The following is a 115,343-nucleotide window of genomic DNA, read 5'->3' as shown; positions in this document are numbered from 1 at the left end:
CCGCAGTGCGCGTCCTGCGTTCCTATCGTTAAAGTCACATGCTCACCGTCACGCCGGGCGCTCCCGCCGCCATCTCGCCGATTACCGCCGCGTGTTCAAACCCTTCGCACCTGAACAGCGCCAGCACCTCGTCTACTGCGTCTGCATGGCACGACACCAGCAAGCCGCCGGAAGTCTGCGGATCGGTCAGCAATGCCTGCTGCGCCGGCGTGATGCCGTCCGCCAGCGTGACCTCATGCCCGTATCCGGCCCAGTTGCGCGTCGATGCGCCGGTGACGAAGCCGCGTTCCGCCAGCGCCTGCACCTGCGGCAGCAGGGGCACGCCCTGCATGTTCAGCCGCGCCGTCAAACGCGCGCCGCGCGCCAGTTCCAGCAGGTGCCCCAGGAGGCCGAAGCCGGTGACGTCGGTCATCGCATGCACGCCGTGCATGCCGGCCAATGCCGTGCCGGGCTTGTTGAGCTTCGTCGTGTTGGCGATCATCGCGGCGTAGCCGTCCGCATCCAGCGCGTTCTTCTTCAATGCCGCAGAGAGGATGCCGACGCCCAGCGGCTTGCCGAGGATGAGCTTGTCCCCTGCCTTTGCATCCGCATTGCGCTTGACCTTCGAGGGATGAACAAGACCGAGCGCGACGAGGCCGTAGATCGGTTCCACCGAATCGATGGTGTGGCCGCCCGCGACCGGGATGCCGGCTTCCGCGCAGATCGATTCGCCGCCCCGGATGATGTCGCCGATGACTTCCACCGGCAGCTTGTTGATCGGCATGCCCACCAGCGCGAGCGCCATGATCGGCGTGCCGCCCATCGCGTACACATCGGACAGGGCATTGGTGGCGGCGATGCGGCCGAAGTCGAAAGGGTCATCGACGATCGGCATGAAGAAATCGGTGGTCGCCACCAGCGCCTGCTCGTCGTTGAGCTTGTAGACGGCGGCATCGTCCGAGGTTTCGATGCCGACCATCAATTCTTTCGGCACCGGAAAACCGGAGGAACGTTTCAATATGTCGGCCAGCACGCCGGGCGCGATCTTGCAGCCGCAGCCGCCGCCGTGGGAAAAGGAAGTGAGCTTGATGAGGGATTCGCCGGGTGCGTTCATGTGTGCGCTTGATCAGTGGATCGGAATGCGTCCGTTTTGTTGACGCAAAAAGACATGACGGAATTATCCGCCAGCCGCAGCGAATCCGCTTGATTGCGCCGCCGGAAGTTCCGGCTGAACACGGGCCGTCCCGTGTTACGGCAGTATCCGCACAGTTGGCTCCCGTTCCCATTGCCGCGTCTTGGCTGCCGCGACAAAACCCTTGATGTCCGCGATATCGAACACGCCCTTGTCCTTCTTGATATTCGCCTTGTCCAGCAGTGCCTGCCCGCCCTTGTCGATCGCGATGGCCTTGAGATGGCCGAAAGCGTTGCGCACGAAGTCGATGGCGGCGGATTCGTTGACGAGCAGCTTCGCGCCCGCATCGGACAGGATGACGGCGACCGCGTCGAACATCACGGACGGCGTGCCTGCCAGTTGTCCGTCAGCCGGCAGCAAGGAGCCATCGGCAAGCTTCGCGCCGCCCACCTTGGGCGCCACGATCTTTACCTGCGCGCCGGCGGAGGTCACGGCCTTCTGCGCTTCCTTGATCATCGCGCCGTCCGAACCGTCCGCAACGAGGATGCCGATTGCGCGGCCTTCGAGGGTGTCCTTCATCTTGCCGATGATCTGCAATGCCGGCGAAGGGGGCAAATCCTGCACCGGAGCTGCGGGCGCAGGCGCATCCGGCAGCTTGTCGAGCGCAAGCCCGTCGCCCACGCGCTTGGCGAGGTCTTCGTCGATATTGCGCAGATGCGCAACCATCGCCTGTCGCACATGCACATGACTGACCTTGGACAGTTCGAATACGAGCGCCGACGCGATATGCGTCTGCTCATGACTGGTTTGACTGCGGTAGAACTGGCGCGCCTGGCTGTAATGATCGGCAAAGCTTTCCGCACGAATGCGGCTCTTGTCTCCGCTTTCCGTTACGTGCGCATGACGGAAGCCGTGGCTCGGCGTTTCGCGCGGCGAGTCTTCGGACAGGGAGTTCGGCTCATAGGCGACATGGCCCTTCGGCTGCATCATCTGCATCTTTCCATCGCGCTGGTTGTTCGCGAACGGGCACTTCGGCGCATTCACCGGGATCTGGTTGAAATTCGGCGAGCCCAGACGCAGCAATTGCGTATCGAGGTAGGAGAAGAGACGGCCCTGCAGCAGCGGGTCGTTGGAAAAATCGATGCCTGGCACGATGTTGGCGGGACAGTACGCGACCTGTTCTGTCTCGGCAAAGAAATTGTCCGGCCAGCGATCCAGCACCATGCGACCGATGACCTGCAAGGGCACCAGCTCTTCGGGAATCAGCTTGGTTGCGTCGAGATGATCGAACGGGAATTTGTCCGCCTGCTCCTGCGTGAAAATCTGCACCGCAAATTCCCACTCGGGGAAGGCGCCTTTTTCAATCGATTCGAACATGTCGCGGCGGTGGAAGTCCGGGTCCGCCCCGGCGATCTTGACCGCTTCGTCCCAGATGGTCGATTGCATGCCGAGCTTCGGACGCCAGTGAAACTTGACGAAGGTCGAGTCGCCCGCCTCGTTCAGCAGCCGGAAACTGTGGACGCCGAAACCTTCGATCATGCGCAGCGAGCGCGGGATCGTCCGGTCCGACATGATCCACATCACCATGTGCATGGATTCCGGTGTCAGCGAGATGAAATCCCAGAAGGTGTCGTGCGCCGTGGCGCTCTGCGGAAAGCCGCGATCGGGTTCCATCTTGACGGCATGAACGACGTCCGGGAACTTCATTGCATCCTGGATGAAGAAGACCGGGATGTTGTTGCTGACCAGATCCCAGTTGCCTTCCTTGGTGTAAAACTTGACCGCGAATCCGCGCACGTCACGCGGCGTATCGACCGAACCGGCGCCGCCTGCGACCGTCGAGAAGCGGGTGAACAGCGGCGTCTTTTCTCCGACTTCGGTGAGTATCTTTGCCGTGGTGTATTGCGACAGCGATTTGGTCAGTTCAAAGTAGCCATGTGCCGCCGTGCCGCGCGCATGAACAACGCGTTCCGGAATCCGTTCGTGATCGAAGTGAGTGATCTTTTCACGAAGAATGAAATCCTCCAGCAGGGTGGGACCGCGCGCATGGGACCGGAGCGAATTCTGATTGTCGGGAATCGGAATACCCTGATTCGTTGTCAGTTCCGGATGCTTGCCGCCGGCGATCTGGTGCAGCTCACCGGCATTGCCCGGACGGACTTCTCCACCCGAATTGCCTGAACTCTTTTCGGATTTCCGGTTTCCGGAATTGCCTTTTGGTTTGGTCATGATCGGTTTCCTTTACGGTTTGGTCGAAAGCCCGCCTGTCCTCTTGTCGCAACCTGGATTGGGGCATGTCATGCCATGGAAAGATGAACGCGGAAATTCTTTAGGTCGCTGGAACAGCAATGGATGGCGGCGTTGAAAATCCGTGTGGACGAGATTGGCAATAAAACAATGGGATGGAACGGGGGGACAAAAGTTCCAGGTACAGGACGATGCGCTCAATGAACCAGTCCGGCATCAGAACTTGAATGCGTTGCGGAGCGGAATAAGCGGATTGATTGTTGGTGTTTGTTCCAGATAAATTCGCCGGAAGTTTCCATTGGAACAAAGCCATCTTTTGCCGCTCGAAAAGATGGCTGTTCTCTATCCGTCATCAAGCCCGATGCCAAACTTCTCCGCGACCCCGAAAGTATCGGTGGCCCGGCGCATTTTTACGCTGTCGGATTTGGAGTCATATGATTCTGCTGCAAGTCTTCATCCCCTGTCACCGTTACGTGCGCGTGCCGAAGTGGCTGACGTTTGTCGGGTATGTTCCGTGGGCGACGCTCGTCGGTGTGGCTCTCGGCTTCACACCGATGAATCCGATCAAGGCGCTGCGCTGGAGTGCAGTCATCAATGACGTCATCTCCGTCGTCCATCATGGTGATCATGATGCTGATGGCGGCGCGGCCCGACATCAGGGCAGGCTGGTCATCACGCGCAGGCTGAAGTTTCTCGACTGGCTATGCATGGGCATGATGGCGCTTGCCGTCTTTGCCATGTTCATGATGTCGGGTGCATAACGCGTCGGAACCGCGAAAGCCACGCACGGCAGGATCATCGCGTTTGTGCGAAAATCGATTTCGATTCTCCTGCAGCAAAGTGCCAAATCATCAATGCAGTTCCTACCCCAGTTTGATCCGTCCCCGTTGTCGCAGCAGCTGTTCAACGTCCGCGCATTTCCACTGCCGTAGCAATTCCTGCACAAGCCGTTTGCAATTGACAAGCAATTCGCAAACGGCATTCATTGTGTGCGATTCGACATTTTTCCGAGGAAGATTCGATCGAGCCGACGCGCTCGGCTTCGCTATTCCATGCACCATCGATAAGGAAGCAGTAATGAGTCAATCCCATGCCAGTCCCGCGCAGGTCAATTCACCCCGCACCGTCCTGTTTGCCAGCCTGATCGGCACGACCATCGAGTTCTTCGATTTTTATATTTATGCCACTGCGGCGGTGCTGGTCTTCCCGAAACTGTTCTTTCCTTCAACGGATGCGGCCGCGGCGACATTGCAATCGCTGGCGACCTTTGCGATTGCATTCTTTGCACGTCCGGTAGGGTCGGCGGTGTTCGGGCATTACGGCGACCGCATCGGGCGCAAGGCGACGCTGGTTGCGGCGCTGCTGACGATGGGCATTTCCACTGTCGTCATCGGCTTGCTGCCGACCTATGCGGCGATCGGCACGCTGGCGCCGCTGCTGCTCGCGCTGTGCCGCTTCGGGCAAGGTTTGGGACTGGGCGGAGAGTGGGGCGGTGCCGTGCTGCTGGCCACTGAAAACGCGCCGCCGGGAAAGCGCGCATGGTATGGCATGTTCCCGCAGCTCGGCGCGCCGATCGGCTTCTTCCTCTCCGGCGGCATCTTCCTCCTGTTGAGCGAGACGCTGACCGATGATCAATTCTTCAGCTTCGGCTGGCGCATTCCGTTCCTGGCCAGTGCACTGTTGGTGATCGTCGGCTTGTATGTGCGTCTGAAGATCACCGAGACGCCGGTGTTCCAGAAAGTGCTGGACAAGCATGAGCGCGTCAAGGTGCCGGTCGTGACCGTGTTTCAGGAGCATGGCCGCCTGCTGGTGCTGGGCACGGTGATCGCGATGGCGACCTTCGTGCTGTTCTACCTGATGACGGTGTTCGCCTTGAGCTGGGGCACGAGCGCATTGGGTTATTCGCGCCCGCAATTCCTGATGGTGCAACTGTTCGCCGTGCTGTTTTTCGCCTTGACGATTCCGGTGTCGGCCGTGCTCGCGGATCGCTATGGTCGCCGCGCGACCATGATTCAGGTATCTGCTGTCATCGCGCTGTTCGGTTTGCTGTTCGCACCGCTGTTTATCTCTGGCAGCATCGTGCATGTCACCCTCTTCATGTCGCTCGGCCTGGGCGTGATGGGCATGACCTACGGCCCGCTCGGCACGCTGCTGTCCGAGCTGTTTCCGCCGGAGGTGCGTTACACCGGCTCGTCCCTGACCTTCAACCTGGGTGGCATCCTCGGCGCATCGCTGGCGCCTTATGTTGCGACCTGGCTCGCCACCAATTACGGTCTTCAGTACGTCGGCTACTACCTGTCCGCAGCAGCAGTGCTGACGCTGATCGCATTGCTGCTGACGGGCAAACCTAAAACGGCATTCGCCGTCGTATAGGAGCAGTACTTTCGAAAGTCGCGCCGTATCAAAGTCCGTACAATGGACGCCATGCGCGACTTTCAATCCTACGACCTCATCATCGATGCCCGCAGCCCGCGCGAGTACGAGGAAGACCACATCCCCGGCGCGATCAATCTGCCGGTGGTCGATAACGACGAATACGCCGAAGTGGGCACGCTGCATCGTACCGACCCGATGGCGGCCTACCAGATCGGCGTCTGCTATTCGCTGAAGAATATCGCGCGCCATCTGCAGCAGCACGTCGCACAGTACAATCGCAAGAGCCGGATTCTCGTGTACTGCTTTCGCGGCGGCAAGCGCAGCCGCCTCTGGTTCGATGCGCTCGACACCATCGGTTATCGCGTCGATCGGCTGGAGGGCGGCTGGAAGGGCTATCGCCGCTGGGTCAACGAGCAGTTGACCATCGTTCCCCGCAACTATCGCTACCTCGTCCTCTCCGGTCCGACCGGCTGCGGCAAGACGCGGCTGCTGACGGCATTGCACAAAGCGGGCGCGCAGGTGCTCGACCTCGAAGACATCGCCGTGCATCGCGGCTCGGTGATCGGCGCGGTGCCGGGCAGGGAGCAGCCGACGCAAAAGCTGTTCGACAGTTTTCTGCTGCGCAAATTTTCCGAATTCGACCCCGCAAAGCCGATCTGGATCGAGGCGGAAAGCAAGAAGATCGGCAAGGTTCAGTTACCGGATGCGCTGCTGGAAAGCATGCGCGACGGGACGACGATCTCCATCGACGCCGCGATGCCGCAGCGGGTGCAGCTGTGGCGCGAGGACTACCGTCATTTCGAGGAAGACCCGCTTGCGCTGCTGACGCGCCTCGCCTATCTGCGCCCGTTGATCGGCGGACAGGAATTCGCGGAGTGGCAGCGATTGGCGGAATCGGGACAGGTCACCGAACTGTTCGAACGCCTGATGCGCAATCACTACGATCCGACCTACCGCCGCTCCATGCTGCGCAACTACCCAGAGATCGATGCATCGCCGAAGATCGAGCTGGACGACTTGTCGACGGAAGCGTTGTCACGCGTGGCGCAATCGATGCGCCTGGAGTTTGAAGTGATCGCTGCGGCACGCGGGGCATAAACGCTGCCTCGCACGACAGTGAATATCACTTCAGAAAAATACATCCGCAGCTTGTTATCGCCGCTGCGACATATCCTTCGCATCGTATTGATCGTCGGTTGAATATGTTTGACGCGGATCAACTTGACGGACCCGGTGCAGGCGCCACAAGCCTGGATGTCATTCCGTAAGCTATGGTCTTGATCATCATGACCGTCGCACAAGCGATAGCGGCGGCAAGCGCAGCAAATTCACACCATGAACTCCGCCAGGGAAGGCACGATGAATACGTCCAGCGTAGCGACCACGTTCATGCCAGGCTTTGATCACGTAGCGCCAAGGTCAATGACGTAACGCTGCATTATCAATTCAGCAGATAGGGAAGCTGGTTGCGAATGACGTACCAGGCATGGTCATCGCGGGCAGCGGGCATTGGCTGCTGGAAGACGCGTCGGTGCAAGTCATTCCGGTGCTGACCGGATACATACATTGACTTCCTTGCACTGCGCTATTTTCATCGCACGCACGCACGCTGCTATCGGTTCGCATGTACGGCGGCATGAATTCGTCGCGATCCGCACAAGGCAGCTTCCTCGCTGCGCCTTTATTCCCGCCTCTCCCTGTTTCGTCGCGCCTGTCCCGTAATGACGCGCGGGACAGTGCGCCGCCCCCTTCTCAGTCAATATGATACGACTATTGAATATGATACAGAAAATAAGATGCTCATCGTAAAACTGTTGTAATTTGAGCAGGCCGCTGCTAGAGTGCCATTGCTGTCCGGAAATGCTTCATTACTGATAACGAGAAGGCGTCAGGCTGATTTCACTGCAGGCCGTCGCCACAACAAGGGAGACAAGCAATGAGAAATTCCAGCAGGTCGAAGTACGTCCATGGTCAAGCCTCGGACATGGTGCGGTTTCCGCATTTGGTGGAGCCGGATTCGGGACCGGCGCATCGAGCCACAGCAGGACTCGCCTTCGCCCGGCGATCCGGTATGGCGGCGGTCGCCGCGCTGATGATCGCGGGGCTGGCGGCATGCAGCGGTGATGGCAGCGCGAGCGTCGAGGCGCCGCAAATAAAGACGAGCTCGTCGCGTCCGGACATCGTGAGCGGCGGTGACACGCTGGTCGAAGTCACGGTGCCGCAGGGCTTCACGAACGATCAAATCAGGGTCTTTGCCGGCACCGTCGATGTCACCACATCGTTCAAGCCCGCATCTCGCGCAGGCGTGCTGCTGGGCCGGGTCGGCGGTCTGCCGGACGGCGCAACAACGATCGAGGCAAGGCTGCTCGGTGCGACCGGCGCGGTGATGTCGCGCGGCACGCTCACCGTGGTCAATCATCCGGTCACCGGCCCCGTGTTCGCGGGTGCGAAGCAGGAGCCGTTCGTGTGCACCGTCGCCACCAACAACCTGGGCCAACCGCTCGACCGCAACTGTAGCGCGGCGACCGAGGTCAGCTACCAGTACTGGTCCACCAACCAGGCATTCAAACCCTACGACCCGCAGGCACCAGCGCCGGCCGACCTCGCCAAGACCACGACTTCCGAAGGCAAGGCGGTGAACTTCATCGTCCGTCTGGAGCGCGGCACCATCAATCGCGGCATCTACCAGATCGCGTTCTTGCACCAGCCGGGGACGCCGCTGCCTGACCCGTGGACCACGACCGACGGCTGGAACCGACGTTTGCGCTACAACTTCGGCGGCGGCTGCGGCGGCGGCTACACCCAAGGCGCCTTCGAGACGGTCGCGGCGGGCGTGACCTACCGGCTGGCCACTGCCATGGATCAGCCCGCACTGGCGCGCGGCTATGCAGTCGCGACATCGTCTCTCAATGTGGCGGCCAACAATTGCAACACGGTGCTCGCGGCGGAAACGCTGTCCATGACCAAGGAGTACTTCATCAAGAAGTTCGGCGTCCCGGCGTGGACCGTCGGCAAGGGCGGCTCGGGCGGTTCTGTGCAGCAGTTCGATGTCGCCCAGTCGTATCCGGGGCTGCTGGACGGCCTCTCGACGGACTCGAGCTTCCCCACCATGATGGAGGCGGCGACGATCTTCTCCGACTGCAAGCTGATCCGCAACTACATGACTGTCGGCGCGACCATGCCATGGACCGACGAGCAGAAGCGCGCAGTCACGGGTTACGCCAGCTGGCAGACCTGCAATGGTCTGGCGGTCGGCCTCGGTGACGTCATGGTCAATGCATCCTCGTCCTGTTCGCCGCTGTTGCCAGTCGGGACGGCATTCCACCCCGTTACCAATCCGGGTGGTGTGCGCTGTGCGTTGTCCGACAACTTCGTGAACGTCCTCGGCCGCGATCCCGCCACGCAAATCGCACGGCGTCCGCTGGACAATGTCGGCGTGCAGTACGGCTTGCAGGCACTGAAGAGCGGAGCGATATCGGTTGACCAGTTTCTCGAGTTGAACGAGAAGGTCGGCGGCTTCGATGCCAATGGCCAGGTGCAGGTGGCGCGTCATGTCGGCGATAGCGAGGCCTTGCGCATTGCCTACCAGACCGGTCGCGTGCTGGTAGGCACGAATCTGGATGCGATGCCGATCATTGCGAGCCGTGCTTACAACGACACACTCGGCGATCTGCACGACCGCACGCGGGACTTCCAGATTCGCGCCAAGCTCGATGACCTGTTCGGCAATCACGATAACCACGTGCTGCTGATTGCGCCGAGCGCTGCGACGCCCGGCGCCGCCGCCATCATGGCCAGCATGCTGAGCGTGCAGATCGTCGAGATGGAGAAGTGGCTCGACGCCATCGCCGCCGACACGACGAAAGACAGCCTTGCGCAAAAGGTCAAGCGTAACAAGCCGCAGACGGCGAAGGATGCCTGCTGGCGGCCGGACGGCTCGAAGGTCGAGGAGCCGGCAAGCTTCGACAGCACGGGCACCTGCAACACGCTGTACAAGCCCTTCCTCGATCCGCGCTCCGCGGCAGGTGCGCCACTGGCAGAAACCGCGCTCAAGTGCCAGCTGAAGCCGGTCGATGTGAATGCCTATGGCGTGCCGTTCACGGTGCCGCAGACGGCGCGTCTGAACGCGATCTTTGCCGAGGGTGTATGCGACTACGCCAAACCGGGTGTGCAACAGCAGGCACCGTCGCGGTTCTGGGCGTCGTTCTGATGTGTTGACGCGTTGTGCCGATGGCGTCGCCTGCGGGATATGCTGGCGACGCCTTTGGCTTTGGTCGGCAATCAAGCGCTGATGATTGACGTGCATTCGAATGCGGATCGTTCGGTGTGAAAGGCCGGGCTTTGGCAGGGCGGGACCCGCCCTGCCAATACCGACCCCGAGCAAGAAGGGATGCTCCAATCACGCCCCGATTTGACGTGTCGTCGATTCATCTCGCTATCGCACAGCCCGGATTCCTGAGTAGCGAACGCCGGTTGGTGCTTGCCGGCATGTTGCTGCCAGCTGCATTCCGCTCTGCATTCCGAACATAAGCGAGGAATCTGAATCGTCAACCCACCTGCGGTCGAGATTCCTTGCCTCGATGTTCATCGGGATGACAGCATTGGTGTTGCCTGTTCCTTTCCTGCATAAAGAGAAACGAAAAAATGATGCCGTCACGCAAACAGGAGGCAATGAACTAGAATTCGTGAAAACCCTTTAAAGGAAAGACGAAACCTATGGCCGGTCAACCTGAAATCACCAACATGGCGCTGTTCTGCGACTTCGAGAACATCGCGCTCGGCGTGCGCGATGCGAAGTACGCGCAGTTCGATATCCGCCTCGTGCTGGAGCGCCTGCTCCTCAAGGGCAGCATTGTCGTCAAGAAGGCGTATTGCGACTGGGATCGCTACAAGGACTTCAAGAACGGCATGCACGAAGCGGCGTTCGAGCTGATCGAGATTCCGCACGTGCGCCAGTCCGGCAAGAATTCCGCCGACATCCGCATGGTCGTCGATGCGCTCGACCTGTGCTACACGAAGGAGCATGTGGACAGTTTCGTCATCATCAGCGGCGACTCCGATTTTTCGCCGCTGGTGTCGAAGCTGCGGGAAAACAACAAGTACGTGATTGGCATCGGCGTCAAGGATTCCACCTCCGACCTGCTGAGCGCCAATTGCGATGAATTCATTTTCTACGACGACTTGGTGCGCGCGCAGAAGCCGAAGCGCAAGCGCGCACAGCCTGCGCCATCCGCCGACAAGAAGCCGGCAGCGAAAGCGCCGGTGAGCGAACAACCGAAGGCCGCATCGCCGAAGAGCGAGGTCGCGGACAAGCGTCAGGAGGCACTCGACTACATCGTCGAAACGATCGAAGCCCTGATCGCCGAGCGCGGCGAGGAAGAAAAGCTGTGGGGCTCGATGGTGAAGCAGACGATGAAGCGGCGCAGGCCCGGCTTCACCGAATCCGCCTACGGCTACCGCTCGTTCCGCGAGCTGGTCGAGGACGCGCAGAAACAGCATCTTCTGTCGATGGTGCGCGACGAGAAATCGGGGCAATACACGATACGGCTGGCGGCGAACGAGGAATGAAGTCGTGGAAGTGCGCGCCCAGTGAGTCGCTCGCGGTCGCGCGGCCCTTTCAAATCAATGCCGGGGAAGGATCGCAATCCGCTCGCACGCACTCATGATGCGCGCTCATCACAAATGGCGCGCGCAATGATTTCCTTCATGATCTCCGACGTACCGCCGTAAATGCGTTCGATGCGCGCATCGACGTAAGCACGTCCAATCGGATACTCCTGCATGTAACCGTACCCGCCATGCAGTTGGAGGCACTCATCGGTCACGCGTGCCAGCAGTTCGGAGTGCCAGAGTTTTCCTGCGGAAGCATCGGCCGGTTTCAGCTTTCCTTTCATGTGCAACTGGATCAGCTGGTCGCAATAGGCGCGTCCGGCCTGCAACTCGGCATACATGCCGGCCAGTTTGTAGCGCGTATTCTGGAAATCCGCGATGCGCTGGCGGAATGCCTTTCGCTCCTTCACATAGGATTGCGTCCACGCGAAAGCCGCTTCGGCGCGCGCCTGGCACTGTACCGAAACCAGCAGGCGTTCCTGCGCCAACTCCTGCATCAGATACTTGAATCCCTTGTTGACCTCGCCGAGCAGATGGTCGGCAGGCACCCGGACATTGTCGAAAAACAGCTCGGCGGTGTCCTGGGCATGCTGGCCGATCTTGTGGAGGTTCTTTCCCCGCGAGAATCCCGCCATGTCTGCGGTAACGACAAAGAGAGAGATGCCGTGCGCACCCCGGTCTGGCTCGGTCTTGCACGCAACGACCATCACGTCGGCATTCTGCCCGTTGGTGATGAAGGTCTTCTGGCCATTGATGATCCAGCTGTCGCCATCTTTCTCGGCGCGCGTGCGAATGCCGGCCAGATCGCTGCCCGCGCCGGGTTCGGTCATGACAATCGCCCCGATTTTTTCGCCGTTGACCATGCCGGGCAGCACCCTTGCCTTCAGCGCGGAAGTGCCATGGTGGGCGATGTAAGGTGCCACGATGACGGAATGGAGCGGAAATCCCGGGCCGGTGGCGCCTGCGCGTCCGAGTTCTTCGCAGACGATGAAGTCGAACAGCAGGTCGGCGCCATGCCCGCCTTCTTCCTCCGGAAGCCAGCAGCACAGAAACCCGTTGTCGCCCGCCCGTTTCCAGACTTCTCGCGGTACCCGATGGGCTTGTTCCCAGTCGGCGTGGTGAGGCGCGATCTCGCGTTCGCAAAAACGCCTGACCTGCTCGCGGAAGATTTCATGCTCTTCGGAGAATATCGAACGCGGAAAAAAATCCATGGCTGTCCTTTCCTGTCATGACACCGCATGTTGAAAGGCAAACCGATAAATGTCAAGTAACGTTGACGAAATTGAGGATGATCCGGCTCAGTGTTCGTTGTCGCTTCGTTCCGTGTCGGACCAGCTTTTGCCGAGAATTCTCTTCAAGTCCTGGAGATCCTTCTTGCCGATATGGTCGGCCAGTTCGTTTTCGATTTCCTCGAAGGCCTGCGCGGCGCTATCGGACATGGCCCATCCCTTTTGCGTGAACCTGAGCAGCTTCACACGCCCATCCGCTTCGCTTGGCACGAATTCCACAAGACCGAGCTGGGCCGCCTCGTTAGCCAGCTGATGAACCGCTTGTCGCGAAATATCCAGATCGCGCGCGATTTCCGACAGGCCGACCGGGCGGCCGCGAAGGTGCGCAAACATGCGGTTCATCGCCGGTGTCACGAATCCATATCCGCTGACAGGCGCGCGCTCCATGACTCGCTTTTCCATCCATTCGGTCCTTGCCATGAGCAAGTGACGCAGTAGTTTTTTATGCTGTTTCATGACGACATACTGTAAACCAGCGCGCTCATCTTTCAAAGTCCGCAACCGGACAGTAAAGCCGAATACATGAAAACTGCGTCTGCACGAAATGTGCTTCCCGGAGTGTTCATGACTATTTGTCAGGTGTTATTGACAAACACGAGAAGGCGCGCATATATTGACCCGGCTTGCACAAAAAACTTGGTCCACTATAACCGGGAGACATTCAATGAAATTGACCAGCATCTTTGCAGCGCTTGCATCCATCAGCTTTGTTTCCATCTGCCATGCCCAGACAGCCAAGCCTGTTTCGGACGATGTCGTCAAGATTGGCGTCATGACCGATATGTCCGGCGTGTATTCCAGCGGTGCCGGGCGGGGAAGCGTTGTCGCCGTGCAGATGGCGGTACAGGATTTCGGCGGAAAGGTGCTGGGCAAGCCGATCGAGGTCGTGAGTGCCGACCACCTGAACAAGGCCGACACAGGCGCGTCCAAGGCGCGTGAGTGGTTCGATATCGGCAAGGTCGACATGGTGCTGAATCTGGCGAATTCGGCGGTTGCCGTTGCCGTTCAAAAATTGGGCGCGGAAAAGAAACGCATCACGATCAGCACCGGCGGCGGCACCGTCGCGCTCACCCAGCAGGAATGCTCGCCGTATGGCATCAGCTATGCATACGATACCTATGCGCTCGCGACCTCCGCAGGAAATGCCCTTGTCAAGGAAGGCGCCAAAAACTGGTTCTTCCTGACCGCGGACTACACCTTCGGCCACACGCTGGAAAAGGATACGCGGGCGACTGTCGAGAAACTGGGGGGCAAGGTCGTCGGCTCGGTCAAGCATCCGCTGAACGCCTCCGATTTCTCGTCCTTCATGATGACGGCGCAAGCCGCCAAGCCGGACGTGCTCGTGTTCGCGAATGCCGGCGGCGACTTCAGCAATGCGGTTCGCGCCGCGCGTGAATTCGGCATCGTCAAGAACGGCAAGCCCATCATCGCGGGCATGGTCGTCCTGATCGCGGAAGTGAAAGCCCTGGGGCTGAACACCGCGCAAGGCGTCAACTACACCGAACCCTTCTATTGGGACTTCGACAAGGAGACACGCGAGTGGTCGCAGCGGTTCTACAAGCTCCAGAACGCGATGCCGAGCTTTGCCCATGCCGCCGACTACTCGGCGACCATCCAGTATCTCAAGGCGATTGAGGCAGCCGGCACGGACAATCCGGATGCCGTGATGACAAAGTTGCGCGCGACGAAATTCAAGGACTTCTTCCTGCGCAACGCTTACCTGCGCGAAGACGGCCGGATGATCCGCGACATGTATCTTGCCGAAATCAAGAAGCCGTCCGAATCGACGTCGGATTGGGATCTGGTCAAGATCAAGCGCGTGATTCCCGGCGAAGAGGCCTTCATGCCCCTGTCGCAGAGCGTGTGCCCGCTCGTGAAGAAATAGGGAATACGGGAGTACGTCGGGATGTCATGCAAGAGCGCCTGACAAGAAGGCGCTTTGAAAAAGGAGACAAGTATGCAGAGCACCATGATGCACATGCCGTTGATGATCAACCAGATCCTTGAACGGGCCAATCAGATTTTTGGAAACCGCGAAATCGTCTCGCGTCGTCCGGACAAGTCCCTGCATCGGACCACCTATGGCGCGCTCTACCGGCGCAGCCGACAGTTGGCCGCTGCGCTGGTCGAGGCCGGCATCAGGCCCGGCGACCGCGTCGCCACCCTGATGTGGAACCATGCCTTCCATCTCGAGGCTTACTTCGGCATTCCGGCTGCCGGCGCGGTGCTGCACACGCTGAACCTGCGGCTCGCCCCCGATGACATCGCCTACATCATCAACGATGCCCAGGACCGCATCCTGCTCGTCGACGACATACTGGTGCCGCTGATGGAGAAGTTCAAGCCGATGGTGAAGCTGGAGCGCATCATCGTCGTGCCGACCTCCGGCGCGCGGGTGCCGGAAGGCTATGACAACTACGAACAATTCATCGAACGGGATGCCTCTGCCTATCGGTATCCCGAGTTCGACGAAAATGCCGCCTGCGGCATGTGCTACACCTCCGGTACCACCGGGCGTCCCAAGGGCGTGGTCTATTCGCATCGCTCGACCGTCCTGCATGCGCTGGGTGTGGCGTTGCCGGATTGCCTGGACCTGTCGGTGACGGATGCCGTGCTGGCGGTCACGCCCATGTTTCACGCCAATTCCTGGGGCGTTCCCTATGCGGCGGCAATGGTCGGTGCCAACCAGGTGTATCCGGCCCAGCATATGGGCGCGGCCGATCTGCTCGATCTGATGGAAAGCGAGCAGGTCACGCTGGCCATGGGAGTGCCGACCATCTGGCTCACCATCCAGCAGGCGCTCGAAGCGGAGTCGATGCGCTGGAAATTGAAGAAAGGCATACGCATGATGGTCGGCGGTTCGGCCGCGCCGCCGGCGATGATTGCAGCCTTTGAAAAACACGACCTGTCGATCAAGCATGGCTGGGGCATGACCGAACTGTCGCCGGTAGGCACGCTCTCCTGGCTCAAGCCGGAACACGCGACACTGCCGGCGGAGGAACAGTACGGGATTCGCGCATTGCAGGGTATTCCGCTGCCGCTGGTCGAGCTGCGCATCATGGGCGATGACGGCCCGATGTCATGGGATGGCAAGTCGGTGGGGGAATTGCAAGCGCGCGGTCCGTGGGTGACCGGTGGCTACTACAACTCGCCGACCGATCCCGACAAGTTCACGCCTGACGGCTGGTTGCGTACCGGTGACGTTGCATCGATCAATCCGGCCGGCTACATGCGCATTTCGGACCGCACCAAGGACCTGATCAAGTCCGGCGGTGAATGGATCAGCTCGGTCGATATCGAAAACGCCATCATGGGACATCCGGCAGTGGCGGAAGCCGCCGTGATCGCGGTCAAGCATCCGAAATGGGATGAGCGCCCGCTTGCCGCCGTCGTGCTCAAGCCGGGCAGCGAGGCGAGCATCGAGGAATTGCGCAAGCATCTGGAAGCGCATTTCGCGAAATGGCAGATTCCCGATGACTGGGCGTTCATTGATGCCATTCCGCGTACATCGACCGGCAAGTTCCTGAAAACCAGGCTCAGGGACGACTTCAAGAGCTGGGTATCGAGGACGCCGGGCTGACAAGGCCGAGAGAGGTATCCGGATGACATTCAATCTGCTCAAACTCGACATATCCGACGGCGTCGCGCGGCTGACCCTCGACGCCCCGGACAGCCACAACGCCCTGACCGAAAGCATGCAGCGGGAAATGCTGGCCGCGCTCGATTGTCTCAAGGGCCGTGATGATGTCGGCGCCCTCATGGTCACCGGCAGTGGAAAGGCGTTTTGTTCGGGAGCCGACCTGAATTGGCTCACCAGACGGGGTGAGTCGGGGCCGTGCGTGAACATGGATGCGCTCCGGATGCTGGAGCAGCTCGCCAATCCGCTCATTCTGGCACTGCAGCAACTGCCGATGCCCGTCATCGCCGCGGTGAACGGGGCTGCGGCCGGCGCAGGCTTCAGTCTCGCGCTTGCTGCGGATATCGTGCTGGCAGCACGTTCCGCCTTCTTCGCATCGCCGTTCCTGCCCCGTCTTGGACTGATCCCGGACATGGGCGCATCCTGGATGCTGCCGGCCATCGTTGGGCGGGCCCGCACGCTGGGCATGATCCTTCTCGGTGATCGTTTGACTGCGGAAAAGGCCGCCGACTGGGGATTGATCTGGGAATGCGTTGACGACAGCGAGTTGCTCGGTGCCGCCAATCAAGTCGCACGCAGGCTTGCGCAAGCACCATCGCACATCGCCATCGAAGCCCGGCGCGCATTGGCGGCGGCCGGCAGCCAGGGGCTTGAAGCCCAGCTCGCCTATGAATACCAGCGTCAGCTCGACCTTGCCGCTCGACCGTCGTTCGGCGAAGGTGTGAGTGCCTTTCTGGAAAAGAGAGCGCCTGATTTCAGGCCGCGCTAAGAGTGCTTACAGAGAAGTCAGTAATTTAGATGACAACATTGTGACCACATTCCCTCCCCTTCAAGGGGAGGGTTAGGGGTGGCGCAGGGATTTCGAGGAGCATGCTCCTCGCCTGCGGAACAGCAGAGGCTTGCAAGCCTCTGTGCGCCCTGCAAGGGGGGATGGGTTAAATCCGCAGCGAAAAACCCATCCCCATCCCGGCCGTCCCACGCACTGCCTTGCAAGGCAATGCGATTCAGCAGGCGCAAAGCATGCTTTGCGAAACCCCTGCTTCATCCCCTTGAAGGGGAAGGAGTTGAAGCAATGCAGCCGTCGTCCAAATTTCTGACTACTGAGTAATTTCGGCTGCTTCCGGCATCAGTCCTGATTCCAGCCGGCCGAGAAGAAACCGGCTTACCTTCAGTCGATCTTGGCACCGGATTTTTCCATCAGTTCCTTTTGCCGCTTGCCATCGGCGAGGGCCCATTCGGCAAATTCGGCCGGCGAATTGGAAGGAAAGGTTTCATTTCCCGTTTGCGCAAGTCTGGTCTTGATTTCGGGATCGTTCAGTATCTTTACGCTGACATCGGCCAACTTGCTGACGATTTCCTTCGGCAAGCCGGCCGGGCCGTAGAGGCCGAACCAGAATGAATAGTCGTATTCCTTCAGTCCGGCTTCCGTGATGGTCGGCAAGTTAGGGAATAAGGGCGAACGCTGGGCCGTCGTTACCGCGATGGGCGTAATGCGGCCGGTCGGTGCAAGCGACAGTATGGAAGGCGGAGTGCCGAACGTGATATCCACATCGCCCGCAGCCACGGATTGCACGGCTTGTGCACCGCCCTTGAACGGCACATGCATCATCGTCGCACCGGATTGGATTTCGAACATGCGCCCTGCAAGATGCGGTGCCACGCCGTTGCCGGATGAGGCATAGCTCACTTTTTCCGGAGCACTCTTTGCACGAGCGATCAGATCCTGCGTGGACTTGATGCCGCTCGCCGAACTGACGGCGAGAAGCATGGGTGAACGTGTCCATCGCGCGATTGGCGTAAAGTCCTTCGCTTCATATTTGATGTTTTTATAGAGAACCCGGTCTGCACCATAGATGCCGGCACTTCCCATGTAAATGGTGTATCCGTCCGGGGCTGCCCGGCTGACATAGGTGGACGCGATGGTGGTGCCCGCTCCCGGTCTGTAGTCCATGACCACGGGCTGCCCGAGTTCCCTGGACATCCTGTCTGCGAGCAGCCGCGCAACGTTGTCGGCACCGCCGCCCGGCGGAAAGCCCACGACCAGATAGACGGGCTTGCCCGGATAGGCCTGGGCAAGCGCGATGCTGCTTGCCATTGCAAGAGTGGCAGCCACTGCGAATCGAACGGATTTCATTATCTTTGTCTCCTATGGGTTTGTTTTGAGAAGTCAAACACCGAGTTCGTTGAGCAGCGAGGCTCGATGCTGGTCCAGATCGGGTGCCGGCTGAGATGCCTGCGGCTCCTCACCGACGAACTGGATCGGGCAGGCCGCCGTAATGAAGGGTTTGCCGTTTGGCAGCGGCAGTTCCATCAGCATGCCGCGCGCGTTTATTTGCGGATCGCGCATGACGCCGGCGACGTCGTTGACCGGGCCGCACGGAATGCCGACCGAGGTGAGGTGATGCAGCCATGCAGCGGCGGTTCGGGCGGCGAGGGCTTGTTCGATCAGCATCTTGAGCGCGGCATGATGTTCGCAACGCAGCGGATTCGTGGCGAACCTGGGGTCGGTCTTCGCGTCGGGCAGTCCGATCGCATCGCACAGGCGCGGGAACATGCGGTCGTTGCCGGCTGCTACCACCAGATAGCCATCCTGCGCCTTGAACACGCCGAATGGCGTAATTGATGGATGACGCGAGCCGATGGGGCCGGGCACGACGCCATCCACCTGATAGCGTGCGAGCGCATTTTCCAGCAGCGCCACCTGCGAATCGAGCATGGCAATGTCGACATGCTTGCCAATGCCGGTCCGCATGCGCTCGATGATTGCCGCCTGAACGCCGATGGCCGCGAACATGCCTGCGCCGATATCACCGATCGATACGCCGACGCGGGTTGGCGGACCGCCTTCCTCTCCTGTCAGGCTCAGAACGCCTCCCATTGCCTGCACCACCATGTCGTAGGCCGGCAGTGCGCGGTATGGCCCGGTTTGTCCGAAGCCTGAAATCGAGGCAAGTATCAGGGCCGGATGACGGCCATGCAAGACATCCCATCCATAGCCCAGCTTGTCCATGGTGCCGGGCGTGAAGTTCTCCACGAGGATATCGGCGCTTGCGAGCAGCTTGTCGAACAGGAGGCGATCCGCTTCGACTTTCAGGTTGAGTGCAATCGATTCCTTGTTGCGATTCACGGAGAAAAAATAGGCAGACGTCGGCGGCCCATCATCGTTGTGAATGAACGGGCCGATATGGCGGGCATCGTCGCCGATCTCCGGCATTTCCACCTTGATGACGCGCGCGCCAAGATCGGCAAGCAGCAGGGTGCAATAGGGGCCGGCGAGCACGCGGGTGAGATCGAGCACGATCAGGCCGGCGAGCGGACCACGGGTGTTGGCAGTGAGTGTCATGGTGCCCCCCGATCAACGCGAAGCCCGTTGACGCTGTGCGGCCATTGCGCGTTCGGCGATTGCCGGACCATCGTAGGCAGCCAGCAGGGCGGCGCGCTGGTCGGGCGCGGTGCCTTGACCATATGCGGCGGCGTTGAGCACCTGCTTCATTGCCGCCAGCGGCCGGCTCGGCATGGCCGCGATGTCAACACCGACGGCCAGCGCCCGCGCCAGTAGCGCATCGGCCGGCAGGATTTCGTGCAGAAAGCCTGTCGCCAACATGTCTGTCGCCGGTACTTTTTCCGCCATGAATACGAGTCGCTTGGCGTGGCTCAGGCCGAGCCGGCTGACATAGCGCTGGAGCGCGCCGGCGTAGAGCGGGAGGCCGAAGCGCGCCGCCGGCATCAGCATGTAGGCGCTTTCCTCGCCAAGGCGCAGGTCGCAGGCGAGCGCAAAATCGGTCGCACCGCCGATGACGGGGCCGTTGATGGCCGCAATGGTGATCAGGCGAGTGCTTTCCAGCCGGTTTGCCACATGTTCAAAAGCGCTGTCGTCCCCCTCGTGGGACCGCTGATTCACGCCGACGCCGGAAGCCAGTGCGCGCAGATCGTAGCCGGCACTGAAATACTTGCCACGCCCTGTGAGAATCAGTACGTGGACCTGCTCGTCGACCTCGCATTGATCCAGCAGGCGCTCCAGTTCCGCCAGATCGTCCGGTTGTATGCGGTTGGCATTCGCGGGGCGATTCAATTCGATAAAAGCAACGTGCTCTGCCGGCCGGGAGAGTACCGGCGTCGATTCTACACTCATAAGTCTCCTGATGTATGCCAATTTATAAAGTTGGTATACCAGAAGCGTAATGTAAAATTCCAACATGAGCAAGCAAATCACTTCAGAGAGTCTGGCGGACACCGTTCGAGCCGCCATGGAAAAAGGCTTCCTTGATGGAACATTTCTTCCGGGACAAGTTTTTGACGAACGTTCATTGGCAGAAAAATTCGGCGTTTCCCGGACGCCGGTGCGAGAAGCCATCCTTCGGCTGGTCGCGCAGGGACTTTTGCAAGTCCTGCCCCGCGCGGGCGTGCTGGTGCCGAAGCTGAGCATCAAGGAATTGTTGTCGCTGCTGGAAATGCTGGCCGAACTGGAAGGCGTGTGTGCCAAATTCGCTGCCAGGCGCATGGACAGCGTTGAACGGCATGCATTGCGGGAAGCCTTCCATGTATGTGAAGCCGCGGCAGCCGCCGCACAAGTCGCTGCCTATCAGGAAGCCAACACCCGATTCCATGAAGTGATCTACGCGGGCAGCAGAAATGAATGGGCCAGAAATCAGATTCGCGCCCTGCGTCTGCGCTGCGCCAGTTATCAGCGTTCGCGCTTCGATCTTTCAGGACGACTGGAACAATCGTTGCAGGAACACCGGGAAGTCCTTGAAAGGATCGAGGCTGGTGACGGGGAGGGCGCGCGACATGCAATGATTGAACATATCTCGGTAGGCGGACGCGACTTCGCCGAATTCGTCAGCTCGCTGCCTGCGGACTTGCTGGGCAGCGAGTGAATGCACGGATGCCGAACGGCAGATCAATGGTTGAGGAATGGTTATGGCATGCAGCGTTACTCCCTGATGCGCGCATCCAGCACATCCCGGCACACCTGCATCCACGCGCTCGCCGCATGCGATAGATAGCGGCCATTCCATATCTGCGCGACCTGCCAGGACACTTCCGGTTCGACGATGCGTATGGCGTCCAGGCGCTCGGTCGCAAGACGGTTGATGAAGGGTTCGGGCAGCAGCGCCACGCCGAGTCCGGCGGATGCCATTGCCAGCAGCCAGTCCCACTGGCCACTTTGCGCGGCGATCTTCGGCGCAAAGCCGGCCTCGTCAAAAGCACGGCGCAGTGTGCGGGTCAGTGCGAAATCGTCCTTGAGCAAGACCAGCGGCATGTCGCGCAGCACCTTGAAGCGGAGCGTGGTGCGATGCTTCGGAAACGTGCCGGCCCGCGCCAGCGCCCAGATGGGGTAGCTCGCAATGGAGTCCGACACCAGGTTCAGATCGGGGGCGGCCGGCAGCACCGTCATGCCGATTTCCAGTTCACCTGCCGCGACCTGGCGTTCGATGGCCTGGCCGGTGTCTTCCCGCAGGCTCAGCGTGATGCCCGGATGGCGCTCGCGAAAGGCCTTGAGTACCGGCGTGACCAGCAGATTGATCATCGGCGGAATGCCGATCGCCAGGCTGCCGTGCCGCAATGCCTGTGTATCGCGCACTTCCAGCGTCAGCTGACGCATCGTCGCCAGCATTTCTTGTCCGCGCTCGAACACGACGCGGCCGGTATCGGTCAGCGCCAGCTTGCGTCCATCGCGGATCAGCAAGGGCGCGCCCACTTCACTCTCCAGCTGGCGCACCATTTTGCTGATGGTCGATTGCGTAACGTGCAAGGCCTCGGCGGCCTGGGTGAAGCTGTTGAGCCGAACGGTTTCGACGAAATAGCGGAGGGAGCGAATATCCACGGTGATGACAATCAAGGTATGAAAAATCCGACTGGATATCAGCACTTTAATTCATGCGACGCCGGATATCCCGATTTTAAAATGCAGCGGAATAGCAGATATGCATCGTAGAAACATCGGGAGACCATCATGTACAAGGACCGTATTCGCCACTCGGCACTCCTGAGCAAGGTGATGCCGGCGCAAGACGCCGCGCGGCTTTTCAGGAACGGCATGACCGTCGGCATGAGCGGCTTCACGCGCGCCGGCGATGCCAAGGCGATGCCGGCCGCGCTGGCGGAACGCGCCAGACACGAGCCCTTGCGCCTGACCCTGATCACCGGCGCTTCGCTCGGCAACGGCAGCGATGGGCTGATGGCCGAGGCCGGCCTGCTGGCGCGCCGCCTGCCCTTCCAGTCTGATGCCACCCTGCGCGGCAAGATCAATGCCGGCGAGGTCATGTTCATCGACCAGCATCTGTCCGAGACCGCCGAGCATTTGCGCTCGCACAGCATCGCGCCGGTCGATATCGCCGTGATCGAGGCCACCGCCATCGCGGAAGACGGCAGCATCGTGCCCACCATGTCGGTCGGCAATTCCGTCAGCTTCGTGCAGCAGGCGCGGCAGGTCATCGTCGAAATCAATCTCAGCACGCCGCTGGCGCTGGAAGGCTTGCATGACATTTACACGCCGGGCCGCCTGCCGCTGCGCGAGCCGATCCCGCTGCTCGGTCCGCAGCAGCGCATCGGCGCAACGACCATTGCCGTGGATCCGGCGCGTATCGCCGCCATCGTGATCACCGACAGTCCGGACAGCCCCTCGACCATTCTGCCGCCCGATGCCGAAACCGAGGCGATCGCCGGTCACGTGATTGCGTTTCTGGAGAACGAAGTCAAGGCAGGGCGCATGAGCGCGGAGCTGCTGCCCTTGCAGGCCGGCATCGGCACCATCGCCAATGCCGTGCTGCACGGACTGGTCGGCTCGCCGTTCAGCAACATGACGATGTTCTCGGAAGTGTTGCAGGACAGTGCCATCGAGTTGCTCGATTCCGGCCAGCTGGCGTTCGCATCCGCATCGTCGATCACCCTGTCGTCGGCAATGCACGACAAATTCATGCGCAATATCGAACACTACCGTTCGAAGATCGTGCTGCGCCCGCAGGAAATCAGCAATCATCCTGAGGTGGTGCGCAGGCTCGGCATCATCGCCCTGAACACTGCGCTGGAATTCGATCTCTACGGCAACGTCAATTCGACGCACGTCGGCGGGACCCGCATGATGAACGGCATCGGCGGTTCCGGTGACTTTGCGCGCAACGGGCATCTGTCGATGTTCGTCAGCAAATCGGTGGCGAAGAACGGCAGCATTTCCAGCGTCGTGCCGATGGTCACGCACGTCGACCATACCGAGCACGATGTCGATGTCCTCGTCACGGAATGGGGGCTGGCCGACCTGCGCGGTCTGGCCCCGCGTGAACGGGCGCCGCTGATCATCGAACGCTGCGCCCATCCCGACTATCGCCCGCAGTTGCGCGCCTACTTCGAGGAAGCCTGCCGGGGCGGCGGCCACACGCCGCACGTGCTGGAGAAAGCGATGTCCTGGCATGTGCGTTATCAGTCGTCGCAAACCATGCTGGCTGCCTGATTCTTGAATGACGAATGGCGTGCGGTCTTCGACCGCTCTGCGTTCCTTCTTTGCAAGAGGAGGGAGTTGCGGCAATGCAGCTTTCGTCCGAATTCGCGACTTCCCGACTTCTGAATAATTTGATGTGCATCGTGACGCATAGGATCAGGCCATGATCGTCCGTGACCGGCCATCGGGGCTGCGCTTGTTCCTGACGATGCGGGGATCGATCCTGTCGCGGATCTGGAAGAGCCTGCTGGTGACGACCGTGCTGGCGATCGTCGTGACGCTTACCGGCGGCGTGCTGATGCACCACAAGATCACGCTGACAACGATTCCCTTCACGCTGATGGGATTGCCGCTGGCCATCTTCCTCGGCTTTCGCAACAACTCCGCCTATGACCGTTACTGGGAAGGGCGCAAGCTGTGGGGGGAGCTGGTCCTCAGGAGCCGCAATTTCTCCCGGCAGTGCCTGAGCCTGGTCGGACCGGTTCCGCCGGGCAAGGTCGATGGAGTCGGCGTTGACATTGATGTACGCGCGCGCATGATCCACCGCGCCATCGCCTTCGCACATGCATTGCGCCATCAGCTGCGCGACTCCGACAGCACGGCCGAACTGAAATCCTTGCTGACGGCAGACGAATGGCAGCGCCTCGCCAAGGCATCCCACAAGCCGCACTTCCTGATGGAGCGCATGGGCGAAGACCTGCGGCACTGCCTGAACGATGGCCGGATCGACACCGTCCTGACGGCATCAATCGATGCCACGCTGTCGGCAATGGTGGCGGCGGGCGCGGCATGCGAACGAATCAAGAATACGCCGATTCCTTTTTCGTATACGCTGCTGCTGCACCGGACAGCCTACCTGTATTGCTTCCTGCTGCCCTTCGGACTGGTGGATTCGCTCGGATTCATGACGCCGTTTGTCGTTGGCATCGTTGCCTACACGTTCTTCGGACTGGATGCGTTGGGCGACGAGATTGAAGAACCGTTCGGTGTTTCGGCCAACGACCTGCCGCTCGAAGCGATCTGCCGGGTCATTGAAATCAATCTGCGCGAATCACTTGCAGAGGAGAACGTCCCTCGACCCTTTGCGCCGGTGGACTACCAGCTCACCTGATATGGGCTTTCTTCACGAGCAATAATCCGCAATCTTGCCTTGCCATGTTTTTGCATGACAATCGATGGACGCCTGCATCGGGCCGATGGTGTTGCAAAAGTCGCCATGGCAGTCGACTCGGCGGAATGCGAGAATTACCGGCCTTGAATGATCATGTAGCTGGAGACTGATGCGGACTACAGCATCGGCCGCGAACGGCCAGCCGTCAGGACTGTATATGCCCAGTCGCCAGGACAATTTTCCTGCCTGTCCATGCACCCTCTGCCTTATGATGGGTAGCCGTGTCGGCGAAAGGTAAGCGATGGCTTCAATTGAGGATGTTGTTAAAAAGCAGAAGGCCGGTGCGCGGTTTGTCATTACTGCCCAGATGCTCCGTTTGACACCACTGGAGTTCGATACGCTGGCGCAGCGCTGGCTCGATGACGGTGGACCGGGATTCAACGTCGTCGGCGTTCCCCATAGAACCGTGGTGGACGGCGAATTCATCATTAGCCGTGTTACGGTGATCAGGACCACAGCGCCGTTATAGCCCGCCTTTGGGTTGTATCCTGCCGTCCGATGGTTTCGAGGTCCAGCCACAAAATGCCACGATAGGCATCGAAGCTGAATCGGCGTCCATTGTTGACGTTCGGCATCTATTCATGCAGCCGTCAGCAGTGGATAGTACAATCGCGCCGCCTTTACGCTATATCACCTCATCGACGCGACTCTGCTCGAGCAGCAACAGAGTAAACTCTGTACCAAATCCTTTCGCAACCCGCGATCCGAACAATCCCGAAAGCAAGCCATGTCCGATACACCCTTCCCGTCATTTGCCGATCTGAGCCTGAGCGACCCGCTTTTACGCGTGCTGTCAGAACTGGGCTATGAGTCGCCGTCGCCGATTCAGGCTGCCACGATTCCCGTCTTGCTGAGTAACCGCGATGTGCTTGGTCAGGCGCAAACAGGTACCGGTAAAACAGCGGCATTTGCCCTGCCCATTCTTGCCCGCATCGACATCAGGCAAACCGTACCGCAAGCCCTGGTGCTGGCGCCGACACGCGAACTGGCGATCCAGGTGGCGGAAGCCTTTCAACGCTACGCCACGCACATTCCCGGATTCCATGTGTTGCCGATTTATGGCGGCCAGAGCTATGGCCCGCAGCTCGCCGCATTGCGGCGCGGTGTGCATGTGGTCGTCGGCACGCCGGGCCGCGTGATTGATCACCTGGAAAAGAACTCGCTGGACCTCTCGCAAATCAAGACGCTGGTGCTTGATGAAGCCGACGAGATGCTGCGCATGGGCTTTATCGACGATGTCGAAACCATTCTGCAAAAGACGCCGGCGTCGCGCCAGACGGCCTTGTTTTCCGCGACCATGCCTTCCGCGATCAAGCGCATCGCACAGACCTACCTGCACACTCCCGCCGAAGTCACCATTGCCGCCAAAACAGGCACGGCCGACAATATCCGTCAACGCTATTGGCTGGTCAGCGGCATGCACAAGCTCGATGCGCTCACGCGCATTCTGGAAGCCGAGACATTCGACGGCATGATCATCTTCGCGCGCACGAAGCTGGGCACGGAAGAGTTGGCGGGAAAATTGCAAGCACGCGGATTTTCTGCCGCAGCGATTAACGGTGACATCGTGCAGCAACAGCGCGAACGCACCATCCAGCAACTCAAGGACGGCAAGATCGACATCCTGGTCGCCACCGATGTCGCCGCGCGCGGACTTGACGTCGAACGTATCAGCCACGTGGTCAACTACGATGTGCCGCACGATCCGGAAAGCTATACGCATCGCATTGGCCGTACCGGGCGCGCCGGACGCAGCGGCGAAGCTATCCTGTTTATCGCCCCGCGTGAACGCAATCTGCTCAAGGCGATCGAGCGCGCGACACGCCAGCCGATATCGACGCTGGAATTGCCCAGCATCCAGGCAGTCAATGATGTGCGCATCGCCCGGTTCAAGGACCAGATCGGCGACACTCTTGCAGCCGGTGGCCTGGAAACATTCCAGTCGCTGATTGAAGACTACGAGCGCGAGCGGAATATCCCGGCAGTGGAAATCGCTGCCGCACTCGCAAAACTGGCGCGTGGCGATGTGCCGCTGCTGCTGGATAAAAACTCGCGGGAGCCGCAGGGCGAACGCTCGTGGTCGGATGACAAGTCCGCCCAGGCCGGCAGGTTTGAACGCAGCGAACGTGGACCGAAAAATGAGCGCTCAGGCGAGCGCCCGGAAAGATTCGAGCGCCATGAGCGCAAGGATCAATTCGAGCGGCCCGCCTTTCCCCGCAAGGAACGCATCGACCGCCAACCCGATGCCGGCATGCAGACGTTCCGCATCGAAGTCGGCCATGCGCACGGCGTCAAGCCCGGCAACATCGTCGGCGCCATCGCCAACGAGGCAGGGCTCGACTCCAAATACATTGGCCGCATCGAAATATACGACGATTACAGCACGCTCGATTTACCTGACAGCATGCCGGACGAGCTTCTCGATCACCTCAAGACGGTGTGGGTGGCCGGTCAACAACTGCGTATCAGCCGCGATGGCGAACCCGCGAAAGCTTCCGGAAAGCCAGCGTTCAACAAAGCGCACGCATCCGACAAGCCGACCGGCGACGATGCCGGCATGCACACCAGGAAGTCTGAACGCAAGGAACGCCCCGAGCGCCCCGAGCGCCCTGAGCGCGATACCCAGACTGCACATACGGCACATACTGCACCGCCAAAGAAAGAACGCAGCGATCGCAAAGGCGATGTCGGCATGCAGGCTTTTCGCATCGAAGTCGGTCATGCGCACGGCGTCAAGCCCGCCAATATCGTTGGCGCCATTGCCAACGAGGCGGGTCTCGATGCCAAATATATCGGCCGCATCGAGATATTCGATGACTACAGTGTGCTGGATCTGCCGGAGGGTATGCCAAAGGACGTTTTTGAACAGCTGAAAACGGTATCGGTGGCCGGGCAACAGCTACGCATCAGTCATGCCGGCGGGCGCACTCCGACGGAAGACAAATCCGCTGGCAAGAAAATCACGCTATCCGTTCCCAAAACAGGCGGCGACCGAAGGGTGAATGAAAAGAAATTCGGTGACAAGGCGCCATTCAAAAGAACGACGGGTTCCGGAAATCGCACTGCCGATGCGGCGAAACCCAGACCAAAACCGCACCGCAAAGGCGGGAAGCCTGCATGATGTTTGATTGCGAGAGCCACGCGCGCAGGCATTGGCTCTGCAGCAGTTTGCGTTGAATGAATCACTTCAATCGGCCGGAAGCACCCGTGTTGCCCGACGCGGCTTGCCGGCCGATGACCGCACCTCGGTCCGTTCTGCGATCTCCAGTTCCTCATCGCCTTCCATGCCTGGATGCTGCACTGTGCTCTCAAGCGTGGGCACGATGAAACCGTGCCTGCCCTGTGAAGTTTTACCGTCGCACCAAGGCATGAAGGAATCGGCCATTACGCCAATTCATTTTTTCGCCGCCCTTGCTACCTGAGGTTTTTTGGGATTGCCCGGTTTTTTATTTTCGTATTGATCGAGACATAACAAGGTATCTGCGTAAGACATGAACCGGTTGAGATAATCGGGTGAGATATCGCGCATCAATGCCAGTGAGCGCAGCACCAGCATGTGGGAATTGATCGGTCCGGCATTCTTTGGGGCTTGCTCAAGTGCCTGTGCCACCTGTTTGTCAACGCTCAGTTTTGACCAGGTATTCCTGAAATTCCGTATGGTCTTCAGTTCGGAACGCGATCCGGGATTTCTATCCACATGCGCATCGGCCATTTCCGGAGAATGCTGCTCAAGCTGGCGCACCAGCGCGCTCAAGGATGCGCATTGTTCGCTGCTCTTCAGGGTGGCGATGAATCGTTGCAATCCTTTGAAATCACCAGCGACAAGGAACCGTTGCAGATCGTTGGTCGCCTGCGGATATTGCTGCACACTTCGCTCGACGGTTTCCCTCGCGTCGCATAGCGCAAGATCGAAGCGTTCCTTGAACGCCGCCAACGCCTGCTCCAGCCTGGCGTCGAGCATGCGCTTGACGCTCCCCTGATGCGCCATTGCGCGTTTTTCCAGCACTTCAATATAGTGCAGGCGCACGGGGTCAAACCGATCCGCGCCTGCCATGCGCAGGGAAGCGATCAGCGCATTGAAATCAGGGGATGAGTCCGATGACGCATCCGCGAGTTCCATGTGATCCGGCTCATTCATGAGGCGGCATTTTTTGCGTTCTGGGTTTTCGGCACGGGCGCCATTTCCACCCGCCGGTTTTGCGCACGCGCGGCGTCATCGGTGTTGGGCTTGACCGGCTGCTCGGAACCAAATGCCGCCGCAAACACCATGGAAGAAGGCATCCCTTCCTCGATCAGGGTGCGCGTGACGGTCAAGGCGCGCTGCGCCGACAACTCCCAATTGTCCGCGAAGGGGCCGCCCCGTATGCGCTTGTCATCGGTAAATCCGCTCACCATGAGCATTTCATCACGCGCCGCCAGATAAGCCCGCAGCGGCGTGACCAGGCTATTCAATAATTGCCGACCCTCAGGCTGCAACTGATCCGAATTGGGCGCGAACAGGACCTGGCCGCTGATGCCGATGCGCCCATTGTTCAAGGTGATGCGCCCCGTGGCCAGCGGAATCGCCAAGGCTTTTTCCAGGCTCATGCGGCGCTGCTCTTCGAGCTGGCGCTTTTTCACTTCGTCTTGCAGGCTCGACGTCAATTCCATCTGGACGGCGACCACGCCCACCAACAGCAGCACGAAAGCGCCCAGCAAGCTCGACATCAAGTCGCCAAACGCGGGCCAGACCGGCGTGCCGTGTTCGGCGCCTGCGTCAATGTCGTCCACGCTGTCATTCATTACCTGACCTCTTCGGCATCGGCTTGCATTGCCGGCAGTTGGCGCAGCCCTTCAAGGACTTCCTTTTGCGACGCCATGGAGAGGTCAATGATGTCCCGTGCCTGGGCCACGTAATAGGCGAGTTGCTCGTCGCTTCTCGCCATGGATTTGTCCATCGCGCCCTCAATGCGCTGCAGATTTTCGATCAGCTTTTCATTGGCTTCGTTGAACGCGTTCACGGCAAAACCAAAGGCTTCGGAGAGGCTCGATACCTCGACCGCGCTGCTGGTGACGTGCGCGGCAATGTCGGAGAGTTTGCTTGCTTCGGCGGCAACGTTGTCCGAGAACGCGCTGGCGGTAGCGTTGAGCGCCGCCGTGGAGGAGGCCACCAGGGAATCGATCACGGTGCGCTGTTCAAGGGACGCATGATTGATCGCTTCGAGCAGTGCATTGAGTGTTTCCATGATGCGGCTGCGTTCCTCGAGCAATTCGTTGTCGCGCACAACGCTGCTGGAGATCTGCTCGCGCAATTGCCCAATCACCTCCGCCGCAGCGCGTGGCGCTTCCGAGGCCGTCTGGATGAGGCGGGTGATCGGTTCTTCCAGCGCGGTGCCGAGCGTTGTCAGATGACTTGTCAGCGCAGTTTGTAGCGCAGTTTCCAATTGAGCCAGACGTTCAACCGCTGCATTGCCACGCGCGGCTTCTTCATCCTTGAGCGCGCCGAGTTCGGACCGTAACAGGCTGGCCAGTTGATCCATGCGTTCGCGATGTTGTTCGATCCAGTGCGCTTCAGCGGCGATGCGGGAGCGCATCAGCTCTTCGGCGCTCGTGATCAGACGCGTTGTTTCGGCCAGCGAATTGCTGGCGCTCGTCCGCGCCTGCTCGGTGATGTCTTGCACGGTCTGAGTCAAGGTGCTGCAGATGTTCTGCTGCTGGGAAAGTGTTTGCGCGCCCGTTTGTTGCAATTCGTGAGTGAGCGCCGCCGCCATTGCTTCCAGCGACTGTGTCCATGCCTGCTGTCGCTGTGTGTCGCGCTCGGCCTGATCGGACTGCAGGCTGGAGTAGGCCGCGCCAACGGTGGCCACGAGGGCGCCTGAACGCTGCTCGAAGGTCTCGTTGAATGCCTCCAGCGAGCGGCCCACGTTGCCGACGATGCCCGCGCTTGTCTGTTCGTGGCTCTTCAATGCCGCCGTCCAGGTGTCGGTCACGGTGGTGGCGGTATCGCTGAACCGAGCAGAAAGCCCGTCGAGTTGTATCTGCACGGTATCGGCCATGCGTTCGTGCATCAACCTGGCGTCATGCGCGATCCCGCTCATCGCAACCTCGACCACGGGTTTGATGCTTTCGCCGGCAACATGAGCGCTCTGGCTCAAGCTCTCGCGCAGGGATTTATCTATTGAACTTGCCAGTTCGGTATAGACGTCTTTGACATTGCGATGAAAGTCTTCCTGATTGCTGAGCAGGCGCTGGCTTAATTGCTGACCAAGTTGCTGGCTCGTGCTTTCCATCTGCGCCATCATCGCCTGCAATTTGTCGACCACGGCAGGCAAGGCCTGCGATTGCAACTGCAGTGCCTTGAAGGTTTCCTGACGCTGATGGGTGAGAGAAAAGCGGCGCAATACCGTGGCAATTCTGGTGTCCAGCAGTTGCGCTGTCAGCATTCTTTCGCGTCGGCTGAGTGCCGACATCAAGCCCAGCATCGCCGATGCGGCAACCCCGGCCACCGAGGTGCCAAACGCCAGCCCCAGCCCCGACACCGGAACCGCAAGTGCCGAGCGGATCGCCTGAAGATCGCTCGTTTTTTCCAGTGCAAAGACTGCGCCCTTGAGCGTGACGACCATGCCCAGAAAGGTACCGAGCATCCCCAGCATCACCAGCAGCCCGACCAGATACGGCGTGAGGGCGGGGCCGGGCAAGCCGACACGTTCGCCCTCGATGCGCAAACGCACGGGGTTTTGCAGTGAAGGATGCACCTTGACTAGCCAACCATCGAGATCCGCGAGGTTGTCAGGAATCGCCACCAGCGCGGCGCTCAAAGTCGATGTGGCCTGACGAAACTGACGCAGTTCGAGCGCGCCAAACACATAGGCTGCGCCGATGATCGCCGTCATCGCCAGCGCCAGAAAACTGGAGTCGATGAACCCGACGCCCACCCAAACGATCCCAAGCGCGCCCAGCAAGAAGGCGACTGTAAATAAATGCTTATTCAACTTTTTAATCATTGCGTATCTTGTTTGAATGCTTCAATGAGCCCCATCGTCGGTTGCAAGCGAAGCTCCACTTCAGCCAGCAGCAGCATTTGCATATCGTTGCAAAAGCGCGCCAGCCAGGCTCCCGCTTGCGTCCAACCGGCGGGGTTGTCTGCCTGCCGAGTATCAACAAGCTGTTGTTGATGTGCTTTGAACAATTGCTCAAAACGTCTTTTAAGAAGCACCGGCACCTTCGAGAGCAACTTGCTTTCGCGTTCGCGCAGTATCTTCTCAAGCGTCGCGTCCAGGTCGGCAAGTTTATTGAGCCGTGGTGACGCTTTCGCAAGCGCTTCCCGCACATTGACTCTCAGGGGCTGGATGCTCAATTCCATGTCGCGTTGATGCGCTTCATAAAACCGGCGATATGGCGGGTAAGCCGTCGAGAGGTTCAGCGGAAGTTCGAGTTCTGGAATTGGCAACTTTATGTGTGTCTTGCCAGGGGTGGGCGAGCAACTCTTCGTGATCGAATTCACCAGGAGCGCCTGTATGCGGTCGAATTCGATACCGATGGGAACGCGGGCGTCGAATGGCGCTTCGGGCTGCATGTTTGGCGCGCTTGCAATGCTGTCGCTGTGCACAGCAGACAGGGTGATTGCGTCGGCAAAGTGAATCCACAGTCCCAGTTGTTCTGCAAATGCATTTCCGGGATCGACAGCATCTGCCATGTCCAGCTCAGCGAGACAACGAATGAGTTTGGAACTGTGGAAATGTGTACGCGGCAACACTCGCGCCATAGGGAAGTGCAATCAAATCGAAAAAAGCAGGGGTTGGTAGGTCACGCCACTATCCGCATGAACCCTCGTTTTTGGTAGCGAATCCGAGCCACTTTCGGAGCCCGTTTCAAGGCAGACAAGAGTCCGCGATTATATCGTGGGGTAGTAGGGAACTCAAACGAACAGGAAGCGCAAGTCCCGCCAGCAGAGACTTGACGATCTGCTATTGCACACCCGTTCCAATATCTCAATGGGCAGCGCCAGGCAAATCCGGTTACCCTGTCAGCTGATGATTGAATGTGTGGTCGAAACAAGGGTAAAGACGATGGCAAAGAAAGACAAACCAGATCCGGAAATGGTGGCGTTGATCAATTGGTGTACCGAGGTGGAAGGTTTTCTGGTCGCGGGCGGTGCAACCCTGGACCAGGCTCAGGAGCATATCGAGGAACAGGTCGAGTGGTTCACCGATCTGTTCTATGACGGCTTGACACCCGAGGAAGCCGCGAAAGAGGCATTGAACGGTTGAGCGGCTTCCGGAAGCAAGTCAACGCACGGCAAGTCCATGCGTTCCTGGCGGCGACGTCGGATGACGTGTCGTAGGCATCCTGCCTTATCGTTTGCGCAATGGGTCAAGCAGATGCCGTAGTGCGTTGTGATCCAGTTCGTACATCAGCGCTAGCAGCTCACCGATTTCCCCTCGGGGAAAGCCTTCACGCGCAAGCCAGCCGAGGTAATGTCCCGGTAAATCGGCGATCAGGCGGCCCTTGTACTTCCCATAGGGCATTTCGCGGGTGACTAGAAGCTGCAAATGTTCCGGGTTCATGTTCGGCTGCGGTGCGCGGCTGAAATTGCAATTCCAGCGAGGATAGTCGAATTGCGCCTTCCGGCCGCAAGGTCAGTCCAGTATTTTTCGTCGCATCGCCTTGATCTCGCCTCTTGTATTCTTCACTTCAAGGCGCTTTTTTTGCGAGCTGCGGGTCGGCTTCGTCGGCCGGCGCTCGCGTGGCAAGACAGCGATGCTTGCCACCATTTCCTGCAAGCGCCGATACGCTTCTTCCTTGTTCTTTTCCTGACTGCGGTGCGTCTGTGCCTTGATGATCACCACGCCGTCTTTCGTGATGCGCTGATCGCTTAATGCAAGCAAACGCTCTTTAAGATGATCGGGCAATGACGATGCGCGGATGTCAAAGCGCAAATGAATCGCGCTGGAAACCTTGTTGACGTTTTGACCGCCCGCGCCCTGGGCTCGAATTGCGATGAACTCGATTTCGTTTTCGGGAATGAGTGGAGTGCGAATGATGTGGATCCCCTGGCGGCATGGCGAACATTCTATAACCTCGGCCCGGGACAGGGTATCCGTTGTCGTTGATGAATGCCTGAGTGACAAGGCGGCGACAGAAGGGCGAATGACCGGAAGCGCCCGCTTTGCCTGATGCGCTTGTCCGATCCGCGCTGCAAATGAGATCGCGCACCTAAAAAGTGCCGGCCTGCACCAAGCTGCTCCACAAGCACGCCCCGGAAACGCAGGCTGTTGTGCGTTCTCCGCTTCCGTGTTGACACAATCCCGCATGGCGACGCATGCATGCTCTGGCATGACTCATGCTATTCCCGAAAACAACTTGTATACATGGGAGTATTCAAAATGCGGGGATGGACCATTGGCGATTGGCAGGCGGCTTATCGGGACGGCGCGACACCGTCATCATTATTGCGGACGCTGCTCGATGACATGGACAAGGAGGATGTGGCGTGGATCAGTCTGATCGATCATGCCTTTCTCGACCGGCAACTCGACGCGCTTGAAGCCAGGCGCCAGACGCTGTCCGGCGCGTCAGCCCTGCCGCTGTACGGCGTGCCGTTTGCCGTCAAGGACAACATCGATGTCGCGACCATGCACACCACGGCGGCATGTCCCGAGTTCTCGTACACGGCCACCGCGCATGCCGCAGTCGTGCAGCGCCTTGTCGATGCCGGTGCCATCGTGCTTGGCAAAACCAATCTCGATCAGTTTGCCACCGGACTGGTCGGCATCCGCTCGCCTTACGGCGCGGTGCCGAATACCTTCGACCCGGACTACGTCTGCGGCGGCTCCAGTTCCGGCTCGGCGTCGGTGGTGGCGCGCGGCATCGTGCCCTTTGCGCTGGGGACGGATACCGCCGGCTCCGGTCGCGTGCCGGCAGGATTGAACAACATCGTCGGCTTGAAACCGACCGTGGGCGCGTTGAGCGGACACGGCGTCGTGCCGGCCTGTCGCACGCTCGACTGTGTTTCCATTTTTGCGACTACCGTGGCCGATGCGGAGTTGGTGTTCCGGCAGGCGGAAGGTTTTGATGCAGCCGATGGCTACTCGCGTGGGCGTCCCGATGATGCCCTTGCCGCCTTGCCGGCCAAGCCGCGATTCGGCATTCCGGCGCGGCCCGAGTTCTTCGGCGATGCGCAATCCGAGGAGGCGTATGCGCAGGCTTTGGCGCGCATTGCGGAAACCGGCGCGGAGTGCGTGCCGCTTGATTTCTCGCTGTTCGACCAGGTCACCGCCTTGCTGTACGACGGACCGTGGGTCGCCGAGCGTTATGCCGCCATCGAAGGATTCGCAAAGCAGCATGCCGATGCCATCCATCCCGTCGTGCGCGACATCATCTTCCGCGCCCGCGAGTTTTCGGCGACGGACGCGTTCAATGCGCAATACAGGCTGGCCGCGCTGAAGCGCGAAGCGGACAAACTGCTGGCATCGGTCGACGCCTTGCTGGTGCCCACCGCACCGAGCCATTACCGGATCGACGAGGTCGCGGCAGACCCGATCCGCCTCAACAGCCATATGGGCAAGTACACCAATTTCGTGAATCTGCTGAACTGGTGCGCGCTGGCATTGCCGGCCGCTTTCCGTGGCGATGGCTTGCCCTTCGGTCTCACGCTGATCGGCCCGGCCTGGTCGGATCAGGCGCTGTCGGCATTTGGAAAGAAATGGCAGGCATTGCAGGCCTTGCCGCGCGGTGCGACAGGGGAGGCATTCGTCGCACCCGTCACGGCCGCAGCCGACTCGGAGCCGGCACCCGGATATCTGCGGCTGGCGGTGGTCGGCGCGCATTTGAGCGGCATGCCGTTGAACCGCGAACTCACCGAACGCAAGGCGGTCCTGGCCGAAGCCACGACCACTGCCGCCACCTATCGTCTGTATGCGCTGGCCAATACCACGCCGCCCAAGCCGGGACTGGTGCGCAGCAGCAGCGGCGCGACGATTGCGGTCGAGCTGTGGGACATGCCGATGCATGCGTTCGGCTCGTTCGTCGCCGGCGTGCCGGCGCCATTGGGCATCGGCACGCTGGAACTGATCGACGGCCGCCGCGTCAAGGGCTTCATCTGCGAACCCTGCGCGCTGGAGGGTGCGCGAGACATCACGGCATTTCAAGGCTGGCGTGCATATTGCAAGGCAATGGCCTAGCTTGCCCTATCCGGAAAATGTTGCCCATGATTCCCCAGCCAAAATTCGCGAAAGCGATATCCAACAGTCTCGCCTCGCAGGCGTATGCACGGCTCAAGGCCGACATCTTCGATTTTCATTTTCTGCCGGGCGATCGATTCAGCGAAAACGAAATCAGCGAGCGTCTGCAGATGAGCCGCACGCCGATCCGCGAAGCGCTGTTTCGCCTGCAGCGGGAAGGGTATGTGGAAGTCCTGCACAAGAGCGGCTGGCAGGTCCGTCCCTTCGACTTCCAGATGTTCGAGCAGCTGTACGACGTGCGCAGCGTGCTCGAAGCGGCTGCGGTGGAGCTGCTCTGCGCCATGCCGGAAGTGCCGCTGCTGCAGGAGCTGGGCGCGATATGGTTCGTCCCTGAGGATGAGCGCATCACCGACGCACCGACCCTGTCGGTGCACGATGAGCGATTCCACGAGCAATTGGTGGAAGCCAGCGGAAATGCGGAGATGGCGCGCATCCATCACGACATTACCGAACGCATTCGCGTCATCCGGCGGCTCGAATTCACGGAGGAAATGCGTATCGATGTGAGCTACGAAGAACACGCAAAGATTCTGCGCGCCATCATCGAGCGACGCACCAGTCACGCCAAGGATCTGCTGCGCGCCCATATCGCGCTCAGCCAGTCGGAGGTGAAGAAGATCACGATCCAGATGCTGCATCAGGCGCGGGCGCGAAGCGCGGCGCGCGCGGCTGCTTGAGTGTGGTATGGCAGGGTGCGCATGGCGCACCCTGCCATCGTCAGCTCTATATGAAGTCTTCTGAGAAAACCTTCGCTGATCTGCTCAATCAGCGTCTGCGCCAAGGCCTGCCAGCGCACATGCTTCCAGCGCGAGAACACCTTGCGGGTCCGCAAGTTCGTTGAGAATCGTGAAGTGATCATGCTGCGCCAGCGGCAGCAATTTCCCCGGCAAGCCGCTGCGCGCTGCCGCGAACTGTTCCGATTGCCGCTGCAACTCGGACAATTCGGCGGTGCCGCAGGCCAGCACTAGCGGACGCGGACTCAGGGGACGGTGCAAGGGACTGAGGGAGCGCTCGTCCTCCTCCGTCAATCGCAGTTTTTCATTCAGATATGACAAGCGCACCGGCTCCAGATCGTAGATGCCGCTGATCGCCAGGCCGCCGATGACGCCGGGCTGCTCCAGACACATTGCAGTCAAATGGCCGCCGGCGGACCAGCCCGACACGATCATCCTGTCCGGGTCGCCACCGAGATCGGCAGCATGAATTTTCAGCCATGTGATCGCTGCGCATACTTCATCGACAATGCCGGCGAGGGAAATGTCCGGCGCCAGCGTGTAGCCGATCATCGCCACATGCATGCCGTGCGCGAGCGGGCCGGATGCCAGGAAGCTGAAGGTTTCCTTGGCCCGCATTTGCCAGTAGCCGCCATGAATGAAGATCAGCAGGGAACCGGGCCTGTCCGCCGCGAAGTAGTCGATGCGATTGCGCGGTGCCGGGCCGTAGCGAAGGTCCAGATGCGCGTCATGCGCTGCCCGCAAGGCAGCGCTGCGGCGGTCGAAATCCTGCAGCAGCAGGCCGCTGTTGCGAACCGCTGCCGAGTTGTTATAGCCGGCGTCCAGCGCCGCCTGATCCATGCCGCGATAAACCGCCTTCATGCAATCTCCGTCATGCGGCCATCTTGCGGGAGACGTGACTGCTCAGGTATTGCGTGATATCGCGTCGCACCTTGTTGAACTCGATTGCCGTGATGTCGCGCGGGCGTGCGAGGTCGAGCTTGATATCCTCCTCGATCCGGCCCGGACCTGCGGTCATCACCACCACCCGGTCCGACAGCATCACCGCCTCTTCCACCGCATGCGTGACGAACACGACGGTGACCTTGGTGCGTTCCCAGATTTCCAGCAAGTCCTGCTGCAGCTTTTCGCGCGTCAGCGCATCGAGCGCGCCGAACGGCTCATCCATCAGCAGCACCTCGCAGTCGTTGGCCAGCACACGCGCAATCGCGACGCGCTGCTTCATGCCGCCGGACAGCTGGCCCGGATAGTAGTTTGCGAACTTGGTGAGGCCCACCATGTCGGTGTAATGCGCCGAGAGTTCCTCCAGCCTGGCTTTCGACAGATTGCGCTGGCGCTGGCCGAAGCCGATGTTCTCCTTCACCGTCAGCCACGGGAACAGGCCGTAATCCTGGAACACCATGCCGCGCTCCGGGCTCGGGCCGGTGACCGGCATGCCGTACATACTTACGCTGCCGGACGAGGCGGTTTCGAAACCGGCCATGATCCGCAGCAGCGTCGACTTGCCGCAGCCGGAAGCGCCGATCAGGCACACGAATTCGCCCTTTTTAATGCTCAGGTTGACCTCGCGCAGCGCCTGCACGGTCTGGCCGCCGATGGAGAAGAACTTGCTGACACCCTTGATGTCGATCGCCGGCAAGGGGCGGCGCTCCGAATGAATTTCAGACATGATGTTGCGGGCTCCATTTGAGCAGACGGTTGTTGATGGCGACCAGCACGCGGTCGGTGACATAGCCGGTGATGCCGATCACGACCATGCCGGCAATCACCAGATCGGTGCGCGACAGCATGCGCCCGTCCATGATGACGGCGCCCAGCCCTTCCGGCACGCCGGTCATTTCACCGACCACGATCAGGATCCACGCGAAGCCGTGGCCGAGGCGCAAGCCGTTCAGGATCGACGGCATCGCCGCCGGCAGCACCACTTGACGGAACATCGACGAGCCGGCGCAGCCCAGCATGGATGCCGCCTCGAACAGGCGATTGTCGACTGCCTTGACGCCGAAGATGGTGTTGAACACGATCGGATAGAAGGCGCCGAGGAACACCAGGAAGATCGCCGCGTTGGGACCGATGCCGAAGAAGATCATCGACAGCGGCAGCCAGGCCGTGACCGGCACTGGGCGCAGCAATTGCAGCGTCGGGTCGAGCAGGTTGCGGATCAGCTTGATGCGGCCGATCAGCAAGCCGAGCGGAATGCCGACCAGCGCGGCGGCAAGGAAGCCGCCGTAGACACGCATCATCGATTTCCACAGATGCAGCAGCAGCGTCTCGCTGAAGGTATCGTCATACACGCCGCCGAAGGCGAAGTCATACAGCATCAGGCCGATGTCTTTCGGCAGGGGGATGAGCTGCGTACCGCTCATGCGGACGCCGGCATCCCAGCCCGCCAGCAGCAGCAAGGGCACGACGATTGGCGTCAACCATCGTTTGATACGCGGCCAGACTTCCGGACTCGCGATTTTCATCGGTAATTCGGCGGTGTGTTCCACGACTGTCCTTCCAGTGAATGCAATGCTTATTTGCCTGCGGGGTTGAAGCTGGCGTTGACGAAGCTGCCGTAGTCAGGCAACTGGCGGATCTGTTTCTTGTCGAGCATCTGCGAACCGTAGTACTTCGCGCGCGTGAGCCAATCGTCGTCGATCTTCCAGGTCAGCTCCACGTTCGGCGCGGCGAGCTCCACCGTCTTCGCCGGCAGGCCGAGCTTCTGTTCCGTCATCTGGACGAAAGCGGCGCGGTTGCCCATCACGTATTCGGTGGCCTTGCGATGGATGTCGAGGAAGACCTTGACCAGTTCCTTCTTGTCCTTGACGGTATCGGCGTGCGTCGTCATCACCATGTTGACCGAGCCGGTCGGCGTCGAGTACGGATACTCGACCACCTTGCCCACACCCTTGCCGACGCTGATCGACGGACCGGGCTCGGCACCGACGAAGGCGTCGATGTCGCCGCGTTCCAGCGCCGAAGCCATCTCGCTGAAGGACACGCGCACCGGCTTGATGTCCTTGACGGTCAGCCCTTCCGCCTTCAGGCGGTCGAGGATCACCACTTCCTGCGTCGAGCCGGGCAGGATGCCGACCTTGTGACCCTTGAGCGCCTTGATCGAATCGATCTTGCCGTCGGCGCGCGCGACCACGGCCATGCCGCGGTTGCATTGCGCCGCGATCACGACTACCGGCTCGCCGGCGGCCGCACCCAGCGTTGCCGCTGCCAGACCGTAGGTGCCGAAATCAACCGACTTCGTCACCACGGCGTTCTTGCCATCGGTCGGTGTTTCAAATGGAACCACTTCAATCTTGTAGCCCGCAGGAGTGAACTTGTCGTAGAAGTAGGGCGTGATGCCATGCATCAGCTTGAGCGTGCCGACCCGGATCACCTGATCCGCCGCCAGTGCGGAAGTGGAACCTGCGGCGCAGGCAAACGATGCGGCAATCAGGGAGGCAAGAAATTTTCTGCGTGAGTGCATGGCTGATCCTTTTTGGTTGACGAGTAAGCGCATTGCGCATGTGAACACCGAGCCGGTAATTGGAATACCTTCTTGTGTACAAGCTGAGTTACGTCATAGCAAGGGCTGTGCCATATCCCTTCGTCCCCGTGGATTGGCCGAAAGGCGCTGCCGCAGGCGAGACGGGAGACGCCGATCTGCACGAGATGAAAGCGAAGGAAGTCGCACTGGTGCGTGCCTGCACCTCTTGGGTGCGCGCCACGTCAGGAAGGTGTATGGCGTAGCTGACATGCGCAGAAGAGTCGTCGATGACAGGGGCGATCATCAAGGCGCACCCATACCGAAGGATGCGGGGCGTTGCACCCGCAATGAAGAAGACTGCCGTTGCACCGAATGTCGCCGCTTTGCAGTGCTGCGCGTGCTTTCTGCGATCTGCTGGTCAGCACCAGGGCGATGCCGCCCGGGATTGCGACGGAGGCGACAGCCAGGTGCGGCGTGATCGCTTCCGACAGGAAGGTCGCGCCGCCGGCACACTGACTGCACGTCGCATCGATGGCGCCGTGCGCTGCCTTTGCAGATCACTCAGGAACCTGGGCGACAGATCCATGATCTCGTTCCCTCTCCTGCAAGGGAGGATGGGTTGCAGACCACAGAGGAAAACCCATCCTCATCCCTCCTCGCAGGACGCATCCGCGCTTGCAGGCGTGGATCGATTGGAAGGCGGACGACATGCCGTTCGAATTCCTTGCTCCACCTTTCCCCTTGAAGGGACATGCGTCTGCGTCGCGCCGATCGTCATCTTGATTCCTGACCTTTGCGATGCGCGGCCATGCGGCCGAACCGTGCAGATGCCTCGGCACGGACGAAGTCATGGACAAGCCTGCAAGGACGCGTGCGCGATATTTTCCATAAAGCCACGTTTTCGTTCCGACATGTCGGTGTGATGCCTGTGTCATTCGCATTTCCATGTCTGCAATGCTGCGGGAACGGAAAGAAGCCCGCTTGTTTGAGGGCGATCAAGCTGCTGGACCCGATGGCCTCCGTCTGCATGCGCAGTCCTCACTTACCATACAGATGCAAGCACGCGCACGGCGACGTGTCTTGCGCGCAATCGCGCTCGCCTGTGGCGGTTCCGCTACGGTTCTGCCGACGTCTTTTTCACGTTCCAGCAGCACAAGCGGACGATGGACAGCGGTTGTCGAGATGTGGCGGACAAGTCGCGCAAATGCATCCGGCGCTTTGTGTAGCGGCATGACGCATACCGCACAGGGCGCATCAATCGAACAGCATTCCAACATCGGCAGACAGGAGAGAACATGACCACCATCGTCGGACTTGCAGGAAGCCTGCGTGCGGCGTCGTTCAATGCGTCGCTGCTGCGCGCGGCGGCAGGATTGGTGCCTGACGGCACGACGCTGGAGATTGCCAGCATCAAGGGCATTCCCCTCTATGACGGCGATGTCGAGGCCAACGAAGGCATCCCGCAGGCAGTGGCAAGCCTCAAGGACCGCATCGCCGCCGCCGACGGCCTGCTGCTGGTGACCCCCGAATACAACAACGGCATTCCCGGCGTGTTCAAGAACGCGATCGACTGGCTCTCAAGGCCGCCGGCCGACATCCCGCGCGTCTTCGGCAGCCGCCCGGTCGCCGTCATCGGCGCATCCCCCGGCGGCTTCGGCACCATCCTTTCGCAGAACGCGTGGCTGCCCGTGCTGCGCACACTGGGTACGCGGCCATGGTATGGCGGCCGCCTGCTCGTGTCACGCGCCGGGAGCGTGTTCAATGATGCGGGGGAAATGGTGGATGAGAAAGTGAAGGCGCAGTTGCAGCAGTTTGTGCGCGGGTTTGCGGAGTTCTCGGCTGCGGCGGCTGCGCGGAATGGGTGAGGTTTTTACGCCGGGGTGCGGGCGATATCCGTGCATGCTGATTGGCGCGTGAACCGGGGCAGTTCGCTGCATGGCGCAAGGTCAGAAGCAGGAGCTTCGAATACTTGACGGGCGTTGCGATGCAGGAGCGACGGATTGAATCCGAAGACGGATGAACGTGTACTGTGCTTGCAATGCGGCTTCGTCATTGTGAACTTTGAGTCCATTGCGACCATTATGTCGAGGCCGGTTACGACCCAAAACAGTCGTTTATAAAACGTCGCCTGGCAGGTGTCACAGCAACGGAGCGGAAAACCGTCATTCGCTGCGTCATGCGCGAAGGTCCGCGTCAACCCTGATGGACAGCTGATGACACAAATGGAAGGATGCTCTTCCACTTTTCAGTATCCAGTGACAAAGATCCCGTCCGGTGCTTCTCGCCCAAGGAATGTATTCTTTCGAGTTTTGTTTTGTTCCTTGATTGCCGCCTTTCTAACTTTCCTGAAGAGGGGCGCATAGTGTGCCCACCTAATGCCTAGTATTGGCTTGGCGGACGCCCGCGCATCCATGCAGGTTTTTGAAATGATCAGACAGCGCAAGAATTCTTCCGGGGACTGTGCGGCGCACATATCATTAACCCACTTCCTACTCCACTGGGCTGCTTCATGTGCTGCCTTTGCCTTTTTTGCCGCATCGCCGGTAATTCCGTTGTCGTCCAAGTGATCCTCGATGACGCCAACTAATTGTTCAGCCTGCGTCGAAAACCCAGCGACAGAGATGGCATAAGCTTGATCAAGCGTCGATGCGCTATCCGCTTGTTCCTCGACGAAATCCCTGATGAAAGTCGCGGCGCCAAACCGCTCTGCCGCGACTACCTCGCGGGCCAAGGCTTCATCATTGCCAGATTTAAGCAGGCGCTGACGCCAAAGCGTACTCATTGCCTCTGAAGGCGCGCTTGACCAAATCGCTTCATGTTCAAGCGTCAAATCATCCTCAAGGGCATAGGTAACAAAACCTTGAGTTGTCAGAGCCTTCTCGAAAAGAGTCACCGCTCTCTCCGGCATATCTTTCGACACGAGATTGGCGACAACGAAAGCGAGGTTTTTCAGCCATATGAGTTCAGTGCTACTCGCCTGCTCCAGAATTTCGAGTATCTGAGGCAGGACCATAGTGTCGGCGCGGACGAGTAGGCCTAAGTCATCAATGGTCATACACTCGGCCAAGAGCCGTGCGTCTGAGCCTTTTAGGCCCTCGAAGAAGGCGTCAGAGATCGCACGAAGACGATCCTGTTTCTCGTAAAAATCATCATCTTTTCCAAACATTTCTTTGAGTGTTTTCTGACGCGGGAAACGCCCATCGTCGCGATCTGTTTCATCGACAGAAAGGAAGGGATAAGGAGCCGATTCAACCGTTGAAAGGGTGAAGTCCGCAGCAGGAGGTGCCAGATTCTTGGTCGCTCCAATTGCGCCTTGTAGGCAGTGCAGAAAATGGTCAGCCAATGGCTTGATTATCGCCTCACCAACGCGCTCGGCGGCGGCGAACCACGTTTTTGGGTTTATCCTCTTCAGCATCTCATCAATAGCGAGTTCATTTTTAGCACAGGCTTCGGCGAGCAGCATGGAGCCGAACCAACTCTCATAAGTCCTCGTATCCGTTGCACACGCGGACCAGTCGCTTTGGACATGAGCGTCTCTGAGTGTCTTCAGATCCCCATGGATAGCCAGCCCGAAGGAGAGCGAGCGGAGTTTTGACGATTCCGCGCTGCGGCAGCGTAGTATGAGGGACTCCAGTTCCGTTGTGATTGGCGTGTTGCCGTAACGTGCGGCTGCCAGAGCGCCGTAAGCGGCCCCTTCGTTCTTCGCGTCCAATGCCGCTTGCAGTGCATCGAGAATGGCCTCGGTTGGCTGGGATTTCAGACTGGGAATAACCTCGAGGAGGTAGTCTGTCCCAAACGCCGGATCAATCATGCAGTCGAGCTGTTCCGCCGGTGTCAGATGGGGAACCACGTAGCTAAACAGGAACATTCGTAGGACGTTTTGCTCCTGCTCCGAAAGGGTTTGGACCATATCGGTATCAGTCACCCGCGTAATCAGTTGAACCGCTATGTCGCGGGTCAGTAAAGGGGCATATTCGGTGCCATTGAAGATCAATTGGCGCAATGGAAACGCAGTTCGAGTAAGAAGGCTTGACAAAATTTGACGGGCCTTCTCAGTGGCAACTTCGGGTTCAAAGCGGCATGCTACAGGGAAGAACTGCCCCAGATCATGGTCCTCCTTCCTTTGCTCCATGGATTGCAGGACGCTGTCGAGTCGGATAGCGCAAAAATTGCTTAGCCCCGTGTCAATATCAACTGGCCTGGTTGCATTTGGATCAGCGACGCGCGATTTGCGCCATTCATCGGGCGATGGCTTCCAATGAAACCAATCCTCACGCAGTTTCTGGGCGATTGCGCTGGCTTCTGATGCGGCTGCCTCATCTCCAGTTGCGTACAGCATACGTACGACCGTCCACTGACCAGCCTGCGATGTGTTGGAAGACCGGAGTGGCTCAATTGCTTTCAGGAACGCCTCCTTCGCTGGCTCGCGATCCGCCCTGTTGAAGGTTGTCAACTGCTGGAAGGCCTTTCGAGCAGACCAAGTACTACTATCAAGGGAGAAACCAAGGCCTAGCGCGATAAAGCTGCTCGCAAATCCTGCGAGAGGTCGGCCCGCAAGAAGTTGAAGCGCGAGGGTGAACAAGGAGTCCGTTTCGCCAGCAACCTCCGTCATCTGCTCTAGCAGATTCCTTTCGAATGGTGATAGAGACAATAGAACGTCCTGGATTTCTTTCTGTGCCTTCTCTAGACGTTTCGCGTCTTCATCTTCATTGTGCTTCGGATAGCGGTTCGTCTGTTCGACGGCATCTTTGTTGTAGCAATGCAGCCAGTGATGAATGGCGGTCTCGGCTGCTGGCCAGCCTTCGTCTGTAGCTGCGATCTCGAACGCAGCATGAATGAACCAGTCTTGATTGAAGCGCCGCCCCCGTTCGAGGGTGAAAACGCCCAACGCGCTGAAGAGTTCAGTAGGCTGGTTTTTTACGATCCCGACGAATTCCTCGAAGCGTTGATCATTGATGTTCTGAAGGTTGGAGAATGCGTCAAGGAGGGCAGCGAAAATGGTTTGATCGAAACGGATCGGGTCGAGGGCACAGACCATCAGGGCCGCGAACATGACGTCAACGGTCCGGTCCATCGCGTAGATTGGATCGATTAAATGTGTCATCCGCTCACCAAGATCGAGGTCAGATCGCCTCGCCTGCCACAGCTGATCGATCAATGTGTAGCCAAGGGCGAGCGTCAGCCCTTCACTGCGAAGCTCATAAGTTTCTCCCGGTCCTGGGAGCGTTCGGAAGAAGCGTGTTTCGATGACAGCAGTCGAGTCTGCCTCAAAGTTTTGCGACGGCTCGTCTGATGATGCACGCACTCGCTCCAGCACTTCCTTTGCATGGTTGCTGAGGCGCTTGGTTAGCTCGGCCAGAGTCTCTTCTTCGAAGTTTTCTCGCTGCGAAGCCCGAAGATGCTCCATTAGAATCCTGTCGGTCGTCAGCCCTTTCCAAGCTGTGGAATTCCGATGAGGGAGAGTGGTGACTGCGACCCCAAGCAGGCGCGGATTGCTGAGAGTCCGGAGTGTGGCCTCATCAAGCCAATCAAGGCTGATACCATAATGCTGTAGCAGTTCGTTACGCTCATCCGGTGACCATTCAGGCACATCGATCAGCTTCGGCTTGAAGGTCAGGCCAGGAGCAACGGTTTTTTGCCAGAACTGTGGACGCACTGTCACGACCAAGCGCCCTCCGATAGCCTGCAATCGTTCCTGAAAACCGTTGAGGAGTCGGTCCCATCGAAAGTTCTGCCGCTGATTGATGCCATCGATAACGACAAGCAAAGAAGACGCCGGTGGTTGATTCTGCCAAGCAGCAAGCCGATGACGCCATTTCAGCCTGATTGCTTCATCCGACACATCACTGGTCTGTTTGATCAAGAGATCAATGAGATATTCGTCGAGGGCTTGGGGAGCGACGCTATCGAACTGCTCCGCACTCGCGAAGAGGGCGATGCCTTCATGGTCGCAGCAAATCTGGGCAGCAAGCCATGACTTACCGTGCCCCTCTTCGCCAGCCAGAATGATGCTCTGGCCGGCTTGCAAGCTCTTTTTCACCTGATCCCGCTGTGCTGCGCGCAATGGCGGCAACTCAGGTTGAGCGGTAACCGCCAATGTTTGCCCCAACCGTTCTCTGGCGGCGTTTTCAGACCCGAAAGAGACTGCCCGCCATGCCGCATTCACCTCTATCGAGCGTGCCATTGCTAGGGTTGAAATGTTCAGGCTCGACCGGAGCTTTTGCAACAGACTGTCGAAGTCAGGGTGTTTCGAAATATCCTCGAACGCTTGAGCAAGTTTCGTTCGGTCAGGTTTGGGGTCGCAATGCGCAGTCAGGAAATTTATCGCCGGGTCGCCTGCGGCCACGATGGCGAGCGCCAAAAGAGGTAGGGGATCGGTGCTCCAATCGAGGATCAGGGTGGAGATTGCGTATTGATCTCCTGCTTCTCGCATGGCGGATGCCAGCTGGGCGCTTACCTCGGTTGTTGCCCCAAGAACCCAAAGTCGATCCGGGGCATCCTTGTTGCGAGCGAGGTCGACGATCTTTGTCAGGACTTCATTTCGTGGAATATCCCCGGAGTATCGTTTCGCTTCGAAACTGACGGCGTCGCTTCGCAACGTCGCATCACCATCCATTCCCCCCTGCAAACCACTTGCAGCCAGCCGAAAAGGAATGTCCGTTAGTGCAGTAAGTGCAATTCGAACAAACCCCTCGAAACCGGCAGCACCAGCAGCCTTAAGTGTCAAAAGGACGTTCTTAAGATCTGTTAGCCGTTCACTCATGATCTCCTCAGGCGACATTGCTCATAGCCTCATCATTTCTTTGTCTGTCCAGTATCTCGGTAATCGAATGGCTCATAAAGAGGAAAGCATCAGGATACCCGTGGCGTAATGGTAGTTTTCGAAAATTACTTTGCAACGGTTGTCATGAGTGTCTGTCCTAGGATGCCGTACTGTAGCAGTGACGACTGGCGTCAAGGTCTGCTCTTGGTCGACAGCGGTCCACCTATTGAATCACCAAAAATCAGTGCAAGCTGGCACGTTGATATTCCTCGCCATACTTGAAGCAACACGGAACCACCACCATCCCTACCCCACCACCACCCGACTCGTTCCGCCCGCCGTCCTCTGCACCAGAATCTTCGTCGCAATCCGCTCCGTCATTTCCTGCACGTGCGAGATCACGCCGACCTTGCGACCCATGGATTGCAGGCCGTCGAGTGCTTCCATGGCGACGGTGAGCGTGTCGGCGTCGAGGCTGCCGAAGCCTTCGTCGATGAAGAGAGATTCGACGCGCACGCGGTTCGATGACAACGAGGCGAGCGCCAGTGCGAGTGCGAGCGAGACGAGGAAGGATTCGCCGCCGGAGAGGGAATGGACGGAGCGCATTTCGTCGCCCATGTCCTGGTCGATGACCATCAGCGCGAGGGTGTCCTTGATGCGTTCCAGACGGTAGCGGCGCGCCAGTTCGGCGAGGTGGCGGTTGGCGTAGCCGAGCAGCACGTCGAGCGTGAATTGCTGTGCGTAGTTGCGAAATTTCTTGCCGTCGGACGAGCCGATCAGCTCGTTCAACTGGCCCCACAGGCGGTTGGCGGCTTCCTGATTTTCGATTTCCGCCGTCATCGCGGCCGATTGCCGGCGGCGCTGATCGTCTTCGCGGAGGGCGAGTTGCAGTTCCGTTGCGCGGGCGTTGTGGCTGTCCTTTTCAGCGATCAGCTTTTGCAGCGCATCCTTGACGGTCTCTTCGTCGTCGTTTGCGGTGCGCCGCTGTTCATGCGCTGCGCGCTGCGCCTGGCGCTCCTGCAGCACGGTTTTTGCGCCTTGCAAGGCGGAATCGATCTGCTGCAGTTGCCTGCGCTCGCTGGCGATCCATTCGTCCGGGTGTGTCAGCAGTGTGCGCAACTGGTCGATGTCGATCGCGCTTGCGTCGCTGGCGGCGTTGAACCGTGCGATCCATTCCGTGAGTGCGGTCGCGGCTGCCGTTGCGGCCTGCGTTTGCTGCGTCAGCCGCTGGCGTGACAGTGCCAGCGCTTCCTTGCAGCGGGTCTGGCGTGTGATGCATTGCTGCATCGCTTGCGTCTGCGCCGTCAGGCCCGCTTTGGCGTTCTCGATGGCCTTGCCGAGTTCCTGCTGAATGGCGTTGACGGTCTTGCCGCCGAACAGTGTTTGCCGTGCGGCTTGCAGTGCGTCCATCTTGGCATTGCTGCTCGATAGTGCCTCGGATGCGCGCAGGGCGTCGCCTTCGGCCCTGGCAAGCGCCTCGATGAGCGCGGTGCGCGCCACCTCGTTCTTGCCGAGCGCGACTCCGCATTCCTCTCGTTCCCTGCACTGCGTCTGCCATTGTGCGATCTGCTGCCTGCGCCGTTCGTGAAATGCTTCCGGCGCGTTGCGCCATGCTTCGCGCCACGCCTGATTGTTGAATGCGATGTCGAGATCGGCGAGCATGGCGTCGAGTCGGTGCGTAATGCTGTCGACCTTCTCTGCCGCGTTTGTGCGTTCCGCGGTGGCCATGGTCAATGCGGTCGTGACAGCGGCGACGGCATCTTTCAATTCGGCGTGTTGCCTTGATGCGGTGTCGAATGCCGTCTGCGCCTTGTCACGCGCTTCGGCGGCCTGGCGTGCGTGCTGATCGGTGTCGGCGATCTGCTGCAATTGAGTGCGTGCGGCCTGCAATTCGCGCGTGAACCAGTGGCTGCGTTCGTCCGCTGCGATCGCCGTCAGTTCTGCCGCGACGGGATGCGCGTGCCATGACAGTGCGGCGCTGGATGCCGTTTCGTCCAGTGTGCGCAGCTGCAGCGCAAGGGCTTCGTGCTGGCTGTGGTGGTTGTCGGCGAGGGCCTGCTGCGTGGCCTGCTGTTGCAGCAAGTGCTGCACGCGGGCGCGGCATTGCGCGACTTCTTCCTGCAGCGCGGAAAGCGCCGATGCGAGCTGCGGGTTCTGCGTGGCATAGGGATGATCGGGCGCGCCGCAGACGGGGCAGGGCGCGTCCGGCTCGAGCGCGGCGCGCAAGCTTTCCACGTTTTCGCTGCAGGCCGCTTCGGCCTTTCTGAGCGATCGTTCGGCCTGTGCCAGCGTGGCTTGCTCGACCGGCAAATGCTGGCGCGCTTGCGCCAGAACGGATTCGGCCTGCGTGATCGCCTGCTGCAGCTGTGCGGATTTTTCGCGCAACCCGGATTGCTGCGCGTGAGCGGCTGCGTGCTTGCTCGAGAGCTGCTCCGCCGTCGCAAGCAAGTCGCGCCGCGCTTCCGCAGCCTGCTTGCGCGCATGCAACGCTGGCAGGTCGAAGCGGGCAAGCTGCTCGCTCGCTTGCATGCGCAGGGCATCCGCGCCGGCCAGTGTTTTTTCGGCAGCGGTCAGCTTCGCATGCGACTCGGCTGCGGCGGCTTTGCGGCGCTCTTCGTCCTGCCGGGCTGCCGCGAGCGTCTGTGCGAGCGTTGCCTGATCGCGCGCGCACTGCGCCGCTTGCGTGAACAGCGTGTCCCAGCGTGGCCAGCCTTCGGCAATCGCTTGCAGCTTGGCATTCTGCGCGAGCCATTCTTCGACCGCGTTTTGCCGTTGCAGCGTTTCCGCGCGGCGCTTGTCGTTCTCCTGCACGGCGTGCCGCGCCGATGCCTCGAACCTTTGTGCCTCCGCCAATGTGCGCATGGCTTGCTCGCGTGCCGGTGCGAGTGCTTCGCGCTGGGCGTCGAGCGCCTTTGCCTGGTCAAGGTCGGGTGTCGCGGCGTGCTGCGCCTGTTCGGCATCGTGCATGGCGTGCTCGGCGTTCTTCAACGTGCCTTCCGCTTCGCGCTGCGCGCTGTCGATCTGTGCGAGGTCCGTTTCGCCTTGCGCGATGGCTTGTCGGCATTGCGCGATCTCGGCGGCGATGCGCTCGTGTTCGGTCAGCAAGGGGCGCGCCGCTTGCACCGATTCGATCAGCGTGAATGCGCTGCGGCGCGCTGCCGCCGATGCATGTTCGGCCGCCAGCCTTCGCCATTCGTCATGCGCCAGTTGCTCGCCCTGCTGCACCTGACGCCATGCCTGATGCCAGCGCAGCTGTTCATCCAATGCGTCCTTGCGCTGCTCCAGCGCGGTCAGCGCGCTGACCGCTTGCAGGCAGTCCTGATCGCGCTGTGCGCGCGTTTCCTGGTCGAGCGGCTTGACGCCGGCCAGCCGGTCGTTCAGTTTCTGCAACGCCGCACTTTCCGCCTTGGCGCGCTCGAATGCGCGGCGCGAGATGTCGGTATACAGCGCGGTGCCGGTCAGCGTTTCCAGCAGTTCGCCGCGTTCGCCGTCGTCGGCTTTCAGGAAGGCGGAGAACTCGTTCTGCGCCAGCAGCACCGCGCGCGTGAACTGCTCGAAACTCAGGCCGATGCGTTGCGCGATTTCGGCTTTCACTTCGGATCTGGTGCCGCCGATCGGCAGCATGTCCGCGAGGCTCGTCAGCGTCATGGCGATGTGCTGCAATGCGCCGCCGGTCTTTGCGCCGGCGCGCCGCACGCTCCAGCGGGCGCGGTAGGCATTGCCGTCATTGCCGGCGAAATCGACTTCGGCGTGCGCCTCCGCCGCGCCGCGCCGCAGCAGCGTGCGCGTGTCGTAGGGCGTGACTTTCTTGTCGCCGACGTCCGGCAGTTCGATGCCCTTGCCGCCGGCTTTCAGCAGGCGCGGCGTGGCGTCGTACAGCGCGAGGCAGAGCGCGTCGAGCAGCGTGCTCTTGCCCGCGCCGGTCGGTCCGCTGATCGCGAACAGGCCGGATGAGGCGAGCGGCTCCTGGCGGAAATCGACTTCGAATTCCCCGGCCAGCGAGGCCAGGTTCCTGCCGCGTATCGCGAGAATTTTCATGGGCGGGCTTTCATCATGCGGTCTTGTCCGCAGGGTCGAGCAGCAGTTCGGCGAAGGCGGCCAGCTGGTCGGTCGGCGCGTCGCTGCCGAAGCGGTTGTGGTACAGCTGCTTGAAGATATCGTCCGGCCGCAGGCGCTCCAGATCGTCGAGCGATACCGCGGCCGGCGTCGTCGTGTCGGCGCGCGCGGTGGTGGTTTCTATTCTTGCAAGGCGCACCGGCTTGCCTTCGAGCGCGGCTTCGACGCGGCTGCGCAACCCCGGTTCCGGCGCATCGAGCCGTACGCGCACTTCGAGATAGGGCAGGGTGTTGGCGTCGGATGGCGCGGGCAGATCGAGTGCGTGCAATGCCGCGAGCACGTCATCCACCGGCGCGGGCTGCGGCGGAATGCGCAGCAGCTCGACGGTTCGCGGCACGCGCAGCGCGTCGATGCCGCGCACCGCTTCGCCATCCAGATCGACGCGCAGAATCTGGTGCGCATAGCCGATCTCCGCAAACGACATCGGCAGCGGGCTGCCGCAGTAGCGCACATGTTCCTGCTGCCCGACGCGCTGCGCCAGATGCAGGTGACCGAGTGCGGCGTACGCGATGGCGGGGGCAAAGGCGCTGGCAGGCAGGGCTTCCGCGCCGCCGATCACGATGCGCCGTTCCGAGTCCGCCGATATCTCGCCGCCGGTCATGTGGCAATGGCCGAGTGCGACGATGGCCTGGCCCGGCTCGCGCCTGCGCAATGCCAGCTCCAGCGCCTGGCGGTATAGCAGGGCCATGCCTTCCATGTAGGCATCGCCCTGCGTCTCGACGCGCGGCACGTCGCCGGGGCGCAGGAAGGGAATGGCGAGACACCACGCGGCGATGGCGCCGGCGCGGTTCTTCAGCGGCAGCACCAGCCGTTCGAGATCGATCTCGCCGTCGGCCAGACGCCGAACGTTGCCGACCACGGCGATGTCGAGTTCTTCGAGCAGGGGCGCGGGCGCTTCGAGCCGGCCCGGCGAATCGTGGTTGCCCGCGATGATGACGATATTCAGGTGCGGGGCGCACGTCTTGGCCTGTTGCAGGAAGCGGTAGAACTGCCTTTGCGATGCCGCCGATGGATTGGCGGTGTCGAACACGTCGCCCGCGATCAGCAAGCCCTCCGCCTGCTCCGCGACAATGGTGTCGAGCAGCCAGTCGAGAAAGCGTTGATGCTCATGGCTGCGTTCGAAATGATGGAGGGTCTGGCCGAGGTGCCAGTCGGAGGTATGCAGGAAGCGCATGGTCGCCTTTTTCAGCCGCACGGGGCGCGAATGACAAGGCGTGCAATATAGCAATAAATGGGGAGCGGCGGGAGTGGAATGTCCGTTGCCGGACAGGAGGGTTCATGCCAAGAACGGGAACGTCATCACGGCATGAATCCGCGTGTTTCTCTTGCAGTTTCTGCAACGTCGCCCGAACCCTGCAGCGAGGAATGCACTTACATGGTCAGCATCGCGTCGAGGTCATGCAGCAGTGCAGGCGTCAGCTGCCCTGCTGGATCTCGATGGTGGAATGCACGATCTCATCGTGCGATGCAAGCCGTTCGCGCACACGATCCGGTGTCAGGCTGCGGTCATGCGTGAGGATGCCCAGCGCGCAGGAATAGGCGCGTTTGCCGACACGCCACACGTGCAGGTCGACGATGCGCGTGTTGCCCGCATCGGGCCCTGTCTCGACCGCTGCGCGGATCTCATCGACAACCGGATGATCCATCTCGCGGTCGAGCAGGACCTTGCCGGTTTCCTTGATCAGGTTTTTGGCCCACACCGCGACCAGCAGCGCGCCGGCGATCCCCATCACCGGGTCCAGCCATGCCCAGCCGTACAGCCAGCCGCCGGCAAGCGCGACGATGGCGAGCACGGAGGTTGCCGCGTCGGTCACGACATGCACATAGGCCGCCTTCAGGTTCAGGTCATGATGATGGCCGCCGCCGTGATCGTCATGCTCGTGTGGGCCGCGCGCGCGTTCGAGAATGAAGGCGCAAACGATATTGACGACCAGCCCGATCGCCGCCACGATCATCGCCTCCCGATAGTGGATCGGCAGTGGCGACAGCAGGCGTTCCACCGAGCCGACCACCATCAGCACCGCCACGACGACCAGGAACAGCGCGCTGACGAAGCCGCCAAGCACTTCGATCTTCCACGTGCCGAAGGCAAAGCGCGGATCGCGCGCGTAGCGGCGCGCGGCTGCATAGGCGAAGGCGCTGAGACCGATTGCAACCGCATGCGAACTCATGTGCCAGCCGTCGGCAAGCAGCGCCATCGAGTTGAACCACCAGCCCGCGAAAATTTCCGCAACCATCATTGCCGCGGTGATCCACATGACCATGCGCGTGCCGCGTTCCGCCGCGCGATTGCCGGCTTCGAAGACATGCATCTGGTCGCAGTTGGAGAGATCGGATTGTTGCATGGCATGCCTTGTTTCATCGATGAAAAAGAGTCTGCAACACGGCTTTCCGGAATACGAGAAGCAATTGATGCAGGAGGAATCCCGTGCGTCAAACCTTACTACAATCAGGAACAAGGGTTTTCGAGTTTTCCTGCAATCCGGCCCGCTTGCCATTGTTCAATGACAACGGCATGCCTCACGATGCCGCATCTCAAATGTTGACATCATTTGTTCGCTGCTTGTTCACGTTGGCGTTGCTTGTCGCATGTCACGCCAGTGCTGCTGCCGATGCTGCCGGAGAGATTTCCGTGGAGATCAGAAAGAGCGCGGGTGCCGTGATCATCGATGCCAGCATGCAGGTGAAAGCCGATCCGCAGAATGCCTGGAAAGTGTTGATCGACTACGACCACATGGCGCAGTTTCTGCCCAATCTGGAGTCCAGCAAGATCATCGAAAAAACCGGGAACAGCATGCGTGTGGCGCAAAAGGGCAGCATTTCCTATGGCCCGTTTTCCATGCCTTTCGAATCGGTGCGGGAAATCGAGTTGTCTCCTTTTCAGCAAATCCGATCAAGCGCCGCCGGCGGCAGTGTCACGAGCGGAGAGGCGACGACGCGATTGATGCCGGAAGGTGCGGATACGTGGATTCTTTACCATAGCGAATTGGTGTTTTCCGTATGGGTACCGCCGGGCATCGGTCCGCATGCAATTGAAAAACAGATTCGCGCGCAATTTGAAAGTTTGAAGCGCGAAATCATGAAGCGAAAAATCAACGACATAAATCGCCGATAGCGGTCGCCTTCCGTCCTGTCCCGCGGCAGGTATTTCCCCCCTGTACTACATGCGTCTTGTCGTTGTCGAAACTTTCGGCAACAGCAAAAGCAAGGGAAGTGGGATCATGTGCTGCGTGCAATAACTGCAAGCCGGCACGTGCTGAATTTTCTCGAGACGCACATCTTTTGCAAGCGATATGCTGTAATGCCGTATCGGAAGCCGCCAATCTCGCTCATTAGAATCATTTTTTGCAAAGATACAAACATGCCAGTGATCACAACAGAAACCGTCAGTCTTCTCGCACCGCACGTCATCGAGTTGGTGAGTGGTGTGTTCCGCTCCCGCAAGGACAAGGAACTGAAAGGGACGCCCGAAGCGCAAGCGCTTGAAACCCTGAACAAGGATGTACTGGAACTGCAGGATATTGCAGCGAAACATGCGGAAGCGATCGGTGAAATCGCGCAGCGTGTGGAGGCTCGGTTCGGGCAGCTGGAAGGACAGTTGAAGCAGCAGCGGATACTCTCGGCAATTGCGCTTGCCGTTGCGGTGATTGCGGTCGGCGTCGCGTTTGTGACGCAGGTCTGAGCGCGAAGGCGTTTGACGACTACTCACTGCGGCTGCAGGTTCGGGACGCCTAGCTTGCGGCATGCTTGAGCCGTCCTTCTGCATGCATCGGTTCCACGCATTGGAACGAGAAAAAGTTTCATTCCACTGGACAGAAAAAAACAAGGAAGAACATGGAGACACCCGAAGCTTCGATGCATGTGTTCGACGCCGCCATTGCGCTCTCGAAACACGACGACAATACCTACACCGGCCACACCAGTGCAGCCTACGGAAACATGGTCGGTCCTTTCGGGGGCGTGATCGGTGCGACCCTGCTCAACGCAGTGATGTGCCATCCGGATCGCCTTGGCGAGCCGCTGTCGCTGACCGTGCATTACGCGGCACCCATCGCCGATGGCAGCTTTTCTGTTCATGCGAGGGCAGTGCGGACCAACCGCAGCACGCAACACTGGTTCATCGAACTGATTCAAGCTGGCGAGGTGGCGGCGTTCGCCACCGCCGTCACGGCGATCCGGCGCGATACCTGGAGCGCAACCGACGCCGCCTTCCCGCACGTGCCACCCGCCGACAGCATCACGCCGACGCCGGCCATTCCGGCCGCGGCCTGGACTGCCTGCTATGACATGCGTTTCATTGACGGCGGGCCGGGCACGCCCGATACCGGCGGTCATCCGTCGCAGTCGCGCCTGTGGATACGCGACCAACCGTCGCGTCCGCTGGACTTTCTGTCGCTGTCGGCGATTTGCGACGCTTTCTTCCCGCGCATTTTCGTGCGGCGGCCGAAATGGGTGCCGATTGGCACGGTGACGCTCACCACCTACTTCCACGCCAGCGCCACCCAGTTGGCCGCGCAGGGCAACAGCCCGCTGTTGGGTGTCGCACGGGCGCTGCATTTCGGGAAAGGTTTCTTCGACCAGAGCGCGGAAGTCTGGAACGCCGACGGCGTCTTGCTGGCGGCCACCCATCAGGTCGTCTACTTCAAGGAATAAGGCGCGGCATGGCCGCTTGTTGCGGGAAACGGCATGGCAGGCGAATCAAAAGCGGCTATGCTGTGATCTTTCCGATCCACTTCGCGTGACGAGAAAGGTGCTTCTCCGCAATGTGGCGGCGGCATCTCAACCAGGTCACGCTTTCACTGCCATGGCTCCCTGGAACGCGGCAACACCCGGCGACGCGATCGCCGACATCGACACCCCGGCGCTGATACTCGACCTCGATGCATTCGAACGCAATCTCGAGCGCATGGCGCAGGCCGTGAAGGGACGCAATGTCCGGCTGCGGCCGCACGCCAAGAGCCACAAGTGCCCCGAAATCGCCTTGCGCCAGATCGCGCTCGGCGCGGTCGGCATCTGTTGCCAGAAGGTCAGCGAAGCGGCGGTCTTCGTCGATGCCGGTGTCAGGGATATTCTCATCACCAACGAAATCGTCGGCGCGGCCAAGATCCGGCATCTGATGGAACTGGCCGCAAAGGCCGCCATCGGCGTGCTGGTCGATCATCCATCGCAGGTGCACGAACTGGCGCGCGCCGCGCTGCAGGCCGATACGCCGCTGGACGTCTACATCGAGGTCGATGTCGGCGCGCATCGCTGCGGCGTCAGGCCGGGAGAAGACGCGGTGCATCTCGCGGACCTGATCAGCGCCAGTCCGCCATTGCGCTTCGCCGGCCTGCATTGTTATCACGGCAGCGCCCAGCATCTGCGCCAGCCGCAGGATCGTGCCGCCGCCATCGCCGGCGCCGCCGCGCTGTCGCTGATGACGAAGCAGGACATCGAAGCGCGCGGCATCGCCGTCGATATCGTCACGGGAGCCGGCACCGGGAGCTTCATTCACGAACGCGATTCAGGCGTGTACAACGAACTGCAGCCGGGCTCCTACGTCTTCATGGATCGCGACTACGGCGACAACCAGCGCGGCGAAGGCGATGTCGCATTCGAGCATGCGCTGTTCGTGCTGACCACGGTGATGAGCGGCCCCGCCGCCGAGCGCGCCGTGGTGGACGCAGGCCTGAAGGCATCGAGCGTCGATTCCGGCATGCCGACGGTGTGGCAGCGTCCCGATCTGCACTATCTGAAGGCCTCCGACAAACACGGCGTGCTCAAGACGGATGCCGGCGCGGCGCTGGCGCTGGGCGAGAAACTGATGCTGGTGCCCGGTCATTGCGACCCGACCGTCAATCTGTACGACACCCTGATCTGCGTGCGCGACGGCAAGGTCGAGGCGCTGTGGCCGGTTGCCGCGCGCGGCGCGGTGCTGTGACTGCGGCGCGGGTCGTACACCGAGAGGCGTCGAAACGCATCTCCCCGATGGTCACTCCATGCCGATCACGTACCTGAGCGGACTTGCCGCCACCGAACGGACCACCCGTGCAAATTTTCACCTTGGCGTGTCGCTGTCCTTCGTGGCGGGGGCGCTCAACGCGGGCGGCTTTCTCGCGATCGGACAGTACACCTCGCACATGACCGGCATCGTGTCGTCTGCTGCGGATCATCTCGTGCTGGTCGTCATTTCGGCTGCGCCATCGATCAGGCAGGCGCGCCTGCCCTGAGCGCATGCCGCAAGCGTCCCGCGACATGGGTCGCTGCCACCATGCGCTCATCGCCCAGCAGGGCGAAGGCGAACAGCAGTTCCTCCAGACTGTCGGCCTGCGCCGCGCGGCGCGCAAGCAGAGGCGTCGCCTTCGGATCGAGCATGATGAAATCCGCCTCCGCACCGATGGCGAAACTGCCTATCGTGCCTTCCAGCCGCATGCTGCGCGCGCCGCCCAGCGTCGCCAGGTAGAATATGCGCAAGGCCGACAGGTGCGTGCCGCCCATGCGCGCCACCTTGTAGGCTTCGTTCATGGTACGCAGCATCGAGAATGAGGTGCCGCCACCGACGTCGGTGCCGAGCGAGAGCGGCATGCGGGCCGCGTCGGCGCGTGCGAAGTCGAACAGGCCGCTGCCGAGAAACAGATTGGAGGTCGGGCAGACCGCCGCTGCAGTACCGGTATGCGCCATGCGGGCGCGATCTTCATCATCGAGCCAGATGCAGTGCGCATACATGGCGCGCTCGCGCATCAAGCCGTGTCTGTCATACACATCCAGATAGCTGCGCGCAGCGGGAAACAGGGATTTTACCCATGCGACTTCGTCGGTGTTTTCCGCGACATGCGTCTGGATGAAGGTATCGGGATGGGCGCGTGCGAGTTCGCCGGCGAGTTGCAGCTGAAGGGTGCTGGAAGTCGCCGCAAAGCGTGGCGTGATGGCGTACAGCTGGCGGCCGCGCTTGTGCCATTTCCTGATCAGCGCCTCGCTGTCGCGCGCGCTGCTTTCCGCATCGTCGCGCAATGATTCGGGGCAGTTGCGGTCCATCATCACCTTGCCGGCCACCATGCGCAGATTGCGCGCTTCGCTGGCGTTGAAGAACGCTTCGACGGATGCCGGATGCACGGTGCAATACACCATCGCAGTGGTGGTGCCGCAGCGCATCAGTTCGTCCAGAAAAAAATCGGCGACTTCCCGCGCATGTTCGGCGTCGTCGAAGCGGTGCTCGGCGGGAAAGGTATAAGTCTCCAGCCATGACAGCAGGCCCGGCGCGGGCGAGGCGATGATGTCGGTCTGCGGATAGTGGATGTGAGTGTCGATGAAGCCGGGCAGGATGATCTTGCCGCGATGCTCATGCAGCGGCGTGTGCGGCGGCAGCGTCGATTGCAACTGCGCGTAATCGCCTGCCGCCACGATGCGGCCATCGCCCACGATCAGAAGACCGTCTTCATGCCAGCGATGCGCATGTTCGGCATGCGCCGGGTCGTCGGTGAAGTGCAGCAGGCTGGCGCGATAGGCCTGCAGCTCATGACGTGTTTGCTTGTCATTCATTTGCGGTGCTCGTGAAGTGCCTTCGGCGCGGCCTTGTCAATCGCATGTGCAGCGTCGCGAAAACAAAAGCGAATCGTTTCGGCCATGGCGGATCAGCCTTTCCTTCATCCAGATTAGCACTCTCCTTGGAGGGTGCCGTATCAGATTGCACAGCATCATCGGTGAAGGGCGCTCATGCGAGGGGCATCCGGAATTTGTTTCATGGGTGAAATGCGGCGATGATTTCGCGGCCACCGTTGCGGGCAAACGACGTGCATCGAGTTTGATTGTTGGTTACAGAATATTTGGCAAGTGGCACCCATGTGGCATCGCTTTTCTGGCGATTTTCATCGTTTTTTGTCGATATTTCACGCAAAAAATGAAGATGATGCGCAAGAAAAACGTTTGCATGAGATCGCTTGTAACTGAAAGTAATAATCGGCGCATGAGGCATGATTTTTAGAGGAATTCCACCTATAAGACGACGTTTTTATTTGGTGCCTTCGGGCAATGGTGGGTGATATATTGATATTGGTTTTTAGCAACTTTATCAAGCTGCATCTTTCGCCCATCCCGCTCACTTCCACCATGAAACTCACCACGGCGCATGCGGAACAAACGACAGACCGCAACACCGGTTTCATGGACTGGTTGCGGCCGTTGCTCACGCATGCGTCGTTCAGCAGTGCGGCGACCGAATTTCTCACCCGCCTGGCGCAATCGACGGGATGCGAACGCGCCAGCCTTGGCTTCGTTACGCGCAAGGCGATCAGGATTTGCGCCGTCTCGCAGTACTACCAGGGGATGAAGGATTCCATCCTGCCGGAAGTGACGGCGGCGATGGAGGAAAGCCTGTTGCAGGATACGGCGCTGCATTATCCCGACCCGCTCAACGATTTTCCCCATATCGTTCTCGCGCATGCCGAGCTGGCGCGCTGCAACGGCTTGTCGAGCGTTTTTACCATTCCGCTGGCGGAGGATGGCCAGCTGATCGGCGCGATCACGCTGGAGAGCCGCAGGAAGAACGGTTTCGATCGCGAGCTGCTGGCGTCGCTGCAGCAGCTGGCTGTCGATGCCGGTCCGCTCTTGAAGCTGAAGTGGACGCTGGATCAGCCGCTGCCCGTGCGGTGCGCGACCGCGGTGCGCGCCGCCGTGACGCGTGGCAGCCTGGCGTCGCTCCGCACGCGCCATGTCGCCGCGGGTTTTGTCGCACTCTGTGCGGCGGCGGTGTTCCTGCTGCCGGTGTCGAACCGGGTATCGGGACAGGCGCGGCTGGAGGCGTCGGTGCAGCGCGTGATCACGTCGCCGATCGACGGTTATCTGAAGGAAGTGCGCGTGCGTCCCGGCGATCGGGTGCAGGCGAGCCAGTCACTGGCCGAGCTGAATGACGAGGCCTTGCATGTCGAGCGCCGCCGGCTCGATGCGGAAGCGGTACAGCAGGAGAATGCGCTGGCCGAGGCGATGGTGAAGGCGGATCGCACGCAGGTGGCGCTGCGCCGCGCCAAGCTCGACGAGGTCATCGCGCAGAGGGAGCTGGTGGCGCAGCAGCTCGAGCGCACGCAGTTGATCGCGCCATTCGACGGCGTGGTGATCAAGGGCGACCTGACGCAGCTGCTCGGTTCGCCGTTGAAGCGCGGCGATGTGCTGCTGACCGTGTCGCAGGGGTCGGAGTTCCGTGTCATGGTGGAGGTTCCCGAGCGCGACATCTCCGGCGTCAAGCTCGGACAGGCCGGCAAGCTGGTGTTGACCGCCTTGCCCGATCAGGCTTTCGGCATTCGCATCGCGCGTATCACGCCGGTGGCAGGTATTTCCTCCGATGGCGAGAACGTGTTCGAGGTCGAAGCGCAGCTCGACGCGGACGCAGCCGCAGCCGCGCTGGTGCCGGGTCTGAAGGGCGTCGCCAAGATCACCACCGGCCACACGCCGATCGGCTGGCAATGGGCGGCGCGCGCGTGGCATGCACTGTCCTTCATCGTGTGGAGCAGACTGGGATGACAGCCGCCGGCCCGCTCTACAGCGTCAATTGGCACCGCGTCGGCTCGCTGCACCCGCGCATCCAGCCCGGCACGCGCATCCGGCGGCAGGTATTGCGCGGCGAGGAATGGTTCGTCTTCAGCCATGCCGTCAGCGGCCGCCACTACCGTTTGAATCGCAAGGCCTACGAGCTGGTGGGACGGCTCGATGGCGAGCACTCGCTCGATGCCTTGTGGCAAGGCTTGCAGCGCAAGGCGGATGACCAGGTCGCAGAGGATGCCGAGGCGGACGACCCGCCGACGCAGGATGAAATCATCGTCGCGCTTGCGCACCTGATGGATGCCGGACTGGTGCTGTTCGACACCATGCCGGACTGGTCGAAGCTGCAATTGCAGCGGCAGACGCAGCGCGAGGCCGAGCGCCGCGCCAATCTCAATCCGTTCGCCTTCAGCCTGAAGCTGTTCAATCCGTCGGCGCTGCTCGACCGGCTTGCGTTCCTGCAACCCCTGCTGTGGCATCCGCTCACGCTTGTCCTGTGGGCGGTGCTGATCGGTTGGGGCGTCGTTCATGCCGCGATCGAATGGAACGCGATTCGCCACCATGCAGCCGTCAATCTGCTGACGCCGCGCGGCCTGTTCCTGATGTGGCTGGTCTACCCGTTCCTGAAGGCCCTGCATGAGCTGGCGCATGCGCTGGCCGTGCGGCATTGGGGCGGCGAGGTGAAGGAGGCGGGCATCGCGTTCTTTGTGCTGGTGCCGGCCCCCTTTGTCGATGCCTCCGCCGCGACCGCGTTCCCCGGCAAGTGGCAGCGCATCGCGGTCAGTTGCGCCGGGATCGCGGTGGAGCTGTCGCTGGCCGCCGTCGCCCTGCTTGTGTGGTCGGCCGCCGAAAACGGCGTCGTGCGCGATGCGGCATTCGCGGTGATGGCGATCGGCGGCGTGTCGACGCTGGCATTCAATGCCAATCCGCTGATGCGCTTCGACGGCTATTACATCCTGTGCGACCTGCTTGAACTGCCGAATCTTGCGTCGCGCAGCCAGCGCTGGTGGTCGCTGCGGCTGCAGCGCTTCCTGAAGCAGGCGGACGACGACGCCGACGGGCACCCCGTCGGCAGCGAAGGCTTCTGGTGCATGCTGTACGCGCCCGCCTCCTGGGCATACCGGCTGTGCATCTCCGTCGTGATCGTGCAATGGGTGGTGGCCAAATCCGTCCTGCTCGGATTCGCGGCTACCTTGTGGCTGCTGCATGCCTTGTTCGTCAAGCCGCTGTCCGGCGCAATGCGCATGCTGTTCGCTCCCGCGCATCCGAGCGCGACGCCATGGAAGCCGATGATGGCGGCAGGCGGCGCGACGGCCGCGCTGGTGGCTGCCATTGCAGTCGTGCCGGTGCCGGCCAGCACGGTGGCCGTCGGCGTGGTCTGGCTGCCGGAACGTTCGCAGATTCGCACCGGCAGCGACGGCCGCGTCGTCGAGATCGTCGCGCACGACGGCCAGCGCGTGACCAAGGGACAGCCGCTGGCGGTGATCGAGGAACCGCCGCTGCTGGCACGGCGCGCGCGCCTGCATGCGCAGCGCGCCGGTGCCGAAGCGGAGCAGGCGAGCGGCTGGCTGAAGGCATCTGTGCAGGGCCGCAATGCGCACGAAGAGATCGAACGTCTGCGGCGCGACCTGGCGCAGCTCGACGAGCAGATCGACAAGCTGACCCTGCGCGCCGGCGTTGATGGCGTGGTGGTCATTCCCCATGCGGACGACCTGCTGGGCCGGCATCTGCTCAAGGGATCACTGATCGGCTACGTGCTGGCCGGCGATCCGACCATCGTGCGGGCCGCGATCGCCCAGGACGATATCGGCCGCTTCAAAGGCGGCGTGGAGAAGGTGTCCGTGCAGCTGGCCGAAGCCGGCAATCAGACCTTCGAGGGCCGCGTGCTGCGTGTCGATCCGTCATCAACCGTGCATTTGCCGAGCGGCGCGCTGGGCGACAAGGGCGGCGGCGGCATCGTCACCGATCCCGCCGAGCGCGAAGGCATGACCGCGCTGGAGCCGTTCTTCCTTGCCGATGTGCAGTTGACGGACCGCAAGGTGGTGCGCGCGGGCGGACGCGCATGGGTGCGCTTCGAACATGAAGCGAAACCGCTGTCGCACACCGCCCTGTGGCGCTTCCGGCAGTTGTTCCTCAAGATCTTTTCGATGGAGGGCGCGTGAAACAGAACGTCGTGCCGATTCCGCGCCCCGGTGTGCGTTTCGGCCCCTACCCGGAGCAGACGCAGACGCGCCGTCCGTGGACGTGGTACGCCGCCGAACTGCTGCGCGCCCGCCTGCTCGCCGTGCGCGCACCATCGGCGCGGGAGCGCGCGCGTTTCCTCCATGCGGTGCATGAGAAGCGCAAGCAATTGCAGGGCTGCGATATCGAGTTCGTGTCTGCCAGCGCGCGACGCCTGCGTTCGCGATTTGCCGTCGAAGGAATGACGCGCCATCTGGTGGCCGAATGCTTCTCGCTGATCGACGCCTGCCTGCGCTTCCACATGAACATCACGCTGCACGATTCGCAGCTGCTGGCTGGCTGGTTGATGCTCGACCGCCGTCTGGTCGAAATGCAGACCGGCGAGGGCAAGACTCTCGCGGTGGCACTGGCCGCCGCCGCCGGCGCCATGGCCGGCATCCCGGTGCACGTGGTGACGGCAAACGAGTATCTCGTCGCGCGCGATGCCGCCGCCCTCGCGCCGGTGTTTCAGACGCTCGGCTTGACGACAGGTGCGGTCACGGCAGCGACCGCCGGCAGCGACCGTGCGCGCATCTACCGCTGCGATATCACGTATTGCACCGCCAGCGAACTGACCTTCGATCACCTGCGCGATCAACTTGGCGCGGCGAGCGGCCAGACCGAGCGCAACCTGCGCGGACTGTGCATGGCGATCATCGACGAAGCCGACAGCGTGCTGATCGACGAGGCGCGCATGCCGCTGATCCTGAGCGGCCGGGTGGAGAACGCCGAGCAATCGGCGTTCTACCGGCAGGCGCTGTTTCTGGCCGCGAAACTGAAGCCGGACGAACACTTCAAGCTGGATCATGCCAACCGGCGCGCGACGCTGACGGCAGCCGGACAGGAGCATGCCGCCACGCTCGCCCTGCACATGGGAGGTGCGTGGCGCGTGCGCCGCCGTCGCGAGGAAACGCTTGGTCTGGCGCTGGCCGCGCAGCACCTCTTCGTGAAGGGGCGCAACTACCTGGTGCGCGACGACCACGTTGTCATCATCGACGAAACCACGGGCCGCGCCGCGCAGGGGCGGGTCTGGTCGCAGGGCCTGCATCAGCTGATCGAGACCAGGGAGAACTGTCCGCTGACGCAGGAGCAGCAGACCCTGACGCAAACCACGTTTCAGCGCTTCTTCGCGCGCTACCTGCGCGTGTCGGGCATCAGCGGCACCTTGCATGAAGCGCGCGGACAACTGCTTGCCATCTACGGCCTGCCGATCGTGCGCATCCCGCTGCATTTGCCGAACCGCCGCACCATCATGCCGGCGCGCGTGTTCGCGACCCGCGAGATGCAATGGCGCCATGTGGTGGACACGGCGCTGGCCTTGCGAACGCAGCAGCGGCCCTTGCTCATCGGCACCGATTCGGTAGCCGACTCCGAAGTCTTGTCAGAACATCTGTCGCGTGCCGGCGTGCCGCATGCGGTGCTGAATGCGCGTTTCGATGCCGAGGAAGCGGACATCGTGGCGAAGGCCGGGCAGGCCGGCGCAGTGACCGTTTCCACCAACATGGCCGGACGCGGCACCGATATCCGGCTCGGCGACAACGTGGCGGCGCTGGGCGGTCTGCATGTGATCGTATGCCAGACCAACGATTCGCGGCGCATCGACCGCCAGCTCTACGGACGCTGCGCGCGCCAGGGCGAGCCGGGGAGCGTGGAGCATCTTTACTGCATGGGCGATGGATTCGATCCCTTGTCCGCTGTCGCGGAACGCCTGCTGCGTGCCATACGCCGCGAGGATGCGCACGGACTGCCGTACCGCTTCGTGCTGCTGGCGCGGGCGGCACAGAAGATGCGAGAGCGATACCGGCGGCGCGAACAATGGTTCTACTACCTGCGCGCATGGCATACGGAACGGCAGCTGGCCTTTGCAGGCGCAAGCGATTAAAGAACACAAACAGACAGAACACGATTGGATGGCAAGGCATGACAAAGACGACATGGACGATCCTGCTGGCGGTGGCGGGATACACGGCAGCAGCGGCATCGGCAGCGCCGCTGGCCTGCCTGATCGAACCGGACAAGGTGGCGGAGGTGGGTGCGCCGGGCATCGGCATCATCGACAAGGTCCCGGTGGAGCGCGGCGACTACGTCAAGGCCGGACAAGTGGTGGCCTACCTGAAGGCGGATATCGAGCGTGCGTCAGTCAACGTCGCGTCGGCCCGTGCGCTGGCCGAAGCCGACCTGAAGGCATCCATCGCATCGCACGATCTCGCGCAGGCAAAGGCACTGCGCGCACGCAACCTCGCCAACGTCGGCTTCATTTCGAAGGAGGCGGTCGATCAGGTGGAGGCCGAGGCACGCATCGCGGAAAACCGCGTCATGCAGGCGCAGGAGTCGCAGCGCGTGTCGCGGCATGAACTGGCACTGTCGAGTTCGCAACTGGCCCAGCGCAGCATTCGCAGCCCGTTTGCCGGCATCGTGATCGACCGCTACCGCACCGAAGGCGAACGCGTCGAGCGCGAACCGATCGTGCGCATCGCCAAGGTCGATCCGCTGCGCGTGGAAGTCGTTCTGCCGCTGTCGCAGTTCGGCCAGATCGAGCCGGGCGCACCGGTCAGCATCAAGACCGACATCACCGGCGACAGGAATCTGATCGCGAAGGTGGTCCTGATCGACAAGGTCATCGATGCCGCCAGCAACACCTTCCGCGTGCGGCTGGCGCTGCCCAATCCGGACCGCAGCATTCCGGCGGGATTGCGCTGCCTCGCCGATTTCGGCGGCACGCAGAAACCGCCGACTGCGGAAAAAGCGGCTGCCGTTGCGCCGCCGGTCGATCGGCGCGAAGGCATCATCAAGGCCTCGCGCATGGGGCGGCTGTCATACGAATTGAAGAATCCGCCCAAGACCCAGTAACAGGAGGGCAAGCCCATGTCCCGCAGACGCCGTTCCGCTCCGCTCGTCGTTGAAGCGCTTGAGCCGCGCATACTCTATTCCGCCGATGCATCGCTGCTGGTGACGGGCGGAATCGGCGCGCCGCAAGAGGGTATTGCCGCCACCTCCGCACCGCTTGCGGCGCAGGTGCAGGCGACGACTGCCGCCAGCGGCAGCCAGACGCAGCAGCGGCATGAAGTCGTGTTCATCGATGCGGCTGTCGAGCAGGGCGACGACATCGCGAAACGGATCGTCGCGGACAAGGGCGATGCGCGTACGCTGGATGTCTACGTCATCGCCGCCGGCACGGACGGCATTGCGCAGATCGCTGAAATCCTTGGCAGGTATCAGGACCTCGATGCGGTGCACATCATCTCGCACGGCGCATCCGGCGAACTGCGGATCGGCGATGCGCGCCTGAACAGCGACAGCCTGCTGGCGAATGCCGTCGCCGTGTCGAAGTGGGGCAATGCGCTGACGGCCGACGGCGACATTCTGCTGTACGGCTGCGATGTCGCCGCCGATCAGGGCGGACGCGATTTCGTTGCGGCGCTGAGTCAGTTGACGGGCGCCGATGTCAATGCCAGCACCGATTTGACCGGTGCGACAGCCGACGGCGGCGACTGGAAACTGGAATACGCGGCCGGGCATATCGAATCCGCATTGGCGCTGAACGCGGCGGAGCAGGCGTGGTTCAATGGCGTGCTCGCCACCTACGCGGTCACCAACACGAACGACGCCGGTGCCGGTTCGTTGCGGCAGGCGATCATCAATGCCAATGCCAGTTCCGGCGCGGATATCATCACGTTCAGCGTTGGCAGCGGCGCGAAGAGCATCACGTTGTCGAGTGCGTTGCCCACAATCGTCTATCAGGTGACTCTGGATGCGACGACGCAAACGGGATATGGCAGCGTGCCGCTGATCGAACTGATCGGCATCAACGCCGGCTCCGGGGCAGATGGCCTTTCTCTTACATCAGGAGCATCTGGCAGCATCATCAAGGGCTTCGTCATCAATCAGTTCAAAAACAATGGCATTACGCTGACCGATACGTCCAATGTCACCATCCAGGGTAACTACATCGGGACGAACAAGACTGGTGCCAGCGCTTTGGGCAACCTTAATGCTGGCATCTCTGTTTCGGGCACGAACAATACCATCGGCGGCACAACAGCCGCAGCCCGCAACATCATCTCCGGCAATGGAGTGAACGGTATCCGTGTCAGCTCAGGCGCCAATCTCATCCAGGGAAATTACATTGGCACGAATGCCGCTGGGCTAAATGCACTGGGTAACGGGGGCAACGGTATTTTGCTTGCTTCCGAGGGAAACACGGTTGGGGGAACTGCCGCCGGCGCGGGCAACCTTGTTTCTGGCAATGGGTCGTACGGTATCTATGTCAACGCCGGCAACAATCTCATCCAGGGCAACTACATTGGCACGGATGACACCGGCAAGAATGCATTGGGAAACGTTGGCTATGGTATTTGGCTTGCCATCGGCAGCAATAATACAGTCGGAGGAACAGCTGCCGGCGCAGGCAATCTCATTTCCGGTAACAAAACTGATGGGGTGTTCATTACCTCGTCCAACAATACCGTGCAAGGCAACTACATCGGCGTGGATGTAACCGGTTCTGTCGCTCTGGGGAATGCCGGCAATGGCATTGTGATTCACGGATCATCCAATACGATCGGAGGGGCGACAGAGAGTGCGCGCAACATCATTTCCGGCAACGGCAAGGCCGGTGTAACTCTTCCAAGCGCAGGCACGCCGAATAACACGATCCAGGGCAACTATATCGGCTTGAATGCGACTGGTACAGCCGCAATCGGGAACGATGCCCAAGGCATTTACATTGAAGGTAATGGCGGTAACACGATAACAGGCAATGTTGTCTCCGGAAACGATACCAGAGGCATCGAGATCAAAGGCGGAATCGGCAATATCCTCAAAGGCAATCTCATCGGTCTCAATGCTGCGGGAACCGCCGCCATCGGCAATGGCAGTTTCGGAATATATCTTTATGGCGGTGCCAACACCACGACCATAGGCGGTTCCGCCGCGGGAGAGGGAAATACGGTTGTCGCGAGCGGGTCTGACGGCATCAAGATCAATGGCAGCAGCGGTATCGTCATCCAGGGCAACTACATTGGTACCAATGCCGCAGGAAACAGCGGACTAGGGAATGCAAGGCAAGGAATTTATCTCGAGGACAACGCGAGCAATAACCTGATCGGAGGTACTGGCGCGGGACAAGGCAATATCATCGCCTACAACACGATCAGCGGTATTGCCGCGTCTTCTACCGGCATTTCCGGCAACCGGATTCTTGCCAATTCGATTTACTCCAATGGCAATCTGGGCATTGATCTCAATGACGACGGCGTTACACCCAACGACATGGGCGATGCCGACGGTGGGCCCAACAAGCTGCTGAATTTTCCGGTACTGACGAGTGCGATTCCTGTCGCCGGCACTGTCACCGTATCAGGCACGTTCAACAGCACGGCATCGCGCAACTACCGCATCGAGTTTTTTGCCAACAACAGCAAGGATGCGAGCGGCAATGGCGAAGGGCAGATCTATCTCGGCTACATCGAAGTCACCACGGACAACGCGGGCAACGCCACGATCTCGTTCTCGAAGAGCGGCCTCACGGTCGGGCAATGGATCAGCGCCACCGCGACGGATTTGACCAGCAACGACACCTCCGAGTTCGCGGCCGACGCGATCGTCAACAACCCGCCGGTCATCACCTCCAATGGCGGCGGCAGCAGCGCGGCGGTGTCGGTAGCCGAGAACACCACGGCAGTCACGACCGTGACCGCGACCGATGCCGACGGCAACACACTGAGTTTCAGCATCAGCGGTGGCGCGGATGCCGCGAAGTTCGCCATTGACAACGCCACCGGCGCACTGAGCTTCATCAGCGCGCCGAACCATGAAGCACCGACGGACGCCAACGGCGACAACATCTACGTCGTGCAGGTGCGGGTCTCCGATGGCAACGGTGGCACGTTTTCTCAAACCATCAACGTGACGGTGACCGACGTTGGTTCCATCGTCACCAATACCAATGATGCCGGTGCGGGGTCGTTGCGTCAGGCGATCATCGAAGCCAACGAGCATGCGGGGCTGGATACGATCACGTTCAACATCGGCAGCGGCACGCAAAGCATCTCCCTGCAGAGCGCATTGCCCTACATCACCGACCAGGTCATCATCGACGGCACATCGCAGACGGGCTATGCGAATGCGCCGATCATCGTATTGAATGGCGCATCGGCGGGGACGAGCGCGAATGGATTGACTCTCCTGTCCGGCGCATCCGGCAGCACGATCAAGGGTCTGGTCATCAATCGATTCAACGGTTACGCGATCGACCTGAACGGCACCGCGAACGTGACGATTCAGAGCAACTATCTCGGTACTGATGCCACCGGCATGATTGGGTATGGGGGCGGCGGCGGAATCTATCTTCACTCCGGTAACTCCTACACCACCATCGGCGGCAGCACGGCCGGCGCGGGCAATGTCATTTCCGGGAACGGGGTCGGCATCGCCATCGATGCCGCGAGCAATACCACGATCAAGGGCAATTTCATCGGCGTGAGTGCCGCAGGCGGCGCCTTGACATCGGGCAGCAACGGATTCGGAATCATGTTTGCCGGTGGCACCAATACCACCATCGGCGGTACCACGGCTGCCGAGCGCAATGTCATCTCCGGTAACTTATACGGCATCGTTGGCGCGGGTATCTCTGGCACTTCGATCACAGGCAACTATTTCGGTACGAATGCGACGGGCACGTCCGCGGTAGCGAATGGCGTAGCGATTATGCTGTCGGGAGATTCCGGTACCATCATCGGCAGCGCAACGGCCGGAGGCGGCAATGTGATCTCGGGGAATGGCACGGGGATCCATATCGCGGACTCTTCCGGCGCCGTCATTCTTGGCAATCGCATCGGCACGAACGCATCCGGCGCTGGCGCCCTGGGCAATTCCGGCGACGGCATCCACGTCGAGAACGGTTCTGCCGTCGGCAACAATCTCACGATTGGCGGCACCACCGCGCAGGCGGCCAATACCATCGCATGGAACGGCGGCAAAGGCGTCAACAACGTCAACGGCACCGGTATCAGTATTCTCGGAAATGCGATTCACTCAAACGCCGGTCTGGGAATCGATCTCGGCAATGACGGCGTCACTGCCAACGATGCCGGCGATGCCGATAGCGGGGCGAACGATCTTCAGAATTTCCCGGTGCTGACCGGTGCGACCATCTCGGGCAGCGATATCAACATTACCGGCACCTTCAACGGTATGGCATCGCGCACGTACCGGATCGAGTTTTTTGCCAACACCGACAAGGATGCCCTCGGCAATGGCGAAGGCCAGATCTATCTGGGGTATGCGACCGTCACCACGAATGCCTCCGGCAATGCCTCATTCTCGGTCAATCTCGCCGGAGCCACGCCGGGCAAATGGTGGATCAGCGCCACCGCCACGGATAACTCAACCAAAAACACCTCCGAGTTCGCCGCCGATGTCCAGGCAACCAATACGCCGGTCATTACCTCGAATGGCGGCGGCGCATCCGCTGCCGTTTCCATGGAGGAGAATACGACCGCCGTCACGACCGTGACAGCAACCGATGCAGACGGCGACACCCTCGTTTTCAGTATCAGCGGCGGTGCGGATGCCTCGAAGTTCACGATAGACAGCAGCACGGGTGCACTGAAATTCGTCGCCGCGCCCAACCATGAAGCGCCGACCGACGCCAATGGCGATAATGTGTATGTCGTCATCGTGAGAGTGTCCGATGGAAGCAGAACGACCACCCAAACCATTTCCATCACGGTCACCGATGTCGGCTGCATCGTCACGAACACCAATGATGCCGGGGCAGGCTCGCTGCGGCAGGCGATCATCGAGGCCAATGAGCACATCGGTCTGGACACCATCACCTTCAATATCGGTGCAGGCGGCCTGCAAAGCATTTCGCTGCTGAGTGCGTTGCCCGCCATTACCGATCAAGTCATCATCGACGGTACCTCGCAAGCCGGCTATGTCAATGTGCCGATCATCGAGCTCAATGGCGCGTCGGCCGGGGCGTCAGCCAACGGACTTTATCTGATATCCGGTGCTTCCGGCAGCGTCATCAAGGGGTTCGTGATCAACCGCTTCGGCAATGACGGCATTCTGATCAATGGCGCCAGCAACGTCACGATTCAAAACAACTACATCGGTACCAATGCCGCGGGTACGGCGGCTTCCGCCAATGGCAACGATGGTATCGGACTGGCGTCCTCCAATAACAATCTGATCGGCGGTACCACTGCTGCTGCGCGCAATGTGATATCGGGCAACACCTCGAACGGGATAGATGTTGATGGCGGATCAAGCAACAACACCATTCAAGGCAACTACATCGGCGTCAACGCTGCGGGTACAGCGGCGTTGGGTAACGGTTCTCGAGGCGTCTACATTCGTGCATCAGCAAGCAACAACCTCGTGGGTGGAACGGCGGCCGGCGCAGGCAACGTCATCTCGGGAAACAGTTCTCACGGCATCGGAATTTTCAATGCAGACACCAATAATGTTCAAGGCAACACCATTGGCCTCAATGCTGCCGGTACGGCGATCATCGGCAATGGCGACTCGGGTATATACATCAATGGCACTTCCACCAACAACACGATAGGAGGCACCGTCGTCGCGGCGCGCAACGTCATCTCGGGCAACAAGAATGGGGTGAATATTGCATCCAGTGGCAATCTGGTTCAAGGCAACTACATCGGCACGGACAAGACCGGCACGCTCGATCTCGGCAATGACCTTGACGGCATCCAGATCTATGCTTCTGCCAACAACAACATCATTGGCGGAACGGCCGCTGGCGCCGGCAATCTCATTTCCGGCAACAACGGCAACGGCATTTCGATCAATGCTGCATCGGGCACGATCGTGCAGGGCAATCTTGTCGGCACGAATGCCGGCGGCAATGCCGCAATCGCCAACGGCAATTACGGCCTCTACCTGCTCAATGCGAGCGGCAACAGCATTGGCGGCTCGGTCGCCGGCGCGCGCAACGTCATCTCGGGAAATGTCGCAGACGGCATCCGGCTGGCCGGTGCGACCGGCAATACCGTTCAGGGCAACTACATCGGCACGGACAGGACTGGCACGCTCGATCTCGGCAATGGCGCCGCTGGCATCGGCTTGTCGGGCTCTGCCACCGGCAACCTGATCGGCGGCAGCACGGCGGGTGAACGCAATATCATTTCCGGCAATAGTGACGATGGCATTGTCATCATCAATTCCGCATCCGCCATCATCACCGGGAACTACATTGGTACGGATGCGGCCGGCACCGTGGCCGTTGCCAATGGCCGTCACGGCATAAACATCGGCGGCACGGGCGTGTCCCGAGTCGGAGGAATTCTCGCTGGTGAGGGCAACCTCATCTCCGGCAATGCGAACGATGGCATACGCATCAACGGCGTCAACGGCGTCAAGGTCCAGGGCAACTTCATCGGCACGAACGCCGCCGGAACCGCGAGTGTTGCCAATGGCGGCAACGGCGTCGATATCACAGGAGGGGCGAGCGCCAATGTGATCGGAGGGACCACTGCGGCAGAACGCAACATCATTTCCGGCAACACCTCGCATGGCATCTATATCCAGAACAACAGCAACAACAATCTTGTTCAAGGCAACTATATCGGTGTCGATGTCAGCGGCAACAACGTCTTGAAGAACAACAATCGCGGCATTCAGATATCGGCATCGAGCAACAATACGATCGGCGGAACGGCGGCCGGCGCCGGCAACGTCATTTCCGGCAATGGTTACGGCGTGCAAATCTCGGATGGCAACGGCAACATCATCCAAGGCAACCATATCGGCACCAATGCCGCCGGTAATGCGGTCCTCGGCAACACGAATTCCGGTGTCAATATCACCGGCACTTCCGCCGGCAATACGATCGGCGGCACCACGGCTGCCGCGCGCAACATCATCTCCGGCAACACGGACGGGATTCTGCTCTCGGCCGCTGGCAACACTATTCAAGGCAACTACATCGGAACCGATGCAAGCGGCATGCTCGACCTCGGCAACACCAATCGCGGCATCCGCGTCATTATCGGAGGCAACGACAACACGATCGGCGGCACGGCAGCCGGCGCCGGCAATCTCATTTCCGGCAACGGTGGTGCGGGCATCGAGATCACGACGGCGACCGGCACGACGATTCAGGGCAACATCATCGGCACGAACAAGAACGGCAATGGCGCGCTTGCCAACGGCACCCACGGGATTTCGCTGATCAACAACAGCAACACCACCATCGGCGGTTCGACCGCAGGTGCGCGCAACCTCATTTCCGGCAATGCCGTCAATGGCATCCAACTATCGGACAGCGACAACAACACCATCCAGGGCAATTACATCGGCATCGATGCCGCCGGCACCGCGAAACTGGCGAACGGCGATTCCGGCATATATCTCCAATCCGGATCCAGCGGCAATCTGCTTGGAGGCACGGCAGCCGGTGCAGGCAATGTGATCTCCGGGAACGTGAACGGACTCGTGCTGGACGGCAGCAGCGGCAATACCATTCAAGGCAACTACATCGGCACGAACGCGGCTGGTACCGGCGGCGTGCGCAACGATGCCCGCGGCATCTGGATCCGCGCATCATCCAACAACAACGTGATCGGTGGTGCAGTTGCCGGGGCGCGCAACGTGGTATCGGCCAATACCTATTCGGGGATTGAAATCCAGAGCTCCACCGGCACCAGCATTCTGGGCAATTACATCGGCGTCGACAAGAACGGCACTGCCGCGCTCGGTAACGGGCAAAGCGGCATCTACGTCAACGGTGCGTCCGCCAACACGACGATAGGCGACGCGAGCGGAGGCGGTAACGTCATTTCCGGCAACGGGCAAAGCGGCATCGCGCTGGACGGCGGGACGGGCAACCTCATCAAGGGCAACATCATCGGTCTCAATGCCAATGGAACGGCGGTTCTCGCCAACGGCAACAACGGGATACTGATCCGCAACCACGCGGACAACAATACGATCGGCGGTTCCTCGTCCGGCGAAGGGAATGTCATCGCCGGAAACAGCTTCGACGGCATCAGAATTTCCGCCAGTTCCGGTATCGTCATCCAGGGAAATCACATCGGCACCAACGCCGCCGGCGATGCGGGACTGGGCAATGCACGTACCGGCATCTTCGTCGATGAGGGCGCCACCGGCAACCTGATCGGCGGCACCGCTGCGGGACAAGGCAATGTCATCGCACAAAACACCCTGCAAGGCATCGCCACGGCATGGAATGCGGTCAGCGGCAACCGCTTCCTGGGCAATGCGATCCATTCCAACGGTGGCATCGGCATCGATCTCGGCAACGACGGCGTGACCGCGAACGATGCGGGCGACGGCGATGCGGCGGGCAATGGCAACGGGCTGCAGAATTTTCCGGTGCTCGCGGGTGCCTACGTGATGGGCGCGAACACCACCATCCTCGGCAGCTTCAACAGCACGCCATCGCGCACCTACCGGATCGAAATCTATGCCAATGCATCGAAGGATGCTTCCGGCAACGGCGAAGGCAAGATCTACATCGGGTACGTGGATGTCACCACCGATGCGTCCGGAAATGCCTCATTGTCGTTCACCTTGACGGGCATCTCCGCCGGACAATGGATCAGCGCGACGGCCACCGACCTCACCACCAATGAAACCTCGGAGTTCGCGGTTGATGTACTCGCGGTGCCCAATGACGCGCCGGTGATTACCTCTAACGGCGGCGGTGCCAGTGCTGCAGTCACTGCATACGAAAACGGCACGACTGCCACCATCGTGACGGCGACCGACGCCAACGGCGATACACCGACTTACACCATCATTGGCGGTGCCGACGGCGCGAAATTCGCGATCGACAGCGCCACCGGCGCGCTGCGCTTCATCGCCGCGTCGGACTTCGAGATGCCGACCGACGCCGACGGCGACAATGTCTACGTCGTCCAGGTCAGCGTCTCCGACGGCAAGGGCGGCATGGCGACGCAGACGCTCAGCATCACGGTAGCCAATGTCAATGAAGCTCCGTCCGGCGCGGACAGGACGGTGTCGGTCAACGAGGATGCGAGCTATATCTTCGGTGCGGCCGATTTTGGCTTCAGCGACGCCAGCGACAGTCCCGCCAATGCCTTGCTGTCGGTGAAGATCACGAGCCTGCCCACCGCCGGCAGCCTGACGCTCAACGGCGCCGCCGTGACGGCCGGTCAATTCATCAGCGTGGCCGACATCAACGCCGGCGGGCTGGTCTTCACGCCGGCGGCGAATGCCCACGGCGCGAACTACGCCGTCTTCACCTTCCAGGTGCGGGACAATGGCGGCACCGCCCCGGGCGTCGACCTCGACCCGACCGCGCGCAGCTTCACCTTCCATGTCGCCAGCGTCAACGACGCCCCGAGCGGGGCGAACAACACGCTGACGATCGACGAGGATGGCAGCCACACCTTCGGCACCACCGACTTCGGCTTCGGCGACATCGACGGCAATGCCTTGCTGTCGGTGAAGATCACGAGCCTGCCCACGGCCGGCAGCCTGACGCTGAACGGCAGCGCCGTCGCCGCGGGCCAGTTCATCAGCGTGGCCGACATCGCGGCCGGCCTGCTGAAGTTCACGCCGGCGGCGAATGCCCACGGCGCGAACTACGCATCCTTCACCTTCCAGGTGCAGGACAATGGCGGCACGTTGAATGGCGGGGTGGACCTCGACCCGACTCCGCGCAGCTTCACCTTCCATGTCGCCAGCGTCAACGACGCCCCGAGCGGGGCGAACAACACGCTGACGATCGACGAGGATGGCAGCCACACCTTCGGCACCACCGACTTCGGCTTCGGCGACATCGACGGCAATGCCTTGCTGTCGGTGAAGATCACGAGCCTGCCCACCGCCGGCAGCCTGACGCTCAACGGCAGCGCCGTCGCCGCGGGCCAGGTCATCAGCGTGGCCGACATCGCGGCCGGCCTGCTGAAGTTCACGCCGGCGGCGAATGCCCACGGCGCGAACTACGCATCCTTCACCTTCCAGGTGCGGGACAATGGCGGCACGTTGAATGGCGGGGTGGACCTCGACCCGACTCCGCGCAGCTTCACCTTCCATGTCGCCAGCGTCAACGACGCCCCGAGCGGGGCGAACAACACGCTGACGATCGACGAGGATGGCAGCCACACCTTCGGCACCACCGACTTCGGCTTCGGCGACATCGACGGCAATGCCTTGCTGTCGGTGAAGATCACGAGCCTGCCCACCGCCGGCAGCCTGACGCTCAACGGCAGCGCCGTCGCCGCGGGCCAGGTCATCAGCGTGGCCGACATCGCGGCCGGCCTGCTGAAGTTCACGCCGGCGGCCAACGCCCACGGCGCGAACTACGCATCCTTCACCTTCCAGGTGCAGGACAATGGCGGCACGGCCAATGGCGGGGTGGACCTCGATCCGACTCCGCGCAGCTTCACCTTCCACGTCACCGCGGTGAACGACGCGCCGAGCGGCACCGGCAACACGCTGACGATCGACGAGGACGCCACGCACATCTTCACGGCGGCCGACTTCGGCTTCGCCGACATCGACGGCAATGCCCTGCTGTCGGTGAAGATCACGAGCCTGCCCACCGCCGGCAGCCTGACGCTGAACGGCAGCGCCGTGACGGCCGGCCAGTTCATCAGCGTGGCCGACATCGCGGCCGGCCTGCTGAAGTTCACGCCGGCCGCCAACGCCCACGGCGCGAACTACGCATCCTTCACCTTCCAGGTGCAGGACAGCGGCGGCACGTTGAATGGCGGGGTGGATCTCGATCCGACTCCGCGCAGCTTCACCTTCCACGTCACCAGCGTCAACGACGCCCCGTCCGGCACCGGCAACACGCTGACGATCGACGAGGATGGCAGCCACACCTTCGGCACCACCGACTTCGGCTTCGGCGACATCGACGGCAATGCCTTGCTGTCGGTGAAGATCACGAGCCTGCCCACGGCCGGCAGCCTGACGCTGAACGGCAGCGCCGTCGCCGCGGGCCAGTTCATCAGCGCGGCCGACATCGCGGCCGGCCTGCTGAAGTTCACGCCGGCCGCGAATGCCCACGGCGCGAACTACGCGTCCTTCACCTTCCAGGTGCGGGACGACGGCGGCACGCCCGGCGCCGACCTCGACCCGACTCCGCGCAGCTTCACCTTCCACGTCACCGCGGTGAACGACGCGCCGAGCGGCACCGGCAACACGCTGACGATCAACGAGGATGGCACGCACATCTTCACGGCGGCCGACTTCGGCTTCGCCGACATCGACGGCAATGCCTTGCTGTCGGTGAAGATCACGAGCCTGCCCACCGCCGGCAGCCTGACGCTCAACGGCAGCGCCGTGACGGCCGGCCAGTTCATCAGCGCGGCCGACATCGCGGCCGGCCTGCTGAAGTTCACGCCGGCCGCGAATGCCCACGGCGCGAACTACGCGTCCTTCACCTTCCAGGTGCGGGACGACGGCGGCACGCCCGGCGCCGACCTCGATCCGACTCCGCGCAGCTTCACCTTCCACGTCACCGCGGTGAACGACGCGCCGAGCGGCACCGGCAACACGCTGACGATCGACGAGGACGCCACGCACATCTTCACGGCGGCCGACTTCGGCTTCGCCGACATCGACGGCAATGCCCTGCTGTCGGTGAAGATCACGAGCCTGCCCACCGCCGGCAGCCTGACGCTGAACGGCAGCGCCGTGACGGCCGGCCAGTTCATCAGCGTGGCCGACATCGCGGCCGGCCTGCTGAAGTTCACGCCGGCCGCCAACGCCCACGGCGCGAACTACGCATCGTTCACCTTCCAGGTGCAGGACAGCGGCGGCACGTTGAATGGCGGGGTGGATCTCGACCCGACCGCGCGCAGCGTCACCTTCCACGTCACCGCGGTGAACGACGCCCCGAGCGGAGCGAACAACACGCTGACGATCAACGAGGATGGTACGCACATCTTCACGGCGGCCGACTTCGGCTTCGCCGACATCGACGGCAACAGCCTGCTGGCAGTCCGGATCACGAGCCTGCCCACCGCCGGCAGCCTGACGCTCAACGGCAACGTGCTGCAGGCGGGCGACGTCGTCACGCTGGCGCAGCTCAACGGCGGCCTGCTGAAGTTCACGCCGGCCGCGAATGCCCACGGCGCGAACTACGCATCCTTCACCTTCCAGGTGCAGGACAGCGGCGGCACGTTGAATGGCGGGGTGGATCTCGATCCGACTCCGCGCAGCTTCACCTTCCACGTCACCAGCGTCAACGACGCCCCGTCCGGCACCGGCAACACGCTGACGATCGACGAGGACGCCACGCACACCTTCAGCAGCACCGACTTCGGCTTTGCCGACATCGACGGCAATGCCTTGCTGTCCGTGAAGATCACGAGCCTGCCCACCGCCGGCAGCCTGACGCTCAACGGCAGCGCCGTCACCGCCGGCCAGTTCATCAGCGCGGCCGACATCGCGGCCGGCCTGCTGAAGTTCACGCCGGCCGCCAACGCCCACGGCGCGAACTACGCATCGTTCACCTTCCAGGTGCAGGACAGCGGCGGCACGTTGAATGGCGGGGTGGATCTCGACCCGACCGCGCGCAGCGTCACCTTCCACGTCACCGCGGTGAACGACGCCCCGAGCGGAGCGAACAACACGCTGACGATCAACGAGGATGGTACGCACATCTTCACGGCGGCCGACTTCGGCTTCGCCGACATCGACGGCAATGCCTTGCTGTCGGTGAAGATCACGAGCCTGCCCACCGCCGGCAGCCTGACGCTCAACGGCAGCGCCGTGACGGCCGGCCAGTTCATCAGCGCGGCCGACATCGCGGCCGGCCTGCTGAAGTTCACGCCGGCCGCGAATGCCCACGGCGCGAACTACGCGTCCTTCACCTTCCAGGTGCGGGACGACGGCGGCACGCCCGGCGCCGACCTCGACCCGACTCCGCGCAGCTTCACCTTCCACGTCACCGCGGTGAACGACGCGCCGAGCGGCACCGGCAACACGCTGACGATCGACGAGGATGGTACGCACACCTTCACGGCGGCCGACTTCGGCTTTGCCGACATCGACGGCAACAGCCTGCTGGCAGTCCGGATCACGAGCCTGCCCACCGCCGGCAGCCTGACGCTCAACGGCAACGTGCTGCAGGCGGGCGACGTCGTCACGCTGGCGCAGCTCAACGGCGGCCTGCTGAAGTTCACGCCGGCCGCGAATGCCCACGGCGCGAACTACGCATCCTTCACCTTCCAGGTGCAGGACAATGGCGGCACCGCCCCGGGCGCCGATCTCGACCCGACCGCGCGCAGCGTCACCTTCCACGTCACCGCGGTGAACGACGCCCCGAGCGGCACCGGCAACACGCTGACGATCGACGAGGATGGCACGCACACCTTCACGGCGGCCGACTTCGGCTTCGCCGACATCGACGGCAATGCCTTGCTGTCGGTGAAGATCACGAGCCTGCCCACGGCCGGCAGCCTGACGCTCAACGGCAGCGCCGTCGCCGCGGGCCAGTTCATCAGCGCGGCCGACATCGCGGCCGGCCTGCTGAAGTTCACGCCGGCCGCGAATGCCCACGGCGCGAACTACGCGTCCTTCACCTTCCAGGTGCAGGACAATGGCGGCACCGCCCCGGGCGCCGATCTCGACCCGACCGCGCGCAGCGTCACCTTCCACGTCACCGCGGTGAACGACGCCCCGAGCGGCACCGGCAACACGCTGACGATCGACGAGGATGGCACGCACATCTTCACGGCGGCCGACTTCGGCTTCGCCGACATCGACGGCAATGCCTTGCTGTCGGTGAAGATCACGAGCCTGCCCACGGCCGGCAGCCTGACGCTGAACGGCAGCGCCGTCGCCGCGGGCCAGTTCATCAGCGCGGCCGACATCGCGGCCGGCCTGCTGAAGTTCACGCCGGCCGCGAATGCCCACGGCGCGAACTACGCATCCTTCACCTTCCAGGTGCGGGACGACGGCGGCACCGCCCCGGGCGCCGATCTCGACCCGACCGCGCGCAGCGTCACCTTCCACGTCACCGCGGTGAACGACGCCCCGAGCGGCACCGGCAACACGCTGACGATCGACGAGGATGGCACGCACACCTTCACGGCGGCCGACTTCGGCTTTGCCGACATCGACGGCAACAGCCTGCTGGCAGTCCGGATCACGAGCCTGCCCACGGCCGGCAGCCTGACGCTCAACGGCAGCGCCGTCACCGCGGGCCAGGTCATCAGCGTGGCCGACATCGCGGCCGGCCTGCTGAAGTTCACGCCGGCCGCCAACGCCCACGGCGCGAACTACGCATCGTTCACCTTCCAGGTGCAGGACAGCGGCGGCACGTTGAATGGCGGGGTGGATCTCGATCCGACTCCGCGCAGCTTCACCTTCCACGTCGCCAGCGTCAACGACGCCCCGAGCGGCACCGGCAATGTCGTGACGGTATATGAAAACATGAGCCATGTTTTTACCGTGGCTGACTTTGGCTTCAGCGACAGCAGCGACAGTCCGGCCAACGGCCTGCTGGCGATCAAGATCACGACGCTGCCCACCGCCGGCAGCCTGACGCTGAATGGTGTTGCGGTCACGGCCGGTCAATTCATCGATGTCGCCGATATCGCTGCAGGAAAGCTGGTTTTCACACCCGTCGCCAACGCCAATGGCGCGGGCTACGCCGGTTTCACGTTCCAGGTGCAGGACAACGGCGGCACGGCCGGCGGCGATATCGATCTCGACCCGACGCCGCGCACCATCACCATCGATGTGCGCGAAATCAATCATGCGCCTGCGGGTGCAGACAACACGGTCGTCGTTCTGGAAGACAACAGCTATACGTTTGCTGTTGCCGACTTCGGCTTCGCCGACCCCGATGGGGATGCATTGCTTGCGGTCAGAATCACGAACGTGCCGGGAACCGGAACGCTGACATTGAACGGACTTGCTGTCGCGAATGGCCAGGTCATCACGGCGGCGGACATCGCGGCTGGCAAGCTGAAGTTCACGCCGGCCGCGAACGCCCACGGCGCGAACTACGCTTCCTTCACCTTCCAGGTGCAGGACGACGGCGATGTGCTCAACGGCGGCGTCGATCTCGACCCGACCGCGCGCACGCTGACGATCAATGTCACGCCGGTCAACGACGCGCCGTCCGGCGCGGACGGGACGGTCGCCACCAGCGAGGATGTTGCGTACACCTTCACGGTCACCGATTTCGGCTTTGCCGACGCCGACGGCCATGCGCTGCAGGCAATCAGGATCACGACCCTGCCGCAAGCCGGCACGCTGACGCTCAATGGTGTAGCGGTCAATGCGGGCGACTTCATCACGCTGGCCGACATCAAGGGCGGCAGGCTGACCTTCACGCCGGTGAAGGATGCCAGCGGCGCGGGCTATGCCAGTTTCACGTTCCAGGTGCAGGACGACGGCGGAACGGCCGACGGCGGCGTCGATCTCGATCCCGTTGCGCGCGCCATGACAGTCAACGTGGCCGAGATCAAGGATGCGTCCGATCTTGAGGATGAGACTGCCACCACGCCGCCGGACAACAACGGAAACAAGCCCGCAATTGACCTGGTCGATGACAAGCGCAACGATGCTGCCACCACGGAAAAAACAGGCAGCACCAATGCCGCTGCAGCCGGTGACGGCACGGTGTCGCATGCGAACGTCAACCCGTCTGGCAGCAACGAGCTTGCATATCACTCCGCTCCGGCTCCGTCTTCCGTGCGGGTATCGCAACCCGTATCCGATGGCGAGTCGCTGTTGTCCGAGCAACATACCGTCGCCATCAGTCTTGATCACCTCGCCACACTGCAACGCGTGGCGGCGAAGAACGGTTTTGCCCTGCTCGTGAATGCCGATCTTCGCGCCAGCGATGACGGCGACAATGCGATCGGACGCGTATCGCTGGCGGACGGCATGCAGACCAACACCGGCGTCGTGTCGCCGCAAACAATCGAACTCGCCGCCGCCGCGACCACGCTCGGCACGGTCTGGATGGTTGTCAGAAAAGGCGCGCTCGCGGCCAGCTTGCTGGCGAGCATGCCGGCGTGGGTGCGCCTCGATCCGCTGCCGGTTCTGCTCGCGTCGGATGACCCGCCGGAGAATGAGGGCGACGACGGTCTGGATATCGCGGACCACATGTTCAGCGAAGCGAAAGGAAATACCGATATGTGGTCTGACGAAGGACGCCGATGAAAAAGCTGCTGCAATTCGGGCCGATCCTGCGCATGAGCATCGGCATCGTGTCCCTGATACTGACGCTGCTGCTGATATTCGATGCGCTGCTGCACATCCTGCCCAGCGAGCGCCAGCAGCTTGCCGAAGTGCGCCGGCAGGTCAGCACGGTGCTCGGCGGCCAGATCAATGCGAAGCTGGCCGCAGGAGACGCGGCCAGCGTGCAAAGTACCGTTGATCAACTGGCGGCCATCACGCCCGATGTCCGCTCGATCGGCGTGAGGAAAGGCAATCGTCTCGTCATCGCCAGCCGCGGACATGAGGATCACTGGACCTCCTCGTGGACCGGAGAATCGACGATGACCCATGTCGTGGTGCCGGTATTCACCGGCAAGAAACGATGGGGCGACATCGAAGTGGCGTTCACCGATCCGGGTTACAACACGCTTTGGGGCTGGCTGCGTCAACCGAGCATCTTGGTGATCCTGCTGCTGTCCAGCTTCGGTCTGGCGGGAGTCTATTTTTACCTGCGCCGCGCATTGAATTATCTCGATCCATCGCAAGCCGTTCCGCAGCGGGTGAGAAAGGCGTTCGACACCTTGACCGAAGGCGTCCTCATCCTCGACGGCAAGGGCCGGATCATGCTCGCCAACGCCGTGTTTCTGCAGATGAACGCGGGCGGTCAGGAGCGGATCGAGGGTGCGCCCATCACCGGGATCGGCTGGCTGATCGCCGGTCTGTCCCGCGGCGCCGTGGCGATGCGCCATCCGTGGGACCTCGTGCTGCGTTCGAACCAGACGATCCAGGGCAAGGAGCTGACCGTCACGTTGCCGGACGGAAGTGCGCGCGAGCTGCGCATGAATTGCTCCGCGATCAACGACGGCGCAGGTGCGGCGCGCGGCTGCCTCGTCTCCTTCGACGACGTCACGCAACTGAGCGACGCCAATGCCAGGCTGCAACGGACGCTGAACGACCTTGAACTATCCAGGGACAAGATCCAGGAGCAGAACGATGAGCTGCAAAAACTGGCCAACTTCGATCCGCTGACGGGCTGCCTGAATCGCCGCGCCTTCTTTGCGCGTGCGGAACCGCTGTTCCAGAAAGCCGTCGCCGGCGGCGGCGAGCTGATCTGCATCATGGCCGACATCGATTTCTTCAAGTCATTCAACGACCGCTACGGGCACGCGGTCGGCGATCTGGTCATCCAGCAGGTCGCGGGCGCGCTGGGACGTTCGCTGCGCGATGCGGACTTGTTGTGCCGCTATGGCGGCGAGGAATTCTGCATTGTTGTCGCCGGCATCGACGAACGCATCGGCAGGGAAATTGCGGAGCGCACGCGCGCGCGCATCGACACCGAGTGCGGGCCCGGCGTGCGTTCGGTCGAAGGCTTGCGGATCACGTCGAGTTTCGGTTTTGCCGTGCTGTCGCACGACCGGACATGTTCATCGCTGTCGCGGCTGATCGAGCTGGCCGACGAGGCACTGTATGCCGCCAAGAAGAGCGGACGCAATCGCGTGGCAAGCGTCACGGGCGAGACGCTCTCGTACGGGGAACCGCCCCCGCAACCCTTGCCGGCAGCTGCCGCTGCCCACTGAGCCGTTCCCTGTCATGCCATCGCCATGCGGTGCATGACATTCCTCGCGGAATGACTCGGCACGCACGCGCGCACGCACGCACGCACGCACGCACGCACGCACGCACGCACGCACGCACGCACGCACGCACGTGCGTGCATGAACGAATCGAGTGAACATTCCACGCCTCGCTGTCAAACGGCGAGGCGGCCGCCGCTGCCGTTGCTGCCAATCCAGCGCGGCCACGGCGCTGTTGCCGCCAGCGATTCTCCGCAGTACGCGCGCCACCCTTGATCCAGAATAATTCCGTCTCGCTCGCGTCTTGCTACCGTAAGTTACCTGGAGCGTCATTCGACATGCAGCGTCGCCGGCGTCCAGGACATCCCGCGCGTCAATTGACAAGCGCAGCGGCGACGCGAAGTTGCGCGATGGACTGTTGCACTTCCTCGCCTGGATTGCGGCACGTCACGCGAGCACTGCGCGCGCTTGCGGGTCGATTCCGCCTGTCGTCCCCCAGTCCGGGAGTCGTGCATGAAGCGATGGTTCTGCATGTCGGCGATGATTGCGTTGCTAACGCTGCTCGTCGCATGCGCCACGCCGATTTCCGCCGAGCCCGAGCGCGACCGCTTCGCCGCCGGCAATCTGCTGGCACCCGATGTCGCGCTGCGCATACCGGGGCTCGGCCCCTGCACCGACAATCCGGATCGCACTCTGCACCTGAACTCGCAGCAGCCGGTCACCGTGTTCGTCCACGGCTGGCTCGGCACGTCCGGCGGGTTTCGCGGATTGGCGCAGGTATTCGCCTTGCACGGCCAGCAGACCGCATGCTTCAGCTACAACGACCGCGACAGCCTGGTGATCAGTGCCGGACAACTTGCAGCCGCGCTCGGCAGCCTCGCGGCAAACATGAGCGACAAGCATGTCACCGTCATCGGTCACAGCCAGGGGGCGCTGATCGCGCGCAAATCGCTGGTGGCCGACCTCCCCGCGCCGATTCGCAACACCGATATCGCGCTGCGCCTGGTGACGGTGTCCGGCCCGTTCTCGGGCATACACGCGGCGCAGCAATGCACCGAGCCGGCGGTCCGCGTGCTGACGCTCGGACTCGTTGTGCCGATATGCATCCTGATCTCGGGCGACAAGTGGTTTGAGATCGTGCCTGATTCCGATTTCATCCGGCATCCCGGCCCGCTGATCGCGCAGGTGCGCGATTACCTGAAGATCGATACGGATGAACGCGGAGCGTGCCGCATGGCATTGAAAGGCGAGTGCGTGAAGCACGACTACGTATTCAGTCTCGATGAGCAAAGCAACGTGGGAATCGAGCAGGCGCGCAACACCAGGGTCGTGGCAATCAAGGCGGGGCATGTGGAGATCATCGGCGACGCCGACACCGCGCCGCTCAAGCTGGTCGCGCTGCTGCAGCAGAATGGCGTGCTGGAAGCGACCGCGCCGGAACGGAAGATGGCGCTGCAGGCATTGCTGCGCGGCCTTTACGGCGTGCCTTCCGAGACAGCCGTGCTGACTATCCCGGGTGTTTCAAGCATCACTCAATAGCGGTAGTCGCGGCGATCATGCCGATCGTGGCGGTCTTGACGATAGTGCCGTTCGTAGCGGCCATCGTGGTCCCGGCCGTGATGATGCCTCTGCCAGCCGCGTTCGCGGTAACCGTATTCGACCACCGCCACACCTGGACGATAAACCGGCTGAGGATGGACATAGACCGGTTGCGGCTGCACATAGACGACGCGCGGCGGCGGCGCGTACACAACAGGCGGCGGTGCATAGACGACGGCGGGCGGCACGTGATATGCGGGAGAACCGACCGTCACCGACCATTGCACATCGCCACGGGCCATGGCGGGGGCGGCGGACAACAGAGTGATGCCTGCGAGCAGGCTGGCGGCGATAGCGGTGCTTGTTTTCATGATGTTCTCCAGAGGACCTGAATACATTACATGACAAAGCGGACCGCCTTGCTGTTAATGCACAGTATTCAAGGTAACAAACTGTTACCGCCGTGCGATTCGCAGGAGCGCGATGCGTTTGCCTTTGCTGAGTGCATGCCGGACTCGGTCGAAGTCATGCACTGTGCCGCAGTGATCTGCCATTCCGGCAATCTTCCGCGCTCTGCAAAACGGAAACGGGAGCATGGTGTTTCGCTGCTGTCCTGTCGCGCAGACGGACGATGCGCGCGATGCCGGTGCTCCGCTCCGCACCGCACTGGCGGCGCTGATCTGCATTCAATATCATCCTGATAATCGCTGTTGCATGTCCCTGACATTTTTTCTTTCGGCGCGATCAAATGATTGAACGCCCGCGCCAACTGGATATACAGTTGATCGCGGCAGGCAGACATTCATCGGTGTGATGCTGCCGGATCTAGTTGAGGAAGAAGATGCAACCGAAGTTGGCATACAGGGACGAATCCGCGTGGGACAAGGGCGACCTCGCGTACGATTTGGGCGACACGCTGGAGACAGGTGTCATCAAGGCGGCGCGCGAAGGAATCAAACCCGGTGCCGATGGCTATGCCGCCTTCACTACCGCCTTTGCCAGACGAGTGCGCAGCAAGCAATTGTCGCCACGCAAAACGCCGCCACCGGCGAGCGACGCGGCGGAGACAGGTTCCGCTGTCGTGCTGACACCGGATTTTTCGCGAGCGACGTAAGGCACGTTGACGGTCGCACTTCGTTCGATGCAGCCGGTGTCCGGCTGCATCGGCGTGGCGTCAGCCGGCAGTTCCGGTGATAGTTGCAGCCCGCCTCATGGGCCGAAGCGAACAATCAACTGGTCCATCGGCAAGCTTCTGCTCACCTGGCGCGGAGGTGTAACCGGGATCACCGCCAATGGCGTACCCTTGGCCTCGGCGTCGTCGAACGCATCCGTGCTGGGTGCGTTGCCGCTGACCCAGAACGTATCGATCCGGTACGGCAGGCCATTGGAGTCCAGCGGCGAAGGTCCGTCCATCACATGAAAGTGCAGGTGCGGCGCGACCGAGTTGCCGCTGTTGCCGACCCGGCCAAGCACCTGACCGCGCCGCACCCGCTCGCCCGGCTTCACTGCAATGCTGCCCGGTTGCATGTGCGCGTACAGCGCGTGGCGCCCGCCGCCAAGGTCGAGCACCACCGAGTTGCCGTCGGCGTCTTCGATCGCAATGTTTTCCGGATAGGTGCCCGGAGTCTGCTCGGGCAGGCCATCGACCACCGACACTACGCGCGCATCGGCCACTGCCAGCACCGGCTGGCCGAAGATGGTGTAACTCGTGAGAGTCTTCTGCGGGCCGTTGTAGATGCGCCCCTGTGCGTCGAGTTGCTCCCAATCGACGGCGAAGCGCTGCGCAAGGCGGATGCGTCCGTTCACCGGCAATGCGGCGCGAGTATGACGTACTGCGTCACAGCAGGAATCGGCCGCGATATAGCGCTCGCCGCGCAGCGGCGGGCCGATCACGACCGCCTCACGATTTTCGACCGCGACCTCGGCGCCGGTTTGCACAATCTGCTGCTGCCCAGGCGGCGCGGCCCGCACCTTGCCAGTCACGCGGTGACTGAGCCGGCGCGGCACGTTGGCGCCACGCGGTAAGCTCAGGTGCATGGCCGCAAAGTTCAGCGTGCTCTTGGCGAGCGAGGCTCCAGCGATATTCTGCCCGCCCGGACGCAACCGGCCGGCCAAGGCGTCGCCATCGAGCGTGTGCAACACGCGGTCGCCGGCCAGCACCTCGATCTTCTCGACCACCGATTCGGCGCTCGAAAAGTTGTCGATCCACAGTTCATAGACCAGATGGGTCTGCCCATCCGAACCGGCCACCGGGATCGGCGCGACCTGTATTGACAGCAGCAGCGGCGTGATGCGTTCGGGAGCCCGTTCCCCGGCAATCGCGGGCAAGCAAGCGAGTGCGGCGGCGAACAAAAGGGTCAGCCGGCGGCGAGCCGATGGGTTCACGCTCATGGTTTCCCGCCGACGGCTCGTTTCGCGGCGATGCTGCTGCAACGCCTTGCTCCGCTATTCATCGCGTTGCGTCCTGCGATGCAGCCCTTGGCTCTTCGGTCCGGCAGTAGCTGCCCGCCTGTACCGCGCTCAAGGTCTGCTCGATGCGGGCCGCCTCGTCGGCGTTGCCGCGTTCGGCGCTACGGCCGAGCGTCCTGTTGACGGCCTTCACCAGCGTGGCGCCGAACTGCGCCGCAGCCGCCATTGCAGGCTTCACCACTTCGGCCACGGCCATCATGCCGCCGTCCTCGTGTTCGAGGATGTGGCAGTGGTAGACGAACTTGCCGACGATCAGCGGGTTGCGGAAGTCGATCAGCAGCTTGACCTGCCCCGGCGCTGACGATGCGTCGGGCTGGTATGACACGTTGATGTTGTCCTGGTGGCCGACGAAGGGTTGGGCGACGCCGTTGATTTCGGTGACCTGGAAATCGGTCTGGTGGATGTGGAAGACATGCAGCTCCGGCGTCGCGTTGAGAACGGTCCATTCCTCGACCGTGCCGGAGGGGATAGTCGAGTCGATGCGGTTCGCGTCGAACATCAGTGGCCCGTTGCCCGAGTCGATGAAGAAGGTGTTGTTGGCAGTGTCTTCGACGAAGGTGATCGTGCGTCTGCGCGCCACCGGCAGGGTGCGCAAGTCCTCGACCGCCGGCAGGGCGGTGGGCAGCGCGATCGGCGTTTGCGCCTGGCCCTGCGACACCAGCGTGGCCAGCGTCGCCTCAGGGTAGCTGTCGCCCGCCGGGCCGGTGTCGAACGCCAGCGCGCGCAGCAAATAGGTTCCCTGCGCCGCGCCCTGGATCAACACCTCCGAGCGCGAGCCCGGCGGCAGCAGCAGTTCGTCGCTGGTGACGAGCTGGTTGTGGCGGTTGCCGTCGCGCGCCAGTTCGTGGAAGACATGGCCGTCGAGCTTGAGCTTGTAGTAAACGTCGGAGCCGATGTTGCCGAGGCGCAGGAACTGCGTCTCGCCGGGACGGATCACCAGGGTCGGATTGACCTGTCCGTTGACCATGCGGTCGCTCGGCGCGCTCGGGTCGATGTCGTCGGGCAGCGTGCCCTGCGGCGTGATCTGGATGTCCTTCAAGAGCATGATGCGCTCGGTGATGCCTTGCAACTGCGGCAAGGGGTCTAACACGCCGTCGATCACCAGTCCGCCCGACAAGCCGCCCATCACCTGCCGCTGCGCTATTCCGTGCTGGTGCGTGTGGTACCAGTACAGGCCGGAGTTGTGTGTCGGCGGAATGGCGATGCGGTAACTGACCTTGCTGCCCGGTTCGACATGCACGAATACGTTGTCCGACACGGTGGCGTCGGCATTGATGCCGGGCGACACGTTGAGTCCATGGAAGTGTTCGTTGGTCGGTTCGGCGGCGCGGTTGTCGAGGTCGAGCAGCAACTGCTCACCCGGACGCAGCCGCAGCACAGGCGGAATCCAGCTGCCGTTGTAGACCGTGGTCGTCACCGATTTCCCGGCAAGCTGCACGGTGGCCGGAGCAACTGTCAGCGTTGTGCGCAGTTCGCCGTTCTGGCTGCGCAGTTCGGGCGGGTTGCGGAAGGTTTCGACGACCGGGTTTTCGGTACGGGCGGCAGTGACGGCGCTGCCGCCGTTGCCGCCTTCACCGCAACCGGCCAACGCGAACGCGCCGGCCGAAGCGAGAGCGAGGATGCGTTTCATTTTGCGTCTTTCGGGGTGGGAATATCGTGTCGAGCCGTTTGCATGCGCGCATCCATGCGCGCCACATCCGCTGCGACCTGCTCCGGCCGCAGCGGCAGCATGAACACCGCATGCAAGCGTGCGTCAGGTCCGACCAGCGCGACGCTGGCCGTGTGGTCCACGACATACTGCGCTGCGCGTCTGTTCGACGCCGCCGTCGCATAGCGCACGCGGAACTGTTCGGCAAACGCCTTCACGGAAGCCGGCGCGCCATGCACGCCGCGCAAGCCTTCGCCGAAATGCGTTACGTATGCGGCCAGCCGCTCGCGCGTGTCGCGCTGCGGATCGACCGAAACGAAGATGGTGGCGGTGGCGATATCGCTGCGTGCGGACGCAAGAGTGCGACGCGTCTCACGCAACTCGAACAGCGTGGCCGGGCAGACATCGGTGCAATGTGTGTAGCCGAACAGAACGAAGGTCCAGCGGCCTTCAAAACCGGCCTTGTCGAAACGGACGCCGCGATGGTCCGTCAGCGCGAATTGCTGCAAGCCTTTTGGCTGCGGCAACTCGAAGCTGTTGAGCGGCGGAGGCGCAGATGCCGGTTCGTGCGCGCGGGAAGGAAGCGGCACGGCCAGCAGGAACGTGAGGCAGATACTTCGTGCCAGGAACCCGAGTTGCGCATCGGCGCTGAGGAGATGCAGGGAAGCACAAGCCGGGAGCTGACGCCTGAACAGCTTGTTAAAGCGCACGCCAATGCCGAAAACGAAATTGATCAACGAATCGCCCCTTGCCTTGTTCTTCATTGATGGGGTTTTCATATCTCGACGGCAACCCTGGTGCATCCGGGTCAAGCCATCCCTCCCTGAGACAAGCCGCGCCCAGGACAGTTCTCGACCTTGCAAAAATCCACGAACGGGCTCCCCTCCATGTTCGCCTTCGTAGGTGCGCAGTCGCATCGAAATACATCCGGCCGCGTTGACAGGCCTGCGATGATTCAATCTCTGCATATCGCTGCCGGACGCATGTCCAGTGGCATGTTCTGCGCCGTATCTGTTGCTATCGATCGCAACACGATAGACGCGCCCATGCTTGGTGACGTTTCAGATGGCTTGCTTGATATGCGCGAGGGTTATCGCTCCCCGGAAACGCATGGGGTCTTCGGTTTGCTTGCATGCGGATGCATCGTGCAAGACGGATGACGGCGCTGCACGGACTGCACCAGCGCCTTGCCAATACCCTGTCCGCGAAACTGCGGTTTCACGTACACCGCATGGAGTTGAATCGCTTCTCCCGAAATGGAGAAATCGATCGCGCCTGCCGGCACGCCACCGATATGTGCAAGGAGGCGGCTTTCCTGTCCGGACGGTCCGGGCAGGCATGGCACTTCACATATCGTGAGCATGCCGCCGTCAGCTTGAACACCTGAGACTTCGGAATTTCCGTTGTCCATCAGAACAATCCCTTCAACGCGAGATGCATGCCGATTGCAAGCAGCCCGGCGAAAAAGCATTTGCGGAATGTCTCGGGTCGCACGACAGTGCGAACCCATTGTCCGATATGCATCCCCGCCAGCGCCGGCAAAAGGGCAAGCAGCGATCCGCCGGCAGTGCCAGAATGCAAGGAACCCTGGTATGCAAAACCGGCCGCGAGCGCCACGGTGGACGTGGTGAATGCAAGGCCCATCGCCTGTATCAAATCTTCCCTCGAGAATCCCAATGCCTGCAGATAGGGCACTGCCGGCATCACGAACACGCCGGTCGCCGCAGTCACTGCGCCCGTTGCAGCACCGACGGTGGGTGATAGCCACGGCTCCGATCCGGCAGGGAAAGAGAGCCGGATCGACAGCAATCCCGACAAGGCATACAGGATCAACGCCACGCCGAGCGCCGCCGTCGCATGGCGCGCGTCGCTTCCGCTCCAGAGCGCTGCGCCAAGCATGGTGCCGATGCAGATGCCAGCCATCATCGGCCACAAGCGGTGCATCAGGCGCTTGAGATTGGTGCCGGCGGCCAGTTGCCACACATTGGTGACGAGCGATGGAACGACCAGCAGCGCCGCCGCTTCCATCGGTGTCATCACCAGCCCCAACAGCGCGACGGCAACCGTGGGCAGGCCCAATCCGATCACGCCTTTCACGAGGCCGGCCAGCAGGAAGGTGGCCATTACCACCATGAATCCCGCCATCGTGCCTGTTCCCGAAATGTTGAACATGTTCTCCATGCCGCGAGTGTGCCGCCACGGCCGGAAAATGAAAATGTGGATTACACTTGGTCAGCCTTCGGCTCATCCGAAGGCTGAAGAATCGCAAGAAAAATGGAGGCAACATGCGTTTCGATCTGACCGACATGCGCCTGTTCCTGCACGTGATCGAGGCGGGCAGCATCACGGCGGGCGCGGAGCGCTCCCACATGGCGCTTGCCTCGGCCAGCGCCCGCATACGCGGGATGGAGGATGCCCTGGGCGTGCCCTTGCTGGAGCGTGGCCGGCGTGGCGTCGAACCGACCGCCGCCGGCCGCACGCTTGTCCATCATGCGCGTGCGGTGCTGCAGCAGATGGAGCGGATGCGCGGCGAACTTGGCGAATATGCGCGCGGCCTGAAAGGGCACGTGCGGTTGCTGTGCAATACCGCCGCGCTATCCGAGTTTCTGCCCGATGCGCTGCGCGCTTTCATGACGACCCATCCGAACGTGAACATCGACCTGGAAGAACGCCTCAGCGACGACATCGTGCAAGCGATCCTGCAGGAAGAAGCGGATGCGGGAATCGTTGCCGACTCGGTCGACACGAGCGGTCTGGAAACATACCCCTTGCGCCCCGACCGCCTGGTGGTCGTCACCGCGCGCGACCATCCCCTGGTGGCGAAGCTGCGGCGCGAGAAACGGCGCAACGTCGATTTCATGCAAACGCTCGATTGCGACTTCGTCGGCCTGGCCGGCGACAGCGCATTGCAGAGACATCTTGCCGCGCACGCCGCGCGCGCCGGCAAACGGCTGAACTATCGTGTGCGGCTGCGCAGCTTCGACGCGGTCTGCAGAATGGTGGAGAGCGGCACGGGGATCGGCGTGATCCCGGAAACGGCAGCCGTGCGCTGCCAGCGTTCGATGGCGCTGCGGCGTTTCCGTCTGACCGATGCATGGGCGCAACGGCAGCTGGTGGTCTGCGTGCGGCGGTTTGATGCACTTCCCCTGTATGCGAGGCAGTTGATCGAGTCCATCAAGTCGCAGGCGATGCGGTAGTGCTGCGATGACAGCAGGCAATGAAGGAAGGCAATGCGGGTTTCCATTCGGTGGCAGAAACGCGTTGACCTGATTCTTGTTCCATTGGTGCGGAGCAATGAACTTTTGAATGCGTCGATCACTGCAATCAATTCATGCCGCAGGCAAGCGGTGTTCCCCCGGCAGTTGGAATGTAAGGATTCTTTGCGCCTGACGACCTATATTGACATTGATGGCAGGTGTGGCCAGGAGAGTCCGGGCCGCTGAAGTTTGACGACGTCAAACATCCGGGTCTGCCTCCATCTCATTGAACAGCCATTGCGAGGTCGTACCATGGGAACAAGGAACCGTGATTATTTGAAGCAGGCGCATCTGCTGACAAGTCGGACACTCGGCATGATTGCGATCGCACTGCTCGCCATTGCCGGCTTCCACTTCATGCAGGCTGCCAATGCGGAAAGCGCCGTCAAAATCCCTCCCCCGCAAGCCGATATGACGGCAGGCAAGCAAGAGGTGCAGGAAACCGCAGTCTTTGCCGGTGGATGTTTCTGGGGCGTGCAGGCGGTGTTTCAACACACCAGGGGCGTATTGAACGCGGTGTCGGGATATGCGGGAGGACAGAAGGAGACGGCGAGGTACGAACGCGTAACGAAGGGCAACACTGGCCATGCGGAATCGGTGCAAATCACTTTCGATCCGAAACAGATTTCGTATGGCAAGTTGTTGCAGATTTACTTTTCCGTTGCGCACGATCCGACTCAGCTCAATCGCCAGTATCCCGATGTCGGTACGCACTACCGGTCTGCGATTTTCTACAAGGATGACGCGCAGAAGCAGGTCGCCGAGAAATACATCGCACAACTGAACGCAGAAAAGGTATTCAGCGACCGCATCGTGACGCAACTGAATCCCTTGAACGTGTTTTATCCGGCAGAAGCCTACCATCAGGATTACGCAACCCTGCATCCGGCCATGCCCTATATCGCGATGTACGACCGGCCGAAAATCGCCAATCTGAAACGCATGTTCCCGGAAGCGTATCGCGACGCGCCGGTGCTGGTGGGGGCGCAGGGTGGGCGTGCCGGTGCAGCGAAGGCGGGCAATTAGCGCGCCGAGAGAAGTTCACGGCACCTTCACCACAATCTCGATCCGGCTGTAATACGCCGCAAGCTGCCCGATCTCCGCTGCTGACAAATTGCGCGTCATCATCGCCATGATCTCGTGCTTGCGCGCGCCGCTCTTGTAGTCGTTGATCGCCTTGACGAGGTAGGCCTCGTTCTGTCCCGCGAGATTGGGTGCGTCGGGCGTTTTTGCAATGCCGTCCGCGCCGTGGCAGGTGAAGCATTGGGCGGCCTTTTCCCTGCCGGCTTGCGCATTCGCCTCGACCGAGAGCGACAGCGCAGTCAGCAGGAACAGTGCGGCCAGTCCGCGCTGGCCGCGTGCCGTCTTATTGCGCCGCATACGAAATCCGGTAGATCGCGCCGGCATAGTCGTCCGACACGAGCAGGGAGCCGTCGGGGAGGTTGGCGACATCAACCGGTCTGCCGAGGTATTCGTGCGTCGGCGTCAGCCAGCCCTCGGCAAACACTTCCGCCTTGTCGGCGGTGCCGTCCGCCTTGACCGGGACGAACATGATGCGCGCGCCGACCGGAGTGGAGCGATTCCATGATCCGTGTTGGGCCACGAATGCGCCGCCCTGGTATTTTTGCGGGAAGACCTTGCCGTTGTAGAAGGTCATGCCGAGGTCCGCCGCGTGCGCGGCCATTTCGGCTTGCGGGAACACGACGTCGGCAGGCACCTTGTCGGCCTTGTATTCTTCGGTGCGGACCTTGCCGCCGCCGTACCACGGGAAACCGAAGTGGAGCCCGGCCTTCTGCGCGCGGTTGACTTCGCCCGGCGGGATGTTGTCGCCCATGCCGTCGACCTGGTTGTCGGTGAACCAGAGCGTCTTGTCCTTCGGGTTGAAGTCCATTCCGACCGAATTGCGCACACCTCGGGCGAACACTTCGCGGTTCTTGCCGTCGCGGTCCATGCGGACGATGCCCATCATGCCGACCCGATCGTAGACGGCGAGCTTTTCCCGCGGCGGCACGTTGAAGGGATTGCCGAGCGTGATGTAGATCTTGTTATCGGGGCCGATGCGGCAGGTGCGCGCGCCGTGGTTGAAGCTTTCTTCCTCGACCGGGATCAGCTGTCCCTGCGGCACGACCGCGCCGGCGGCGACGTCCGGGCCTTCATAGAAAAACTCGGCGGCCGGGAACTGCATCACGCGGTTGTGTTCCGCCACGTACAGGATGCCGTCGGGCGAGAAGCAGACGCCGTTTGGCACCTTGAAATTGAGCGAAGGCGAGAACACTTTCACTTCGTCGGCCACGCGCGTCTTGGTGCGGTCGGTGACGGCCCATACCTTCGTCTTGCGCGTGCCGACGAAAACGATGCCGGTGGAGGGGCCGATGGCCATGTGGCGCGCATCCGGCACGATCGCGTACAGGTCGATCTTGAAGCCGGGCGGCAACTTGATATTCTTCAGGTTCGCCTTCAGCGCCTCTGCCCGGGCACCTGTCTGCGGCACGGTTTCGAGCGTCAGCGAAGTGCCGGTGACCTGGAAGTTTTCCAGCTTTTTGAGATTGTCTTGTGCGGTCGCACCGCCGGACAGCGCGACGCAGGCGAGGGCCACGGAGAGGTGCAGGATGCGAGGCAGAATCCGGGACGGCAGGTTCATGTTGTCTCCTTGATGTTCGACGTTGTTGGAATTTTCCGGAAGGGCTGTTTCGGGATCGCGCCGATTACCGAGTAGAGTATTTTTCATTGCAAGGGGATTTGCAGTGGATCAATCTGCGTGCGTTTGTGCGGTGGATTCCGGGGCGGCGGGGTACTGCGAGATGAAATTGTTGGTGTCGGGTCTGAACGCCAAGTTAATATCGGAAGAACTTGTCTGGAACAGGAAGAACGAGAAATGACGACGCGGCGCATGGCACTGACGGCGGGACTGGTCGCGCAGACGCGCTCCATGGTGGAGGATGCCGGTCCCGAGCCGGGGGCGCATCATACCGACGCCGATTACGACGCTATCGCGGAAGCCATTCTCGCGTCGCATGCCGCCGGCGAGGACGCATGGATGTTTGCCTACGGTTCGCTGATCTGGAGGCCGGAAATCGAATTTGTGGAGGAGCGGCGCGCGACCGCGCATGGCTGGCATCGTTCGTTCTGCTTCAAGGTGTTTCGCCATCGCGGCACGCTCGAGCGGCCGGGGCTGATGATGGCGCTCGATCGCGGCGGCCAGTGCACGGGCGTGCTCTATCGGCTGCCCGCCGCCACCTTGCGCGAGCAGCTCGGGAAACTGTTCCGGCGCGAGTTCACGGTCAAGCCGGTCAACAGCATGCCGCGCTGGATCAAGGTTGCCACCGCGCAGGGCACGCTGCCCGCGATCGCCTTCGTGATGAACCGCCAATCGCCTGCCTATGTCGGCCGCATGACGCTGGAGGCGAAGGTCGATATCCTCGCGCAAGCTTGTGGCCATTGGGGATCGTGTGCGGAGTATCTGTACAACACGGTTTCCCATCTGGAAGAACGCGGCATTCATGATCGCTATTTGTGGCGCTTGCAGCAGCTCGTCGCCGAGCGTTTGGCGGGCGCGACGAGCGAAGACCCGGCGCGGCATGAACTTCCCGCAACTACCATCGAATAGGAATTCGATGCGCATCCTCAAACGCTTGCTTGTCCTGCTGCTTGCCCTGTGCATCATCGCCGCCGCTGGCCTCGCCTATCTGTTGCATCGCCATCCGTCTCTGCAGCCCTACGATGCGCTGCGCTGGCAGGGCGGTCCGGCGGTCTCGCCCGAGCTGAAGGTCGTCTTTCTGGGCGTATCGACCGTGCTGCTCGACGATGGCGAAACCGCCATTCTGACCGACGGTTTCTTTTCCCGGCCGGGCAAGCTGCAAACCTTTCTGGGGCAGGTCGCGCCGGAGGACGATGCCATTGCGCGCGGCTTGCAGCGCAGCGGCATCACGGAGATGAAGAGCAGGCTGGCGGCGGTCATTCCCGTGCATTCGCATTACGACCATGCGATGGATGCGCCGGAAGTCGCGCGGCGCACCAATGCCTTGCTGGTCGGATCGGAATCGACGGCCAATGTCGGACGTGGCTGGGGTTTGCCGGAGTCGCAGATCCGCATCGCAAACATGCGCGAACCGATGCGCTTCGGCCGTTTCACCGTGACATTGTTTCCATCGCAGCACGCGCCCACCGGCTTTACCGGCGGCCGGATCGAAGCGCCGCTGAAGCCGCCGATACGCGCCGCTGACTACAAGGAAGGCCAGAGTTACGCCGTGCTGGTGCAGCACGAAAAAAAGTCGCTGTTGATCAACGGCAGCGCCGGCTTTGAACCGGGCGCACTCAAGGATGTGCGCGCCGCCGTCGTCATGCTCGGCATCGGCTCGCTCGGTACGCGTTCTGACGATTACCGCGAGGCGTACTGGCGGGAAACGGTCGCGACGGTGCAGGCAAAACGCGTCATTCCTATCCATTGGGAAGATTTCTGGCTATCGTCCGACGAACCGATGAAGCCGATGCCGCCGCCGCTGGACAAGTTCGACGTGTCGATGCGCTTTCTGCACGAACGCGGCATGAAGGAGGGCGTGGATATCCGTCTGCCGCAGCAGTGGCAGACGATGGATGTGTGGCGTGAATTGCACACGCCTTGAGTTTGCCTTGTTCATTCGCTTGCGCACACTATACTGTACATATTTACAGTATTCGGCGTTCGCGAACCACTCTCACTCTGAGTGAAATGTGTTCCCGGGACAAGAACATCGACGCGCAGGGTTTTCAAGCAAGCCGCGTTGTCTGGTGATCGCTGGATCGATTGCCGTTTGGAGTCGAACATGAAACATGGCGGAAAAGGATTCGCGATGGCGAACCGTGTGCGCATCGACCCTGAAATCAGCGTGTTGTCGGGACTGCTCGCGAAGCTGAACGAGGTGCTGACGAGCCATTCAAAAGCAGCCGTCGCCGAACCGGCATGGAACCCGGCCTGCATCGATCTGCACTACCAGCCGAAGATCGATCTCGATACCGGTTTGCCGGTCGGGGTCGAGGCCTTGCTGCGCTGGCGCGGCACGGGCGGACGGCTTGTTCCGCCCGACGATTTTCTGCCGCGCATCCACTCGATCGAGCATCTGCTGTCGCTCGACCTGTACGTGCTGGAAAAAGCCGTTCGCCAATCCGCGATCTGGTTTGCGCAGGGCATCTCGCCCGTCATTTCCGTCAACATTTCGGCGGAACACTTCAATTCGATAACGCTTGCCGACCGGGTGGAAGAGGTGCTGACGAGAGTGCCGGCATTCGATCCGGCGAGGCTTGCGATCGAAATCCTCGAATCGGTCGCGATCGACAACATCGAGGCCGCCGCTGGCATCATCTTGCGTCTGCGCAAGCTGGGCATCCGCTTCTATCTGGACGACTTCGGCACCGGCCATTCCTCGGCGGCGTATCTGAAACACCTCGCGGTCGATGCGATCAAGGTGGACCGGATTTTCGCGCGCGACATTCCGCATGGCCCGACCAGTGTGCAGGACATGGCGATCATTGAAGCCTCCGTTTCGGTTGCGCAGGCGTTCGGTTTGAAGGTGATCGCGGAGGGCGTTGAAACGCGCGAAGCGGCACGCGAAGTCAAGCGGCTCGGCTGCCAGATGGCGCAGGGATACTACTTCGCGAAGCCCTTGCCGGAACCGGAGTTCGCCGCGTGGTACGCCGGCAGGTGCAAGACGGCAGCGCGGAGCGGGCAGTTTTGAGATGTGCTCGGTTCATGCATGCGCGCTTCGGCGTTACCTTGAATGCATTTCTTGTTGACCGGTTGCGAGGCGATTCTCTGCTTGCGACTCGCGCCATCCTTTCGGTGAAAACATGATTGTCCGCCTTCTTTTCCTGTCATTGGCATTGCTTGTGTCCACCGTGGCGCAGACAGCGCCTGCCGAATTGCCGCCAATGCGGATTCTCTTTATCGGCAACAGTTACACGTATTACAACGACATGCCGCAGCTGCTTGCGCGCCTGGCCTCCGTCAGCGGCGTGGCAAGGCCGGTGCAAGCCGAAACGATTGCGGTCGGCGGCGCGAGCCTGAAGTCGCATTGGGACAAGGGACAGGCGCAGGCGGTGATCGGGCGGGGGAAATGGGATTACGTCGTATTGCAGGAGCACAGCCTGTTACCGCTACGCGAGCCCACGGCGACGCGGCATGCGATCCGTCTGTTCCATGAAAGGATCAAGGCCGCCGGCGCGAAAACAATCCTGTACCTGACATGGGCAAGGGCACATGCGCCGCAGACGCAGGCTGAGTTGAACCGTGCATACGACAGCATCGGCAAGGAGCCCGGCATCAGTGTGGCACCGGTCGGTCCCGCATGGTTGTTCGCGCGAAAGGCAGATCCCGGCATCCCGCTGTACGAAAGCGACGACAGCCATCCATCGATCCTCGGATCGTATCTGGCTGCCTATGTATTCCATGTCGTCCTGTTCGGGCAAGCGCCGCAGCGGCTCATGGCGCCGGGAGGCTTGTCCGGGGAAGAACATGCGGCGCTTCTCGCCGCCGCTGTCAAGGCCGTTGCCGACACCGGTGCGTTGCAGCGCCGTGAGCGCACTCTGCTCAAGCGCGAGGGTGATGCAATCGGCCTTGCGTCACATGGGTCACATTGACGATGGTTCGGTAAATCCAGCGAGGCTCACGCAAGGTCGGGGTCACACCCGCCGCCACAACATGGTCCATGAAGCGATGCCGGGGGAGCTCGTCGCGCAGGAATGTCCCACCATCCTGTTTGGCGCTTTCGATCGCCATAATTTCGGCGACCTCCTTTTTCCGCACATTGCCGCTGCGTTGCTGAATGATGAAAATATCGTGTTCGCCGGACTGGCGGAGCGGGATATGCGCAACCAGGGCGGGCATCGGGTCGAGGCGATTGCTCGTCTTGCGACGCAGTGGCAGCATTGCGCAGTCAATGTCATCCATGCGGGCGGCGAACTGCTCGGCTGCGATGCGTGGCAGGCGGCGGTGATGCTGCAGACGCCGCGCCACGCGCGATCAATCGTCGCGCAATACGACGGCAATCGACAGGACGGGCTGGCATGGGCGCGCCGCATGATCGGGCTCGACGCACTGGCACCTTACGTGTTGTCGCGGGACATCTTTCCGCACGTCGGACAGATGATTCACAACGCCATCGGCGGTGTCGAGATCGATGAATGCGATGCGATGATGCGTGCCGAGATCCTCGCCAGGCTGCGAGCAGCCGATGCCGTCGGCGTGCGCGAGAAACAGAGCATGACGCTGCTGCAGGCGCATGGCATCGCGACGCGGCTCATGCCCGATCCGGCAGTGATGGTCGCCGATCTGTTCGATGCAAGAATTCGACAACGCGCCGATGCGGGCGAGGTCGCCCGGATGAGAACGATTTTTCCTCGGGGATACATCGCGGTCCAGTTCAGCGCCGGTTACGGCGATGATGCGACGCTGCGGGAGATCGCTGCGCAACTCGATCAGGTCGCTGCGGCCACTGGTTACGGCATCGTGTTTTTCCGCGCCGGCGCGGCACCATGGCATGACGAGCTTGCCTGCTACCGACGTGTCGCGCAGCGCATGCATGCGCCTGCGAGCAGGATATTCGCGTCGCTGAATCTGTGGGATATCTGCGCGCTGCTCGCCCGCAGTCATGCCTATTGCGGCAGCAGTCTGCACGGCAGAATCGTCGCCATGGCGTACGCGCTGCCGCGTATCAACCTGCGGCATCCGGCGCGACCAGGCGGCGTGGACAAGGTGCGTGCTTATGCCGACACCTGGGACGAGGGCATGCCGGCGACCGCCGAAGTGCATGCCATCGCCGCCGGAATTCTGCATGCCTTGAGCGCCGATGCGGAACCACTCCGGCGCAAGGCCGCAGCCCTGGCCGCGCAATACCGCCAGGCGTTCGATGCGCTTTGCGCGGGGTTGCGGCCATGAGCGCCGTCCACATCGCGCACGGCGCACCGCCATCCCGTTCGCCGCCGTCGCGCGCAACATCTACCTTGCAGGAAAAGGTGCGATTGGGTACGCCGCGTGGCATGATGGTTCTCGTAGTTTCCATGGCGTAGCGAAGCAGGTTGCGACCAGACTGCCATGTGCCATGTGCGGCGCGGCGATACCAAAGGATTGCAAGAACATGACAAATCATCCGGACGATTCCTCGACAGCGGGACCCGCACATGAAGTGTGGCAAACGCCGCAGCAAACGCAGCAACAGACACCTTCGCTGCTCCGGTGCCTGATCGAAGGTGGAAGATGCGCGCTCTTGATGCCGCCGCGCTGGCAGAGCACGTCCGCGACGCCATGGACGATCGCCCTGCTGACGGCACTCGGTCTGGTGCAGGCGCTTGTGCTGCAACGGCTGTACATCGTTGGCCCGGCCACGTTCTACTGGCAGGCGATTGCGGGCGGCTGGTCCGCCAGCGCGCTGTTGGCATGGGGCTGCTACGCGATGCGCCCGCAACCGCACGCGGACAGCGGGGCCGATGCCGCTCCCGGTGCCGCGCACCTGTTCACCATGCTGCTGGCGCTGACACTGGTCATATCGACCGCATGCGGCTTTGCGTATGTCGTGCTGATTCGCAATGGCCTGTACACGGAGACGGTCCTGGGCGCATGGGGAATGTGGGCACTGTGGCTGGGGCCGGCGGTGTGGCTGGTACTGGCGCAATTGATCCTGTTGTTGCGCAGCGGCGACCGCAAACCCGCTGCCATGCTGGCGGGCGCTCTGGCGATCGCGCTCGCCACGACGCTGTTCTTCGCCGTGCAGCAACCGGAGTTCTGGTATCCGGAAGAAAAGAACGCCGCAAGCGCAGCGAAGCGCCTCAGATTGACGCAAGAGTTGATGGAGTCCCGGCAACAGCTGCTCACGCAGCGTCTGGATGGCATCAAGCCGCAGCGTCCCGGCATCGTCGATCTGTACGGTATCGGTTTTTCTCCCTACGCTGAAGAGGATGTATTCCGTCGCGAGACTGCGATGGTGGCGGCAGTGATGGCGCAGCGTTTCGATGCGGACGGCCGAATCATGCAACTGGTCAACCATGCGGAAACGGTGGCGCAGTGGCCGTGGGCGACGCCCTTGAACCTGCAGCGCACGATCAAGCGCATGGCGGCGATCATGGACCCGAAGGAAGACATCCTGTTCATGCACCTGACCTCGCATGGCGCGCGCGACGGCCAGCTGGCGGCCCGCTTCTGGCCGATGGACGTGGCGGCTCTTCAGCCTGCCGAACTGAAGGCGTGGCTGGATGAGGCCGGCATCAAGTACCGGGTCATATCGATTTCCGCATGTTATTCCGGCAGCTGGATCGCGCCGCTGGCCGATGACAATACCCTGGTCGTGACGGCGGCCGATGCCGAACATACGTCCTACGGATGCGGCCGCAGTTCCGAGCTGACATATTTCGGACGAGCGATGTACGACGAACAATTGCGCACGCAGACCCTGTCGTTCAATGAAGCGCACCAGGCGGCCCGGCAGATCATCAAGCAGCGCGAAGAAGAAGCTGGCAAGGACGACGGCTATTCGAATCCGCAGATCAGGGAAGGTGCGGGCATTCAAGACCGTCTGGCGCTATTGCGAAAGCGCCTGCAGTGAGCAGATCGGCATTGACCACCGGCTAACGCGTCCGGACCAGCGCGTCAATGCTGGTCCGATTGTCATCTACAGGGGATTGCTTGAGACGTCGGTATTGCTGGATTGCGCCGACGACAAACAGCAAGAACAGGACGCCTGTAATGATCTTGAGTTCGGGCACGTCCGCATTGGCAAACAGAGGATCGCCAGGCGGCAGTCGCGTCGTCGTCTCGGTCACGCCCGGGATGAAATGGAAAAAGAAGGTCAGCGAGAAACCGATCACTTCGACATATCGGCTTGCCTTGCCGAAGAGCGGTGTGGCACCGGCGATGACGGCGACAGCCAGCACCACCAGCGTGATGATCCCCAGTGCATGCGGCTTGCCGAAGCCGCCATGCTGGTAACAAAACGCGTGATGGCCTCGACACTGGCAGATTTGCGTAAGCGCAGACAGACCGTTTCGGAAACAAGCGGGCTGCGCCATGCCAGGTGAGGTGATGAACGCCTTGGTATCATATGGTCCGGCTTGACAAGGCATGACCTCTTTTCCGCTTGTTTTCCGCTTGTACCCCGCCGCACGAAAAAATCTGCTTGTGGTTGCGTAGCGAATCGACATGAGTGGTTCAAGCATGCCGCCTTGCCGGATTGGCTGCAAACCATTTCTCTGTACGCCACACGCCTGCCGAAACGGTCGAGGGGAAAATTTTCCAAAGTGTCCGTGAGGCAGCGTGCGGCGGCGTAACTTGTCTTTTCTGAAAATGAATTCACTCCATTCCCGGCTGCGTCGCTATTTTCCGGAAGCGGTCAAAATCGATGCGCGCGAAAAGGCGCGATCCTTCGTGGGCGCATTGCTTGGCATATTCATCACTGCCGTATTGAGCCAGTGGCTGATCGGCTCCGATCCGGTGCTGCCGTGGCTGGTCGCGCCGATGGGGGCGTCGGCGGTATTGCTGTTCGCCGTGCCGGCCAGTCCGCTGGCGCAGCCGTGGTCGGTGTTGGGCGGCAACGTGATATCCGCGCTCGTGGGGGTGACTTGCGCAAAACTGATCGGCGTTCCGCTGGCTGCGGCCAGCATCGCGGTCGGTGCGGCAATCGCCATCATGTTCGCGCTGCGCTGCGTCCATCCGCCGGGCGGCGCGGTCGCGTTGAGCGCGGCGCTTGGCGGGCCGGCCATCGCCGCGCATGGCTACGGCTTCGCGCTCTCGCCCGTCGCCTTGAACTCGATCCTGCTGCTGGCGACCGCCATCGCCTACAACAAGCTGTGCGGACGACGCTATCCGCATTTTGCGACGGATCATGCCAACCAGCACCGCACGGCGGATGCGCGCCCCACTGAACGACTGGGCGTCAATCCGGAAGACCTTGATGCGGCGCTGGCGCAGTACAACCAGGTGCTCGACATCAGCCGCGACGATCTGGAAGAAATTCTGTCGCGGACCGAGATGCATGCCTACCAGCGCCGCTTCGGCGAGGTGAAATGCGGCGACATCATGTCGCATGATGTGGTGAAGGTGGAGTTCGGCACCGAACTGCAGCCGGCATGGCGACTGCTGCGCCAGCACAGGATCAAGGCGCTGCCGGTGGTCAACCGCTTCAATCGCGTGATCGGCATCGTCACGCAGTACGACTTCATCAAGCAGTCCGAACTCGACGAGATCGACGGCTTTTCGGACAAGCTGCGCCGCTTCCTCAAGCGCACGACCGGCACCCACGCCGAAAAGCCGGAGGTGGTCGGACAGATCATGACGACGGCCGTACGGACCGCCTCGGTCAATCAGCCGATCGTGAGTCTGGTGCCGATGTTCTCCGACACCGGCCTGCATCACCTGCCGGTGGTGGACGACAATGAAAGACTGGTGGGCATCGTCACCCAGTCCGATCTGGTGGCGGCGCTGTATCAATCGCGCTTGCAGCAGAGCGAAAATCAGGCAGCGGGGAGTGCAGCCGTACTGCGCCGCGCCTGACGAGCGCCGGCCAGGCCCGGCATCGGCTTTGCCGGCAGCATGCATCAAGTAACAGGTCGATTCCATCGCATCCAGAATCCGATCTGCCCGGATCAGGCCGTTTGACGTATGTCAGTCCCATGGCCTGTGGAAGTCCTTACCATGTGCATATACCAAAAACATCCATGGCTTAAGTGCTTACTCTCTCCTCCATAGACAAGCCCGCATCACGCCTGCCGCCTGCAGGCACAGGGTCATTTCGATGGTGCCCCGATGGTGCCTCTCAAGCAGTCCGTAAAACCCGATAGCGCAGTCGCGGCTTTGTCCGCCATATACGAAGGCGTTTCCAGAACAGCTGGCAGTGGGATGGATTTTGATTGGGGAGATTGGACATGTTCAGATACCTGTTCCGCCACGCCGTATGCCTGTTTACATTGGCATCGCTCGCCGGTTTGACGGGTTGCGATCAACCGTCGCCGGACGCATCACGCCAGGATGGGATGCAGGTGCTCAACGGCGCGATTGCGAATCCATGGACAACTTCCCGTTCGACGGCGACCGCAGATGACGGAAGCTCGCCGACCGCCTCCACGATGCCCATCCTCACCGCAAACGGCGCGATGCCCGGGCAGATGCCGGCCCTCGCGGATGCCGCACGAATGCGGGCAACAGCGCCGGATCGACCAATGGCAAATCTCGACAACCCGGATGAATCAGTCCGGGCGCGGGCGCAGCAGCTTTTGAACGCAGGGCCGCCGGGCTGGGACAGAGACTAGGCGCGAACCGGCACAGCGCTTAACCAGGGCCGTGCCATGCGCATGGCCTTTTACAAGGAGACAAACGCATGCGCATTTCCCCGACCGCAGCCAGTGTCCTGGCCGCATTTCTGGCACTTGGCGGCATCAGCATCAGTAGCGCCGCCGAGCGCGACAATGATCGAGATGGCGATCGAGGCAATTCAAAAAAGCCCCATCAAGGCCGACCTTCATTCCTGCGCGGCGAACCGGTGCGTACGAGTTATGACGGCATCCGGACCGGCTTTTTGCATACGGGCGAAGCTCCCGGCGTGGCGGCATTGATCGGGTTCGCGGTGCCCGTCGGCAGCGACCCTTCTCCCGCCGCACTGCGCACGCTGCAGATCAAGGGCTCGTATCTCGGTCTGGTCGATGTGACTGCGGCAGGCGGCTTTGGCACCTACTACGGGAAGATCGATGCGCAGGCAAACATCGGCGACGAGTACATCGCGGTTTCCGACGATGGGACGGGCAGGCGCAATGTGACGATCGCGGTGCAGATCCCCAGCCACTTCAACCCGAGCAAGCCGTGCATTGTGGCGGCAGCGTCGAGCGGCTCACGCGGCGTGTACGGAGCGGCACCGACGACCGGCGAATGGGCACTCAACAAGGGCTGCGCCGTGGCGTACAACGACAAGGGGACCGGAATCGGCGCGCATGATCTCGACCATGACCGTGCCTATGCGATCGATGGCACCCTGGTGCAGGCAGGACAAAGGACCGATCTGGTCTTCAACGCCAACCTGCTTGATGGCAACCTCGGCGCGTACCGTATCGCGAATCCGAACCGCTTCGCGCTCAAGCAGGCGCACTCCAGACAGAATCCCGAGAGTGACTGGGGCAAGTCAACCCTGGAGTCCATCAAGACGGCCTTCTATGTGCTCAACAAGCAGTTCCCGGGGAAGCGCTTCGCACCCGGCAATACCATCGTGATCGCGTCCAGCATCTCGAATGGTGCCGGCGCAGCCATCCAGGCCGCGGAACAGGATAGCGAGGGCATGATCAGCGGCATCGCGGTGGCAGAACCGCAAGTCAACATCTCTGAGCATGCGAAGCTCCTGGTCAAGCGGGGCAGCAAGGTCATTGCCAATGCAGGCAAGCCGCTGTATGACTACTTTACCTATGCGAACCTGTTGCAGGCGTGCGCGACGCAAGCGCCCGCGCTCAAGGTCACGTCGGTCTTCGTGAATGCCGCGCTGGCGGCGAACCGGTGCGCGGCGCTGACGCAGCTGGGTGTCATCAGCGGCGCGAACCTGACCGAACAGGCGAACGACGCGCTGGAAAAACTGCATGCCTACGGCTGGGAGCCTGACAGCGACCAGTTGCATGACAGCCATTTCGGATTTGAATTCACCAACCTTGTCGCCAGCGCATACGCCAGTGCCTATGCCCGGACATCGGTGACCGAGCCGGTCTGCGGATACAGCGTCGGCGGTGTCGGCGCCACGATTCCCGGCGCGCCCGCCGAGGCAGCGCTCAAGCAATTCTGGGGAACGGGCTCGGGCCTGGCCGCCGGCCTGCTGACCGTCATCAACGACAATGCGGTGGGCGGTCCTGCCAAGGACACGCTGTCGGTCTCGGCCAGCACCCTGAAGGCGGATTACAACATCGATGGAGCAATGTGTTTGCGCCGTCTGTCGAGCGGGAACGGCGTCGGTAATACGCTGCTTTCCAGCAAGGAAAAAGACTTGGCGAAACGTGTCCGCCACGGCTTGAAGGAAGTCCGTGTCAATGGCGACTTGAATGGCAAGCCGACCATCATCGTGCATGGCCGTTCGGATACGCTCCTGCCGGTCAACCACACATCGCGGCCCTACGCAGCATTGAACCGTCGTGCCGACAAACGCTCCGATCTGCATTACTACGAAATCACGGACGCCAACCATTTTGATGCGCTGGTCGCCTTTTACCCGCGCGTGCTCGTGCCCTTGCATGTATACGGCATCCGCGCGCTGGATTTGATGTACGCCCGACTGACCGCGAATGCGCCGCTGCCGCCGTCGCAAGTGGTGCGTGCGGTGGCAAGAAGCTCGGCGGCGACGACGCTGACCGATGCCAATGTTCCGCACATTGCGCTTCAACCCGCGGCTGGCAACAGGATTGAGGTCAGGGAAGGGGCGATCACCGTGCCTGATTAGGCAGGTCAGAAAAACAGCAAATACTTGATACTCGGTCCGTCACTCCGGCGTGCGCCGGAGTGACGGACCGTTGTTGCATCAATCTTCGAAATTTCAATAGTGCGTGACGGTGGAACCCGCATGAATGAAGGTTCCCCGTGTCAGTCAGTTACTGAATTCCCGATAGATGCATCTGCATCAGGACGGACGCTTCATCTGGCAGGATGTCGGCTGGGTGGCGACATAGGTATCGATCTTCTGATCCGTCTTCCATCCATAACCGGTGTTTTCCTGATCGAACTTCACGTCCTTGTTGTTGGTCTTGGTCCAGGTTGCGATGTAGATCGGCTGCTGCAGCTGGTGATCGCCCTTGCGCATCTCGACTTCGCCGTTCAGGCTCTTGAACTTCATGCCTTCCAGTGCGGTGGCGACCTTTACGGGGTCGGCTGACTTCGCATCCTTGATCGCCTTCGACAGCATGTTGACGGCGGTGTAGGTTGCCAGCACGTAGAAGTCGTCGTTGTACTTCTTCTTGAACGAATCGACGATGTCCTTGCCGGAATAGGTTTCGTTATTGACGTTCCAGTAGCCGACATACTTCACGCGTTCCGCGCCGGCTGCGCCCATCGCGGTCGGCACGCCGGTGGTGACGCCGTAGTAGGTGTAGATGTTGGCGGTCAGGCCCGCATCCTTGGCGGCCTTGACCAGCAAGGCGAGGTCGGCACCCCAGTTGCCGGTGATGACGGTGTCCGCGCCGGAAGCCTTGATCTTCGCCACGTACGGAGAGAAATCCTTCACCTGGCCGATCGGATGCAGGTCGTCGCCGACGATCTGCACGTCAGGACGCTTGCGCTTCAGGTAGTTCTTCGCGGCACGCGTCACCTGATGTCCGAACGCGTAGTTCTGGCCGATGATGTAGACCTTCTTGATGCCCTGGTCCTTCGCCATGAAGGTGGTCAGTGCTTCCATCTTCATGTCGGAGTTGGCATCGAAGCTGAAGTGCCAGAAGCTGCACTTGCTGTTGGTCAGGTCCGGGTCGATCGCGGAGTGGTTGAGGAAGACGATTTCCTTGCCGGGATTGCGCTCGTTGTGCTTGTTGACCGCATCGACCAATGCCAGCGCAACGCCGGAGCCGTTACCCTGCGTGATGTAGCGATAGCCCTGATCAATGACTGTCTTCAGTTGCGTCAGCGATTCCTGCGGGCTGCCCTTGTTGTCGAAGCCAACCACTTCAATGGTATTGTCACCGGCCAGCTTCTGCTTGTTGGCCTGCTCGGCAAACATCTTGTAGCTGTTCAGCTGGTTCTGTCCGATCGGGGCGAACGGGCCGGACAGCGTGTCGATAAATGCAATTTTGACATTCTCGGCCATGGCGGTCGGGGCGGAGAATGCGGCGGCGATGGATAATGCCAGAAGCAGGGGACGTGTCTCTCGTATCATTTTTCTCTTTTGTGGTGTGGATAATGTCAATGTCGTTGCGGGCATGCCGATGCTGCAAGAACGCGGCGCATCACACACCTGCATGGGCAGTATGTAAATATGTATTCCCCCGGTCAAATGACATTTTCTAATTCGCAGAATTAAAACCATGCATATAGAGCGCATCGACCTGAATCTCTTCGTGATCTTCGAAAGGATCTATGCGGAGGGTTCGCTGACGCGGGCGAGCGAGCAGCTCAACCTCACGCAGCCGGCACTCAGCCATGCGCTCGCCCGCCTGCGCACGGTCGTGAACGATCCGCTGTTCGTGCGCCAGGGCGGCAGGATGGTGCCGACGCCGGCGGCACACAAGCTGATCCGGTACGTCAAACCGTCGCTGACGGCGATCAAGCAGGGTCTCGGCGAAATCGAAGACTTCGATCCGACATCCAGCCGCAAGCGCATCCACATCGGCTGGCCGCATCGGTTCGAATCCGTCATGCTGCCGAGACTGATGCCCGTGATCGAGGCCGGCGCGCCCGGCGTGGAGCTCTCCTGCTCGCTGCTGGGGCGCTACGAGCTGGAGGAGAAATTGAGCACCGGGGCGATCGACCTCGCGTTGAACGTGTTGCGGCCGACGGGGCCGGACATCAGAAGTCGACTGATACTGCGAAGCGATCTTGCGGTAGTGGCGCGCAAGGGGCATCCCGGCATCCGGAAAACCCTTTCGATGAACAGCTACATGGCACATAAGCATGTGCTGGTCACGGGAAGCAGCAACGGCCGGGGTTTCGAGGATTTCGAACTGGCGGCGCATGGTTTGAAACGGGATATATCGCTGCGTTGCACCGATTACCATTCCGCCTGTCTCGTCGTGAGCAAGACGAATCTGCTCCTGACGATCATGTCGCCCATCGCGGAGCTCGCCGTGCAGGGATCGGACATCGAACTCCACCGCTTCCCGCTGCCGGACAAGACCGTAGACCTCTATCTTTACTGGCACGCCATGTCGGACAACGATCCGGCGATACAGTGGATGATCGGCCTGATTGAAGAACAGGTGAGCGCAGACGCCTCGATCAAGGCAGTGAACAAGCCGAAGCCGGCCAGAAAGCCGGAAAAATCTTCAACGGCAAAATCATCCGCCCGGACCGGCGCGCAGTGACGATCGCTGCGGACGATCCTCGATCATCCGCCACGCGATCAGCGAACTGGCAAGGGCGAGCAGGGCGGAAAGCAGCATCACCCATCGGAAACCGTACACGAAGGACGCCGCCACGCCGGTCTTGATGACATCCCGTTCGACCTGCGCGGCCTCGGCGGGCACTTCGATCGCGGCCAGCTTGTCTTGCTGCGCCACGATCCGGCTCAAGAGCGGCGGTGTCACGGTCGATGCATTGATGGACTCCTTGAATGCATGGTTGAAGCCGTGGCTCATGACGATGCCGAGCACCGCAATCGCCAGCAGCGCGGCGGCGCGCGATACCGCGTTGTTGACGCCGGAGGCCACGCCCGCCAGCTTGCTGTCGAGCGCATTCATGACCGTCGTCGTGAGCGGCGCGACGCTGACCGTCATGCCGAATCCCAGCACCAGCACCGCCGGGAAGAAGGTGCTCCAGTAGCTGCCGCCGATGCCGGGCAGCGCAAACATCGCAAAGCCGAGCGCCGCAATCGCCGGGCCGATCACCAGCGGACGCTTCGCGCCGTAGCGGTCCACCAGTCCGCCCGCCCAGCGCGACAGCAGGAACATGCAGAGCACGAAGGGCAGCAGGGCCGCGCCTGCCGCCGTGGCCGAATATCCCTGCACCTGGATCAGGTTGAGCGGGAAAAAGTACAAGCCGCCGCCGAGCGCCGAATAGAGCAAGAGCGTCAGCAGATTCGCACCGCTGAAATTGCGCGAGCGGAACAGATGCAGCGGCAGCATCGGCGCGGGATGCCTGCGTTCGACCGCGATGAAGCCGGCCACGGCCACCGGCGCGGCTGCGAGCGCGCCGAGCACGCGCGCATCGCGCCATCCCAGCGTGGCCGATTCGATCACGCCATACACGAAGCATCCGAGTCCGACGCTGGCCAGCACCGCGCCCAGCCAGTCAGGCTGCCTGGCATCATCCGTGTTGCGGCTTTCCGGCACGTACCGGAAGGCCAGCGCGAGGATGAGCAGCGCGAGCGGCACGTTGATGAAGAAGGCGTAGCGCCACGAAAGATGTTCGATGAGCCAGCCGCCGATCACCGGACCGAGCGCGGCGGTGATCGCGGTGTAGCCGGACCAGACGCCGATCGCCTTGCCGCGTATGTCTTCCGGGAAGGATGCGCTGATCAGGGCAAGACTGCCGGGTATCAGCAAGGCGCCGCCCACTCCCTGCATTGCCCTTGCGATGATGAGCTGCTCGATCGAGCCGACCAGGCCGCACCACACGGACGCCAGCGCGAACACGGCGACGCCGATCGCAAACACGCGCCGTCGTCCGAAGCGGTCTCCTGCGCCGCCGCCGACCAGCAGCAATGCGGTCAGCAGCAGGCCGTACGATTCGATCACCCATTGCGCGCTTGCCGCGCTCGCATGGAATTCATTCTGCAGCGCAGGCAGAGCCACGTTCACCACGGTACCGTCGATGAAGGCCATGCCCGATGCCAGAATGGTCGTCGCCAGTACCCATGGCCGTGCGCGGACGCTGCAGGGCGTGGCGGCGGGCGTTCCCTGGATGACGCCTTCGTCGCATGCGGAGGATGTTGCGACACTCATGTGCTGTTCCGGGAAGGTGGATGATGGCGACAAGGAAACAAGCATTGGCCATTGGACAATTCACCGTGACGGACGTTTGTCTTCCCGGCAAGCACGCTCGCGATGCCATTCCGCGCCTGATGGATGGATACCGCAACGGCGCAGTAGTTCGCGCATAAGGCATATGGAGAATAGGCGCGTATGTCCGTGACGCCGTCTCGTGATGTGCGATTTCGATCTGCCGCTGTTCGACGGCATGCATGATTTTTCGCAATCCTGCCGCCGGGAACATTGTCTGCAATCAATTCATGCTTCCGCCATGCAAGTAAATTACAAACGGTAAACATGTTCTGAAAAAGACAATACAAGGGGAGAACAAATGCTGAATTTTCTGGTGGTCGGCGATAGCAGGCGCATTGTCGCTGCGGTACTGCAGGCCATCCGCAGCTACACCGATGCCAAGTGCATGGTGGTGGGCGGCAGCGATACGCGTCCGTTGCGCTGGTCCTCGCTGTGCGACAGCCAGCGCGTGATCGATTTTCAGGGCGGCGATGATGAGCGCTTCGTGAGCATGGTCAACGAGCTGGCCGCCAGGATGCCGCACATGTTGATGATTCCCTGCGACTGCGATGGCATCAGGCTCGTCAACCGCGTGCGCGACAGGATCACCATGGGCGTCACACCTATCCCCGAGCTGCCGATGCTGGAACGCTTCGACGACAAATGGCTGTTCCATCAATTCTGCACGCAGCATGCGCTGCCGGTTCCCGAGACGCACTGCATCGGGTCGAAATCCGAGGCCGATTTCAATACGCTGGTTTCCACGCTGGGTCTGCCATTCGTGCTCAAGCCGGTCAATCAGGCTGGTTCGCTGGGCGTGCAGATCGTGACGAGCAGGGCGCACTTCGACCGTGAAATCCTCAACAATGCGCAGTACCAGTATGCGCCGCTGATTGCGCAGCGCTATATCGATGGCGAGGACATCGACCTCAGCGTGCTATCCAGACATGGCGCGATGTCGGCGTTTGCGATTCAGCAGTTGAACGGCGCGGAAGTCAATTTCGTGTCCAACCATCATCTGGAAAGAATCGCGGCGGAACTGTGCCAGAAAAGTCGATACCACGGCGTGATGCATATCGATGCGCGCATCGAGAAAGCGACCGGCGACATCTACTTGATCGAATGCAATCCGCGCTTCTGGGCATCGCTCACCGCATCGGTCTGGTGCGGATTGAATTTCGTTGCGGAAAGCATCCAGCCGGCAGCGCGGGTTCATCGTGTGCGCCAGTTGACCGCCGGCACCGCCTATCTGCGGCATCCCATCATGCGGCCGTCCTGCTGGCCGCAATTGTTGTCCGATACCGGCGAACGCGGCCGACTCATGCGCGCCATCACCTTCGACCTGCCGACTCTGCGGGAATTCATGCGCGAAACGCCCGCCATGCTCTGGAAGCAGGCGAAAAAACTGGCGGGAGACAGTGCGCGGACGCAGCAGGAAATCGTCGACGTGACGTCGCGCTCGAAGAAGAGCACGTGACCTGGACGTGAGCGGATGTTGCATGCAGCGGCGGCGATGAAGCATCGCCGCCGCTGCCCATTGCGCGGTCGAAACGCCATGCGCGCCGCTCGGTGAAAGCTATTTGGTGCCGAACAGCCGGTCGCCCGCATCGCCGAGGCCGGGCACGATGTAGGCATGATCGTTCAGGTGCGAATCGAGTGCGGCGACATAGACCTTCACGTCGGGATGCGCGTTCTGGAATACCGTGATGCCCTCCGGTGCCGCGACCAATGCGAGGAAGATGATCTGCTCATCCGTGACGGCGCGCTGCTTCAAGACATTGACCGCGTGCACCGCCGAGTTGCCGGTTGCCAGCATCGGGTCACACAGGATGAAGTGGCGCCCGGACAGGTCCGGCAGACGCACCAGATATTCCACCGGCTGGAGCGTTTGCGGATCGCGATAGACGCCGATGTGGCCGACACGGGCCGACGGCACCAGCTCCAGCAAGCCGTCGCTCATGCCGATGCCGGCCCGCAGCACCGGCACCACCACCAGCTTCTTGCCGGCGATGATGGGGGCGTCGATGACTTGCAGTGGCGTCTCGATGCGCGTCGTCGTCAGCGGCAGGTTGCGCGTGATTTCATATCCCATCAGCAGCGTGATCTCGCGCAGCAGTTCGCGAAAGGTGCGCGTCGAGGTGTTCTTGTCGCGCATATGGGTGAGCTTGTGCTGGATCAGCGGATGATCGAGGATGTGCAGATTGGGAAAGCGTGGATCCTGTTTCATGGTCGTATGGGATTCCCGTGAGGAAGTCTAGCGCGGCATCGGCAGATGGCGGAGCGCTGCGGACATCGCCATGCCGGCGAAGCATGCATGGACATAGAGTACTTCGAATACCGGCACGATGTCTGCGCTGAAGCCAACCGATTTCAACAAGCCTGGCAGGTCGGGCAGCACCTCGGATGCAGCCGCTGCGCGCCGTGACTGCTTGAGCGGATGAGGATGCAGCCCTGCGCCGTCTCCAGGGTTTTTCACGGGAACATCGTGAGACCGATGATGGTCGTTCAGCATGGGGGAGTGGTGGTGAGGCGGCTCCTGTCTGTCGGAGTCCGGCTCACCTGTCCTGCATCACGCATATCGGTTGCGTGTACGCAGGATGACCAGATCATACGAAGGATTTGTTACGGTGTGATGAATTTTCGCTAGCGTTCATGCAGTAACGCGCGATCCATTCCGGTGTGTGTCGTCAAGACGCCCTGGCGCATAACGTGAGGTATCTGGGTTGTGCATCTTCTCGCAGCAGTTTGAAAAGCTCATCTCGCGAGTGCCCGTCGAATTTGTTGATATCGTCAAAAATGGCCAATGGCTCTCCATGTCGCGCCAGTTCCTGATTGAGCAGGAGATGGCATATGCGCGCGTTGCCGTCTCCAAACAGATGTGCCCGCTCCAGCCACTGGCAAAGGTCAATCGCAGCTTTCGCACACCGGTCGGCACGGGCCTGCGGATTGGCATCTTCCTTCGCTGCCTCGACTTCCGCACGATATGCAGAAAATTTTTCCTCCGCTTTCCTTTCCAGTGCCTCTGCTGAAATTCCACCGCGGCTGACCGTTGTATATGTCGATGTGGACTGGGTGATGTCAATCATGTCAGGTTCATCAGCACCTATTCTGAGTCCTTCAAAAAAGCTGTGGAGCTCTTTCATGCCATCGTCGGTGAGCGTGTGGCCGGGTCGCACATTGAACGAAACATCCGCCTCGAACTTGCCATCCTTGACGCCATCGAAGATTTCGCCGGATCTGATGGCTGGATTCTGTTCTGTGGCCAGTACGTGGAGCTCTTTCAATTGCGCCAAATCCGGATAGGCGGTTTTATCTTCCGCATTCCTCATCGCTGACAACATCGCCTTGGTTGTGCCGAATAAATATGATTTTTCAGAATCAAAAATATATCCGAACAAAAAGTGATCAACGTCGATGTTGTGCGTCTTGAGAGTCTGGTTGTGGGCGAACCAGTGCTTCAATACCTCGATCTTGCAATGGTCAATTCCCAGCATTTTCCATCGCTGTCCTTCCGGGATGTCCTTGAGCGGGGTCTGATCAAAATTCTTCATCAGCGGAGGCATTGTATTTGCCGCGAGCTTGAATTCGCCGGGCAGTGTCATTCCGATTTTGAGCGCGGCAATTTGACATGCCCTGTTGGCGTCCTTGAACATGGCGTCCAGGTGTTCTCCTTCGAGTCCGATATCCTGATCGTGCGCCGTCTTGAGTATCGCCGCGATCAATGCGGCCATTGGCAGGTTCGCTTCAAGTCCGCTCATTCTCTCCAGAGTCTCGCGCTCGGCATTGAAGCATTCCTTCAAGGACATGGCGATCGTTTCAAACTCCGATTTGACCAGTTTCCGGAAATTCTCTGACAAGTCTGGCGTGTACGGCTTCAACTGACGCGCCGGGCTCGCTTGCGCATTGGCGGGGGGAAGACTCAGGTTCAGATTGTGAAAGCGCTTCAGCAGTTCGATGGTGGACTGGCTTTTCGCAGGAGGCGACAGAGTCGCATTGGTTTGCATCAGGGTGGTTGCGCTTGTTGCAACGGGTGCCGCGATTTCGGGGCGCACTTCATTTTCACGATGGTGTTGCGGTGATGCGCCTGCAATTGCCGCGCCGATCCGGGGGATAGTCATGATCAGAATCTTTCAAGTATTGGCTGCAAGAGACGGGAAACCATTTTCGATGTCGGTCGCGTGCGAGATCCATCCTCGG

The 115,343-nt window shown here is 61.3% G+C and carries 82 protein-coding genes and 1 pseudogene; 45 read left to right on the top strand and 38 right to left on the bottom strand.

Translation table 11 applies throughout. The annotated features are described in order from the left end of the window. Positions 1–34 precede the first annotated feature (34 nt). Positions 35–1,093: a selenide, water dikinase SelD gene (gene selD / locus D3870_RS20580; protein WP_119742921.1), complete on the bottom strand. Its 1,059-nt coding sequence runs from the start codon at positions 1,091–1,093 to the stop codon at positions 35–37. 135 nt (positions 1,094–1,228) lie between these two features. After that, positions 1,229–3,340 carry a catalase gene (locus tag D3870_RS20575; protein ID WP_119742920.1) on the bottom strand — a complete coding sequence of 704 codons (2,112 nt, stop codon included), beginning with the start codon at positions 3,338–3,340 and terminating at the stop codon, positions 1,229–1,231. 452 nt (positions 3,341–3,792) lie between these two features. On the opposite strand from D3870_RS20575, the gene D3870_RS20570 reads away from it, so the two are divergent. The 5 genes from D3870_RS20570 (at position 3,793) to D3870_RS20550 (ending at position 11,302) form a co-directional block, all read left to right on the top strand. Further along, on the top strand, positions 3,793–4,119 hold the full coding sequence (locus tag D3870_RS20570) for a hypothetical protein (RefSeq protein WP_119742919.1): 327 nt from the start codon (positions 3,793–3,795) through the stop codon (positions 4,117–4,119). Between the two features lie 316 nt (positions 4,120–4,435). Continuing rightward, positions 4,436–5,731: an MFS transporter gene (locus D3870_RS20565; protein ID WP_119743193.1), complete on the top strand. Its 1,296-nt coding sequence runs from the start codon at positions 4,436–4,438 to the stop codon at positions 5,729–5,731. 51 nt (positions 5,732–5,782) lie between these two features. Then, on the top strand, positions 5,783–6,832 hold the full coding sequence (gene mnmH, locus D3870_RS20560) for a tRNA 2-selenouridine(34) synthase MnmH (protein ID WP_119743192.1): 1,050 nt from the start codon (positions 5,783–5,785) through the stop codon (positions 6,830–6,832). A gap of 838 nt (positions 6,833–7,670) precedes the next feature. Continuing rightward, on the top strand, positions 7,671–9,944 hold the full coding sequence (locus tag D3870_RS20555) for a DUF6351 family protein (RefSeq protein ID WP_147375895.1): 2,274 nt from the start codon (positions 7,671–7,673) through the stop codon (positions 9,942–9,944). A gap of 506 nt (positions 9,945–10,450) precedes the next feature. After that, positions 10,451–11,302 (top strand): NYN domain-containing protein, encoded by an 852-nt coding sequence (locus D3870_RS20550; protein ID WP_119742917.1) that lies wholly within the window; start codon positions 10,451–10,453, stop codon positions 11,300–11,302. Between the two features lie 92 nt (positions 11,303–11,394). On the opposite strand, the gene D3870_RS20545 is transcribed toward D3870_RS20550, so the two are convergent. Then, complete coding sequence (locus D3870_RS20545; protein ID WP_119742916.1) at positions 11,395–12,555, bottom strand: acyl-CoA dehydrogenase family protein; 1,161 nt, start codon at positions 12,553–12,555, stop codon at positions 11,395–11,397. An 87-nt stretch (positions 12,556–12,642) separates the two neighbouring features. Next, the gene (locus D3870_RS20540) at positions 12,643–13,035 is read right to left on the bottom strand and encodes a MarR family winged helix-turn-helix transcriptional regulator (protein WP_199710845.1); all 393 of its coding nucleotides are present in this window, start codon (positions 13,033–13,035) and stop codon (positions 12,643–12,645) included. A gap of 262 nt (positions 13,036–13,297) precedes the next feature. Between D3870_RS20540 and D3870_RS20535 the strand changes: the two genes are divergently transcribed. From D3870_RS20535 to D3870_RS20525, 3 genes are all read left to right on the top strand, one after another. Further along, on the top strand, positions 13,298–14,518 hold the full coding sequence (locus D3870_RS20535; protein ID WP_119742914.1) for an ABC transporter substrate-binding protein: 1,221 nt from the start codon (positions 13,298–13,300) through the stop codon (positions 14,516–14,518). 72 nt (positions 14,519–14,590) lie between these two features. Beyond that, positions 14,591–16,213, top strand: a complete 1,623-nt coding sequence (locus D3870_RS20530) for a long-chain fatty acid--CoA ligase (protein WP_119742913.1) — start codon at positions 14,591–14,593, stop codon at positions 16,211–16,213. Positions 16,214–16,235: 22 nt separating this feature from the next. After that, positions 16,236–17,039, top strand: coding sequence for an enoyl-CoA hydratase-related protein (locus D3870_RS20525; RefSeq protein WP_119742912.1), 804 nt, complete (start codon positions 16,236–16,238; stop codon positions 17,037–17,039). A gap of 399 nt (positions 17,040–17,438) precedes the next feature. On the opposite strand, the gene D3870_RS20520 is transcribed toward D3870_RS20525, so the two are convergent. The 3 genes from D3870_RS20520 to D3870_RS20510 are packed head-to-tail and all read right to left on the bottom strand — an operon-like array spanning position 17,439 to position 20,402. Beyond that, the gene (locus D3870_RS20520; protein WP_119742911.1) at positions 17,439–18,404 is read right to left on the bottom strand and encodes a Bug family tripartite tricarboxylate transporter substrate binding protein; all 966 of its coding nucleotides are present in this window, start codon (positions 18,402–18,404) and stop codon (positions 17,439–17,441) included. Positions 18,405–18,437: 33 nt separating this feature from the next. After that, positions 18,438–19,613, bottom strand: a complete 1,176-nt coding sequence (locus tag D3870_RS20515; RefSeq protein WP_119742910.1) for a CaiB/BaiF CoA transferase family protein — start codon at positions 19,611–19,613, stop codon at positions 18,438–18,440. A gap of 12 nt (positions 19,614–19,625) precedes the next feature. Continuing rightward, complete coding sequence (locus D3870_RS20510; RefSeq protein WP_158590538.1) at positions 19,626–20,402, bottom strand: enoyl-CoA hydratase/isomerase family protein; 777 nt, start codon at positions 20,400–20,402, stop codon at positions 19,626–19,628. A gap of 64 nt (positions 20,403–20,466) precedes the next feature. On the opposite strand from D3870_RS20510, the gene D3870_RS22200 reads away from it, so the two are divergent. Next, the gene (locus tag D3870_RS22200; protein WP_147375892.1) at positions 20,467–21,147 is read left to right on the top strand and encodes a GntR family transcriptional regulator; all 681 of its coding nucleotides are present in this window, start codon (positions 20,467–20,469) and stop codon (positions 21,145–21,147) included. A 56-nt stretch (positions 21,148–21,203) separates the two neighbouring features. On the opposite strand, the gene D3870_RS20495 is transcribed toward D3870_RS22200, so the two are convergent. Further along, positions 21,204–22,097, bottom strand: coding sequence for a LysR family transcriptional regulator (locus D3870_RS20495; RefSeq protein WP_119743190.1), 894 nt, complete (start codon positions 22,095–22,097; stop codon positions 21,204–21,206). Positions 22,098–22,226: 129 nt separating this feature from the next. Between D3870_RS20495 and D3870_RS20490 the strand changes: the two genes are divergently transcribed. From D3870_RS20490 to D3870_RS20475, 4 genes are all read left to right on the top strand, one after another. Then, positions 22,227–23,720, top strand: coding sequence for an acetyl-CoA hydrolase/transferase family protein (locus D3870_RS20490; RefSeq protein ID WP_119742908.1), 1,494 nt, complete (start codon positions 22,227–22,229; stop codon positions 23,718–23,720). A 151-nt stretch (positions 23,721–23,871) separates the two neighbouring features. Then, complete coding sequence (locus D3870_RS20485) at positions 23,872–24,819, top strand: bestrophin family protein (protein WP_119742907.1); 948 nt, start codon at positions 23,872–23,874, stop codon at positions 24,817–24,819. A 301-nt stretch (positions 24,820–25,120) separates the two neighbouring features. Next, on the top strand, positions 25,121–25,348 hold the full coding sequence (locus D3870_RS20480; RefSeq protein WP_119742906.1) for a hypothetical protein: 228 nt from the start codon (positions 25,121–25,123) through the stop codon (positions 25,346–25,348). Positions 25,349–25,606: 258 nt separating this feature from the next. Beyond that, positions 25,607–28,000, top strand: coding sequence for a DEAD/DEAH box helicase (locus D3870_RS20475; RefSeq protein ID WP_119742905.1), 2,394 nt, complete (start codon positions 25,607–25,609; stop codon positions 27,998–28,000). A 66-nt stretch (positions 28,001–28,066) separates the two neighbouring features. Here D3870_RS20475 and D3870_RS20470 read toward each other — a convergent pair whose 3' ends face one another. The 5 genes from D3870_RS20470 to D3870_RS20450 are packed head-to-tail and all read right to left on the bottom strand — an operon-like array spanning position 28,067 to position 32,623. Beyond that, complete coding sequence (locus tag D3870_RS20470; protein WP_119742904.1) at positions 28,067–28,264, bottom strand: hypothetical protein; 198 nt, start codon at positions 28,262–28,264, stop codon at positions 28,067–28,069. 9 nt (positions 28,265–28,273) lie between these two features. Continuing rightward, positions 28,274–28,999: a DUF2894 domain-containing protein gene (locus tag D3870_RS20465; RefSeq protein WP_158590537.1), complete on the bottom strand. Its 726-nt coding sequence runs from the start codon at positions 28,997–28,999 to the stop codon at positions 28,274–28,276. Positions 29,000–29,013: 14 nt separating this feature from the next. Then, a complete protein-coding gene (locus tag D3870_RS20460) occupies positions 29,014–29,661 on the bottom strand; it encodes an OmpA family protein (RefSeq protein WP_199710844.1) in 648 nt (215 codons plus the stop codon). Next, positions 29,661–31,850 (bottom strand): DUF802 domain-containing protein, encoded by a 2,190-nt coding sequence (locus D3870_RS20455; protein ID WP_242490122.1) that lies wholly within the window; start codon positions 31,848–31,850, stop codon positions 29,661–29,663. Before D3870_RS20455 ends, D3870_RS20460 begins: the two co-directional genes overlap by 1 nt. Before the next feature lie 8 nt (positions 31,851–31,858). After that, the gene (locus D3870_RS20450; RefSeq protein ID WP_119742901.1) at positions 31,859–32,623 is read right to left on the bottom strand and encodes a DUF3348 domain-containing protein; all 765 of its coding nucleotides are present in this window, start codon (positions 32,621–32,623) and stop codon (positions 31,859–31,861) included. Between the two features lie 304 nt (positions 32,624–32,927). Here D3870_RS20450 and D3870_RS20445 point away from each other — a divergent pair, with 304 nt between their 5' ends. Beyond that, positions 32,928–33,128, top strand: coding sequence for a hypothetical protein (locus D3870_RS20445; protein WP_119742900.1), 201 nt, complete (start codon positions 32,928–32,930; stop codon positions 33,126–33,128). Between the two features lie 84 nt (positions 33,129–33,212). Here the strand turns inward: D3870_RS20445 and D3870_RS20440 are convergent, their stop codons facing one another. Next, positions 33,213–33,425 (bottom strand): DUF3820 family protein, encoded by a 213-nt coding sequence (locus D3870_RS20440; protein WP_119742899.1) that lies wholly within the window; start codon positions 33,423–33,425, stop codon positions 33,213–33,215. A 72-nt stretch (positions 33,426–33,497) separates the two neighbouring features. After that, entirely contained in the window at positions 33,498–33,908 is a 411-nt protein-coding gene (gene arfB, locus D3870_RS22940; RefSeq protein WP_242490152.1) for an alternative ribosome rescue aminoacyl-tRNA hydrolase ArfB, read from the bottom strand. Positions 33,909–34,229: 321 nt separating this feature from the next. On the opposite strand from arfB, the gene atzF reads away from it, so the two are divergent. After that, the gene (atzF, locus tag D3870_RS20430) at positions 34,230–36,041 is read left to right on the top strand and encodes an allophanate hydrolase (protein WP_242490121.1); all 1,812 of its coding nucleotides are present in this window, start codon (positions 34,230–34,232) and stop codon (positions 36,039–36,041) included. 26 nt (positions 36,042–36,067) lie between these two features. Then, a complete protein-coding gene (locus D3870_RS20425) occupies positions 36,068–36,778 on the top strand; it encodes a GntR family transcriptional regulator (RefSeq protein ID WP_119743187.1) in 711 nt (236 codons plus the stop codon). A gap of 84 nt (positions 36,779–36,862) precedes the next feature. On the opposite strand, the gene D3870_RS20420 is transcribed toward D3870_RS20425, so the two are convergent. From D3870_RS20420 to D3870_RS20405, 4 genes are read right to left on the bottom strand one after another with little or no spacing between them, the layout of a single operon-like run. After that, a complete protein-coding gene (locus D3870_RS20420) occupies positions 36,863–37,696 on the bottom strand; it encodes an alpha/beta hydrolase (RefSeq protein WP_119742897.1) in 834 nt (277 codons plus the stop codon). A gap of 10 nt (positions 37,697–37,706) precedes the next feature. Continuing rightward, positions 37,707–38,504 carry an ABC transporter ATP-binding protein gene (locus D3870_RS20415; protein ID WP_119742896.1) on the bottom strand — a complete coding sequence of 266 codons (798 nt, stop codon included), beginning with the start codon at positions 38,502–38,504 and terminating at the stop codon, positions 37,707–37,709. Next, positions 38,497–39,303 carry an ABC transporter permease gene (locus D3870_RS20410; RefSeq protein ID WP_119743186.1) on the bottom strand — a complete coding sequence of 269 codons (807 nt, stop codon included), beginning with the start codon at positions 39,301–39,303 and terminating at the stop codon, positions 38,497–38,499. The genes D3870_RS20415 and D3870_RS20410 overlap by 8 nt, the downstream gene beginning before the upstream one ends. 50 nt (positions 39,304–39,353) lie before the next feature. Beyond that, complete coding sequence (locus D3870_RS20405; protein ID WP_119742895.1) at positions 39,354–40,301, bottom strand: ABC transporter substrate-binding protein; 948 nt, start codon at positions 40,299–40,301, stop codon at positions 39,354–39,356. 1,295 nt (positions 40,302–41,596) lie between these two features. On the opposite strand from D3870_RS20405, the gene D3870_RS20395 reads away from it, so the two are divergent. After that, the gene (locus D3870_RS20395; RefSeq protein WP_119742894.1) at positions 41,597–42,166 is read left to right on the top strand and encodes an NADPH-dependent FMN reductase; all 570 of its coding nucleotides are present in this window, start codon (positions 41,597–41,599) and stop codon (positions 42,164–42,166) included. A 380-nt stretch (positions 42,167–42,546) separates the two neighbouring features. On the opposite strand, the gene D3870_RS20390 is transcribed toward D3870_RS20395, so the two are convergent. The 4 genes from D3870_RS20390 to dmeF all read right to left on the bottom strand — a co-directional run bounded on the left by D3870_RS20390 (position 42,547) and on the right by dmeF (position 53,525). Next, entirely contained in the window at positions 42,547–47,064 is a 4,518-nt protein-coding gene (locus D3870_RS20390) for a hypothetical protein (RefSeq protein ID WP_147375890.1), read from the bottom strand. 306 nt (positions 47,065–47,370) lie between these two features. Next, on the bottom strand, positions 47,371–51,102 hold the full coding sequence (locus D3870_RS20385; protein WP_119742892.1) for an AAA family ATPase: 3,732 nt from the start codon (positions 51,100–51,102) through the stop codon (positions 47,371–47,373). A 13-nt stretch (positions 51,103–51,115) separates the two neighbouring features. Then, positions 51,116–52,354: an exonuclease SbcCD subunit D C-terminal domain-containing protein gene (locus D3870_RS20380; protein ID WP_119743185.1), complete on the bottom strand. Its 1,239-nt coding sequence runs from the start codon at positions 52,352–52,354 to the stop codon at positions 51,116–51,118. A 241-nt stretch (positions 52,355–52,595) separates the two neighbouring features. Then, complete coding sequence (dmeF, locus tag D3870_RS20375; protein WP_119742891.1) at positions 52,596–53,525, bottom strand: CDF family Co(II)/Ni(II) efflux transporter DmeF; 930 nt, start codon at positions 53,523–53,525, stop codon at positions 52,596–52,598. A gap of 287 nt (positions 53,526–53,812) precedes the next feature. On the opposite strand from dmeF, the gene D3870_RS20370 reads away from it, so the two are divergent. The 5 genes and pseudogenes from D3870_RS20370 to D3870_RS20350 form a co-directional block, all read left to right on the top strand. Next, positions 53,813–54,295 (top strand): SRPBCC family protein, encoded by a 483-nt coding sequence (locus D3870_RS20370; RefSeq protein WP_158590536.1) that lies wholly within the window; start codon positions 53,813–53,815, stop codon positions 54,293–54,295. Positions 54,296–54,541: 246 nt separating this feature from the next. After that, the gene (locus tag D3870_RS20365; RefSeq protein WP_119742889.1) at positions 54,542–54,862 is read left to right on the top strand and encodes a hypothetical protein; all 321 of its coding nucleotides are present in this window, start codon (positions 54,542–54,544) and stop codon (positions 54,860–54,862) included. Positions 54,863–55,014: 152 nt separating this feature from the next. Next, positions 55,015–55,833, top strand: coding sequence for an acyl-CoA thioesterase (locus tag D3870_RS20360; protein ID WP_119742888.1), 819 nt, complete (start codon positions 55,015–55,017; stop codon positions 55,831–55,833). Positions 55,834–55,984: 151 nt separating this feature from the next. Then, positions 55,985–57,100: a DSD1 family PLP-dependent enzyme gene (locus D3870_RS20355; RefSeq protein WP_119742887.1), complete on the top strand. Its 1,116-nt coding sequence runs from the start codon at positions 55,985–55,987 to the stop codon at positions 57,098–57,100. 58 nt (positions 57,101–57,158) lie between these two features. Continuing rightward, positions 57,159–57,341, top strand: a pseudogene (locus D3870_RS20350) (DUF1275 family protein); the annotation flags it as partial. Between the two features lie 25 nt (positions 57,342–57,366). On the opposite strand, the gene guaD reads toward D3870_RS20350, so the two are convergent. Continuing rightward, on the bottom strand, positions 57,367–58,698 hold the full coding sequence (gene guaD / locus D3870_RS20345; protein WP_119742885.1) for a guanine deaminase: 1,332 nt from the start codon (positions 58,696–58,698) through the stop codon (positions 57,367–57,369). Positions 58,699–58,744: 46 nt separating this feature from the next. Here guaD and D3870_RS22195 point away from each other — a divergent pair, with 46 nt between their 5' ends. From D3870_RS22195 to D3870_RS20310, 8 genes are all read left to right on the top strand, one after another. Further along, positions 58,745–59,140 carry a hypothetical protein gene (locus D3870_RS22195; protein WP_147375886.1) on the top strand — a complete coding sequence of 132 codons (396 nt, stop codon included), beginning with the start codon at positions 58,745–58,747 and terminating at the stop codon, positions 59,138–59,140. A 125-nt stretch (positions 59,141–59,265) separates the two neighbouring features. Then, positions 59,266–60,672, top strand: coding sequence for a GAF domain-containing protein (locus D3870_RS20340; RefSeq protein ID WP_158590535.1), 1,407 nt, complete (start codon positions 59,266–59,268; stop codon positions 60,670–60,672). Beyond that, the gene (locus D3870_RS20335) at positions 60,669–62,852 is read left to right on the top strand and encodes an HlyD family efflux transporter periplasmic adaptor subunit (RefSeq protein WP_119742883.1); all 2,184 of its coding nucleotides are present in this window, start codon (positions 60,669–60,671) and stop codon (positions 62,850–62,852) included. The genes D3870_RS20340 and D3870_RS20335 overlap by 4 nt, the downstream gene beginning before the upstream one ends. Then, positions 62,849–64,792 carry a preprotein translocase subunit SecA gene (locus D3870_RS20330; protein WP_158590534.1) on the top strand — a complete coding sequence of 648 codons (1,944 nt, stop codon included), beginning with the start codon at positions 62,849–62,851 and terminating at the stop codon, positions 64,790–64,792. Before D3870_RS20335 ends, D3870_RS20330 begins: the two co-directional genes overlap by 4 nt. 38 nt (positions 64,793–64,830) lie before the next feature. Next, positions 64,831–65,760 (top strand): efflux RND transporter periplasmic adaptor subunit, encoded by a 930-nt coding sequence (locus D3870_RS22435; RefSeq protein WP_158590533.1) that lies wholly within the window; start codon positions 64,831–64,833, stop codon positions 65,758–65,760. Positions 65,761–65,775: 15 nt separating this feature from the next. After that, on the top strand, positions 65,776–82,059 hold the full coding sequence (locus D3870_RS20320) for an Ig-like domain-containing protein (protein ID WP_119742881.1): 16,284 nt from the start codon (positions 65,776–65,778) through the stop codon (positions 82,057–82,059). Next, complete coding sequence (locus D3870_RS20315) at positions 82,056–83,633, top strand: sensor domain-containing diguanylate cyclase (RefSeq protein WP_119742880.1); 1,578 nt, start codon at positions 82,056–82,058, stop codon at positions 83,631–83,633. The genes D3870_RS20320 and D3870_RS20315 overlap by 4 nt, the downstream gene beginning before the upstream one ends. A 510-nt stretch (positions 83,634–84,143) precedes the next feature. Further along, positions 84,144–85,169: an esterase/lipase family protein gene (locus D3870_RS20310; RefSeq protein WP_199710842.1), complete on the top strand. Its 1,026-nt coding sequence runs from the start codon at positions 84,144–84,146 to the stop codon at positions 85,167–85,169. On the opposite strand, the gene D3870_RS20305 is transcribed toward D3870_RS20310, so the two are convergent. Then, the gene (locus D3870_RS20305) at positions 85,163–85,540 is read right to left on the bottom strand and encodes a hypothetical protein (protein ID WP_119743182.1); all 378 of its coding nucleotides are present in this window, start codon (positions 85,538–85,540) and stop codon (positions 85,163–85,165) included. The genes D3870_RS20310 and D3870_RS20305 overlap by 7 nt on opposite strands. 470 nt (positions 85,541–86,010) lie before the next feature. On the opposite strand from D3870_RS20305, the gene D3870_RS20300 reads away from it, so the two are divergent. Then, a complete protein-coding gene (locus tag D3870_RS20300; RefSeq protein ID WP_147375884.1) occupies positions 86,011–86,283 on the top strand; it encodes a hypothetical protein in 273 nt (90 codons plus the stop codon). A 95-nt stretch (positions 86,284–86,378) separates the two neighbouring features. Here D3870_RS20300 and D3870_RS20295 read toward each other — a convergent pair whose 3' ends face one another. The 3 genes from D3870_RS20295 to D3870_RS20285 form a co-directional block, all read right to left on the bottom strand. Beyond that, complete coding sequence (locus tag D3870_RS20295; RefSeq protein ID WP_158590532.1) at positions 86,379–87,554, bottom strand: M23 family metallopeptidase; 1,176 nt, start codon at positions 87,552–87,554, stop codon at positions 86,379–86,381. A 64-nt stretch (positions 87,555–87,618) separates the two neighbouring features. After that, positions 87,619–89,268: a multicopper oxidase family protein gene (locus tag D3870_RS20290; protein ID WP_119742877.1), complete on the bottom strand. Its 1,650-nt coding sequence runs from the start codon at positions 89,266–89,268 to the stop codon at positions 87,619–87,621. Then, positions 89,265–90,065, bottom strand: coding sequence for an SCO family protein (locus tag D3870_RS20285; protein WP_158590531.1), 801 nt, complete (start codon positions 90,063–90,065; stop codon positions 89,265–89,267). The genes D3870_RS20290 and D3870_RS20285 overlap by 4 nt, the downstream gene beginning before the upstream one ends. Before the next feature lie 108 nt (positions 90,066–90,173). On the opposite strand from D3870_RS20285, the gene D3870_RS22595 reads away from it, so the two are divergent. Further along, the gene (locus D3870_RS22595) at positions 90,174–90,446 is read left to right on the top strand and encodes a hypothetical protein (protein ID WP_199710880.1); all 273 of its coding nucleotides are present in this window, start codon (positions 90,174–90,176) and stop codon (positions 90,444–90,446) included. Here D3870_RS22595 and D3870_RS23275 read toward each other — a convergent pair. Further along, positions 90,377–90,649: a GNAT family N-acetyltransferase gene (locus tag D3870_RS23275; protein ID WP_422879682.1), complete on the bottom strand. Its 273-nt coding sequence runs from the start codon at positions 90,647–90,649 to the stop codon at positions 90,377–90,379. The genes D3870_RS22595 and D3870_RS23275 overlap by 70 nt on opposite strands. Positions 90,650–90,696: 47 nt before the next feature. After that, a complete protein-coding gene (locus tag D3870_RS20275; RefSeq protein ID WP_242490119.1) occupies positions 90,697–91,458 on the bottom strand; it encodes a sulfite exporter TauE/SafE family protein in 762 nt (253 codons plus the stop codon). A 113-nt stretch (positions 91,459–91,571) separates the two neighbouring features. Between D3870_RS20275 and D3870_RS20270 the strand changes: the two genes are divergently transcribed. Together D3870_RS20270 and msrA are read left to right on the top strand one after the other, a co-directional pair. Then, complete coding sequence (locus D3870_RS20270; RefSeq protein WP_119743179.1) at positions 91,572–92,483, top strand: LysR substrate-binding domain-containing protein; 912 nt, start codon at positions 91,572–91,574, stop codon at positions 92,481–92,483. Between the two features lie 375 nt (positions 92,484–92,858). Next, positions 92,859–93,569 (top strand): peptide-methionine (S)-S-oxide reductase MsrA, encoded by a 711-nt coding sequence (msrA, locus tag D3870_RS20265; protein ID WP_119743178.1) that lies wholly within the window; start codon positions 92,859–92,861, stop codon positions 93,567–93,569. 15 nt (positions 93,570–93,584) lie between these two features. Here the strand turns inward: msrA and D3870_RS20260 are convergent, their stop codons facing one another. Then, positions 93,585–93,923 (bottom strand): c-type cytochrome, encoded by a 339-nt coding sequence (locus tag D3870_RS20260; RefSeq protein WP_119742875.1) that lies wholly within the window; start codon positions 93,921–93,923, stop codon positions 93,585–93,587. Continuing rightward, the gene (locus tag D3870_RS20255) at positions 93,910–95,184 is read right to left on the bottom strand and encodes a PQQ-dependent sugar dehydrogenase (RefSeq protein ID WP_119743177.1); all 1,275 of its coding nucleotides are present in this window, start codon (positions 95,182–95,184) and stop codon (positions 93,910–93,912) included. Before D3870_RS20255 ends, D3870_RS20260 begins: the two co-directional genes overlap by 14 nt. 234 nt (positions 95,185–95,418) lie before the next feature. Here D3870_RS20255 and D3870_RS20250 point away from each other — a divergent pair, with 234 nt between their 5' ends. The 6 genes from D3870_RS20250 to D3870_RS20225 all read left to right on the top strand — a co-directional run bounded on the left by D3870_RS20250 (position 95,419) and on the right by D3870_RS20225 (position 102,112). Further along, positions 95,419–96,150 (top strand): gamma-glutamylcyclotransferase, encoded by a 732-nt coding sequence (locus tag D3870_RS20250; protein ID WP_119742874.1) that lies wholly within the window; start codon positions 95,419–95,421, stop codon positions 96,148–96,150. A 7-nt stretch (positions 96,151–96,157) separates the two neighbouring features. Beyond that, positions 96,158–97,165: an MBL fold metallo-hydrolase gene (locus D3870_RS20245; RefSeq protein ID WP_158590529.1), complete on the top strand. Its 1,008-nt coding sequence runs from the start codon at positions 96,158–96,160 to the stop codon at positions 97,163–97,165. 180 nt (positions 97,166–97,345) lie between these two features. After that, the gene (locus D3870_RS20240; protein ID WP_119742872.1) at positions 97,346–98,254 is read left to right on the top strand and encodes an EAL domain-containing protein; all 909 of its coding nucleotides are present in this window, start codon (positions 97,346–97,348) and stop codon (positions 98,252–98,254) included. 112 nt (positions 98,255–98,366) lie between these two features. Next, the gene (locus D3870_RS20235) at positions 98,367–99,155 is read left to right on the top strand and encodes an SGNH/GDSL hydrolase family protein (protein WP_119742871.1); all 789 of its coding nucleotides are present in this window, start codon (positions 98,367–98,369) and stop codon (positions 99,153–99,155) included. Positions 99,156–99,216: 61 nt separating this feature from the next. Next, complete coding sequence (locus D3870_RS20230; protein WP_242490118.1) at positions 99,217–100,452, top strand: polysaccharide pyruvyl transferase family protein; 1,236 nt, start codon at positions 99,217–99,219, stop codon at positions 100,450–100,452. A 199-nt stretch (positions 100,453–100,651) separates the two neighbouring features. After that, positions 100,652–102,112 carry a C13 family peptidase gene (locus D3870_RS20225; RefSeq protein ID WP_158590528.1) on the top strand — a complete coding sequence of 487 codons (1,461 nt, stop codon included), beginning with the start codon at positions 100,652–100,654 and terminating at the stop codon, positions 102,110–102,112. Positions 102,113–102,134: 22 nt separating this feature from the next. On the opposite strand, the gene D3870_RS20220 is transcribed toward D3870_RS20225, so the two are convergent. Further along, positions 102,135–102,629 (bottom strand): hypothetical protein, encoded by a 495-nt coding sequence (locus D3870_RS20220; RefSeq protein WP_147375882.1) that lies wholly within the window; start codon positions 102,627–102,629, stop codon positions 102,135–102,137. Between the two features lie 205 nt (positions 102,630–102,834). On the opposite strand from D3870_RS20220, the gene D3870_RS20215 reads away from it, so the two are divergent. The 3 genes from D3870_RS20215 (at position 102,835) to D3870_RS20205 (ending at position 106,966) form a co-directional block, all read left to right on the top strand. Beyond that, on the top strand, positions 102,835–104,055 hold the full coding sequence (locus D3870_RS20215; RefSeq protein ID WP_340638457.1) for an HPP family protein: 1,221 nt from the start codon (positions 102,835–102,837) through the stop codon (positions 104,053–104,055). Between the two features lie 371 nt (positions 104,056–104,426). Further along, a complete protein-coding gene (locus D3870_RS20210; protein ID WP_119742867.1) occupies positions 104,427–104,810 on the top strand; it encodes a hypothetical protein in 384 nt (127 codons plus the stop codon). Positions 104,811–104,878: 68 nt separating this feature from the next. Further along, on the top strand, positions 104,879–106,966 hold the full coding sequence (locus tag D3870_RS20205; protein WP_119742866.1) for a 3-hydroxybutyrate oligomer hydrolase family protein: 2,088 nt from the start codon (positions 104,879–104,881) through the stop codon (positions 106,964–106,966). 177 nt (positions 106,967–107,143) lie between these two features. On the opposite strand, the gene D3870_RS20200 is transcribed toward D3870_RS20205, so the two are convergent. After that, positions 107,144–108,385, bottom strand: coding sequence for a branched-chain amino acid ABC transporter substrate-binding protein (locus tag D3870_RS20200; RefSeq protein ID WP_119742865.1), 1,242 nt, complete (start codon positions 108,383–108,385; stop codon positions 107,144–107,146). Positions 108,386–108,533: 148 nt separating this feature from the next. On the opposite strand from D3870_RS20200, the gene D3870_RS20195 reads away from it, so the two are divergent. Continuing rightward, a complete protein-coding gene (locus D3870_RS20195) occupies positions 108,534–109,529 on the top strand; it encodes a LysR family transcriptional regulator (RefSeq protein WP_119742864.1) in 996 nt (331 codons plus the stop codon). On the opposite strand, the gene D3870_RS20190 is transcribed toward D3870_RS20195, so the two are convergent. Further along, positions 109,503–111,107 carry a DHA2 family efflux MFS transporter permease subunit gene (locus D3870_RS20190; RefSeq protein ID WP_119742863.1) on the bottom strand — a complete coding sequence of 535 codons (1,605 nt, stop codon included), beginning with the start codon at positions 111,105–111,107 and terminating at the stop codon, positions 109,503–109,505. The two genes, D3870_RS20195 and D3870_RS20190, sit on opposite strands and share 27 nt — an antisense overlap. A gap of 358 nt (positions 111,108–111,465) precedes the next feature. Between D3870_RS20190 and D3870_RS20185 the strand changes: the two genes are divergently transcribed. Continuing rightward, positions 111,466–112,623 (top strand): ATP-grasp domain-containing protein, encoded by a 1,158-nt coding sequence (locus D3870_RS20185; RefSeq protein ID WP_119742862.1) that lies wholly within the window; start codon positions 111,466–111,468, stop codon positions 112,621–112,623. Between the two features lie 99 nt (positions 112,624–112,722). On the opposite strand, the gene upp is transcribed toward D3870_RS20185, so the two are convergent. The 3 genes from upp to D3870_RS20170 form a co-directional block, all read right to left on the bottom strand. After that, the gene (gene upp, locus D3870_RS20180; RefSeq protein WP_119742861.1) at positions 112,723–113,373 is read right to left on the bottom strand and encodes a uracil phosphoribosyltransferase; all 651 of its coding nucleotides are present in this window, start codon (positions 113,371–113,373) and stop codon (positions 112,723–112,725) included. 27 nt (positions 113,374–113,400) lie between these two features. Further along, complete coding sequence (locus D3870_RS20175) at positions 113,401–113,622, bottom strand: hypothetical protein (protein ID WP_119742860.1); 222 nt, start codon at positions 113,620–113,622, stop codon at positions 113,401–113,403. 211 nt (positions 113,623–113,833) lie between these two features. After that, positions 113,834–115,264 (bottom strand): hypothetical protein, encoded by a 1,431-nt coding sequence (locus tag D3870_RS20170; protein ID WP_119742859.1) that lies wholly within the window; start codon positions 115,262–115,264, stop codon positions 113,834–113,836. Positions 115,265–115,343: the final 79 nt, after the last annotated feature.

Origin of the sequence: Noviherbaspirillum cavernae (genome assembly GCF_003590875.1) — a bacterium.
Taxonomy (GTDB): Bacteria; Pseudomonadota; Gammaproteobacteria; order Burkholderiales; family Burkholderiaceae_D; genus Noviherbaspirillum; species Noviherbaspirillum cavernae.
The sequence above is the reverse complement of the archived record's forward strand: the minus strand, read 5'-3'. Positions and strand labels throughout refer to the sequence as shown.

What these genes read in the sequence shown, in the direction of transcription:
- D3870_RS20475 (WP_119742905.1), top strand. Translation starts at nt 25,607, where the DNA reads ATGTCCGATACACCCTTCCCGTCATTTGCCGATCTGAGCCTGAGCGAC.
- D3870_RS20205 (WP_119742866.1), top strand. Translation starts at nt 104,879, where the DNA reads ATGCGCATTTCCCCGACCGCAGCCAGTGTCCTGGCCGCATTTCTGGCA.
- D3870_RS20200 (WP_119742865.1), bottom strand. Translation starts at nt 108,385, where the DNA reads ATGATACGAGAGACACGTCCCCTGCTTCTGGCATTATCCATCGCCGCC.
- D3870_RS20225 (WP_158590528.1), top strand. Translation starts at nt 100,652, where the DNA reads ATGACAAATCATCCGGACGATTCCTCGACAGCGGGACCCGCACATGAA.
- D3870_RS20290 (WP_119742877.1), bottom strand. Translation starts at nt 89,268, where the DNA reads ATGAAACGCATCCTCGCTCTCGCTTCGGCCGGCGCGTTCGCGTTGGCC.
- D3870_RS20565 (WP_119743193.1), top strand. Translation starts at nt 4,436, where the DNA reads ATGAGTCAATCCCATGCCAGTCCCGCGCAGGTCAATTCACCCCGCACC.
- D3870_RS20485 (WP_119742907.1), top strand. Translation starts at nt 23,872, where the DNA reads ATGATCGTCCGTGACCGGCCATCGGGGCTGCGCTTGTTCCTGACGATG.
- D3870_RS20355 (WP_119742887.1), top strand. Translation starts at nt 55,985, where the DNA reads ATGGCTCCCTGGAACGCGGCAACACCCGGCGACGCGATCGCCGACATC.
- D3870_RS20360 (WP_119742888.1), top strand. Translation starts at nt 55,015, where the DNA reads ATGGAGACACCCGAAGCTTCGATGCATGTGTTCGACGCCGCCATTGCG.
- D3870_RS20555 (WP_147375895.1), top strand. Translation starts at nt 7,671, where the DNA reads ATGAGAAATTCCAGCAGGTCGAAGTACGTCCATGGTCAAGCCTCGGAC.
- D3870_RS20570 (WP_119742919.1), top strand. Translation starts at nt 3,793, where the DNA reads ATGATTCTGCTGCAAGTCTTCATCCCCTGTCACCGTTACGTGCGCGTG.
- D3870_RS20515 (WP_119742910.1), bottom strand. Translation starts at nt 19,613, where the DNA reads ATGACACTCACTGCCAACACCCGTGGTCCGCTCGCCGGCCTGATCGTG.
- D3870_RS20285 (WP_158590531.1), bottom strand. Translation starts at nt 90,065, where the DNA reads ATGAAAACCCCATCAATGAAGAACAAGGCAAGGGGCGATTCGTTGATC.
- D3870_RS20460 (WP_199710844.1), bottom strand. Translation starts at nt 29,661, where the DNA reads ATGAATGACAGCGTGGACGACATTGACGCAGGCGCCGAACACGGCACG.
- D3870_RS20445 (WP_119742900.1), top strand. Translation starts at nt 32,928, where the DNA reads ATGGCAAAGAAAGACAAACCAGATCCGGAAATGGTGGCGTTGATCAAT.
- D3870_RS20315 (WP_119742880.1), top strand. Translation starts at nt 82,056, where the DNA reads ATGAAAAAGCTGCTGCAATTCGGGCCGATCCTGCGCATGAGCATCGGC.
- D3870_RS20575 (WP_119742920.1), bottom strand. Translation starts at nt 3,340, where the DNA reads ATGACCAAACCAAAAGGCAATTCCGGAAACCGGAAATCCGAAAAGAGT.
- mnmH (WP_119743192.1), top strand. Translation starts at nt 5,783, where the DNA reads ATGCGCGACTTTCAATCCTACGACCTCATCATCGATGCCCGCAGCCCG.
- D3870_RS20240 (WP_119742872.1), top strand. Translation starts at nt 97,346, where the DNA reads ATGAAACATGGCGGAAAAGGATTCGCGATGGCGAACCGTGTGCGCATC.
- D3870_RS20220 (WP_147375882.1), bottom strand. Translation starts at nt 102,629, where the DNA reads ATGCCTTGTCAAGCCGGACCATATGATACCAAGGCGTTCATCACCTCA.
- D3870_RS20250 (WP_119742874.1), top strand. Translation starts at nt 95,419, where the DNA reads ATGACGACGCGGCGCATGGCACTGACGGCGGGACTGGTCGCGCAGACG.
- D3870_RS20270 (WP_119743179.1), top strand. Translation starts at nt 91,572, where the DNA reads ATGCGTTTCGATCTGACCGACATGCGCCTGTTCCTGCACGTGATCGAG.
- upp (WP_119742861.1), bottom strand. Translation starts at nt 113,373, where the DNA reads ATGAAACAGGATCCACGCTTTCCCAATCTGCACATCCTCGATCATCCG.
- D3870_RS20185 (WP_119742862.1), top strand. Translation starts at nt 111,466, where the DNA reads ATGCTGAATTTTCTGGTGGTCGGCGATAGCAGGCGCATTGTCGCTGCG.
- D3870_RS20385 (WP_119742892.1), bottom strand. Translation starts at nt 51,102, where the DNA reads ATGAAAATTCTCGCGATACGCGGCAGGAACCTGGCCTCGCTGGCCGGG.
- D3870_RS20540 (WP_199710845.1), bottom strand. Translation starts at nt 13,035, where the DNA reads ATGGAAAAGCGAGTCATGGAGCGCGCGCCTGTCAGCGGATATGGATTC.
- D3870_RS20420 (WP_119742897.1), bottom strand. Translation starts at nt 37,696, where the DNA reads ATGAAGGCGGTTTATCGCGGCATGGATCAGGCGGCGCTGGACGCCGGC.
- D3870_RS22435 (WP_158590533.1), top strand. Translation starts at nt 64,831, where the DNA reads ATGACAAAGACGACATGGACGATCCTGCTGGCGGTGGCGGGATACACG.
- D3870_RS20530 (WP_119742913.1), top strand. Translation starts at nt 14,591, where the DNA reads ATGCAGAGCACCATGATGCACATGCCGTTGATGATCAACCAGATCCTT.
- D3870_RS20190 (WP_119742863.1), bottom strand. Translation starts at nt 111,107, where the DNA reads ATGAGTGTCGCAACATCCTCCGCATGCGACGAAGGCGTCATCCAGGGA.
- D3870_RS20390 (WP_147375890.1), bottom strand. Translation starts at nt 47,064, where the DNA reads ATGAGTGAACGGCTAACAGATCTTAAGAACGTCCTTTTGACACTTAAG.
- D3870_RS20525 (WP_119742912.1), top strand. Translation starts at nt 16,236, where the DNA reads ATGACATTCAATCTGCTCAAACTCGACATATCCGACGGCGTCGCGCGG.
- D3870_RS20210 (WP_119742867.1), top strand. Translation starts at nt 104,427, where the DNA reads ATGTTCAGATACCTGTTCCGCCACGCCGTATGCCTGTTTACATTGGCA.
- D3870_RS20310 (WP_199710842.1), top strand. Translation starts at nt 84,144, where the DNA reads ATGAAGCGATGGTTCTGCATGTCGGCGATGATTGCGTTGCTAACGCTG.
- D3870_RS20380 (WP_119743185.1), bottom strand. Translation starts at nt 52,354, where the DNA reads ATGCGCTTCCTGCATACCTCCGACTGGCACCTCGGCCAGACCCTCCAT.
- D3870_RS20520 (WP_119742911.1), bottom strand. Translation starts at nt 18,404, where the DNA reads ATGAAATCCGTTCGATTCGCAGTGGCTGCCACTCTTGCAATGGCAAGC.
- D3870_RS20170 (WP_119742859.1), bottom strand. Translation starts at nt 115,264, where the DNA reads ATGACTATCCCCCGGATCGGCGCGGCAATTGCAGGCGCATCACCGCAA.
- D3870_RS20465 (WP_158590537.1), bottom strand. Translation starts at nt 28,999, where the DNA reads ATGGAACTCGCGGATGCGTCATCGGACTCATCCCCTGATTTCAATGCG.
- D3870_RS20425 (WP_119743187.1), top strand. Translation starts at nt 36,068, where the DNA reads ATGATTCCCCAGCCAAAATTCGCGAAAGCGATATCCAACAGTCTCGCC.
- D3870_RS22595 (WP_199710880.1), top strand. Translation starts at nt 90,174, where the DNA reads ATGTTCGCCTTCGTAGGTGCGCAGTCGCATCGAAATACATCCGGCCGC.
- D3870_RS20535 (WP_119742914.1), top strand. Translation starts at nt 13,298, where the DNA reads ATGAAATTGACCAGCATCTTTGCAGCGCTTGCATCCATCAGCTTTGTT.
- D3870_RS22200 (WP_147375892.1), top strand. Translation starts at nt 20,467, where the DNA reads ATGAGCAAGCAAATCACTTCAGAGAGTCTGGCGGACACCGTTCGAGCC.
- msrA (WP_119743178.1), top strand. Translation starts at nt 92,859, where the DNA reads ATGATTGCGATCGCACTGCTCGCCATTGCCGGCTTCCACTTCATGCAG.
- D3870_RS20490 (WP_119742908.1), top strand. Translation starts at nt 22,227, where the DNA reads ATGTACAAGGACCGTATTCGCCACTCGGCACTCCTGAGCAAGGTGATG.
- D3870_RS20235 (WP_119742871.1), top strand. Translation starts at nt 98,367, where the DNA reads ATGATTGTCCGCCTTCTTTTCCTGTCATTGGCATTGCTTGTGTCCACC.
- D3870_RS20255 (WP_119743177.1), bottom strand. Translation starts at nt 95,184, where the DNA reads ATGAACCTGCCGTCCCGGATTCTGCCTCGCATCCTGCACCTCTCCGTG.
- D3870_RS20320 (WP_119742881.1), top strand. Translation starts at nt 65,776, where the DNA reads ATGTCCCGCAGACGCCGTTCCGCTCCGCTCGTCGTTGAAGCGCTTGAG.
- D3870_RS20395 (WP_119742894.1), top strand. Translation starts at nt 41,597, where the DNA reads ATGACCACCATCGTCGGACTTGCAGGAAGCCTGCGTGCGGCGTCGTTC.
- D3870_RS20275 (WP_242490119.1), bottom strand. Translation starts at nt 91,458, where the DNA reads ATGTTCAACATTTCGGGAACAGGCACGATGGCGGGATTCATGGTGGTA.
- D3870_RS20305 (WP_119743182.1), bottom strand. Translation starts at nt 85,540, where the DNA reads ATGAAAACAAGCACCGCTATCGCCGCCAGCCTGCTCGCAGGCATCACT.
- selD (WP_119742921.1), bottom strand. Translation starts at nt 1,093, where the DNA reads ATGAACGCACCCGGCGAATCCCTCATCAAGCTCACTTCCTTTTCCCAC.
- D3870_RS20510 (WP_158590538.1), bottom strand. Translation starts at nt 20,402, where the DNA reads ATGAGTGTAGAATCGACGCCGGTACTCTCCCGGCCGGCAGAGCACGTT.
- D3870_RS20230 (WP_242490118.1), top strand. Translation starts at nt 99,217, where the DNA reads ATGGTCCATGAAGCGATGCCGGGGGAGCTCGTCGCGCAGGAATGTCCC.
- D3870_RS20550 (WP_119742917.1), top strand. Translation starts at nt 10,451, where the DNA reads ATGGCCGGTCAACCTGAAATCACCAACATGGCGCTGTTCTGCGACTTC.
- guaD (WP_119742885.1), bottom strand. Translation starts at nt 58,698, where the DNA reads ATGAATGACAAGCAAACACGTCATGAGCTGCAGGCCTATCGCGCCAGC.
- dmeF (WP_119742891.1), bottom strand. Translation starts at nt 53,525, where the DNA reads ATGCAACAATCCGATCTCTCCAACTGCGACCAGATGCATGTCTTCGAA.
- D3870_RS20470 (WP_119742904.1), bottom strand. Translation starts at nt 28,264, where the DNA reads ATGGCCGATTCCTTCATGCCTTGGTGCGACGGTAAAACTTCACAGGGC.
- D3870_RS20480 (WP_119742906.1), top strand. Translation starts at nt 25,121, where the DNA reads ATGGCTTCAATTGAGGATGTTGTTAAAAAGCAGAAGGCCGGTGCGCGG.
- D3870_RS20260 (WP_119742875.1), bottom strand. Translation starts at nt 93,923, where the DNA reads ATGCGGCGCAATAAGACGGCACGCGGCCAGCGCGGACTGGCCGCACTG.
- D3870_RS20340 (WP_158590535.1), top strand. Translation starts at nt 59,266, where the DNA reads ATGAAACTCACCACGGCGCATGCGGAACAAACGACAGACCGCAACACC.
- D3870_RS20410 (WP_119743186.1), bottom strand. Translation starts at nt 39,303, where the DNA reads ATGAAAATCGCGAGTCCGGAAGTCTGGCCGCGTATCAAACGATGGTTG.
- D3870_RS20365 (WP_119742889.1), top strand. Translation starts at nt 54,542, where the DNA reads ATGCCAGTGATCACAACAGAAACCGTCAGTCTTCTCGCACCGCACGTC.
- D3870_RS20300 (WP_147375884.1), top strand. Translation starts at nt 86,011, where the DNA reads ATGCAACCGAAGTTGGCATACAGGGACGAATCCGCGTGGGACAAGGGC.
- D3870_RS20440 (WP_119742899.1), bottom strand. Translation starts at nt 33,425, where the DNA reads ATGAACCCGGAACATTTGCAGCTTCTAGTCACCCGCGAAATGCCCTAT.
- D3870_RS20545 (WP_119742916.1), bottom strand. Translation starts at nt 12,555, where the DNA reads ATGGATTTTTTTCCGCGTTCGATATTCTCCGAAGAGCATGAAATCTTC.
- D3870_RS23275 (WP_422879682.1), bottom strand. Translation starts at nt 90,649, where the DNA reads ATGCTCACGATATGTGAAGTGCCATGCCTGCCCGGACCGTCCGGACAG.
- D3870_RS20195 (WP_119742864.1), top strand. Translation starts at nt 108,534, where the DNA reads ATGCATATAGAGCGCATCGACCTGAATCTCTTCGTGATCTTCGAAAGG.
- D3870_RS20405 (WP_119742895.1), bottom strand. Translation starts at nt 40,301, where the DNA reads ATGCACTCACGCAGAAAATTTCTTGCCTCCCTGATTGCCGCATCGTTT.
- atzF (WP_242490121.1), top strand. Translation starts at nt 34,230, where the DNA reads ATGGGAGTATTCAAAATGCGGGGATGGACCATTGGCGATTGGCAGGCG.
- D3870_RS20415 (WP_119742896.1), bottom strand. Translation starts at nt 38,504, where the DNA reads ATGTCTGAAATTCATTCGGAGCGCCGCCCCTTGCCGGCGATCGACATC.
- D3870_RS20245 (WP_158590529.1), top strand. Translation starts at nt 96,158, where the DNA reads ATGCGCATCCTCAAACGCTTGCTTGTCCTGCTGCTTGCCCTGTGCATC.
- D3870_RS20450 (WP_119742901.1), bottom strand. Translation starts at nt 32,623, where the DNA reads ATGGCGCGAGTGTTGCCGCGTACACATTTCCACAGTTCCAAACTCATT.
- D3870_RS20335 (WP_119742883.1), top strand. Translation starts at nt 60,669, where the DNA reads ATGACAGCCGCCGGCCCGCTCTACAGCGTCAATTGGCACCGCGTCGGC.